The following is a 115,343-nucleotide window of genomic DNA, read 5'->3' as shown; positions in this document are numbered from 1 at the left end:
GACAGCTCCGCGCGGGGCTCGAAGCGGGCGGCGAGCACCTGCACCTCGGCGAAGCCGCGCAGCCAGCGCACCGGCAGCGGGACCTTCTTCTCGACCACCTCGCCGTCCATCGTCGAGACGGTCAGGTCGTCGGGGCCGACCGACATGTGCAGCGGGTCCAGCCCGCCGACCCGGGACAACGCCTCCCGAAGCGGCGTGTTGACGTCCACGTTGGTGGTGCCGTGCTCGACCACGTCACCGTCGAGGCCCTCGGGCAGCGCGTCGAGGCGCGCGTACACGCCGCAGCAGCCGGAGAAGGACTCGAAACGCAGCCGGTCACGGCTGCCGGTGACCACCGGGTCGAGGCTGGCCGGGTCGACCGGCCGGTGATATCGGGTGCGGGCCACTTCGGCGACCGCCAGCAGGCCGACGGCCGCCGCCTGCGGCGTGGTCAGGAAGCCACGGAAGAAACGGGGGTTCGGGGCCGGACCACCGCTGGTCTGGAGGGCGAGCGCGCCGTCGCCGAGCGCGGAGGGGGCGAGATACCGGTACGTCTGCACTGCGTTCACGCCGTCGGACGGTAGAGCACCCCTGCGACACGAGTCGGCACGCGCTCCTTTCGTCACCGGTGGTCGGTACCGTCCGCCCATGTACACGACCGGGATCACCGCGCACGTGCGGGCACCCCGCCCGGCGGTCTACCGGGTCCTGCTGGACCGCGACGCGGTCGCGGACGTCACCGGCGAACCTCGCCCGCCTGGTCGAGGCGGGCGAGGACCCCCGATAGCCGGAACGGGACCGGCGGTCAGTGGAGCGCGACGGCCAGCGGCTTCGCGTCGGGCTCCGGGGCGTCGAGCTGCCTCGGCCGCACCACGAGGTGCAGCACGACCAGCGCCGACCCCATGCCACCGGCCACCACCACGGCCATCGCCACCGCCCCGTTGCCGAGGACCCCGACCATCGGCGCGGCCACCGCGCCGACACCGAACTGCACCGCGCCGAGCAGCGCGGAGGCGGTGCCGGCGGCCTCGCCGTGCCGGGTCAGCGCCACGGCCGGGGCGTTCGGCAGGGCCAGGCCGGCGGCGGCGAGCACCACCCACAGCGCGGCGAGCAGTGCCGGCAGGCCGCCGAGCCCGGTCGCGGCGAGACCGAGCAGCGCCAGACCGGCGACGGTGCCGACCAGCAGGGCTCCGGCCAGGATCCGCTGCGGCGGATGGCGACGCAGCAGGCGGACGTTGGCCTGGGTGGCCGCGATCAGGCCGATCGCGCCCGCCCCGAAGGCGAACCCGAACTGCTGCTCGTCGAGGCCGTACTGCTCCTGGAGGACGAACGAGGAGCCGCTGACGTAGGCGAAGATCGACGACATCGCCAGCCCGGCCACGAGCACCAGCCCGACGTAGGGTCGGTCGCGCAGCAGCGAGCGGTAGAGACGCGCGGTGGGGACCACACCGCCGCGCTGACGGCGGGCCGGCGGCAACGTCTCCCGCAGACCGAACACGGCGACCAGCGTCAGCAGGACGCCGAAGACGGCGAGCGCGGCGAACACGCCCTGCCACCGGGTCCAGCGCAGCAGTTCGCTGCCGAGCGTCGGGGCGAGGACCGGCGCGGCCCCCATCACCAGCAGCAGGCGGGACAGCACCTGCGCGAAGGCCGTACCGCTGAACAGGTCGCGGACCACGGCCATGGCGATCACGGCGGCGGCTGCCGCGCCCAGGCCCTGGACCACCCGCAGCGCGCCGAGCACGGCGACGTTCGGGGCGAGCGCACACAGCACCGAGGCGACGATGTGCAGCCCGGTGCCGGCGATCAGCGGCTTGCGTCGACCGACGGCGTCGGAGAGCGGGCCGATCAGCAGTTGGCCGAGGGCGAGCCCGACCAGCGTGCCGGTGAGGGTCAACTGGACCGCCGCCGAGCTGGTGCCGAGGTCCTCGGCGATGGCCGGCAGCGCCGGAAGATACATGTCGATGGTGAGCGGCCCCACCGCGATCAGGGAGCCGAGGACGAGGATGAGCCGTACGCGTTGCCGGGGACTCATCAGGTCGCCCGGCATCAGCGCGCCCGGCGGCGGGGCGCTCATCGGAGGATCTCCGGCCGGTCCGGACGCTGAGCAGGCAGTGGTGCGACGGTCATATCTGGCTCCAACCCGCAACCGGCGAGCTGATTCCCGGTCGACGTATTGGTAACGCAACTCACAGCCGGTCGGGCGTGGGTGACCGCCCGGTCGTCGGGTGCGGGCGGGCTGTCGCGCGGACGGCCCGCCCGCGGGTCGTCACGACCCGATCAACGACCGGTGGACCTGCTGGTCTGCACCCTGCACGAAGAGGTGAACGTGACCGCCGTAGACAGTGGTGCCGGGTGCCGAGACCAGGTCGACCGGGCCGGTCGCCGTCGACCACCGCGACCAGGCGGAGGTGTTCAGCGTGTACGCGACGGTGCGGACCGTCCCGGCGGCGACGTCGCTGACGTACAGCCGCAGGTCGCCGCCGTACACCTCGGCGGCCGGGCCGGACGGAGCGCCCGCCGAGCCGGGCACCGTGGACCAGTTCGTCCAGGTGCCGGTGGACAGGTCGTACCGGACGGTGCGGAGACTGCCGACCGGGCCACGGACGAACACCCACAGCCAGCCCCCGTAGACCGCGGTGGCCGGCGCGGAGGTCGCGGCCTGCAGACCCGCCAGCGTCGACCAGGCCGACCAGGTGCCGGTGGAGAGGTCGTACCGGGTGGTGCGCAGGGCACCCGCCGTTGCCCGGACGAACAGGTGCAGGTGACCGCCGTACACCGCGACGGCCGGCTCCGACGTGGCGGCGCCCGACCCGGGCACCGGCGACCAGGCCGACCAGGTCGCGGTCGTCAGCGAGTACCGGGAGGTCCGGATGGTGCCCGCCGGTCCCCGGACGAAGAGGTGCAGCTCGCCGCCGTAGAGGACGACCGCCGGGGCGGAGGCCGCCCGGGCCGGACCCGGCACGGTCTGCCAACCCGACCAGGCCTCGGTCTGCAGGGAGTACCGGTTGTGCACCACGCTGTCGTCGGGGCCTTCGGCGACCAGGTGCACCTCGCCGCCGTAGACGGCGGCCGCCGGCCGGGACAGCACCGGGGCGCTTCCGGGCACGGCCGTCCAGCCCGGGGGTGACGACGTCGGTGCCGGGGCGGCGGCGGCCGGTGCGGCGGACAACACGGTGCCGACGAGAGTGAGAGCGAGCAGGTGGCTGATCAGCCGTACGCGACGCGTCGATGACATGGCTGGCTCCAAGGTGGACGGTGATGGGGAGCATACCGCTCTCGGGCGGCGCGGATGAGTGATCGTGCGTCGTGGTGAAACCACCGTCGTGCCCCAGGCGTCATCAGGCTGTACGGACCGACACCCGGACCGGTCGGACGGGCTCGGGGCGATGACCGGAAGGTGGGAGGCCATGATGGTGACGGGTAGGTGGCTCGCCGGTACGGGCCTGGTGGCGCTGGTCGCCGCCGCGGTGGGGGTGTACGGGGTGGCGTCGGCGTCCGAGAGTGCGCCACCGGCGGTCGGGCCGTTGTCGATGGCGGCGCCGTTCGTCGCGCCGAAGCCGACGCCGACGCCGTCCGTGGAGCCGGTACTCTCCGGCACACGTCGGGTCACGATCGTCCGGGTCGGCGCGTTCGAGTCCGGGCTGTCGTTGCTCGACGGCGGGCGGCTGACAGAGGTGGACGACGACCGGGGGCGGCAGGTGTTCGTGCCGACCCCGGTGGGCGGGCAGGAGTTCCTGATCAAGTCGTACCACGGCGGCGGCACCGGGCAGCCGCTCTGCTGGCAGACGTACAACCCGGGCGACAGTCGGCCGCTCGTGGTGCGGGGTGCCACCTGTCGGGCCGGTGACCCGCTCCAGCGGTTCGTCATCACCGGGGCACAGGGCGGCGGCGCGCGCGAGTTCGTGATCAGCAACAGTTGGGCCTACCTGCGGACGACCGCGCGCAACGGGCTGATCCTGGAGGAGTTGGGCGACGCGTCGCCGTTCGACAGCTTCCGCTTCAACGACACCGGGCCCGCGCCTCGGCACGGCTGACGTTCGGCGGGGATGCGGCATGACCAGGAGCGACCGGATCGGCTGGAGACCGTGATCGATGCGCGACGCTGACGAGTTCGACGCCTTCTACTCCGCGTCGGCCCAGCGGGTGCTGGGCCACCTCTACGCGATGATCGGCCGTCGGGCCGAGGCCGAGGACGCGGTGGCGGAGGCGTACGCCCGGGCCTGGGACCGGTGGGCGACCGTCCGCGAGTGCGACAGCCCGGAGGCGTGGGTGCGCAGCGTCGCGTACCGGGTGGCGGTGAGCGCCTGGCGTAAGGCGGTCAATCGGCTCACCGCGCACCGACGGCAGGCCGCCGAGGAACAGGTCGAGGGCAGCTCGGTCGACCACGTGGCGATCGTGGCCGCGCTGCGCCGCATCCCCGCAGAACAGCGCCGGGTGGTGGTCCTGCACCATCTGGTGGGCCTCAGCGTGGCGGAGATCGCCACCGAGGCGGGCACGAACGTGAACACCGTCAAGACGCGGCTCGCCCGGGGGCGACGCGCGCTCGCCGCCCATCTGGGCGACGACGAGCAGCAGGTGACCAGCGGAGGGAGGGGACATGACCGCTGACCGTGAGCTGGACGACGCCCTGCGCGGGTTGGCCCGGCACGGCGGGCGGGGCCGGGTCCACGCCGCCGCCGAGATCCGGCGTCGGGGGGACCTCCGCCGTCGCCGTCGACACGTCGCGACCGTCACGGTCGGAGTCCTCCTGGTCGCCGCGCTCGGTGCGGGCACCGCCGCCATCCGCCTCGCCGGGCCGCCGCACACCATCCCGGTCGGGCCGGCCGGACCGACCCCGGTGCCGGCCACCGCGCCTCCCGAGGTCACGCCGGGTCCCGACGTGGTCGATCCCTCCACTGGCTCGTCGAGTCCCTCCACCGTGTCGTCGCGCCCCGCGCCGAACGGCACCCGGCCGTCCGGGACGGACCCGTCCCGTCCCGTCTCGGGCGCCTCCGGTTCCCCGTCGGCGGGCGGCGGAGGGGTGCTGTCCGGGCAGCGGCGGGCCACCGTCGTCCGGGTCGACGGGATCGGCGGGGTGTCGCTGCGCGCCGAGGGCGGTCTCGGCGAGGTCGACGGGGACGAGGGCGACCAACTGTTCGTCTTCGTGCCGCAGGGCGGCGACACCTATCTGGTCCGGGTCGCCGGGGCGGGTGACACCTGCTGGGAGTCGCGCTCCTCGGGCAGTGCGGCGCTGCGGGTGGTGGGCGCCGCCTGTGACCCGGACGCGCCGAGGCAGCGGTTCTCGATCGTGCGGGACGGGCAGCGCGGTGGCGCGCCCGCGTACGCGATCAGCAACCTGTCCGCGTACCTCCAGCACTCGCCGACCCGGGGGCTGATCCTGGAGGAACTGGGGGACGCGTCGCTGGGCACCCACTTCCGGCTGGTCGACAACGGGCCTGCGCCGAACTGACGAGGCGACGCCCGACCGGGCGCAGCGGGTACTTATCGGGCAACCGGGGGCACCAAACGGGCGGTCGTTATGCGTGGTAAAGATTCCATGCCCGTTATGTGTTGCCCGTTCGGGCTGGCTAGCGGGCAACAAACCCACCAGAATCACCCGCATGTGACCGGAGTCACCTCACGGTCCACGGTGGTACAAAAAGACACACACGCCGACGGGAGGTGCACAGTGGACGCGAACCAGCGCCGCCACCACATCCTCGCCGTGGCACGCCGGCAGGGTGACGTCGACGTCCGTGACCTCGCCGTCGAGCTGAGCGTCGCGCCGGAGACCATCCGTCGCGACCTGAGCCTGCTGGCGCAGCAGGGCCTGGTCCGCCGGACGCACGGCGGGGCCTACCCGATGGAGACCGCCCGCTTCGAGACGACCCTGGAGACCCGGGCCACCCGGATGGTCGTGGAGAAGCGGCGGATCGCCACCGCAGCCGTGGAACACCTCGGCGACGCCGAGTCGATCTTCATCGACGAGGGCTACACCCCGCAGCTCATCGCCGAGGCGCTGCCCACCCACCGGCAACTGACCGTGGTCACCGCCTCGCTGCACACCGCGGCGACGCTGGCCGCGTACCCGTCGGTCACGGTGCTGTTGCTCGGCGGCCGGGTGCGCGGACGCACGCTGGCCACCGTCGACCACTGGGCCACCCGGATGCTCGCCGGCTTCGTCATCGACCTGGCCTACGTCGGGGCCAACGGCATCTCCCGCAAGCACGGGCTGACCACACCCGACCCGGCCGTGGCCGCGGTCAAGGCCCAGGTGATGTCGGTGGCCCGGCGAGTGGTGTTCGCCGGGGTGCACACCAAGTTCGGCGGGCACAGCTTCTGCCGGTTCGCCGACGTGGCGGACCTCGACACCGTCGTCACGGACACCGCGCTGCCGGCCTCCGAGGCGCACCGCTACTCACTGCTCGGCCCGGTGGTGCTGCGCGTCTGAGCGCCCCGGCCGAGACGTCCCCTCACCCTCACCTCACCACCACGCACGGAGGTTCGCTGTGCCCAGAACACGATCTCCTCGCCGATGGCGCGGCACGCTCGCCGTCGGTCTCGCCGTCGCGCTGGTCTCGACCGCCTGCTCCGGAGCCGGCGGTGGGTCGTCCGGCGACGGCACGGCCATCACGGTGCTGATGGTCGGCAACCCGCAGATGGAGGACCTGGCCAAGGTCACCGCCGAGAACTTCACCAAGGACACCGGGATCACCGTCCGGTTCACCATCCTGCCCGAGAACGAGCTGCGCGACCGGGTCACCCAGGACGTCGCCACCCAGGGCGGCCAGTACGACGTGGCCACCATCGGCGCGTACGAGGCGCCCATCTGGGCGCAGAACGACTGGCTGCACGAACTCAGCTCGTACGCCGACGGGGACACCGGCTACGACAAGGGCGACCTGCTCGAACCGATGGTCGCCTCGCTCTCCGGCCAGGACGGCAAGCTCTACGCCGCACCGTTCTACGGCGAGTCGTCGTTCCTGATGTACAACAAGGAACTCTTCGCGGCCAAGAACATCACCATGCCGGAGCGCCCGACCTGGCAGCAGGTCGCCGGGTTCGCCGCCCAACTCGACGACAAGGACAAAGGGATCTCCGGCATCTGCCTGCGCGGGCTGCCCGGCTGGGGCGAGCTGTTCGCGCCGCTGACCACCGTGGTGAACACGTTCGGTGGCACCTGGTTCGAGAAGGACTGGACGCCGAAGGTCAACGCGCCGGAGTTCACCGAGGCGACCAAGTTCTACGTCGACCTGCTCCGCGCGCACGGGCAGCCGGGCGCACCGCAGTCCGGGTTCACCGAGTGCCTGAACACGTTCGGCCAGGGCAAGGCGGCCATGTGGTACGACGCCACCTCCGCCGCCGGCACCCTGGAGGACCCGAACTCCAGCACCGTCGCCGGCAAGGTCGGCTACGTGTACGCGCCGGTGGAGAAGACCGACTCGTCCGGCTGGTTGTGGGCGTGGGCGCTGGCGATGCCGAAGACCACCAAGAACGCCGACGCCGCCTGGAAGTTCATCTCCTGGGCCACCGGCAAGGAGTACGAGCGGCTGATCGGCGGCTCGCTCGGCTGGTCCCGGGTGCCGGCCGGCAAGCGGCAGTCCACCTACGAGATCGCCGAGTACCGCGAATCGGCCGGCGCCTTCGCCGACATCACGCTCAAGTCCATCCAGGAGGCCGACCCGGTCGACCCGGGCGTGCAGCCCCGGCCCGCGCTCGGGGTGCAGTTCGTCGGCATCCCCGAGTTCGCCGACCTCGGCACCAAGGTCTCCCAGGAGGTGTCGGCGGCGATCGCCGGCCAGAGCACCGTCGAACGGGCGCTCGCCGACGGCCAGCGGTTGGCCGAGGAAGCCGCCAGCAAACACCGGTAGCCGCGCGTCGGGGCCGGTCGACCGGCCGGCCCCGACCCTGCCCTGTGAGGCGGATCGATGACCACGACCACCACCACCGACCCGGACGCGAGCGCGCGTCCCGCCGTCCGTCCCACCCGGCCGGACCGTAAACAGCGCTGGGCCCGCCGCGCCCCGCTGCTGCCCGCACTGGTCTTCGCCATCGTGGTGACCCAGCTCCCGTTCCTGTTCACCCTCTACCTGTCCACCCAGAGCTGGAACGCGTTGCGCCCGGGCAGCCAGGAGTTCATCGGGCTGGCCAACTACGCGACCGTGCTCAGCGACGCCCGGCTGCGGGCCGCCCTGGTCAACACCGTGGTGCTCACCGCCTCGTCGGTGATCGTCTCGGTGCTGCTCGGCCTCGGCCTGGCGATCCTGCTGGACCGGAGGTTCCCCGGCCGGGGCATCGTGCGGACGCTGCTCATCACCCCGTTCCTGGTGATGCCGATGGCGGCGGCGCTGCTCTGGAAACACGCCATCTACAACCCGTCGTACGGCCTGATCAACGGCATCTTCGGCGGCAGCACCGACTGGGTGTCGCAGTACCCGATGGTGGCCGTGGTCGCCTCGCTGGTCTGGCAGTGGACCCCGTTCATGATGCTGATCATCCTGGCCGGGTTGCAGGGCCAGTCCCTGGAGACGTTGGAGGCCGCCCGGGTCGACGGTGCCGGACCCTGGCAGACCTTCACCCGGATCACGCTGCCCTACCTGCGGCCCTACCTGGAACTCGGTGCCCTGCTCGGCGCGATCTACCTGGTGCAGACGTTCGACGCGGTCTTCACGATCACCCAGGGTGGTCCCGGGCGGGCCACCACCAACCTGCCGTACGAGATCTACCTGACCACCTTCCGCAAGTTCGAGTACGGCGAGGCCGCCGCAGCCGGTGTGGTGGTGGTGATCGGCACGATCGTCGTCGCCACCTTCGCGCTGCGGTTGCTCTCCAGCCTGTTCCGGATGGAGGACGCGCGATGACGCGTACCGCTGCCCCGGTCCGGCGCGGCGCGGGCTTCACCGGCGCGGTCTGGACCGTGCTGGCCTGGCTCGCCGGGCTGTTGTTCTTCCTGCCGGTGGCCTGGATGGTGCTCACCGGCTTCAAACGCGAGGTGGACGCCGCCAGCAACCCGCCGGCCTGGTTCTTCACCCCGGTGCTCGACGGCTACCGGCAGGTCTTCGACCGCGACCTCATGCCGTACCTGCTCAACTCGCTGATGGCCAGCGTGATGTCCACGCTGCTGGTGCTGCTGCTGGCCACCCCGGCCGCGTACGCGCTGTCCATCCGGCCGGTCGCCAAGTGGCGTGACGTGCTGTTCTTCTTCATCAGCACCAAGATGCTGCCGGTGGTCGCCGCGCTGCTGCCGATCTACCTGCTGGTGCAGAACCTCGGCATGCTGGACAACGTCTGGACCCTGGTCGTGCTCTACACGGCGATGAACCTGCCGCTGGCGGTCTGGATGATGCGCTCGTTCATGCTGGAGGTGCCGACCGCCCTGATCGAGGCGGCGGCGATGGACGGCGCCAGCCTGCCGGTCACCATCCGGCGGATCCTGTTGCCGATCGTCGCGCCCGGCCTGGCCGCCACCGCGCTGATCTGCTTCATCTTTAGCTGGAACGAGTTCTTCCTCGCGGTCAACCTCACCGCCACCAGGGCCGGCACCTCGCCGATCTTCCTGGTCGGCTTCGTCACCTCCGAAGGGCTGTTCCTGGCCCGGCTCTGTGCGGCCGCGACGATCGTGTCGTTGCCGGTCGTGCTGGCCGGCTGGATCGCCCAGAAACAACTCGTCCGAGGACTCTCCATGGGGGCGGTCAAGTGAAGGCAGCAGTCATCGTCACGCCGGGTCAGATCAGCGTCGAGTCCGTACCGGACCCCACGCCCGGCCCCCGGGACGTGGTCGTCGAGGTGGCCGGCAGCGGGATCTGCGGCACCGACCTGCACATCATGGACGGCGAGTTCGCGCCCGCGTACCCGATCGTGCCGGGCCACGAGTTCGCCGGCACGGTGGTCGCGGTCGGCGGCGACGTCACCGAGGTCCGGGTCGGCGACCCGGTCGCGGTGGACCCGTCGCTGCACTGCGGCGAGTGCTACCAGTGCCGGCGTGCCCGGGGCAACCTGTGCGAACGGTGGAACGCCATCGGCGTGACCGTCGCCGGGGGGGCGGCCGACTACGCCCTCGCCCCGGTCCGCAACTGCGTGGTGCTGCCCGAGGGCGTCGCACCGGCCGACGCGGCCCTGATCGAGCCGCTGTCCTGCGCGGTACGCGGCTTCGACGTGCTGCCCCGGCGGCTCGCCGACCACTACCTGATCTACGGCGCGGGCACGATGGGCCTGATGATGCTCGAACTCGCCAAACGGTGCGGCGCGGCCACGGTCAGCGTGGTCGACCCGAACCGGGACCGCCTCGCCACCGCCGTCGCGCTGGGCTGTTCGGCGAGCGCGGCGGGTGCGGACGAGCTGGACCGGGCGCGCGGCTGGGACGTGGTGATCGACTGCACCGGCGTGCAGGCGGCCATCGAAGACGGCCTCGGTCGGGTCGCCCCGGCCGGCACGTTCCTCCAGTTCGGCGTCTCCGAGTACGCCACCCGGGTGCCGGTCGAGCCCTACCGCATCTACAACAAGGAGATCACCGTCACCGGGTCGATGGCGGTGCTGCACAGCTTCGAACGCGCCGCCGAACTCTTCGCCGTCGGGGTCCTGGACCCGGCCGTCTTCATCAGCCACCGGTACCCGCTGGAGAAGTACGCCGACGCGATGGCGCAGTTCCGGGCCGGTGTCGGTCGCAAGATCCAGATCGCCGCCGCATGAGGTGCGCGGCAGCGTCCCCGATCCGAGCCGGGCCTAGCGACTCAGCACGAACGCCAGCACGATCGCGGCGACCAGCGCCACCGCGGCCAGCACCGCGGCAGCGATCTTCGCCTTGCTGTACGGACGTTCGCCGATCACCTCGCCGGTGCGGGCGTTGACCAGGATCTGGTACGACCGCCCGGCGTGCAGGTAGGCGGCGATCCAGACCGGCAACAGCATCAGCTTGTACGTCACGTCCGAGTAGCTGGTGTCGACGGAGTCGACGCGCTGTTCGTCGCCACCGATGTCGCGGCGGCAGTCGGCGGTGATGACCGGCGCCATCCGGGTCTTCGCCGTGGCCAGCCCCGCCTCCGGCTCGGTGTCGTAGCGCAGCGCGTGATAGCCGGCCAGGTAGTCCCCGTGGTACGCGACCGCCTCGGTCAGCGGCCACGGGGCCAACCGGTCCAGTTGCTGCTCCGGCAGATACCGGGTGGCCGGGACCAGCACGTCGTCGAAGTCCCGCCGCACGGTGCCACCGGCCGGATACCACCGGGTGCGGCGTACCTGCCGGGTCCGCACCTCTGTCTTGCCGTCGACGATCACCGTGTAGTTCTCGGTGACCCAGTAGTGCTGGCCGCGCTGCCCCCGGTACTGCGACACGGTCCGCGCGTCGAAGGTCCAGTGCGGCAGGTAGGTGCCCTTGAGCGTCTCCGCCTCGCTGACCTTCTTGAGGCTGTTCGGGGCGAACCAGCGGCTCCGGCACCAGGTGCCCAGTGCCGTCCGTACGCCGGAGCGGTCCACCACGAACGGCAGTACCCCCTCCGGGGCGATCAGGCTGCCCGTCGCCTGGTCGGCCACCAGCGGCGCGGCGCAGAACTGGCAGCGCTTCGCCAACGCGTCGCTCTCGGTCCGGGCGCCACAACCCGGACAGACGAAGGTGTACGCGCCGACCTGCGCCACCGGCTTGCGCGCCAGTGTCGCCAACTGGGCGTACGCGTGCTCGCGGACCCCCCGACCGGCCCCGGCGATCTCCTGCTGGCTGCCGCAGTACGGGCAGCGCAGCACCGCCGCGCCCGGCGCGTACTCGACCCGGGCGCCACAGCCGCCGCATCCGAACGTCGGCGGCACGGTCGCGCCGCTCATCGCGGCGGCAGCGGCGGCGGGACGCTGGCCAGCACCGAGGCGAGCTCGGGAAGCTGTCCGGCGGGCTGCCACTGTGCCATGCCGGACCGCCAGGCCAGGGTGTCCGGGCCCAGCGCGCCGGCGGCCACCTGGGCGGCCAGCCCACCGAGGTCGAACGGGCCCTGCCGCTGCCCGTCCACGCCGATGAACCACTGGGTCTGGGTGGGCAGCGGCGGCGGCTCCGCGCTCGGCGGTGTCGGGGCGTGCGCCGCCGGTGCGGGTTGCGCGGGCGCGGTCTCGCCGGCCATCGTGCGGGCCATCTGCTGCCCCATCGCCATGCCCATGCCCAGGCCGACGCCGGCCCCCGCCTCGCCGCCCGGGTTGCGCGCCGCCTCCTCCAACGCGGTCGCGGCCTGGAACTGCGTGAACCGGTTCAGGTCACCGACCGCGCCCATGCTGGTGCGCTTGTCCAGCGCCCGCTCCACCTCCGGCGGCACGGAGATGTTCTCGATGACGAAGGTCGGGATCGCGATGCCGACGTCGGCCAGTTCCGCCGTCAGCACCCCGGCCAGCCGCCGGCCGATGGCGTCCTGGTGGGCGGCCAGGTCCAGCAGCGGTACGCCGGCCGTGGCCAGCGCGCCGCCGAGCCGTCCCACGATGAGCTGCCGCAGGTACTCCTGCACCTCCTCGGTGCGGAACTGCGGATCGGTGCCGACCAGCTCCCGCAGCAGACGCTGCGCGTCCACCACCCGGGCCGCGTACGCGCCGAACGCGCGCAGCCGGACCACGCCGAACTCGGCGTCGCGCAGGATCACCGGGTTCTGGGTACCCCACTTCATCTCGGTGAACTGCCGGGTGTTGACGAAGTACACCTCGGCCTTGAACGGCGAGTTGAAGCCGTACTTCCAGCCCTTGAGGGTGGACAGGATGGGCAGGTTGCGGGTTTCCAGGGTGTAGGTGCCGGGCGGGAAGGCGTCGGCGATCTGCCCCTCGTTGACGAACACCGCCGTCTGCGACTCGCGCACGATCAGCTTGGCGCCCATCTTGATCTCGTTCTGGTGTCGGGGGAAGCGCCAGACGATCGTGTCCCGGCTGTCGTCCAGCCACTCCACGATGTCGACGAACTCGCCCCGGAGCCGGTCCATGAGTCCCATCCCGTACCTCCCTGTCGGCCACGTGATCATCGTCGTCGCGGGCGACCGTATCAACCGGTGACCAGCAACTCCGCCGAGGTGCGGGCGGAGGCCGGATGCCGGACCGCCGCCCACGGCTTGCGGGGATGACCGGATCGTTCCGCAGCCGAGCCCGATCGTGGCTGGTCATGGCCGGATTCGGCGGGCCACCATGGTCGTCATGAGCAGCGCACTTCTCGTCATTGACGTACAGGAGTCCTTCCGCCGACAGGAGATCTGGGCGGCCACCTCCAATCCGGGCATCGTCGGCCAGGTGAACCGCCTGGTCGACGCGGCACGCAGCGCGGGCGACCCGGTCTTCTGGGCGCTGCACGCCGAGCCGGGTACCGGTAACCTGTTCGACCCGGACCGGGGCTTCGTCCGGCTGATGGACGGGCTGCGGCCCGCCGCGGACGAGCCGGTCCTGACCAAGTACGTGCACAACGCCTTCACCACCACCCGCCTGCACTACCTGCTCACCGCCGCCGGGATACGCGAGCTGGTGATCTGCGGGATCCGGACCGAGCAGTGCTGCGAGACCACCGCCCGGGTCGCGGCGGATCTCGGCTACGCGGTCACGTTCGTGGTCGACGCGACCGCCACCACCCCGATCGCGCACCGGGACGCCCCGGCCGACCGACCGCTCACCGAGATCCTCGCTGACCCGCGCACGCTCGGCACCGACGAGATCGTCGCCCGCACCGAGTACGCGCTGGCCGGACGGTTCGCCACCATCCGTACCGTCGACGAGGTGACCGGCGCGGCGGTGGCCCTCGCCACGGGCTGAGGTCGTCGATGGCCACGGTGGTCTTCCTGCTCGTGCCGCAGGTGCACCTGCTCGACCTGGCCGGTCCGGCCCAGGTCTTCTCCACTGCGAGGGCTCAGGGGCACCCGTACGACCTGCGGTACGTCGCCGAGCAGGACGAGGTGGTGACCGCACAGGGGCTGCCGGTGCGCGCCAGCGTCGACTGGCCCGCACTGGGCCCGGCCGACCTGGTCGTCGTCCCCGGCTGGCGGTCACCGATCTCGCCCGGCACCGGGCGGCTGGATGCGGCGACCCTGGACCGGCTTACCGCGCATCACGCGGCCGGAGGGACCGTGGTGAGCGTCTGCGCGGGCGCCGACGCCCTCGGCCGCGCGGGCCTGCTGGACGGGCGGCGGTGCACCACCCACCACGGGGTGCAGGACGAACTGGCCCGCCGGTATCCGGCGGCCACCGTGCTGCGGGACCGGCTCTACGTGGTCGACGAGCGGGTGGCCACCTCCGCCGGTATCGCCAGCGGTATCGACCTGGCGCTGCACCTGGTGGCGACGCGGCACGGGCCCGCCACGGCCGCGCGCGTCGCCCGCGAGATGGTGGTGTACGCGCGGCGCAACGGACACGAACGGCAGGACAGCGTCATGCTGCGGCACCGCGCCCACCTCAGCGACGTGGTGCACCGGGCCCAGGACCTACTCGACGAACGGTTCACCGAGCCGCTGCCGCTGGGCGAGCTGGCGCTGGCGGCGGGGGTGAGCGAACGGACACTGACCCGCCTGTTCGGTGCCTCGACCGGGCTCACCCCGCTGCGGTACCAGCAGTTGCTGCGGGTCGAGCGCGCCGAACACCTCATCGGGCACGGCGTCACGGTGGAGGCCGCCGCCCGGGCGGTCGGTTTCGCCGACGCCCGGATGCTGCGCCGGCTGCGGGCCCGGACGGCGGCACCCACCGTCGGCTAGACCGGTGCGGCGACCGGGCGGCGGGGCTTGACCAGGTGGACGACGCCCTGTGCGGCGTCGACCTCGGTCACCGTGTAGCCGGCCCGTTCGTACACCCCGATGTTGCGGGTGCTGCGGTGACCGGTGTACAGCGCGTGGTGCGTGGTGGTCTCCGGGGCCTGCGACTCGGCGTGGGCGAGCAGCCAGGAACCGATCCCCCGACCGGCCTGGTCGGGGGCGACCATCAGACGGCCGACCAGCCAGGCTTCCCCGTCGGCGCGGGCCCGCACCGACCCGATCAGGCGGCCGTCACGGCGCAGGCACCAGATCCGCCAGGTCGACGTGGAGGCACCCAGGTCCGCGAACGACTCCTGCAACGGCGGCAGGTCGAGGGTGTCGTTGACGATCGCCTCCTGCACCCAGCAGCAGCGCTGGAGCACGAACAACTCGGCCAGGTCCTCGTCGCGGACCTCGGCCAGGGTCAGCCCGTCGACCGGCCCGGCGGTGAGCGTCGGGGGCGTGGGTGCCCGCAGTGGGCGCAGGGAGCGGGCGACCCGGTCGAGTTCGCGCAGCACGGCGCGCGCGCCGTCGGTCAGCGTGGGGCAGTCGACCACCTGTCCGTCGCGGGTGTGCTCGGCGAGGCGCAGCGCGACGGTGGCCCCGATCGGCACCATCCGCAGCGTGGTGACGACCTGCTTGGCCATCTGCACCGCGCGGGTGCCCGCCGAGGTGTTGCCGTAGCTGACGAACGCCACCGGCTTCCACGCCCACTCCTGGTAGAGGAAGTCGAGGGCGTTCTTCAGCACCGCCGGCATGCCGAAGTTGTACTCCGGGGTGACCACCACGAACGCGTCGGCGGCGGCGACCCGGCGACTCCACTCGCGGGTGTGCTCGTGGGCGTACTCGCCGCGCGAGGGGTGCTCGGGCTCGTCGAACATCGGCAGCCCGACGTCGGCCAGGTCCGCGACCTCCACCCGGGTCCCGTGCCGGGTGGCGTCGGGCGCGACGGCGGCGACGAACCAGTCGCCGACGGCCGGACCGAGTCGGCCGGGCCGGGTGCTCGCGACGATGACGAGGACGCGCAGGGGTGCGGACGGAACAGTCGATGACATGTCAACGAACGTACCCGTCGTTTCGATGACATGTCAACGACGGGTACGGTGGTGGTATGGCGACACCGTGGCTCAGTGCTGACGAGGAGCGGGCCTGGCGGGCGTTCCGGCGTCTGCTCGTCGCGCTGCCCGCCCGCCTGGACCGGGACCTGGCCCGCGACTCGGGGCTCTCTCCGGCGGACTACGAGGTGCTCAGCACGCTGTCGGAGAAGCCGGACCGTCGCTGGGCGCTCAAGGACCTCGCCGCCAAGATGGAGTGGTCCCGCAGTCGGCTCTCCCACCACACCACCCGGATGCAGGCCCGGAGGCTCGTCACCCGGGAACCCGACCCGCAGGACGCCCGAGGGTGCCTGCTGCGCCTGACCGACGAGGGCTTCGGCGTGCTGGAACGCGCCGCGCCGCAGCACGTGGCGTCGGTGCGCGCCCGCTTGCTCGACCACCTCGACCCCGACGAGCTGGCGCTGCTCCGCGACCTCTCCACCCGCATCGCCGACCTGCCGGACTGAGTGGCGCGCGGTCGTCGCCGCGGGTATCGGTGGCGATCGTTCCACGCCGTGGGCGAGGTCTTGCCTAATGCCCTACTAAAGCTGTAGGAAAAGCAGGCTATGTGGTCGTCGAGGGGAGAGAACGCGTGAGCACCGTCGTCGCCGTGCCGACCGCGGGTGCCGATGCCGGTGCTCCGCCACCGACACGGTCACCCCGTCCCTCGTGGCGTGCGGGCCGGACGCGCCGGATCGCCCTGCGCGCCGTCGCCCTCCTCGTCCTGCTCGGACTCTGGCAGGCGCTCGCGGTGCTCACCGACAACCCCACGTTCATCCCGTCCCCGGGCGCGGTATGGGACCGTCTGGTGCAGACCTCCAGCACCCACGACGGGGTCCGGGGCTACAGCGGACACCTGCTGATCGAGCACCTCGGCGTGAGCCTGCGCCGCATCCTCGTCGGCTCCCTGGTGGGCGTCGGCGCCGGGCTGGTGCTCGGTCTGGTCATGGGCACCGTCCCCTGGGTACGCGTGGCGGCCGAGCCGGTGGTCACGTTCGTCCGCGCGCTCCCCCCACTGGCCTACTTCAGTCTGCTCATCATCTGGTTCGGCATCGACGAGACGCCGAAGCTGTGGCTGCTGTCGATCGCCGCGCTGCCTCCGGTGGCCGTCGCCACCGCCTCGGCCGTCACCGCCGCCCCGGCCACCCTGGTGGAAGCCGCCCGCGCGCTGGGCGGTGGACGGTGGGCGGTCACCCGGGACGTGGTGCTGCCACACGCGCTCCCGGAGATCTTCACCGGCATCCGGCTCGCCGTCGGCATCGCGTACTCGTCGGTGGTCGCCGCCGAGACCATCAACGGCGTACCGGGCATCGGCGGCATGGTCCGCGACGCGCAGCGGTACTCGCAGACCGACGTGGTGGTGCTCGGCCTGTTCGCCATCGGCCTCTCCGGCCTGCTCATCGACGCGCTGCTGCGCGCCGCCGAGGACCGGCTCGTCCCCTGGCGCGGTCGAGGCTGACCGTGCCGTCCCGATTCGAGAATGGACAATCCGTGGACCGACGTTTCACCCGTGCCGTCACCGCGAGCCTGCTGCTGCTCTCCACCGTCGGGCTCGCGGCCTGCGGCGACGGCGCCGCCAGCGGCGGTGGCGACCCGCAGGACAGGACCATCCGGCTCGCCTACCAGGCGTTCCCGAGCGGTGACCTGGTGGTGAAGAACCAGGGGCTGCTGGAGAAGGCGCTGCCGGACTACGACATCACCTGGACCAAGTTCGACTCCGGAGCGAGCATCAACACCGCGTTCGCCGCCGGCAGCGTGGACATCGCCGCGATCGGCTCGTCCCCGGTCGCCCGGGGACTCTCCGCACCGCTGAACCTGCCGTACAAGGTCGCCTTCGTCCTCGACGTTGCGGGCGACAACGAGGCACTGGTGGCGCGCAACGGGAGCGGCGTCGCCGCCGTCACCGACCTGCGTGGCAAGAAGATCGGCACCCCGTTCGCGTCGACCGCGCACTACAGTCTGCTCGCCGCGCTCGACCGGGCCGGTGTGCGGGAGTCCGAGGTGACCCTCGTCGACCTGGAGCCGCAGGACATCCAGGCCGCCTGGACCCGTGGCGACCTCGACGCCGCGTACACCTGGCTGCCGTCGCTGGACGAACTCAAGAAGACCGGACAGGTCCTGGTCACCAGCCGGGAACTGGCCACCGCGGGCAAGCCGACGCTGGACCTCGGCGTGGTCTCCACCGCGTTCGCCGAGGCCCACCCCGACGCGGTGGACGCCTGGCGCAGGGTGCAGGCACAGGCACTGGACCTGATCGCGACCGACCCGGCCGCCGCCGCCACCGCCGTCGGGGCGGAACTGAACCTCAGCGCCGAGGACGCCCGGCACCAGTTGAGCCAGGGCGTGTTCCTCAAGCCGGCGGAGCTGTCCGGCCCGGAGTGGCTCGGTACGCCGGAGAAGGTCGGCGGGCTCGCCGACAACCTGTACGCCGCCGCCGTGTTCCTCAAGGCGCAGCACAAGATCGACGCGGTGCCGGACCGGTCGGTCTTCGCCGAGGCGATCTACACCAGGGGACTGCCGGGTGTCCTCCAGCCCTGACGACGCGGTCGAGATCCGCGACGTCACCCACGTCTACGGCACCGGCCCCGACGCGGTGACCGCACTGGGCCCGGTGGACCTCCGGGTTCCGCCGGGCAGCTTCCTGGTCCTCGTCGGCGCCTCCGGATGTGGCAAGAGCACGTTGTTGCGGCTGATCGCCGGATTCGAGCGCCCGACCAGCGGCACGGTCACCGCGGCGGGCGTGACGCCGGTGCCCGGCCGCAACGCCGGTCTGGTGTTCCAGCAGCCCCGGCTGCTGCCCTGGCGGACGGTCGGTGGCAACGTCGGTCTCGGGCTGCGGTACGCCGGCGTGCCGCGCGCCGAGCGGACCCGCCGGGTGCCCGAGCTGCTGGACCGGGTCGGGCTGCCGAACGTGGCGCACCGGCGCACCTGGCAACTCTCCGGAGGGCAGCAGCAGCGGGTCGCCATCGCCCGGGCGCTGGCCGTGGAGAACCCCCTGTTGCTGCTCGACGAACCCTTCGCGGCCCTCGACGCGTTGACCCGCGAACGGCTTCAGGAGGACCTGCGGACGGTCAGCGCCGACACCGGCCGCACCTGCGTGTTCGTCACCCACAGCGTGGACGAGGCGGTGTTCCTCGGCAGCCGGGTGGTCGTCCTGACCAGCCGCCCGGGACGCGTCGCACTCGACCTGGACGTCGACCTGCCGCGTACCGGTGTCGAGCCGGACGAGCTGCGCGGCTCACCGGAGTACGCCGCCCTGCGCGCCACGATCGGCCACGCCGTCCGTACCGCCGCCGTCCGAACCGAAGGGACACCACGATGACCGACACCCTCGTCGACCTGGCTCTGGATCCGCTCGGACCGCACTTCGGCGCGGAGGTACGCGGGCTGGACCTCGACCGGGCCACCGACGCCGAACTCGCCGCGGTACGCGCGGCTCTGGTGGATCGCAAGGTGCTGTTCTTCGCCGACCAGCACCTCGACGACGACGGACAGGTACGCCTCGGTCGCCGACTCGGGGACCTGACCGCCTCGCACCCGGTGGTCGGCGGGGTGGACGAGGCGCACCCGGAGGTCTACGCGCTGGACAGCGCCGACAACGGCTTCGCCGACGTCTGGCACACCGACGTCACGTTCGTCGCCCGTCCGCCCCTGGGATCGATCCTGCGCGCGGTCACCCTTCCACCGACCGGGGGTGACACGACCTGGGCGGACAGTCAGCTCGCGTACGACTCCCTCGCCGAGCCGGTGCGGCGGCTGGTGGACGGGTTGGTCGCGGTGCACGACGGCAACCGCGAGTTCGGCTACTACCTCGCCCAGCGGCGCGGCGGTCGGGGCAGCGTCTGGGACGGCGAGGTGGTCACCCGGCTCGATCCGGTGGAGCACCCGGTGGTGCGGGTGCACCCGGAGACCGGCCGCCGGGGCATCTTCGTCAACCCGGGCTTCACCTCGCACGTCGTCGGCGTCTCCGAGGCCGAGAGCCGCGCGATCCTGGATCTGCTCTACGCCCACCTCACCAAGCCCGAGCACCTGGTGCGGCACCGCTGGCGGGCCGGCGACGTGGCGATGTGGGACAACCGCAGCACCGCCCACTACGCCAACCGCGACTACGGCGACGCGCGCCGGGTGGTGCACCGGATCACCCTGCGGGGCGACCGCCCCAGCGGTCCGGTCACGCCGTGGCGGGGCCTGCCGCGCTGAGCGGGAGCGGGCGTCGTGCCACCCGTGTCGCGGCCGGGTCGTACTTTCGGTCGGGCCGCCTCCTGCCGGGGACCGGTGCGGTCGCGGCCCACGTGCCGATGAGTCGCCCCCGCCGTGAACGCCACCATGGCGTCATGAAGGCGATCGTTGCGCACCGATACGGCTCACCCGACGTGCTGCGGCTCCAGGAGGTCGACCGGCCGGTCCCGGCCGCCGACCAACTGCTGGTGCGGGTGCACGCGGCCTCGCTCAACGCGCGGGACTGGCACGTCCTGCGCGGCGACCCCTACCTGGCTCGGCTGGCCGCGCCGCAGATGATGGGGCTGCGCGGGCCCCGACGGATCATTCGGGGCACCGACTTCGCGGGCACCGTCGAGGCGGTCGGTGCTGACGTCGACCGGTTCCGCCCCGGCGACGAGGTGTACGGCGACACCGGCGACCTGCACGGCGCGTTCGCCGAGTACCTGTGCGTGTCCGCCGCGCAGGTCGAGTCGAAACCGGCCGCGCTCAGCTTCGCGGAGGCCGCCGCGCTGCCGCTGGCCGGCAACACCGCCCTGCTCGGCGTACGTGACGTGGGGCGGCTGCGCGACGGGCAGCACCTGCTGGTCAACGGCGCCTCCGGCGGAGTGGGGACGTTCGCCGTCCAGATCGGCAAGGCGCTCGGGGCCACCGTGACGGCGGTGTGCCGGACCCGCAACGTCGACCTGGTCCGGTCGCTCGGCGCGGACCACGTCGTCGACTACACCACCCACGACTTCGCCCACGGGGATCGCCGCTACGACGTCCTGCTCGACCTGGTCGGTAACCGCTCGCTGGCCGACCTGCGACGCGCCGTGGTTCCCGGAGGCACGCTGGTGCTCTCCGGCGGCGGGACCTTCCGGGGCCGGCCCGCCCTGGTCGGGCCGATGGCGCTGCTCGTCCGGGCACAGGTGGCGGCCCGTGTCGTCGGTGAACGGATGGTGCTGCTCACCACGCCGCAGAGCCGTGAGCTGCTGGCCGGGCTGCGCGACCTCGTCGAGGCCGGTCTGGTCGCCCCGGTCGTGGACCGCACCTATCCGCTCGCCGAGGTGCCCGAGGCGATGCGTTATCTGGAGGGCGAGCACGCCCGCGCCAAGGTGGTCGTCACCGTCTGAGCGGGACCGGCGCGGTTCAGTCGCGGTGGATCGGGCTGTCCAGCGCGGTCAACGGACGACCCGAGCCGCCCCAGGACTCGGCGATGATCTCGGCGGCGATGGCCACCGCCGTCTCCTCCGGGGTACGCGCACCGAGGTCGAGTCCGATCGGCGAGCGGAGCCGGGCCAGGGTCTCCTCGTCCACGCCCGCCTCGCGCAGTCGGCGCATCCGGTCGTCGTGGGTACGGCGGCTGCCCATCGCGCCGATGTAGCGCGCGGGTGTGCGCAGGGCGACCTGGAGCAGCGGGACGTCGAACTTCGGGTCGTGGGTCAGCACGCAGAGCACGGTGCGCTCGTCGACGGTGGTCTCGGCGAGGTACTCGTGTGGCCAGCGCACCACGAGTTCGTCCACGTCGGGGAAGCGTTTGCGGGTGGCGAACACCGGACGGGCGTCGCAGAGGGTCACGTGGTGGCCGAGGAACCGGCCGATCCGCGCGACCGCGGCGGCGTAGTCGATCGCGCCGAAGACGATCATCCGGGGCGGCGGCACGTACGACTGGACGAAGACCGACACCTCGTCGCGGCGCTGCTCGCCGTGCGTACCGAGGTGGACGGTGCCGGTGCTGCCCTGGGCCAGCATCCCGGCGGCCTGCTGCGCCACCGCGCGGTCCAGGTCGGGATCGCCGAGGCTGCCGGCCACCCGGTCGGGCCAGACGACGAGCTGGGCGTCCCCGGTCGACGCGGTGGCCACCGGCCGACCGGCGGTGATCGCCGCCAGGACCGCGTCGGTCTCGGTCAGCGCCGCCTGCGGCTGTACCAGGATCTCGACGGTGCCGCCGCAGGTCAGACCCACCCCGAAGGCGTCGTCGTCGCTGACGCCGTAGATCTCGGTCCGCGCCTTGCCGGTCTCGATGGCCTCCCGGCACAACTCGAAGACCGCGCCCTCGACACAGCCGCCGGAGACGCTGCCCAGCACCTCGCCGTCGGCGTTGACCGCCATGGTGGCGCCGGGCTGCCGGGGCGCCGAGCGCCAGGTACGCACGACGGTGGCCACGGCGAACGCGACGCCGACCGTACGCCAGTGCGTCAGTCCGTCCGCGATGTCCCGCATGGCTGCACCATCCGTGGCCGCCGGTGCCGTCGTCAACCCGACCTAAGCAATTGCTTAGGTCGACGTTGACTTTGTAAACGGCCCCGACCAGATTCTGGCGGGACCGTGGAGGAGCGACATCATGCAGGTTCCGGCACCGTTCGAGTACGAGCGCGCCACCAGTGTGGACCAGGCAATAGGTTTGTTGGAACGGCTGGGCGGAACGGCTCGGCTGATCGCCGGTGGGCACAGTCTGCTGCCGATGATGAAGCTGCGCCTGGCCAATTTCGACTATCTGATCGACATCAACGATCTGCACCCGGAACTCGGTTACATCCGGCCCGGCCGCCACGAGTTGCGCATCGGCGCTCTCACCCGGCACCGCGAGCTGCTGGAGTCCACCGAGCTGGCCGCCGCGTTCCCGATCTTCGCCGACGCGGAGCGGGTGATCGCCGACCCGATCGTGCGCAACCGGGGCACCCTGGGCGGCTCGCTCTGCCAGGCGGACCCGTCGGAGGACCTGTCGGCGGTCTGCACCACGCTGGACGCGAGCTGCGTGATCCGGGGACCCGGCGGCGTCGAGCGGATCGTGTCGATGGAGGAGTTCCACGTCGGACCGTACGAGACGGCGGTCGGCGAGGCCGAGATGCTGATCGAGGTCCGGCTGCCGGTACGCCCCGGCGGCGGCAGCGCGTACGAGAAGGTCGAGCGCCGGGCCGGCGACTGGGCCGTGGTCTCGGCCGGCGCGGCGATCTGGCTGGACGGCGGCGTCATCGCCGACGCCCGGGTGGGGCTGGCCGCGGTCGGCCCGAACACCACCGGCATCCCGGAGGTCTCCGCCGCGCTGCGGGGGCAGGAGCCCACCGAGAGCGTGTTCGCGCGGGCCGGCGAGATCGCGGCGAGCCAGTGCGAGCCGGTCACCGACCAACGCGGCAGTGCCGACTACAAGCGGCATCTGGCCGCCGAGCTGACCAAGCGGGCCCTGCGCCGGGCCGCCGAGCGGGCGAGGAGCTGAGCATGCAGGTCACCATGACCGTCAACGGCGTCGAGGTCACCCGGGAGATCGAGGGTCGGCTGCTGCTCGTGCACTTCCTGCGGGACGTGCTGGGGCTGACCGGCACGCACTGGGGCTGCGACACCAGCAACTGCGGCACCTGCGTGGTCTGGCTCGACGGCGAGCCGGTGAAGTCGTGCACGGTGCTCGCCGCGATGGCCGGCGGCCACGAGGTGCGTACCGTCGAGGGGCTGGCGAAGGGCGCCGAGCTGGACCCGGTGCAGCAGGGCTTCATGCAGTGCCACGGCCTCCAGTGCGGTTTCTGTACGCCGGGCATGATGATGACCGCGCGGGCGCTGCTCAACCGCAACCCCGACCCGAGCGAGTCGGAGATCCGCGAGGCGATCTCGGGCCAGATCTGCCGCTGCACCGGGTACGCCACCATCGTCCGGTCCGTGCGCTGGGCCGCCGTGCACGAGCAGGCCGCCGCGGCCCAGGTCGCCGAGACCACCGAATCACCCGCCGCCGGTGAGATCTCCGACGCCGGCCAGCCTGCCGGGAGCCCCGCATGACGACCGTGCACGAGCCCGTGGAGACGTTCCACGACAACGACCAGAAGCCGGTCGGGTACGGCCGGATGCTGCGCAAGGAGGACCCGCGCTTCGTCCGGGGCCGGGGCCGCTACGTCGACGACGTGCAACTGCCCGGCATGCTGCACCTGGCCATCCTGCGCTCGCCGGTGGCGCACGCCCGGATCGTCTCCATCGACACCAGCGCCGCCGAGGCGTCGCCCGGGGTCAAGGCGGTGGTGACCGGGGCGATGCTGGCCGAGCAGAACCTGGCCTGGATGCCGACGCTCTCCAACGACGTGCAGGCGGTGCTCGCCACCGACAAGGTGCGCTTCCAGGGCCAGGAGGTGGCCTTCGTGGTCGCCGAGGACCGGTACGCCGCCCGCGACGCGCTGGAACTGATCGACGTCGAGTACGACATCCTCGACCCGGTCGTCGACGTGCGCCGCGCGCTGGAGCCGGACGCCCCGGTGATCCGCGACGACCTCGAGGGCAAGACGGACAACCACTGCTTCGACTGGGAGACCGGCGACGAGGCGGCCACCGAGGCCGCGTTCGCCCGCGCCGACGTGGTGGTCAGCGAGGACATCGTCTACCCCCGGGTGCACCCGGCGCCGATGGAGACCTGCGGCGCGCTCGCCGACTTCGACCCGATCGAGGGCAAGCTGCGCCTCTGGTCCACCACCCAGGCGCCGCACGCACACCGCACCCTGTACGCCATCGTGGCCGGTCTGCCCGAGCACAAGATCCAGGTGATCGCGCCGGACATCGGCGGCGGGTTCGGCAACAAGGTGCCGATCTACCCCGGGTACGTCTGCGCCATCGTCGCCTCGATCGTCACCGGCAAGCCGGTGAAGTGGATGGAGGACCGCTCGGAGAACCTGATCAGCACCGGTTTCGCCCGTGACTACATCATGCGCGGCGAGATCGCGGCGACCCGGGACGGCAGGATCCTGGCCATCCGCACCAACGTGCTGGCCGACCACGGCGCCTTCAACGGCACCGCCGCGCCGGTCAAGTACCCGGCCGGGTTCTTCGGCGTCTTCACCGGCAGCTACGACATCGAGGCCGCCTACTGCAAGATGACGGCGGCCTTCACCAACAAGGCGCCCGGCGGTGTCGCGTACGCCTGCTCGTTCCGGATCACCGAGGCCGTCTACCTGGTCGAGCGGATCGTCGACTGCCTCGCCGACGAGTTGGGCATGGACCCGGCCGAGCTGCGGCTGAAGAACTTCATCCAGCCCGAGCAGTTCCCGTACACGACGAAGACCGGCTGGGTCTACGACTCCGGCGACTACGAGCCGACCATGCGGCTGGCCATGGAGATGGCCGGCTACGCCGAGCTGCGCCGAGAGCAGGAGGAGAAGCGTGCCCGGGGCGAGCTGATGGGCATCGGCATCGCGTTCTTCACCGAGGCGGTCGGCGCCGGTCCCCGCAAGAACATGGACATCCTCGGGCTGGGCATGGCCGACGGCTGCGAGCTGCGCGTGCACCCGACCGGCAAGGCGGTGGTACGGCTCAGCGTGCAGTCCCAGGGCCAGGGCCACGAGACCACGTTCGCGCAGATCATCGCCGAGGAGATCGGCATCCCGCCGGACGACATCGACGTGGTGCACGGCGACACCGACAACACGCCGTTCGGCCTCGGCACGTACGGCAGCCGCTCGACCCCGGTGTCCGGGGCCGCCGCCGCACTGGTCGCCCGCAAGGTCCGGGACAAGGCCAAGATCATCGCTTCGGCGATGCTGGAGGTGTCCGTCGCCGACCTCGACTGGGAGAAGGGCGCCTTCCACGTCAAGGGCGACCCGGGCAAGTCCGTCACGATCCAGGACATCGCCATGCGCGCGCACGGCGCCGGTGACCTGCCCGACGGGATCGAGGGCGGACTGGAGGCGCAGATCTGCTACAACCCGTCGAACCTGACCTACCCGCACGGGGCGTACATCTGCGTGGTGGACATCGACCCGGGCACGGCCCAGGTGACGGTGCGCCGGTTCATCGCGGTCGACGACTGCGGCACCCGGATCAACCCGATGATCATCGAGGGGCAGGTGCACGGCGGCCTGACCGACGGGGTCGGCATGGCGCTGATGGAGATGATCGCCTTCGACGAGGACGGCAACTGCCTCGGCGCGTCCATGATGGACTACCTCATCCCGACGGCGCTGGAGGTGCCCGACTGGGAGACCGGCTACACGGTCACCCCGTCGCCGCACCACCCGATCGGCGCCAAGGGCGTGGGGGAGTCGGCCACCGTCGGCTCGCCACCGGCGATCGTCAACGCGGTCGTGGACGCCCTCAAGCCGTTCGGTGTCCGGCACGCCGACATGCCGCTGACGCCGTCGCGGGTCTGGGACGCCATGCGCGGCCAGGCCCGACCGCCGATCTGAGGAGGCGACGTGTCGACGACGATCGCGGAACGCGCCCGTGCGCTGAGCGCCGCCCGGGAGCCGTTCGTGCACGCCACCGTGGTCCGCGCCCAGGAACCAACGTCGGCGCGGGCGGGTGACGACGCGGTGATCCTGCCGGACGGTTCGATCGAGGGCTTCGTGGGTGGGGCGTGTGCCGAGAGTTCGGTGCGCGCCGCCGCGCTGGACACCCTGCGCGACGGCAACACCCTGCTGCTGCGGGTGCTGCCGGACGGCACGGACGCCTTCCCCGACACCCCGGGTGCGCGGGTGGTGGTGAACCCGTGCCACTCCGGCGGCGCGGTCGAGATCTTCCTCCGGCCGATGCTGCCCGCGGCGGTGCTGGGGGTGGCCGGTGACACCCCGGTCAGCGCGGCCGTGGCCACGCTGGCGCGGTTCCTCGACTTCGAGGTCGCCGAGGCCGGTGACTACTCCGGTGCCACCGCCGTGGTGGTGGCCGGTCTCGGCAAGGGCGATCCGGAGGCGATCCGGGCCGCGCTGGACGCGGGCGTGGCGCACGTCGCGCTGGTCGCCAGCCGTAAGCGGGCCGCCGCGCTGCTGGACGAGCTGACCCTGACCGACGACGAACGGGCCCGGGTACACGCGCCGGCCGGGTTGGACATCGGTGCGCGTACCTCGCCGGAGATCGCCCTGGCGATCATGGCCGACGTGGTACGCGCGGTCCGGCGCGACGACCTGCGGCCCCCGGCGGGCGCGCCCGTGGTCCGTCCGCAGCAGGCGGTGGACCCGGTGTGCGGGATGACGGTGACCGTCGGGCCGGACACCCCGCACGCCCGGGTGGACGGCGCGGACCACTGGTTCTGCTGCCCCGGATGCCTCGCCCGGTTCACGGGCGGGTAGCCGTGAACGTGACCGGTCTGGTCCTCGCGGCAGGCGCGTCGGTGCGCCTCGGCGAGGCCAAGCAACTGCTGCCGTACCGGGGGCGGACCCTGCTCGACGCCACCCTGGACCTGGCCCGCTCGTGCGGCTTCGGGCAACTCCTGGTGACCCTCGGCGGGGCGGCGGACCGGGTCCGGGACCGGGTCGACCTGACCGGGTGCGAGGTGGTGGAGAACGCGGCCTTCAGCACCGGCTGCGGCTCGTCGATCAGCACCGCCGTGCGGGCGGTCGACCCGCACGCCGACGCGCTCGTGCTGCTCCTCGGCGACCAGCCCGGCGTACGCGCCGACGACGTGCGGCGGCTCGCCGCCACGCCGACGCCGCTCGGGGTGTGCCGGTACGCCGACGGGCTGGGGCATCCGTTCCGGTTCGGCCGTGCGGTCTTCCCCGACCTGGCCGACCTGCACGGCGACAAGGCGGTGTGGAAGCTGCTGCACTCCGGCCGCCACCCGGTGACCGAGCTGCCGGTGGGCGGTCCGGTGCCGATCGACGTGGACACCCGCGCCGACTACGAGCGGCTGTTGACGGGTGAGGTCCGATGAAGGACGCGTCCGACGTCGCCCGTCGCCTCGACGCCGTCGACTACCTGACCGACGACGGGCTGGCGATGGCGCTGTTCCTGGCGGTACGCCTCGGCAAGCCGCTGCTGCTGGAGGGGGAGCCCGGCGTCGGCAAGACCGCCGCCGCCAAGGCGCTGGCGCGCGCCCTGGACACCACGTTCATCCGGTTGCAGTGCTACGAGGGCCTGACCGCCGGTGAGGCGCTCTACGAATGGAACTACCAGCGCCAACTGCTCGCCATCCGGCTCGCCGAGGCGCAGGGTTCCCGGCTCGCCGACGGGGACCTGTTCAGCGCCGAGTTCCTCCAGGAACGGCCGATCCTGCGGGCGGTACGCCACCCGGGGCCGGTGCCGCCGGTGCTGCTGATCGACGAGATCGACCGGGCCGACGACGAGTTCGAGGCGTTGCTGTTCGAGTTCCTCGGCGAGGCCGGCGTCACCATCCCGGAACTCGGCACGTTCACCGCGCACACCCCGCCGATCGTGGTGCTCACCTCCAACCGGAGCCGCGAACTGCACGACGCGCTGCGCCGTCGCTGCCTGTACCACTGGATCGAGTTCCCGGAGCCGCACCGGGCGGCGGAGATCGTCCGCCGCGCGGTGCCGACCGCCGCCGAGCCGCTGATCCGTACCGCCACCGAGTTCGTCGGCGCCGTACGCGGGCTGGAACTGGACAAGGCGCCCGGGATGGCCGAGGCCATCGACTGGGTGGCCGCGCTGTCCGTGCTCGGTGCCGCAGACCTCGCCGGTGACGACGTCCGACAGACCATCGGCACCATCGCCAAGACCCCCGACGACCGTGCCACCGTGGCCGCCGCGCTCGGCACCCGCCAGGACGGTCAGTGCTCGGCACCTAACAGGAGAGTCAGTCGTGAAGCTCAACAATGATTTCGTGGTCAACATCCCGATCGATCGGGCCTGGGCGGTCCTCACCGACCTGGAGGGGATCGCGCCCTGCATGCCGGGTGCCCGCCTCACCGGCGTCGAGGGCGACGTCCACAAGGGCAAGGTGAAGGTCAAGGTGGGCCCGGTCGTCTCCGAGTTCGCCGGCACCGCGCAGTTCGTCGAGAAGGACGACGCCGCGTACCGCGCGGTGATCGACGCCAAGGGCCGCGACGCCCGCTCGGCGGCGAACGCCGCCGCCGTGGTCACCGCCGCCCTGCGGCCCGACGGCGACCGGACCCTGGTGAGCGTCGACACCGACCTGCGGATCTCGGGCAAGCTGGCCCAGTTCGGCAGCGGCATGATCAAGGAGGTGTCGGGCAAGCTGCTCGCCCAGTTCGTCACCAACCTGGAGGCCAAGCTGGCGGCCGAGGAGGCCGCCACCGTACCCGCCGCCACCGAGGCACCGTCCGCCGCCGCACCGGCCACCGTGGATGCCGTGCCGGTCGCGGCCGACGCCGCGCCCGCCTCGGCCACGTCGCGCCCCGCGCCCGCCCCGACCGGTGCCGCAGCGGCGACCGCCGCGCCGGCAGCGGGGGAGACCGTCACCGCCGGGGCGCACCCGAACTCGGTGGACCTCACCCCTGCCGCAGCGACCGTCTCCACCGAGGCGACCGCCGGTGGCGGAGATCCCCTGCAGGCCGCGACCGCTGCCCCCGCCGCCGGGACGACGAGCACCGGGGACGCAACGACCACGCGGCAGACCGTGATCGCCGAACCGGCATCGGTACCCACCGCACCGGTGACCCGGGGCGCCGCCGCACCGGCTCGTGCCGACGACGACGACGACGAGGCGCTGGACCTGCTCAGCATCGCCGGAGGGTCGATCACCAAGCGCGTGGTGCCGCTGGTGGTCGGTCTCGTCGTGGTCGGCGCGGTGATCGCCTGGTTGATCGCCCGCAGGTGACCTCCGGGGTGCTGCGCGGCGTCGACCGGGCCGCGTTCGCCGTGGCACTGGCCGACCGGCTGCGTCGCGCCGGGGTCCCGGCCGGGCTCACCCAGGTCGACGACCTCGTCCGCGCGCTCGTCGCCGCACCCCCGGCGGACCGCTCGACGCTGTACTGGTCTGCCCGGATCAGCCTGGTGCGCCGGCACGCCGACCTGGCCACCTTCGACGCCGTCTTCGAGGCGGTCTTCGCCGACGCCCCACCGTTGCCGCTGACCCGGGCCGCGAGCGGGCCGGGCCGCCGCGACGAGGTGCACGTGCCGCTGCCCGCCGACACCGACAGCGCGGGGTCGGGCGGCGGGCTGCCCTGGGCGACGCTGCCTCCGGCGGTGGCCGAGACGGCCGAGTCCGACGCGGCGCTGCGCCTGCCGGAGCGGCGTCCGGCCGCCCTCGCCGGGCTCGCCGACCGACCGTTCGAGGACCTGGACGACCGGCAGGTGGCGCTGCTCGGCGAAGTGCTGCGGGCCGCCGTGCACCGTTGGCCCACCCGGCGCACCCGGCGGCACCGGGTCAGCCCGGCGGGTCGACGGATCGCGCTGCGGCCGACCGTGGCCCGGGCCCGCCACACCGGCTGGGAGCCGGTGGAGGTGGTCCGCGAGCGACCGGTCCGCCGACCGCGCCGGGTGGTGCTGCTCTGCGACGTCAGCGAGTCGATGCGCGCCCAGGCGACCGCCTACCTGCACCTGATGCGGGCGTTCGCCACGGTCGCCGACGCCGAGGTGTTCGCGTTCGCGACGACGTTGACCCGCCTCACCACCGTGCTGCGGCACTCCTCGCCGGTGGAGGCGGTGGACCGGGCCGGGGCGGCGGTGACCGACCGGTTCGGCGGGACCCGGATCGCCACCAACGTGCGTACGCTGCTCGCCTCCCACCACGGCGACCTCGCCCGGGGTGCGGTGGTGGTGATCGGGTCGGACGGTTGGGACAGCGACCCGCCCGACGACCTCGCCGCCGCCATGGCCCGGCTGCGCCGCCGGGCGCACCGGATCGTGTGGCTGAACCCACGTGCCGGGGTTCCCGGCTTCGCCCCCCGGGTGGCCGGCATGGCCGCCGCGCTGCCCTACTGCGACCGGCTGTTGCCGGCCGGGACGTTCCAGGACCTGCTGGACGCTGCCGGTCAGCTCCAGAGCGTGACGTGGACCGCCGGCTTGAAGTGACCCACGCTGACGCCCGCGCCGCGCATCATCGCCTGGATGGCGCGGGAGGTGGAGGCGAACCGGCACAGCTCGGCTGCGGCCGAGGGCGTACCCGGGCTGGACAACAACAGCGAGTGCCAGCCGTCCTCGACGGGGGTGTGCGGTCCGGCCAGCAGCAGCAGGTCACCGCTGCGGACCTCGGGCGCGACGGTGAACGCCAGCGCGGGCGCGACGCCCTTGCCCCGTTTCGCCTCACCGAGCGCGGCGGCGTGGCTCTGGAAGATCTGCTGCCGCTCCTCGGGTACGGCGAGTCGGCGCAGCATCGCCTGCACCGCACCCGACTGGGTGGTGGCCGAGGGGCCGAGCAGCCAGGTCTGCTCGCGCAGTTGGGCCGCGGACGCCCGGACGCCGGCCAGCGGATGGTCCGGTCCGACGACGGTCACGAGCCGGTAGTTCATCACCGGCCGACAGGTGATGGCCGGGTCGACGACCGGCGGCTGCGGCCCGACCGCGATGTCCACGGCGCGGGTCAGCAGCAGCGTCTCGAAGGAACCCGGGTCCCGGACGCTCAGTTCCACGTCGAGGTCGGCGGCGCGCCTGGTGAACAGCTTGATCAGACCGGGCGCGGCGAGTTCGGCGAAGAGGCTGCACGCGGCGACCCGCAGCATCCGGCGTCCCCGCGCCGCGGCGGTCACCTCGACCACCGTGCGGTCCTGGAGGCCGAGCAGCTCGGAGGCGCGGCTGGCCAGCCGCAGCCCACCGGGCGTGAAGGCGAGCCCGACCGCGGTGCGGGAGAACAACTTGTCGCCGAACTCCTTGCGCAGTTGGGCGATGTGCAGCGAGACGGCCGACTCGGAGACGTCGAGCTGCGCGGCGGCCTGCTTCACCGAGCCCAACCGCACCACCGCGACGTACGCGCGTAGTTGTGCCGGCGTCATCGACGGCGTCCCTCCTCCCATCCCGATCTCGCGACCCGGACGGTTCCTCGCAGCGAAACACGATCATGCCCGTTACGCCGCGTCGTCGCCAACCCGCGTCCCGGCCACCATGATGCGGGGCGGACGGTCGAGCCGTCCGCCCCGCCGCCCGCGTCAGAGCCGATAACCGCCGGACACCTCGATGTCCTGGGCCGTGATCCACCGACCCGCGTCGTCCAGCAGCGCGGCGATGGTCGCCCCGATGTCGTCCGGTTCGCCGACCCGGCCGAGTGCGGTCCGGGCCGCCAGGTGCGGGATCACCTCCGGGTGCCGGGCGAAGGCGTCGTCGGCGATGCGGGTCCGGGTGGAGCCGGGGGAGACCGAGTTGACCCGTACGCCGCGCCCGCTCAACTCCTTGGCCAGATAGCGGGTCAGCACCACCAGGCCGCCCTTCATCGTGCCGTACGCGGAGTAGCCGGGTTCCAGGCCGGAGCCGACGGCGTTGCTGGCGACGTTGACGATCGCGCCGCCGTCGGCCAGCCGGGGCAGCAGCGTCCGGGTGAGGAAGTACGGCCCGCGCAGCAGCACCCGCATGAGGTCGTCGAACAACTCCTCGGTGGTCTCCTCGAACGGCGCCGTCCGGCTCGCCCCCGCGTTGTTGACCAGGTAGTCGAAGGTATCCCGCTGCCAGGTGTCACGCAGTGCGGCGAGCACCGCGTCGTGGAAGGCCGGGAAGCGCGTCGAGTCGCCGAGGTCGAGTGGCAGCGCTACCGCGCGGCCACCGTCGCGTTCGATGCGCGCCACCGTGTCGTGCGCCCCGGTCGGGTTGTGCTGGTACGTCAGGATGACGCCGGTGCCGCGTCGGGCGATCTGGAGCGCGGCGCTCTGGCCGATGCCGGAACTGCCGCCGGTGACGATGGCGATACGCATGGTCAGTGGGTCCCTTCGTTGGTGCCGTGGTCGGAGGTCAGCACCCGGGCGAGCCAGTCGGTGCGGGCACGCCGGGCGGTGGTGGAGACGGCGGCCTGCGGCGCGAGCGCGTCGAAGCCGTGGCAGCCGCCCGCCCAGACGTGCAGTTCGGCCTGCCCACCGGCGGCCCAGATCCGGCTGGCGTAGTCGACGCTCTCGTCCCGGAAGACCTCCGCCGAGCCGGCGTCGACGTAGGTGGTGGGCAGTCCGGACAGGTCGTCGGCGAGCGCCGGGGACACGTACGCGGACACCGGCCGGTCGCCGTCCTCGCCCAGGACGCAACGCCAGCAGAAATCGTTCGACTCACCGGTCCAGACGTCGGGCCCACCGGTGTACTGCCGACTGGAGACGGTGTCGTTGCGGTGGTCCAGCATCGGTCCGATGAGCACCTGGGCGGCGATCGGCGGGGTGCCGAGGTCACGGGCCATCAGGGTCACCCCGGCGGCCAGGCCACCACCGGCGCTGGCTCCGGCGACGACCAGGCGGGCCGGGTCGACGTGCAGGTCGGCGGCGTGCGCGGCGGTCCAGAGCAGACCCTGGTAGCAGTCCTCGACCAGGGTCGTGCCGGTCACCTCGGGCGCCAACCGGTAGTCCACCGAGACGACCACGGCACCGAAGCGGTCCAGCCATTCGAGCGGGATGTCGAGTTGGGCGTAGCGGTCGCCCATGACCATCCCGCCGCCGTGGATCCAGTAGACGCACGGTGCCGGTGCGCCGCCGGTGCTTCCGGCGGGACGCAGCACGCACAGCGGGATCGGGGTGCCGTCGGCGGCCGGGACGGTGATCTCCTGCCGGTCCACGGACCCGCCGTCGAGCAGGGTTTCCACGGGGGTGGTGGCGTAGGGCCGGATCTGTGCGAGCACGTCGTGGTCGAGTCGGGCCACCAGTGGCAGGTCGGCGAGCAGGGCCCGCAGTTCGGGGTCGAGGGCGGGGCGGGGCAGGGTCATGGCGGGTCCTCGGGTCGGCGGGGTGGGTGTCGGTTCAGAGGGCGGCGCGACCGCCGACCGGCACCTCGTCGGTGTAGGTCGCCTCGGCGGCGAGCAGTGGTTCGAGTCGCGTGACGAGGTCGCGCGCCGGGGCGGTGGTGAAGAACTCGGCGTGCGCCGCCCGGCTGGTCCAGCCCTCGGTGAGGTGGACGACGTCGGGGTCGCCGGCCGAGCGCCCGACCAGGAAGACGACGCAGTCCGGGTGCGTCAGCGCGGGGGCGTCGAGCAGGAGCGCCACCACCTCGTCGCCCTTGCCGGGGTGCGCGGTCATGGTGGCGTGGAAGCCGTGGTCGATGGTCATATCGGTGATTCCTCCCGGTGAGCTGATGTCGATGAGATATCGACTCACCCATATAAGCATCGTGAACAGCGGGGATGATAGAACGATGCTCCCGTGCTATTGCCTGATCCTCTTGTTGTGGCGAGGATCGGCCTTCTGTTCCAATGGTCGGGTGAGCCTCGATGAGTTACGTGACCTGCTCGACCGTCACGCCCGCCCGGACCAGCACACCGCCATCGACGACCTGTTGATCTCGCGGGTCGACCGGTCGGCACCGCCGTCGCCGTCGATGTCCGGCACGGTGCTGGCGCTCATCGCCCAGGGCGCGAAACGACTCGCGACCGGCGACCGGGTGTACGAGTACCGCGCCGGGCAGTACCTCGTCGCCTCGGTGGACCTGCCGGTCACCGGACAGTTCCTCGGGGTCGACGCCGACCATCCGGCGCTCGGCGTCGGCCTGGTCCTGCGTCCGGCGGCCGTCGCCGAGGTGCTGTTGCGGGCAGCGACCGGCGACCTGCCGCCGGTCGGTGCCGGTACGCCGTCCGGCCTGGCCGTCAGCGACGCGCCGCCGGAGCTGCTCGACGCGGTGCTCCGACTGGTCCGCCTGCTCGACCGGCCACGCGACGCGACGGTGCTGGCGCCACTGGTCAAACAGGAGATCCTCTGGCGACTGGTGACCGGCGCGCACGGGGCCACCGTGCGGCAGCTCGGTCTCGCCGACAGCAGCCTCAGTCACGTCGCCCGCGCGGTCCGGTGGATCCGGGAGCACTACGCCCGAGCGTTCCGGGTCGAGGATCTCGCCCGGCTCTCCGGCATGAGCGTCTCCGCCTTCTACCGCAACTTCCAGGCGGTCACCGCGATGAGTCCGATCCAGTTCCAGAAGCAGATCCGGTTGCAGGAGGCCCGGCTGCTGCTCGCCACCCGCCCCGACGACGTCACCGGCGTCGGCCGCCAGGTCGGCTACGACAGCCCGTCCCAGTTCAGCCGCGAGTACCGCCGCCAGTTCGGCCTGCCGCCCCGCCAAGACGCCGCCCGCCTGCACGGCACCTTGGGACAGCCCGCTCCGACGCCCCATCGGGTCCCCACGGCCGCCGGACTTCTTCCCTAGGGTGGCGTCATGACGACGTCACGGGAACAGCGGACCGTTTTCGGTGAGGTCGCCGAGGCGTACGAGCGGAGCCGGGCGGACTATCCGGCCGCGCTGCTGGACCTGATCACCGGGTACGCCACCCGCACACCGACCGACGTGGTGGAGGCGGGCGCGGGCACCGGCAAGGGCAGTGCGTTGCTGCGTCGACTCGGCGTACCGCTGACCTGTGTCGAGCCGGATCCGGCGATGGCCGCGCTGCTGGCGCGGCGCTTCACCGGCTGACCCGCGTCGCCGGGGCCGGCGACCCCTTGCCGACACCGTCGTGACTCCTCTATAACGATGCGTCTAGGTCGATCTCTGTCCGAAGGGTGCGGCGTGAAGCTACTACGGGTGGGCGCGGTCGGTCAGGAACGTCCCGCAGTCCGTGAAAGGAACGGCCGGTTGCGGGACCTCTCCGGCCTGGTGACCGAGATCGACGGAGCCTTCCTCGCCGGTGACGGCCCGGCCCGGGTCCGCGCCGCGCTCGCCGAGGGACGGCTTCCGGCGCTCGCGGACCCCGCGCCACGGATCGGAGCGCCGATCGCCCGCCCCGGCAAGATCGTGTGTGTCGGGCTGAACTACTCCGACCACGCGGCCGAGACCGGCGCGCGACTGCCGACCGAGCCGATCCTGTTCATGAAGGCGCCCAACACCGTCATCGGCCCGGACGACGAGGTGCTGATCCCACGCGGCAGCGTCAAGACCGACTGGGAGGTCGAACTCGCTGTCGTCATCGGCCGCACCGCGCGATATCTGGACAGCGACGACGAGGCGATGGCCTGTGTCGCCGGGTACACCGTCTCCAACGACGTCTCCGAGCGGGAGTTCCAGCTCGAACGCGGTGGCCAGTGGGACAAGGGCAAGTCCTGCGAGACGTTCAACCCGCTCGGGCCGTGGCTGGTCACCGCCGACGAGGTGCCCGACCCGCAGCAACTCGGCCTGCGGTTGAGCGTCAACGGGATACGCCGCCAGGACGGCAGCACCAAGAACATGGTCTTCGGGGTCGCCGAGGTGGTCCGGTACGTCAGCCAGTTCATGGTGCTCGAACCGGGCGACGTGATCAACACCGGCACCCCGGCCGGGGTGGCGCTCGGAATGCCCGAGCCGAAGCCGTACCTGCGTCCCGGCGACGTGATCGAGGTCGAGGTCGACGGTCTCGGCACCCAGCGCCAGACGGTCGGGCAGGCGTCGTGACCGGCGAGTTCGCCGGGCTGGCCGGGGTGGTCACCGGCGGCGGCTCGGGCATCGGCCTGGCCACGGCCCGGCTGCTGGCGCAGCGGGGTGCGTCGGTGGCCTGCCTCGACCTGGACCCCTCCGGCGTACCGGCGCCGCTGCTCGGGATTCGCTGCGACGTCACCGACGCTGCCTCGGTGACCGAGGCGGTGACCGAGGCCGCGAGTCGGCTCGGCGGGATCGACGTGCTGGTCAACAACGCCGGGATCGGCGCACGGGGCACCGTCGAGGCCAATCCGGACGACCAGTGGCACCGGGTGTACGACGTCAACGTGGTCGGGATCGTCCGGGTCACCCGGGCGGCCCTGCCCCACCTGCGGTACTCCGCCCACGCCGCGATCGTCAACATCGGCTCGATCGCGGCGAGCACCGGCCTGCCCGACCGGGCCCTCTACGGCGCGACGAAGGGTGCCGTCCAGGCGCTGACCCTCGCCATGGCGGCCGACCACGTCGGCGAGAACATCCGGGTCAACTGCGTGAACCCCGGGACCGTCGACACCCCGTGGGTACGCCGACTGGTCGACGCCGCCGACGACCCGGCCGCCGAACTGGTCGCCCTGCGCGCCCGGCAGCCCAGCGGACGGCTGGTCACCGCCGACGAGGTCGCCGCCGCCGTCGCGTACCTGGCCGGTCCGTCGGCCGGTGCGACCACCGGGACCGTGCTCGCCGTGGACGGTGGGACGCAATCCCTACGGCTGCGCGCCGCCGTCGAGAACTGACCACCTGTCGCCGACGGCGACGCCCTCGTGAGGAGGCGGCGATGCGACACACCCGACTGGGACGTACGGCGGTCCCGGTGAGCGCCCTCGGATTCGGTGCGGCCGGGATCGGCAACCTCTACCGCGCGGTGGACGACGAGACGGCACGACGCGCGGTGGACACCGCCTGGGAGCTGGGTGTCCGGTACTACGACACCGCGCCGCACTACGGTCTCGGACTGTCCGAGCGTCGGCTGGGCGCCGCGCTGGCCGGGCGTCCCCGCGACCAGTTCACCGTCTCCACCAAGGTCGGTCGGCTGCTGGTGCCCTCGCCCACCACCACGCACCTGCGCGACGACGCTGGATTCGACGTGCCCGCGCACCACACCCGACGCTGGGACTTCAGCGCCGACGGAGTGCTCCGGTCGCTGGCGGCCAGTCTGGACCGGCTCGGTCTGGACCGGGTCGACGTGGTGCTGCTGCACGACCCCGACGCGCACTGGCGGCAGGCCGTCGCAGAGGCGTACCCGGCGCTGCACGAGCTGCGTGACCAGGGGGTGGTGGGCGCGATCGGGGTCGGCATGAACCAGACCCGGATGCTGGAGCGGTTCGTCGCCGAGACCGACGTGGACACCGTCATGCTCGCCGGTCGCTACACGCTGCTGGACCAGACGGCGGCCGAGCGGCTGCTGCCCCGGTGCCGGGAACGCGGCGTGTCCGTGCTGGCCGCCGCCGTCTTCAACAGCGGCGTGCTGGCCACCGCCGAGCCGGGCGACAGCTACGACTACGGCCCGGTACCGCCGCCGCTGCGCGACCGGGCCGTCCGCATCGCCCGGGTGTGCCGACGCCACGGCACGACCCTGCCGCAGGTGGCGATGGCCTTCGTGGCCCGCCACCCGGCCGTCGCATCGGTGGTCGTCGGGATGCACACCGCCACGCAGGTCGCCGACAACGCCGCCCGGTTCGCCGCACCGGTGCCCGACGCGCTCTGGACCGAGCTGGTCAGCGAGGGGCTGATCCCGGCGGAGGACCGGCCCCGGGAGCCGTCGGCGTGACCCACACGTCCGCGCCGTCGACCCGGACCCGGACCGGGTCGCGGTGCGGTGCCCGGTCGGCCACGATCGTGAAGTCGACCACCCGAGCGTCCCGCCAGGAGCAGTCGACCCGGTAGCCGCCCCGGGCGCGCAGGCCCCGGAACGCCCCGTCGGCCCACTCCCGGGGCAGTGCCGGCAGCAGGTGGACGACGCCCTGGTGGCTCTGCAGGAGCATCTCCACGACGGCGGCGGTGACGCCGAAGTTGCCGTCGAGCTGCATCGGTGGGTGGTCGCAGAGCAGGTTGTCCAGCGTGTTGTGGCGCAGCAGGCCACGGATCATGTGGTGGGCCCGCTGCGCCTCGCCGAGCCGGGCGAAGACGGCGGCCCGCCACGGCCACGTCCACGAGCGGCGGCTGTCGCCCCGCACGGTGGACTCGTCGAACGGTACGCCGTCGCGCTCGCCGCAGCGGGCGGTGAGCGAGACCAGGGCCGCCGCCGCGAGGTCCGGTGTCGCCGTGGGAGTGATCTGGCGACCGGGGAAGACCGCGAACAGGTGCGAGGTGTGCCGGTGCACGTCGTCCGGGTCGTCCCGGTCGGTCAGCCACTCCTGGAGTTGGCCCCACCGTCCGATCCGGTGCGGCGCGAGCCGGGCCCGCAGGTCGGCGACGACGGTCCGGTACTCGGCGTCGACGTCGAGTGCCTCGGCACAGTCCAGGTAGTTGCCGAAGAGGTCGGCGACGATCTGCTGGTCGTACGTCACGCCGTGCTCGCGTGGGCCGTGCTCCGGTGACCAGCCGTCCGGCGCGACGAGCCGGCCGTCCCGCTCGATCAGCCGGTCCTGCCAGAACTCGCAGATCTCCCTGATCATCGGGTACGCGGTGTCCCGCAGGAAGCCGTGATCCGGGGCGAAGGCCCAGTGCTCGTAGAGGTGCTGCGCGTACCAGGCGCTGGCGACCGTGTTCCATTCCCAGGCGTTGCCGCCGAAGATGCTCTGGCTGGTCCGGGCCGTCCAGCCCCGGGTGTCGGCACCGAAGGCGTGCCGGGTCGCGACCCGGCTCGGCACCGCCACCTGGCGGACGAACTCGACCAGCGCACGATGGCTGTCGCCGAGGTCGGTCGTCTCGGCCGCCCAGTAGTTCATCTGCACGTTGATGTTCGTGTGGTAGTCGCAGGCCCACGGCGGCCGGTCGCTGTCGTTCCAGAGGCCCTGGAGGTTGGCGGGCAGCCCGTCCGGCCGGGAGGAGCTGTACAGCAGGTAGCGGCCGAGGACGAACATGGTCTGTTCGAGCGCGGTGTCCACGCCGCCCGCGCGGTAGCGGGCCAACCGGACGTCCGTCGGCAGCGCGAGGAGGTCCTCGTCGGGGTGTCCCCAGGCCACCGAGATGCGTCGCGCCACGGCGGTGCTGTCGGCCCGGTGCGTCTCGCGCAACGCCGGGTAGGGCCGGGCCGTCGCCGCGTCGAGCGCGGCCTCGACGACCGGTTCCGGCGCGCCGCCGCGCCACCCGGCGCAGGCGTCCATCCGGTAGTCGGTGCGGGCGTCCAGCAGCAGCGTCATCCGGGTCGCCGCCCGTACCCGCAGCCGCGCGCCCACGGCGCTGACCACGCCGTCGGTGTCGGCCAGCCGCAACCCGGCCGCGTACCGTAGGCCGTTGCCCAACCGGCCCCGGAAGACGGCGGTACGCGTGCCGGCGTCGACCGTCACCGGCGCGTCCTGCGCACTGGTCAGGGCGATGTCGCAGTCCAGCGGTCCGGCGTGTGTGGCCTGGTAACGCAGCACCAGCACGTCGGCGGCGCGGCTGGCGAACGCCTCCCGCCGGACCCGCCGCCCGGCGACGACGAAACCGGTGGTGTGGATCGCGGTCTCCAGGTCGAGGCTCCGGTGGTAGTCGGTGACCCGGTCACCGCCCCGGCCCGCCACGTCGGCGGCGACCGGGCCGCTCGGGAGGGCGAAGGTGAGCAGCAGGTCACCGAAGGGCCGGTAACAGCCGAAGCCGGTGTCGCTCAGGTCGAAGACGTCGTCGGGCCGACCGGCGAGGGCGTTGTCGTAGTCGTTCGCCCCACCCCACAGGCTCTGCTCGTTGAACTGGATCCGTTCCCGCTCCGGCCCGCCGAACAGCATCGCGCCGAGCCGACCGTTGCCGATCGGCAACGCCTGGGACTGCCAGTCGGTGGCGGGACGCGCGTACCAGAGGCGGTGGCGGCCCGGCCGGGGTTCACGCGGCATGCCGAGGGTCACCCGGTCGCCGCGAGCACGTCCCGGATCATCCGGTGTCCCTGCTCCTCGAAGCGTTCGTCGCCCACCCGGTACGCCCACCCCGCCGTGGCGATCGCGTCGCGGACCCGGGTCCGACGCCAGCTTCCCGGCTCGCGCGGATCGGTGCCGTACCCGTCGAGGAACGCCCGCTCCAGCGTCGGGTCGCGGCGGAAGTCCTGCACGGCCAGCCGCCCGAGATCGGTGTACGCCGGTCGCAACGCGGCCCGACCGAAGTCGATGATGCTGACCCGTCCCTGGTGGACCAGCCAGTTGCGGGGCTGCCAGTCACCGTGCGTGGGCACCAGCGTGGCCGGTGGCGTCGGCCAGGTGGCGATCTCGGCGCGCAACCGCTCCACCGTGGCCGGTGCGATCCGGTGCGGACCGGCGAGCCAGGCCGCCGTCCGGGCGTTCTCGCGAGCCTCGTAGTCGTCGTCGGTGACCGTGGTCTGTGCGTGCAGCAGGGCCAGCAGTTCGCCCGCCTGCCGGTAGGCGTCCGGATCGTCGACGTGCGCGGTGTCGAGCACCAGCTCACCGGGGAGGTGGCGGGTGACGAGCAGCTTGGCCGACTCGTCGCCGTGCATCAGCACCGGCGCGCGGTCCCGGCTGGTCCACGGGGTCAGCCAGTGGTGGTGGGCGCGCAGCTCACGGGCGATGTGCTGGTCCTCGGGGCCACCGGCCTTGACCACGTACCGTGCCCCGTCGTGGACGACCTCCAGCACGGTGGTCGGCAGCAGGTCCCAGCCCAGGTCCCGGATCACCGTCGCGTCGGGGAGCCACCGGTCCAGCAGGTCCCGTTGGGTGCGGGAGAGTCGGTCGCGTACGGAGGTCACCGCCGGATCCTACGGGTGGCGCCACGAACGGGCGGACGCCGACGGCCGAACCCGGCCACCGGCGTCCGCGCCACGATCGGACCTACTCGGTCGCCGCCGCGCCGATCGCCGCGATGACGCGCGGGCGCAGTTCGGCGGCGCGGATCACCGCGTCGACCGAGCCCACCTCGACCGCCCGGGCGATGTTGTGCACCCGGTCGAACTCCGTGGCCACCTCGCCGAGCTTCTCCGCCCGCACCGATGAGCGGAGTTCGTCGAGTTCGGCGGTGAGCGTGGCCCGGTCGGCACCGGACGCGGACGCCACGCGGGCCTCCAGGTCCCGTACCCGGGGGTCGGCCGCGGTGCGGGCGTCCACGTCGCGGGAGAACACCACGGCGGCGGCCGGGGCACCACCGAGCACCGAGGCGTACGAGCCCTCCAGCGCCAGCACCGTCATGCGGGGGTTCAGCGCCTTGGAGAACACCACGAACGCGCCACCGTGGTACCGCGAGATGACGCAGAACACGATCGGGCCGCGGAAGTTCACGATGGCCCGGCCGATCTCGGCGCCGTACTCCAGTTGCAGCTTGCGCATCGACTCGGGCGACCCGTCGAAGCCCGACAGGTTGGCCAGCACCACCAGCGGACGGTTGCCGCTGGCCGCGTTGATCGCCCGCGCGGCCTTCTTCGAGGAGCGGGGGAACAGCGTGCCGGCGGTGTAGGTGTCCGGGCCGTCGGTGGGCGGGAAGCCCCGGCGCGGCACGGCACGCGACTCGATGCCGAGCAGGCAGACCGGTACGCCGCCGAGGTGGACGTCCTGCACCACCGCGGTCTCCGCGTCGGCCATCCCGGCCCACCGCTCCAGCACCGGGTGGTCCTGGTCGGACAGCGCCCGCATCACCGTACGGATGTCGAAGGGCTTCTTGCGGTCCGGGTTCGCCACCGGGGAGAAGATCTCGCCGACGGTGGTGAAGTCGCTACCGGCCACCACGTGCGGGAAGTCGGAGATGTCCCGGTCCACCGGGTCGGTGGTGGTGCCCGGTCGCGGCCCCTGCTCGCCCGGCGCGACGTACGTGTGCTCGTAGTGCGACATCAGCACGTCCCGCGCGGCGGGCAGGTCCGGCGCCCAGTACTGCGCCTGCCCGTTCGGGCCCATCACCCGGTCGTAGCCGCCGATGCCGAAGTTGTCCTCGGCGGACACCCCGCCGGAGAAGTCCAGCGACTGCTTGCCGGTCAGCACCATCGCCGAGTCCGGCGTCATCACCAGCACACCCTTGGTGTGCATGAGCATCGTCGCCTCGGCGTTCCAGTACGGCTGCGCGCCCACGTTGATGCCCGCGACCACGATGTTGATCTCGCCGCCGTCCTGGGTGAACTCGACGATCCGCTTGAGCGCGGCGGCCACCCAGTCCATGTTCTCGGTGCCGGAGGTCATCGAGATCCGGGCACCGGCGGAGAGCGCGTACCACTCCAACGGGACCCGCATCCGCTCGGCCAGGTCCAGGGCGGCGATCACCCGGCGGCACTCCGGCTCGGAGAGCGCGCCCAGTGACTTGGTCGGGTCGCCGAGCAGCACCACCCGGGTCACGCCCTGCGGGTGGCGGGAGGTCGGGGTGGTGACCACTCCGGCCACGATCGCCGCGCGGTTGCGGCCCTTCGGCCGGTCCACCGGCACCAGCACGTGCGCGTCGTCCAGGTCGTACTCGACGAAGTCACCGAGCAGGCGGGTCAGCTCGTACGGGTAGACCGTGTTGCGGCTGCTCGCCCCCAGCACCTTGAGCCGGTAGTCGTCGAGCGGCTCGACCGGCTCGACCGGTGGCTCGCCCACGGTCAGCTCGGCACCACCGGTCGCGTCAAAGGAGATCCGCACCGCGATCTTGGTCAGCTCGCCGGTACGGCGGTTGCGCTGCCGACCGATGAACAGGATCTCCTCCAGACCCGCGCCGGCCGTGGTCGGGCGGATCCGGGCGGCGAGGTTCTCCATCTCCTCCAGCGTCAGGCTGCTCGGCGGCCAGACGTAGATGACGATCCGGTTGGTGTGGAAGCGCTTCTTCGACGACCGGCGGGACTGCGCCCGGCGGATCGAGTCGAGGCAGGCGGCCACGGTGTCCTCGGTGGTGGGCAGCGCGACCAGCCGACCGTCGTGCTCCCGCAGCTCGGTCAGGTCGCGGATCTGCGCGAACGCCACCAGCCGCTCGTCGGACGGGTTCTCCCGGGCCACGCACTGGAAGAGGTAGACCTCCTCGTCCGCCGACGGCAGCCGGGTCAGGTCGAACTTGTGCAGCCGCTCCAACTGCATCCGCTGCGCGATGTGCGGGTGCAGACCGCGGATCAGCCGCTCCTCGGCCATCCCGGCGCTGGACGGCCGGAACGTGAAGTGGTGGTGCATCACCGCGCCGTCGCTGCCGGCGACCGTGGCGGTCAACCGGCGGACCTGCGGCGGCAACGGGTGCGCGGTGACGACCGCCAGCAGCGCCGCCGCCATCTCGTCGAAGCTCTCCGGCTGGTTCTCCCAGGCCAGATAGATGTCGGCGTCGACGGCGGAGCCGTCGGCGGCCAACTCGGCGAGCCCGCGCAGCGCGTCACCCAACGCGTCGAAGCCGACGGCCGCCGACACCAGTTGGGAGTCCGCGCGCCCGGCCACCACGAAGCGGCAGCCGGCCGCCTCGCGCCCGGTCACCCCGGTCAGACCCTTGTTGCCGTAGTAGCGCCGGGTCAGCACCTCGAGCATCACGGTGTTGTCCAGGCGTCCGCGCTGCAACCGCTGGCCGAGCAGGCGGACCAGCGGCTCGGTGCTGCGGACCATCGCGGCGACGCGCTCGGCGCGGTCCGGCGCGTCCGGCTGCGTGTCCAGGTGCCGCAGGTGGCGGCGGACCTCGGCGTAGACCCGGGCCCGGTTGCGCCGCAGCAGCGGCTGGGCGAACCAGGCGAAGGCCACCCCACGGGCGAGGTCGGCGATCACCGGGTAACGGACCTGCGTCGCGGCCAGCAGCCGCTCCAGCGCGAGGCCGGTCGGTTCGCGCAGCGCCTCGTCCGGTGGCGGTTCCCGCAGCCAGGTACGCAGCAGCGTCGCGATGACCGTGGCGTCGGCGGCGGCCCGCTGCTGGGCCAGGAAGATGCGGAAGACGGCGCCCTCCAGGGCGGGAGCGCGGTCCAGTTCGGCGACGCCGTAGTGCCCGAGCGCCCGGGCCAGCTTGGCCTGGAAGGCGTCCGGCACCCCGGCCCGCTCGACGTCGAGGCTCTGCAGGTAGGTGTGGAAGTACTCCCGGGCGCTGTGCACGTGGGCGGCCTCGCCGTCCTCGCCGGTGGGCCGGTTGCGGCTCAGCTCGGCCAGGTCGGCGAAGACGTCGACGAGGTCGAGTTCCTCGGCCAGCGGCCGGTACCCCTCCTCGACGGCGGTCTGCCGCGCGGCCAGGTACTCGTCGAGCACCCGCCCGCCGTCGTGCGGGTCGACGTCGAAGCCGAGCAGCAGGCCGCGCAGGTCCTCGTGGCCACGCCGGACGCGCCGACGGGCCGGGAGCTCGGCGGGCCGGGTGGGCAGGTCCAACTCGACGGCGGCCACCGGGACCTGCACCGTCTCGGCGGCCCCGTCGGTCAGCGGCTCCAGCCGCAGCAGGGCCGCACCGGCCTCCACCTGGCTGCCGACCGAGACGGCGCACTCCTTCAGTCGGGCCCGGAACGGCGCCCGCAGCACCGTCTCCATCTTCATCGCCTCCAGCACCAGCACCGGCGCGCCCGCCTCGACCTCGGTGCCGACCGTCAGCGGCGTGGCGACGACGAGCGCCGGCATCGGCGAGCGCAGCACACCGCCCTCGTCCCGGCTGACCCGGTGCGCCACCCCGTCGACCTCGACCAGGTGCACCGGGCCGTGGGTGCCGGTGAGCAGACGGTGCCGGGCACCGTTGACGACGATCTGCCCGGTGTGCCGGTCGAAGCGGTCCAGCTCGACGTCGGCGGTGTGCACCGTGCCGCCCGCCTCGATGCCGACCCGGAACCGGTGCGCGCCGGTGCGCGCCACCCGCATCCGGTACGCCACGCCCCGCAGTTTGAGGTCCAACGGCGTGCCGCCGGTGTGCCGCACCTGGGGACGCCCACCGGAGGCGGTGGCCAGCAGCCGCTGCTGCTCGACGCGCTCCTCCTCCTCGTACGCCTCGATGGCGGCGGCGGCCAGCGCGATGCCGGAGTGCCGGTGCGCGACCAGCCGCCCGGAGCCCCGGACCCGGTCGATCCAGCCGGTGTCCGCGCTGGCGTCGATGACCTCGGGCTGGTCGAGCAGGTCGAGCACGAAACTCTTGTTCGTCGCGCCGCCCTCGATGATCACCGTGGTGTCCGCCATCGCGCGGCGCAGCCGGCCCAGGGCCTCGTCCCGGTCCCGGCCGTAGGCGATGATCTTCGCGATCATCGAGTCGAAGTCGGCGGGGATGGTGTCGCCCTCGCTGACGCCGGTGTCCACCCGGATGCCCGGGCCGGCCGGCAGGTCCAGCCGGGCGATCCGGCCGGGGGAGGGCGCGAAGTCGCGGTCCGGGTCCTCGGCGTTGAGCCGGGCCTCGATGGCGTGTCCGCGCTCGACCGGCGGCCGACCGGTGAGCCGCCCGCCCGAGGCCACGTGAAGCTGGGCCTTCACCAGGTCGAATCCGGTGGTCGCCTCGGTGATCGGGTGCTCCACCTGGAGCCGGGTGTTGACCTCCAGGAAGGCGAACATCTCCTCGCCCGGGTGATAGAGGAACTCGACGGTGGCCGCGCCCCGGTAGCCGACCGCCACGGCCAGCCGCTCCGCCGACGTCTTCAGCTCGGCGGTCTGCTCGGGGCCGAGCACCGGCGACGCCGACTCCTCGATGACCTTCTGGTTGCGGCGCTGCACCGAGCAGTCCCGGACGCCGAGCGCCCAGGCGGTGCCCTGACCGTCGGCGATCACCTGGACCTCGACGTGCCGAGCGCCGGTGACCAGGCGCTCCAGGAACACCACGCCGCTACCGAAGGCCCGCGCGGCCTCCTGGCTGGTGCGCTCGTACGCGTCGGCCAGCTCCGCCTCGTCGGTGATCACGCGGATGCCGCGCCCGCCGCCGCCCGCGGTCGCCTTGAGCATCAGCGGGTAGCCGATCTCGGTGGCCGCCGCGCGGGCGGCGTCCAGCGTCTCGACCGCCCCCCGGCTCCACGGCGCGACCGGCACACCGACCTGCTCGGCGATCAGCTTCGCGCCGATCTTGTCGCCGAGCTGACGCATCGCGTCCGGGCTGGGGCCGACGAAGGTGACGCCGATCTTCTCGCACAGCTCCGCGAAGGCCGGGTCCTCGGCGACGAAGCCCCAACCGACCCACGCGGCGTCCGCGCCGGTCTCCACCAGCGCGCGTTCCAGCGTCGCCAGGTTCAGGTACGGACGCGCGGCGGCGGGCCCGAGGTCGTAGGCGACGTCCGCCTCGCGGACGAACGTGGCGGTGCGGTCGACGTCGGTGAACAGGGCCACGGTCTCGATGCGGGCGCCGGTCTCCGCCGCCAGCTCCCGGACCGCGTGGATGAGCCGCATGGCGGCCTCACCACGGTTGACGATGGCGATACGGCTGAACACCCGACGGACCCCTCCGGTAGACCTACGGCGACACGCGTCAGGGCACGGTGGCCCCCGCACAGATCACCCTTCTTCCTTCGGGCAGCCAGCGCCATGTCGTAACCGCCGAACCCTGGGCGACCCGAGTTGTGGGAACCCCACAAAACCTTTTGGCGGTCGCCCACGTGGGCGGCGGATGCGGGGCGAGCGCGGCGGGTCGGTCCCGCGTCGTGCAGGTGGCCCTTTTCAGCATGCTCTCAGCGCGACCGACTACTCTCTGCTGCTCATGGATGATCTTCCGCATCATAGTCCGAGGCCCCTCGTCGTGCCGGTCGCCCGTACGGCCGTCGACCCGCGACAGGGGCTGACTCGTGTCTGAATGGATCCTGCTCGGAATAGGCCTGTTGCTCACCGTGGGCACCGGCATGTTCGTGGCGTCCGAATTCGCCCTGGTCAATCTGGACCGGGGTGAGCTCGAGGCGCGTCAGTCCCGGGGTGAGAAGCGGCTCGGTCCGACGATCGCCGCCCTCAAGATCACCTCGACGCACCTGTCCAGCGCGCAACTCGGCATCTCGCTGACCACCCTGCTCACCGGTTACACCTTCGAGCCCGCCGTCAGCTCGCTGCTGGCCGAACCGCTCGGCGCGGTCGGCGTACCGGACGGGGCGGTGACCGCCGTCGGCGCACTCGTCGGCATCCTGCTGGCGACGCTCTTCTCGATGGTCATCGGTGAGCTGGTGCCGAAGAACTTCGCGCTGGCCGTGCCGTTGCAGACGGCGAAGCTCGTGGTGCCGTTCCAGGCGCTGTTCACCACCGTGCTCAAGCCGGTGATCCTGCTGTTCAACAACACCGCCAACGCGGTGATCCGGGCCTTCGGCATCGAGCCGAAGGAGGAACTGTCCGGTGCCCGCAGCGCCGAGGAACTCAGCTCGCTGCTGCGTCACTCGGCCCGGGCCGGCGTGCTCGACCCGGACCACGCCACACTGCTGGACCGTACGCTGCGCTTCTCCGGACACGACGCGTCCGACGTGATGACCCCGCGGGTCCGCATGACGGCGGTCGGCGCCGCCGCCACCGCCGACGAGATCATCGAGCGGGCCACCGCCACCGGGTTGTCCCGGTTCCCGGTGATCGGCCGCGACGTCGACGACATCGTCGGGGTGCTGCACGTCAAGCACGCCTTCGCGATCCCACCGGCCGAGCGTGCCGGGGTGCGGGCGCAGGACCTCGTGGTCGAGCCCGCGCGTATACCCGAGACCATGCACCTCGACGTGTTGCTGCCGACCCTGCGCGGCGGCGGCCTGCAGTTCGCGGTCGTCTACGACGAGCACGGCGGCACCGCCGGGATCGTCACCCTGGAGGACCTGGTCGAGGAGATCATCGGAGACCTGGAGGACGAGCACGACCGCGCCCGCGTCGTCATGCGGCGCCGGGGCCGGTCGGTCTACTTCGACGCCTCGCTGCGGCCGGACGAGATCTTCGAGCGGGCCCGCATCGTGGTCCCGGAGGACGAGGAGTACGACACCGTCGCCGGGTTCGTCACCGCCCACCTCGGCCGGTTCCCCAAGGTCGGTGACGAGGTCGCCATCGAGGGCGGTGTGCTCCGGGTCGAACACCTCAACGGTGTGCAGGCCGACCGGCTGCGCTTCGTACCCACCGAGACCACCGGCGGCTCCGGCGCGGACCGCCGGGAAGGGGCGATCCGATGAGCGCGTACCTGCCCGGCATCATCTGGTTGTTCGTCCTGCTGGTGGTCAACGCGTTCTTCGTCGGCGCCGAGTTCGCGGTGATCTCCGCCCGCCGGTCCCAGATCGAGCCGAAGGCACAGGCCGGCAGTCGGGCGGCGCAGACCACGCTCTGGGCCATGGAGCACGCCACCCTGATGCTGGCCACCAGTCAGCTCGGTATCACCGTGTGTTCGCTGCTCATCCTGAACGTCTCCGAGCCGGCGATCCACCACCTGCTGGAGATCCCGCTGGCGAACACCCCGTTGTCGCCCGGCATGGTCTCGGTGCTCGCGTTCGTCGTGGCGCTGGTGCTGGTCACCTTCCTGCACGTGGTGTTCGGCGAGATGGTGCCGAAGAACATCTCGTTCTCGGTGCCGACCCGGGCCGCGCTGATCCTGGCCCCGCCGCTGGTGCTGGTCGCCCGGGTCTTCAACCCGATCATCTGGACCCTGAACGGGATCGCCAACGGTGTCCTGCGACTGTTCCGGGTCACGCCGAAGGACGAGGCCAACAGCACGTACACGCTCGACGAGGTGGCCACCATCGTGGCGCAGTCGACCCGTGAGGGGGTGCTCGTCGACGGCAACGGCGCCCTCACCGCGGCCGTCGAGTTCACCGGCAAGACCGTCGGAGACGTGGAGGTGCCGTTGGCGGACCTGGTGGTGCTGTCGTCGACGGTGACGCCCGCCGAGATCCAGCAGGCGGTGGCCGCGCACGGCTACTCCCGCTACCTGTTGACCAGCGACGGGGAGCCCAGCGGGTACCTGCACATCAAGGACGTCATGGACCTGACCGGCGACGCCTGGACCAGCCCGGTCCCGGCCAAGCGGGTCCGCCGGCTCGCGTCGGTGCGGCGCGACAGCGAGTTGGAGGACGCCCTGGCCGCGATCCGCCGCACCGGGGCGCACGTGGCCCGGGTCCTCGACTCCGACGGCGGCTCCACCGGGGTCATCTTCCTGGAGGACATCGTCGAGGAGCTGATCGGCGAGGTCCAGGACGTGACCGTCCGCTGACCGCACCGGTCTCCCGACGCGGGGTGTCCGCCTGCGCGCCGGGAGACCGGCGGTCACCGCGCTCTCACCACCGGCGACCCCGGGAAAACTCAGGGTCGCCGGTGGTCGCGGATGCGTGGTGGCTGCTCACCACCGCCGGGTAGCGTCAGCGGGGTGCTCGCCACGAGCACGTGCACGCGCGTCATCCGGGGGGAGCAACCACGTGGAATCCGTCGGTGCCGCCGGTCGAGGGCAGGCCACGGACGAGATGGATCCGGTCGTCACGCAGGGTCCCGACCCGGTCACCGCGGAGCGGGTCCGGCGCGGACTGTCGGTCGCCGAGGTGGCCGAGCGGGTCGCCGCCGGAGGCGTCAACGACCTGCCGTCGAGCACCAGCCGCAGCCTTTGGCAGATCGTCCGGGCCAACCTGTTCACCAGGATCAACGCCATCATCGGCGTGCTGTTCGCCATCATCGTGGTGGTCGGCCCGATCCAGGACGCCCTCTTCGGCGGCGTGATCATCGCGAACACCCTGATCGGCATCATCCAGGAGGTCCGCGCCAAGCGCACGCTGGACCGGCTGGCGATCGTCGGCGAGGCCCGCCCCCGGGTACGCCGTGGTGGCCGGACCGTCGACCTGACCGCCGCCGAGCTGGTCCTCGACGACGTGATCGAGCTGGGTCCCGGCGACAAGATCGTGGTGGACGGGCGGCTGGCCGTCGTGGACGGCCTGGAGATCGACGAGTCGCTGCTCACCGGCGAGGCCGACCCGGTGGTCAAGGCGCCCGGCGACAACGTGCTCTCCGGCAGCTTCGTGGTGGCCGGCACCGGCGTCTTCACCGCCACCCGGGTCGGGCGCGACGCGTACGCGGCGCAGATCGCCGAGGAGGCCAGGCGCTTCACGCTCGTCGACTCCGAGCTGCGCAGCGGCATCGACCGGATCCTGCGCTTCGTCACCTGGGCGATCGTCCCCGCCGGCATCGCGCTGATCATCAGCCAGTTGCTGGTCAACCGGGACGACCTGCCCGAGGCGGTACGCCGGATGGTGGCCGGGCTGGTGCCGATGGTCCCCGAGGGCCTGGTGCTGCTCACCTCGGTCGCCTTCGCCGTCGGCGTGATCCGGCTCGGCAAACGGCAGTGCCTGGTGCAGGAGCTGCCGGCGATCGAGGGACTGGCCCGGGTCGACGTGGTGTGCCTGGACAAGACCGGCACGCTCACCGAGGCGACGATGGACGTGGCGGAGATCCGGCCGCTGACGTCCGACGTACCGGTGGAGGCGGTGCTCGGCGCGCTCGGCCTCGGCGACGAACGGCCCAACGCCAGCATGCACGCGATCGTCGCGCGGTGTCCCGCCCCGACGGGCTGGCGCGTACGCGACACCGCACCGTTCTCCTCGGCCCGCAAGTGGAGCGGCGCGACGCTCGTCGAGCCGTCCGGTCGCACCGGCACCTGGCTGCTCGGCGCGCCGGAGATGCTGCTCACCGAGCATCCGGCGTTGACCGAGGCGGACACCTTCGGTCGGCAGGGTCTGCGGGTGCTGCTGCTCGCCGCATACTCCCGCCCGCTCACCGAGGCGCTCGCGGACCCGGCGGCGGTGCCGCAGGCCACCGTGCCGATCGCGCTCGTCGTGCTCCGTCAGCGGGTCCGTCCGGAGGCGCCGGAGACCCTGCGGTACTTCGCCGACCAGGGCGTCGCCGCGAAGGTGATCTCCGGTGACAACGCGGTCTCGGTCGGCGCGGTGGCCCGCAGCGTGGACGTGCCCGGAGCCGCCGAGCCGGTGGACGCGCGGACCCTCTCCAGCGACCCGACGGTGCTGGCGAGCACCGTGGAGACCCACTCGGTCTTCGGCCGGGTCGGTCCGCAGCAGAAGCGGGCCATGGTGGGTGCCCTCCAGTCCCGGGGGCACACGGTGGCCATGACCGGTGACGGCGTCAACGACGTCCTCGCCCTCAAGGACGCCGACATCGGCATCTCGATGGGCTCCGGCAGCGCGGCGGCCCGGGGCGTCTCCCAGATCGTGCTGCTCGACAACAACTTCTCCGCACTGCCCTCGGTGGTCGCCGAGGGCCGACGGGTGATCGGCAACATCGAGCGGGTCGCCAACCTCTTCCTGACCAAGACGGTCTACTCGGTGCTGCTCGCCATCATCGTGGTGCTGGCCTCCGTGCCGTACCCGTTCCTGCCCCGGCACCTGACCCTGATCGGGTCGCTCACCATCGGCATCCCGGCGTTCGTGCTGGCACTGGCGCCGAACGTGGAACGCGCCCGGCCCGACTTCGTCAGCCGGGTGCTGCGCTTCGCGGTCCCGGGCGGTGTCCTCGCCGCCGCCGCCACCATATGCGCGTACGCGTACGCCCGCGCGCACTACGGCGGGGACCTCGCCGCGGAGACCTCGGTCGCCACGTTGACGCTGTTCGTGGTGGCGCTGTGGGCGTTGTCCATCATCGCCCGCCCGTACACCTGGTGGCGGGTCCTGCTGGTGCTGGGCATGGGCCTGGCGTTCACGACGGTGCTGGTGGTGCCGGCCCTCCAGGAGTTCTTCCAGCTCCGGCTGGTCGGTGCCGCCGCGCCGTTGACCGGGGCCGCCGTCGCCGTCGGCGCGGGCCTGCTGATGGAGGCCGTCTGGGCCGTCACCCGTCGCCGGACGGCGACCGCACCGCCCGCCCCCACCGACTGACCGGCCCCGACCGGTCGCCGGGCTCCCGACGGCGCGGCACCCGGTGGACCTCCCCGTCGGTGGCATCCGGGACGCCTCGGACCGGAACGGGGGCGGCGTGGCGTCCTCCGACGGGGACGCCGGGGACGACCCCGTCCGGAGGGCGGGCGGCGGCCCGGGTCGGGGCGGTGCCGCCGAGGTGATCGGGGACTACCGATGTCCCGATCCGGCTGGGAGGCTCTGGGCACCGTGCGACGGGGCGGGTCGGGGTCCCCGTCCCCGCGCCACGGCCGACCGGCAACCGCTGCCGGTCGGGACGGCTCGGCCGGAGGGGAACCAGGGGTGCGACGACTGCGGCGGGTCGCCGTCTCGGGTCTCGGCACGTTCGTGCTGACCGTGCTCCTGCCGGCCGGTCCGGCCCAGGCTGCCGCGACGACGCCGTTCCCACCGGGTGCGCCGCTCACCCAGGCCGCCGGAGTGTTCGGCGCGGTCATCCTGTTCGCCCTCGCGGTGGCGGTGCTGCGCGGTCCTCCCCGCCCGCCCGCCGCTCCCGACCCCGTACCCGACCCCGATGTGTCGGTGCCGGTCGGACCGTTCCCGTCGGTCGCCCTGCCGACGCCGACCGCTGCCCTGCCGACGCTGGCCGACCGCTTCTCGCCACTGCACACCGTGCTGCCGCCGACCCGCACCGCCGTCCTGTCCCGCCCGCCGGGCCCCGCCGCCGCGCCGAGGTCGGGCACGCGTCTCCGCCCGGCCGGTCGGCCGCCCGTCGAGCGGACCGCGCCGGGTCGGACGGCCCTGGTCGACCCGTACGCCCTGACCGCCGAGGTCCGGCTCGACGGCCGGACCGTCACGGTGTCGCTCGACGGTGCCCGCACCGATCGGCCCGGCCCACCGCACACCTGGTGTGCCGGGACTCGGGGGTTCACCTCGGCGGCCCTTCCGCTCCTGCTCGGCGGCGCGTCCGGCCGCTGCCTCCAGGTCGACCTGGCCCGCTGCCCGGACGCGTTGACCGTCGGCGGGCCGCCGCCGCAGCAGCGGTGGTACGCGTGGCGTCTGGTCCGACAGGTCGTCGACGCCGGTGGTCGGGTCACCGTGGTGGGCGATCTCGACGACGACGGTCTGCCGGCCGGGTGCCACCGCGTCGCGGACGTCTTCGACCCCCGGCTACCGCAGACCTCGGGCATCGTGCTCGCCGCCGGGCTGGACCGGCGGGCCGTCCAGGTGGCCCGGCAGTTGAGCGTCTGCGGCGGTCCGGTGCCGGTGCTGCTGGGTGACGCGGTGCCGACGCGCTGGTCGATCCGGGTCAGCGCGACCGGATAGCGGGGGAGACCGCCCGGACCGGGAGCGTGACGCCGGGTCCGGGGCGGGTGCCGTACTACGGCTGCGGTCGGGCCGACTCGCGAAGCGCCCAGGCGACCGCCGCCACCGCCACCGGTGACAGCCAGCCCAGCCCGGCCGCGACGGCCCGGACGGCACCGAGCAGGTCGGCCGGCTCGTGGTGCCCGTACACCAGGCAGCCCTTGAACGGCGCGCGGAGCATCGTGCTGATCGTGCGGTGCTCGGTGGCGGCGGTCAACGCGATCACCGGCGACCGCCGGGCCAGGGCCCGCACCAGGTCGGTGCCCTCGGGGGCGGTTATCCGATCGTCGAGCAGGGTCACGGTGGGCCGCATCCGGTCGGCGAGTGCCACCGCCTCACCGGCGTCGCCGGTGAGGGCGACCACCCGGATCCGTTCCCCGGTGTCGAGCACGGTGCGGATCACCGACCGCTCGCCCGGGTGCGGATGCGCGACCAACACCCTGATCGTCGGCGCGGTCCGACCGGCCGCGCGTACCTGCCGACTAGCCATCACGCCGAAGTCGCGCCTGGGCTGATACGGCTGCCATCCGATCCCCGCTCCCGTCGGTGTCGGGCGGTGCGACGTCACCACCGCCCACACAACGGCGCCGGGGCGCGCCGCGTTCAGTCCGTCACAGATTCGGCGTACCGTCCGGACCCGACCAGCGCACCACCGCCTCCGTACGGTTGGTCACGCGCAGCTTGGCGAAGATGTGGTTCAGGTGGTTCTTCACGGTCTTCTCGGTGAGCAGCAGGCGTCGGGCGATCGCCGCGTTCGAGTGTCCGGCGCAGAGCAGTTCGACCACCTCCTGTTCCCGCCGGGTCAGGCCGAACTCCTGCCGCATCCGGCGGATCTGCTCGGCCCGGCCCACCGTGTCGCGCTCCCGGTTGGCCTGTTCACGCAGCACCGCGATGGTCACCGAGGCGCCCCGGGGGGAGAGCCAGCCCTGACCGGCGGCCACCGCGTGCACGGCGCGCAGCAGCTCCGCCGGGTCGAACTCGCCGTGCACGAGGTAACCGCTGGCGCCGCCGCGCAGCATCCCGGCGATCAGCTCGTCGTCGGAGTCGCTCGTCAACACCAGCACCGACGTCTGCTCGGCGAGCTGGTGCACCACGCTCAGCCCGTCGGCGATCGGCATGCGGTGGTCGAGCAGGGTCACCGTCGGCCGCAGGCGGGTCGCCACGGTCACCGCGGTCCGCCCGTCCGGGGCCTCACCGACCACCCGGACGTCCTCGGCGCTGGCGAGGTAGCCGCGGATGGCGGTCCGGACGATCGGGTTGTCGTCGACGATCAGTACGTCGATCATCGGGAGGCCACCTGGCGGGTACGGCCGGACTCGGGCACCGGGTCGGACAGCGGAACCCGTGCCACCACCCGGGTGCCCAGCCCGACGCGGGACTCGACCCGCAGGGTGCCGCCGACGGCGTGGGCGCGCTCGGCCATGCCGACGATGCCGAAGCTGCCCGCGCCGGAGAGGGCGGTCAGATCCCCGGGCATCGGGAAACCCCTGCCGTCGTCGGTGATGGTGAGTTCCACATGTGCCTCCGAGCGGTGGAGTACTACCTGGACCAGCGTCGCCTCTGCGTGCCGGGTCACGTTCTGCAACGCCTCGCTGAGGATCTGGGCGAGTTCGTAGCGGGCCGCCACGGGAGGTTCGACCGCGTGCGCGATCACCTGGACCGGGACGTCGCTGCGCGTCGACCACTCCGCGCAGATGCTCCTCACGTTATCCGGGAAGGGCCGGTCCGGCAGGTCGCGGCGCAGGCCGGCGAGCAGGTCACGGGCCTCCCGCACGGCCGCGTCGGCGCCTTCGGAGACGGTGCCGGCGAGTTGCTCGGCGAGATCCGGTTGCCGACGGAGCAGACCGGGAAGCGCCACCGCGGCGAAGGAGACGCCGCGCAGCGTCTTGGCCACCGAGTCGTGCAGTTCCCGGGCGAGCCGGGCCCGTTCCGAGGCGGCGGCGGACCGTTGGGCGGCGGTCACCGTCGTCACCGTCGCCTCGATGTAGCGGGCGAGGGCGGCGGTGGCCACCGCCGCCCCGAACCCGCAGACGATGTTGATCATCGGGAAGGCGAGCATGAACGGCGCGGCGACCGAGGTGCCGGCCACGCCGCCGTCGGCCCGCAGCAGTTGGGTCGCGACGGCGAAGCCGAGGACCGCGTTGACGGTCCAGAGCGGCAGCCCGTGTGCACCCAGCAGTGCGCCGGTGAGTGCGGCGTGGCCCGCGGCGTAGCAGAAGAACCCGAGCCCGCCGCCGCTGACCACCAGCACGGTGATCATCAGGGCGGCGTCCAACGCGAGGAAGCTCATCCGCCACCGGATCGCCGTCGGCCACCTGCTCAGCACGCTGACCTGCACCGCCGTGGTGACGGCGATCAGCCCGAGCGTCTGGACCGCCGCCCAGGCGTCGTCCACCAGCCGCAGTCCCACTCCGACCGCGGCGATGGTCACGACGAGCCGGCCGAGCAGGACTGCCCGACAGAGAGCGGCGTATGCGACGAACCGGCTCATCGTTGCCGTCAGCTGATGGTGACTTTGTCGATGTCGGGTGCCGACCTGCCGCTCCAGAGCCGCACCGCGACCCGTCCGGCCGGGACCGAGGCGTCGAACTGGACGCTGCGTGGCGAATCCCAGCTCGTGCCGGTGACGGAGAAGGTGTGCTGACTCGCGTCGTTGATGGAGACCCGCAGTTCCCGGGGTCCGTCCACGGTGTAGTGCACGGTGACGGTCCGGCGGCCGGCGGCGGGGACGTCGAAATAGACGGTGAGTTCACCCAGGTAGCGCACCCGCGCGCCGCCGTCGCAGGCGGAGCAGGTGGCGACCTTGGCGCCGCCGCCGAGGGTGTTGCCCGGATCCTCGGCCTGCACGGTGATCGGCCGGAACCGCTCGGTCCCGGTGGTCGCGTTCGGGCTCGTGGTCGGGCCGGGAGTACGGCTGGTCGTACCGGTCCCCGGGGTCCGTGTCGGTTCGGCCTCCGGTGCCGGTTCGCCCGTGCCGCCGCCGCCCGGGCGTGGTGTCCCGCTCGGGCCCTGACCCGGCGCGCGCCCCGACTCGGTCGGGACGACCGGCCCTTCGGGTTGCTGACCGACCACGCTGGGTGGCGCGCTCGACGGGTCGACCTGGGTCTGCGTCGAATCCGAGCGGCCGTCGTCGTCGTTGGCGAGGATCAGCGGCGGAATCAGCACCGCAGCCAGCACCATCGCGCCGGCCAGGCTGCCGATCCCCGCCCAGAGGGGTACCCGCAGTGATGTCGATTCTGTCGAGGTGCCGAGGAACCGCTGGTCAGGACCACTACTGTCCGGGGGCGGGTCAGTCGGCACCGTGGATCCCCCTGGGTCGGGAGTCAGAAATCGGACGAGGGGCCCGCTTCTCCGTACACACGGCAGCGAATGTACACAACACCTATGTGTACTTGCCTCGGCAAGGGCCGCTGTTAGCTGACCGTGACTTTGTCAATATCAGGCGGTGGTCCGCTGTCGTTGTAGAACGTCACCGCGGTGCGTCCGGCGGGTATCGACGCAGTGAACCGGAAGCTGCGGGGCGTCTCCCAACTACTGCCGGTGACGGTGAAGGTCTGCGGCGCACCGCCGTTGACGACCACCTTCAGCTCCCGAGTGCCGTCCACCGTGTATCCCACCGTCACGGTGCGCGATCCGGCGACGGCCACGTCGAGGTAGACGGTGAGCTGTCCGAGGTAGCGGATCCGGGCGCCACCGTCGCAGGGATCGCAGTAGGCGACCGCCGCACCGCCGCTGCGGAGGTTGCCGGACGCCTCGGCCTGGACGGTGACCGGCCGGAACTGCGCGGCGGGACTCCGGCTCGGCGTCCGGCTCGGCGTGACCGCGGCGGACGTCGGCAGGATCGACGTCCCCGGCGTCGTGGTCGACGGGACGGGTCGGGCGCTGGTGCGCCCGGGCGACGGCGCGGCCGGGCCGCTGACGGCGACCGACGGCGTGCCCTCCGGGGTGCCGCTCGGAACGGGCTCGTCCTCCGCGCCCAGCGGCGACAGGGTCGGTGGCTCGATCGGCGGATCCACCGGTGCCTGCGACGGGAACTGGTCCAGCGCCCGGCTGCTCCCGTCCGGCGGCTCCGGCTGCCGGAACGTGGACCACAGCACGATCACGCCGAGACAGGCCAGGGCGGCAGCGCCGACCAACCGCCACAGCCCGGGACGGGTCGGACCGGGTTGATCATCGCTTGCCGCAGACATGGCCACGACGGTAGACGCCGGGGCGGTGCCCGTTCCTGAGCCGAAAGACCCAGTCGGACCCAGAGGCGGTCGGGGCTGGTGCGCGAGCCGCACCGTTGGGCCCTGGACGGCCCACACCTGGGTCCTAAGCCTCATCTGCCCGGCGGCCGGGCGTGGTTAGCGTACCGCGACATTCGTCGCCGACGAACGGATCGAGACCTCGGAGGTTCCATGTCAACCCGCGACCTGCCCGCGTCCGGGCCGCGCCGTCGGCCGCGCTGGCGGTACTGGATGGTGGCGGTGACGCTCGCCACCACCGCCGCGCTGACCTCCTGGACCGCGATGGGGCCGCTGCGTCTGACCGCCGGCGAGGAGACTCCGCTGTCGCAGGGCAAGCCCGCCACGGCCTCGTCGAGTGAGGGCGATCGGTGGTCCGCCGAGCGCGCGGTCGACGGTGACGCCAAGTCCCGCTGGTCCAGTACGTTCGCCGACCCGCAGTGGTTGGGGGTGAACCTGGGCGCACCGGCCCGGATCGACACCGTGGTCCTCAACTGGGAGTCCGCCTACGCCACCGAGTTCGAGATCCAGGTGTCCCCGGACGGGCTGGCCTGGACCTCGATCTACCGCACCAGCAGCGGCACCGGCGGCACCCAGCGTCTCGACGTGTCCGGCGAGGGCCAGTACGTGCGGATGTACGGCACGAAGCGGGCCACCGGGTACGGCTACTCGCTGTGGGAGTTCCAGGTGTTCGGGGCGCTGACCGGCGGGAGCGCCACCCCCGCCGCGCCGCAGACCTCGGGAGCCGCCTCCGGCACGCCCAGCGCGTCGGGCACCCCGGGATCGAGCAGCCCGAGCCAGTCCCACCCGGCCGGGCACGGCAACGGCGCGAGCGGCGCGCCGACCCCCGGCGACTACGTGCTCGCCGAGCGGCCGGTCACCGGGGTGACGCCCTCGACCGCGAACCCGCCGCGCCGCGCCCACCGCGAGTTCCAGGCCAACTGCGCGGTCAGCCACCGGCTGCCGGACGACCCGATCGTCTACTTCAACCGGGCCGGGGCATCGCACGACCACACCTTCATGGGCAACACCACGACCAACGCGGCGAGCACCATGCAGTCGCTGCCGAGGGGCGCGACCACCTGCCGGGTGCCGGGCGACAAGTCGGGGTACTGGATGCCGACGCTGCTCAACGGCGATACGCCGATCGTGCCGCAGGGGCCTCAGGTCATCTACTACAAGAGCGGCGTACGCGACTACACCAGCGTCCGTCCGTTCCCGCCCGGCCTGCGGTACCTCGTCGGCAGCCCGATGACCACCGCCGCGCAGTTTGAGTCGTCGCCGGCCTTCCAGAAGGGCTGGGAGTGCGGGAACAGCTACGACAACGTGGACTTCCCGGCGAACTGCCCCGCAGGTAGCCAACTCAACGTCCGGATGCAGGCACCGAGTTGCTGGGACGGGCGGCACCTGGACACCCCCGACCACGTCAGCCACATCGTGTACCCGGTCAACGGCGTCTGCCCGACCAGCCACCCGGTCGCCGTGCCGATGCTGGAGTTCAAGATGGCCTGGCCGGTCAGCGGCGACATGTCGCAGGTGCGGCTGTCCAGCGGACGGGGCTACTCGTTCCACTACGACTTCTACAACGTGTGGGACACGCCCACCCTGGCCGCGCTGGTGAAGCACTGCATCAACGCCGGCCGCCAGTGCGACAGCCGGGGCTTCGACCAGTTCGAGCCCGGTGCCGGCGCGGCCCTCGACGAGCAGTACCAGGTGCCGGGCCGGCGTACCGTCCTGAACCGGTCGGGCTGGACCGCCACCGCCTCCGGCGGCGCGGACACCGCAGCGCGGATGCTCGACGGTGACAGCGGCACCCGGTGGACCTCCGGTGCGCCGATGGCCAACGGGCAGTCGATCACCGTCGACATGCGGTCGGTGCGTACGGTCAGCGGGATCTCGCTGCTCTCGACCGGCGCCGACCACGCCCGGGGCTACCAGGTGCTCCTGTCCACCGACGGCAGGAACTGGACCGGTCCGGTCGCCAGCGGCAAGGGCTTCACCAACCAGACCCTGGTCGACTTCGAGGCCCGGGACGCCCGCTACGTGCGGGTCGTACAGACGGGCTCGGCCGGCAACTGGTGGTCGGTGGCGGAGTTCACCGTCTTCTCCGGCTGACCTCTCACCCGCCCGACGAGGTGGCGTGGCCCGACCAGGGCCACGCCACCTCGTGCTGTCCGGCGCGACGATCCCCACCGTGCGGGTTGACTGGTTTTCGTCAATATGATAATTGACGGCATATTCGGATCGCAGTTCTCCGTCGATCCTCCGGACGTTGACTCTCGGTGATTTTCCGGCGACGTCTGGCGCAAGTGAGATCCGCGTTGGATAATATCCGGGCGTCAGTCGCCCGGCATTGCCGATTCGGGCCGTGTCGTCGGTGGAGGGACAATTCTGTGAAGCGTGACCAATCACCTGTGCTGCCTGGCGAGGGCGCGACGGACTACGCACGTTATATGCGTACCGAGGCGTTGCTCGGGTTGCAGCGGTCCCCGGCGGAGATGATCCACCGCGACGAACTGCTGTTCCAGGTGGTGCACCAGTCCACCGAGCTGTGGCTGAAGCTGGCGGCGGCGGAGCTGGTCGAGTCGGCGGCCCGCGTGGACGCCGGGAAGTTGGTGGCGGCCGAGGTGCTGCTCGCCCGGGCGACCCTCGGGGTGCGGCTGGTGACCGACCAGATGGAGATGCTGCGGTTCCTCTCACCTGCGGATTTCCAGACCATGCAGCCTGCCCTGGGCAACGGTTCCGGTGCCGAGTCGCCGGGCTGGCGGCAGGTCCAGACACTCAGTCGCCGACTCGGTCGGGCCTTCCACGACCATCTCGACACCCGGGGTATCACCCCGGCGGCGCTGCCCGAGCTGGACCCGACGGACCCGACGCACCGGCTGGCCGAGGCCATGGTGGAGTGGGACGAGCGGGTGTCCTCCTGGCGGGTGCGGCACTACCAGGTGGCGCTGCGGATCGGGGGACACCCACCGGCCGGCACTCCGGGCAGCCCGGCGAACATGCTCGCCAAGCTCGTCGGACACCGATTCTTCCCGGAATTGTGGCAGGCGCGCCTGCACACCGCCGATGCGGAATCCGCCAGCCTGCACTGACCTTTCCTCGGCCCTCGGCCGACCCCGATTGCAATCCTCTTCGGAATGTCGAGGTGCGGTTTCGTGCGCGAATTGACGAGCTGGTCGGCGGGTGCGGCCGATCCCGACGAATTCCCCTACGACCAGGTGGTCGACGCATTTCACCGGGTCGGCAAACATTTCGTCGACAAGGAACTGCTCGCCCGACTGGACGAGACGCGCGCGAGGGTGACCGGGCACGACGAGCCGGCGCGGCTGCTGCGTGACTTCCTCGACGTCGCGCTGGACAAGTGGGACGGGCGCTACGACTACCGCAGCTACCTCGCCCTGCGCCTGCTCCGACTGCCCGACGGCACCGACGGTCCGCCGCCCGACGCCGAAGCCCGCAGGGCCCGGGACCGGCTCGTCGTCCGGCTGGTCGCCGACGCGGTCTCCTTCGAACTGTCGGCCGCCGCCCGGGTCACCGGACTGCTGCCCGAGCAGCGCCCGGGGCGGGCCGTGGTGGCCAAGCGCTGCCGACTCGGCGTCCGCGCCGCGCTGCCCGCCCTGACCCGCCTCGGCCTGGACCCGAAGATCGACGACACGACGCCCGCCACCACCGCCACCACGCTGTCCGCCGTCGTCGCCGGTCTGGACACCACCGGCGACCCGTCGCTGCGGCTGAGCATGCTGCCGGTCCACGTCACCCACGACGAATACCTGTTCATCCGGGTGCTCCAGGCGTACGAGTGCGTCTTCGCCGGGGTCGCCGACGAACTCCGGGGCGTGGTCGCCGCCCTGGGCGCCGGACCACCCGCCCCGGCGGTCGAGCGCCTCGGGTACGCGCGCGACCTGCTCGGCACCGCCGGTTCGCTGTTCTCGCTGCTGGCCACCATGCAGCCCGCGGCGTTCCAGACGTTCCGGCAGTACACCGAGGGCGCCAGCGCCATCCAGTCCCGGTCGTACAAGCTCGTGGAGTCGCTCTGCCGTACCCCCGCGCCGGAGCGGCTGGACTCGGTGGCCTACCGGTCCGTGCCGGAGGTCCGCGCCCGGGTCCGCGACGGCCAACCGACCGTCGACGAGGCGTACCGCCGCGCGGTCCACGAGGGACGGCTCGACGATCCGACGCGCCGCCTGGTGGAGACGGGCATGGGCAGGTTCGCCGAGGCCCTGGCCCAGTGGCGGCGCACCCACTACGGGGTGGCGGTGCGGATGCTGGGCCGTCGTCCCGGCACCGGCTACACCGAGGGCACGCCCTACCTGGCGGCCGTACGCGACCTGCCGGTCTTCGACGCCGTCGGACCGTACCCGTCTCGTCCGACCGGAGGTCGTCCCGCGTGAACCCCACCGACCCCCCGCCCGGCCCCGAGACGCCGGGCTGCCTCGACCCCACCGTGCACGCGACGTTGCGCGCCGAGTTCCCGCTGCTGCGCACCGGCGTCTACCTCAACAACAACTCCACCGGGGCGGTGCCGGCCGGTGCCGAGCGGGTCCTGCACGACTACTGGAACACGTTGCGCACCTGGCGTGACGACGCCTGGCAGGAGTGGCACGTCGGCCTCGACCGGTACGCCGACTCGGTGGCGGCCCTGCTCGGCGCGCCACCGGACAGCGTCGTCACCGACGCCAACCTGAGCACGCTGCTGGCCCGCCTGGCCTCCTGCTTCGACTACCGTCCGCCCCGCGACCGGGTGGTCGTCACCGACCAGGAGTTTCCGACGGTCCCGTTCGTCTTCCGGGCCTTCGGGCGCTACGGCGCGCGGCTCGACGTGGTCGGCACCGGCGGGCCGGACCTCGACCAGGACGCCCTCGAAGCCCGTCTGGACGAGCGGACCCTGCTGGTGTGCGTCCCGCACGCCGCCTTCACCTCCGGTGCCACCGTGGACCTGCCCCGGCTGGTGGCGGCGGCCCACCGGGTCGGCGCACTGGTGGTGGTGGACGCCTTCCAGACCGTCGGGGTGGTGCCGCTGGACGTCACCGCGCTGGGCGTGGACGCCGTGCTCGGGGGCGCGCACAAGTGGCTCTGCGGGGTCGGCACCGCCTTCCTCTACGTCCGGCCCGACCTGGTGCCGCACCTGGAACCGGCGGCGACCGGTTGGCAGGCCGGCGACCTGGCGCTGACGTTCCGTCCCTCCACCGGCTGGGCACCCGGTGCGCGCCGGTTCGCCGGTGGCACGCCGTACCCGCTGACCTCGTTGGTCTCCCAGGTCGGTCTGGACCTGCTGGCCGGTGTCGGCGTACCGGCGATCCGCCGGCACTCGCTCGCCCTCACCCAGCGGGTCCTGGACCGCGCCGCGCAGGCCGGCATCGCGGTGGTCAGCCCGACCGAGGCGGATCGGCGCGGGGGCGTCGTGTGCCTGGACGTGCCGGACGGCGAGGCGGTCAAGCGCCGGCTGGCCGCGCAGCACCTGATCTGTAGTTGGCGCGGCTACCTGCGGGTCGGTCCGCACGCCTACAACACCCTCGACGAGATCGACGAATTCATGGACGCGTTGGGCAAGGAGTTGGGCCGATGACCGTCACGCTCTCGCCGCGCGCGCTGATGAGCCTGCTCGCCAACGGGCCCAAGGCCATGGACGTGCTGGAGACGGCGCTCACGCTCGGGCTGCTCGACGAGTTGGAGCCCGGTCCGGTCCGCCTCGACGCCCTGGCCGAGAGCCTGAAGGTACGCCCGCTGCGGCTGTACAAGTTCCTCGACTGCCTGGAGAGTCTCGGTTTCCTCGTCCGGGAGGACTCGGGCGACGACATCGACGCCACCCGCTACCGGGCGGTGCCCGGACTGCGAGCGGCGGTCGAGGCGGTGGTCGGCCCGGACGCGCTCGAACGGGACCGGGACCGCTACCCGTGGCGGCTGCTGCACGGCCGGCTCGCCGACAGCCTGCGCGGCGAGGTGAGCATCGGTGACGACGACTTCGCCTGGCCGCCGAAGACCGACGAGCAGACCGCCGACTTCGAACGCAGCATGGCCGTCGGGCTGGGACCGGTCGTCGAGGCGGTCCGGCGGCACGCCGACCGGCTGTGGCCGGACCGGCGTCGGCTGCTGGACGTGGGCGGCGGTGACGGCACCCTGGCCGCGCACGTCCTGGACACCGCGCCGACGCTGCACGCCGACGTCTACAACCTGCCCGCGGTGGCGCCGCTGGTGGATCGCACCCGCGTCGCCCGGGGCCACCCGGAGCGGCTCGGCTTCGTCGGCGGTGACTTCCTCACCGAGGAACTGCCCTCCGGCTACGACGCGATGTCCTTCGTCCGGGTCCTGCACGACTGGCCCGACGAGGTGGCCCGGCACCTGGTGGCCCAGGCGTACGCGGCCCTGGAACCGGGCGGTCTGCTGCTGATCTGCGAGGAGTTCCGCACCCCCGACCGGCTGGCCATGCAGTTCTTCTGGAGCTACTTCCTGATCGGCGTCGACACCTGTGTGAGCCGACTCCGTGCGGCCGAGCACTACACCGCATTGCTCGCTGAGACCGGCTTCACCGAGGTGACCGTGCTGCCCGGCACCTGGGAGTTGGTGACCGCCCGGAAACCGGCCGTGTCGGGCTGACCGGCAGCCGTCGGCGTCGCGGTGGGCGATGCGTTCCCTCTCGTACCGTGACCGGCTTGGTACACCATTTGCCGACCGATTCACGGAATCGTCCCCCACCGCCGGTCGGGCCCGTCGAGGGCGGCCGTGATTGTGCTCACGACCGGCACCCCGCGAGCGTGGGGAAGTGCCTTCCATCTCCCTATGCTGGCGAGTGATCGCCCGTTCCCGACCGCCCCGCGCGGCCGGGTCCGGGCAGGTGGCGGGTGCCTTGCGCGAGGCGGGGAGGAAGTAGCGAGCAATGACCGGCTCCACACGGATCTGGGACGGGCTGTCCATTCCCGCCCCCGGCACCTACCGGCTCGATCCGGCACACAAGCGGATCGGCTTCCTCGCCCGACACATGATGGTCAGCCCGGTCCGGGGTGAGTTCCGGGACGCCACCGCACAGATTCTCGTCGCCGAGGATCCGCTTCGATCGACGATCGAGGCGACCATTCAAGCGGGCAGTATCGATACGGCGAGCACGGATCGGGACACGCATCTGCGAAGTGGCGACTTCCTCGATGTGGAGACGTTTCCCACCCTCGAGTACCGCAGTACCGGAATTGCGCGACTGGAGAAGACCGATCCGATCTTCTACTGGGCGAAGCTGCGGAACCACCGCCTCGGCCGGCGGCCCGCCCCGGAGGAGTCGACCCGACCGGGGAGCCCGGCGACCGCCCGGTTCGTGCTCGCCGGCGAGTTGACCGTCAAGGGGATCACCCGCCCGGTGGACCTCCAGGTCGAGTTCGGCGGTGCCCGGCGCGACCCGTACGGGCAGGACATCTTCGGGTTCAGCGCGACGGCGGAGATCGACCGCGAGGACTACGGCCTGGTCTGGAACGTGGTGCTGGAGAGCGGCGGGGTGCTGGTCGGCAAGAGCGTCCGGATCGAGATCGCCGGTGAGGCGATCCGGCAGGCGTAGCCTTCACGGCGCGTTCACCGCAGGTTGGCAGCCGATTCTCATCCATTGATCGCGATGTCTGCGACAATCTCGTCTGTGCCTGCCATCCCGTCAGGCGGGACCCCCGCCCGCCGTGGCAGGCGACAGTCAGGAGTCGCCCAGTGGCTCGCATCCGTACGGCCGCCCTCACCACGGTGGCCGCCGTCGCCCTGTCCCTCGTCGTGGCCCCGTCGCCAGCGGGAGCCACCCCGCCCAACATCCCGTCGCACAGCACGGCGGTGAGCCGGCTCGGCGCGCTCACCGTGGCCGCCGAGTCGCACCAGTCCAGCTACAGCCGGGACCTCTTCCCGCACTGGATCACCGTCACCGGCACCTGCAACACCCGGGAGCAGGTCCTCAAGCGCGACGGCAGCAACGTGGTCGTCGACGCGAACTGCTATCCGACCTCCGGGTCCTGGTACAGCCCGTACGACGGGGTGACCCGGACGAACCCGGCCGACATCTCCATCGACCACGTCGTGCCGCTGGCCGAGGCGTGGCGGTCCGGGGCCTGGTCCTGGACCACCGCGCGCCGGCAGACCTACGCCAACGACCTGGGCGGCCCGGAGTTGTGGGCGGTCACCGGCAGTGTCAACTCGTCCAAGGGTGACCGGGATCCGGCAGGGTGGAAGCCGCCGCGAGCGGCCTTCCACTGCACCTACGCACGGGCCTGGATCCAGGTGAAGTGGTACTACGGCCTCTCCGTCGACAGCGCCGAGAAGTCGGCCTTGACCGGCATGCTCGCCACCTGCTGACCTTGGTTGCAAGGAAGGGACCCCTACTAACGCCTCGTGTATAGGAAGGGTCCCTTCCTTGCACCCGAGGCCGGGCCCTTCGCGGCTAGAAACTGAATACCGTTACCATTACTGCTGATCCGCGGAGGCAGGGGGTGTCTCCGGAGGGCGGATCGGGTCGGCGCGGTGGTCCCCACCCATCGGACCGCCGCGCCGGCATCCGCCCATCCGGGGCGTGCCCGGGGGAGGATCGGCACGGAGGGGACCACACGTGCAGGGCGTACTCACCGGTTTCGCCGTCATCGCCACCGTGATCGCGATCGGCTACCTGGTGGGACGCATCGGGCTGCTGGGGCCGGAGGGGCCCACCGTGCTCTCCCGGGTCTCGTTCTTCGTCGCGACGCCCGCGCTGCTCTTCGAGACCGTCTCCCGCGCCGACGTGTCCACGGTCTTCTCGTCCGCGCTCCTGGTCACGCTGATCAGCACCACCGTGGTCGCGGCAGTCTTCGTGGCCGTCGCGATGCTGTGGTGGCGACGATCGGCACCCGAGGCGACGATCGGCGCCCTCTCCGCCTCGTACGTCAACGCGGGCAACATCGGCATCCCGATCGCGGTCTACGTGCTCGGTGACGCCGCGCTCGTCGCGCCGGTGCTGATGTTCCAGGTGGTCGTGATGGCGCCGCTCGCGTTCGCGGTGCTGGAGTCGTCGGCGGCGGGGGAGCGGCGGTCGGTGCTCCGGGCGGCGGTCCGGCCGCTGTTGAACCCGATCACGGTCGCCTGCGGCCTGGGAGTGGTCGTGAGCGTCGCCGGTTGGTCGCCGCCGGAGCCGGTGATGCGACCGGTGGAACTCGTCGCCGCGATGGCCGTACCCGCCGCGCTGCTCGCCTACGGCCTGTCCCTGCGCGGAGCCCCGCCGCCCGGCTCCGGTGACACGGCATGGGACGTCCGGCTCGCGGTGGTGCTCAAGACGCTGGTCCAGCCGGCGGTCGCCTACCTGGTGGCCCGCTACGGCCTCGGCCTGTCCGCACCGCTGGTGCTGGCCTGTACGGTCACCGCGGCGCTGCCCACGGCGCAGAACGTCTTCGTCTATGCGGTGCGCTACGGCCGGGGGGTCGTGCTGGCCCGGGACGCGATCCTGCTCTCCACCGTCACCGCCGTCCCGGTGCTGATCGCCGTGGCGCTGCTCGCCGGCTGACCGGCGGCGAGCAACACCCGCGATCCGCCCTCGAAGGCACTCCCGTGCCGCCTCGGGCGGCGGGGCGGAGAACGCGGCGGGATGAACGGTCGGTGACCGGCGCGGCGGGGCCTGGTGCGCCTGCCCGCCGTGTCCGGCTCCGGCTCCGACGGTGCCGCCGACGAATGACCGAGCAGAAAGCGTTATTCGATCTCCGCTTCATCGGTCGCCCTTGACCTGCGGAGATAACGCTCTCACGGATCGCGTCGGAGCCCTTGACGGGCTACCTGCCCAGCCATCACGATGAATGTCCTGTCCCGCATCTCGTGGCACCGGCGACGTTCGGACGCACCGCGAGGGGCACGACACCACCTCCATCACCTCACCAGGCGTGATCGGCGCACGCCTCCTCGAAAGGACGTATCGTGCGCAGATCCCTGAGAGCCTGGCTCGGTGCCGCGTTGAGCGCGGTCCTCGTGCTGGGCGGCCTCGTCGCGGCGGCGCCGCCCGCCGTCGCCGCGCCGTTCAGCGTGCTGGTGTTCAGCAAGACCGCCGGTTTCCGGCACGGCTCCATCGGGCCGGGCATCACCGCCGTCCAGCAGCTCGGCGCCGCCAACGGGTTCACCGTCGAGACCACCGAGGACTCGGCCCAGTTCACCGACGCCAACCTGAGCCGGTTCGCCGCGGTGATCTGGCTCTCCACCACCGGCGACGTGCTCAACGCCGCCCAGCAGGCCGCGTTCGAGCGCTACATCACCGCCGGCGGCGGGTACGTGGGCGTGCACGCCGCCGCCGACACCGAGTACGAGTGGCCCTGGTACGGCGGCCTGGTCGGCGCGTACTTCGCCTCGCACCCGGCCGACCAGACCGCCACCGTGAAGGTCGCCGACCGGGTGCACCCGTCCACGGCGAACCTGCCGCAGCGGTGGACCCGGCTCGACGAGTGGTACAACTACCGCACCAACCCCCGGGGCGACGTGCACGTGCTGGCGACGCTGGACGAGAGCACCTACACCGGCGGGAGCATGGGCGCCGACCACCCGATCTCCTGGTGTCACACCTATTCCGGCGGTCGTGCCTGGTACACGGGGATGGGGCACACCGACGCGTCGTACGCCGAGCCGGACTTCCGCCGACACCTGCTCGGCGGCATCCTCGGCGCGGCCGGCGCGACCGAGGCCGAGTGCGGCGCCACCGTCGACTCGAACTTCCAACAGGTCGAGCTGGCCAAGGGCGCGGCCGAGACCGGTGAGCCGATGAGCCTGACCGTGCTGCCGAACCGGGGGGTCCTGCACACCTCCCGCAACGGCGTCATCCGCTACACCGACGCGGCCGGCAACACCAAGGTCGCCGCCACGCTGCCGGTCTACACCGGTGACGAGGAGGGCCTACAGGGCATCACGGTGGACCCCAACTTCACCACCAACCGCTGGGTGTACGTCTTCTACGCGCCACCCCTGGACACCCCCGGCGGCGGCGCGCCGGCCACCGGCACCGCCGCCGACTTCGCCCGCTGGGCCGGGGTCAACCGGCTGTCCCGGTTCACCGTGAACGCCGACCACACCGTCAACCTGGCCAGCGAGACGCTGGTCCTGGACGTACCCACCGACCGGGGCATGTGCTGCCACGTCGGCGGGGACATGGCCTTCGACGCGGCCGGCAACCTGTACCTGTCCACCGGGGACGACACCAACCCGTTCGACTCGGCCGGTTTCACCCCGATCGACGAGCGACCCGGCCGTAACCCGGCCTTCGACGCCCAGCGCACCTCGGCCAACAGCAACGACCTGCGCGGCAAGGTGCTGCGGATCAGGCCCAGCGCCACCGGCGGCTACACCGTCCCGGCCGGGAACATGTTCGCCCCGGGCACCGCGCGTACCCGCCCGGAGATCTACGCGATGGGCTTCCGCAACCCGTTCCGAATGAGCGTGGACAAGGCCACCGGCGTCGTCTACCTCGGCGACTACGGGCCGGACGCGGGCACCGCCGACCCGAACCGGGGACCGGCGGGCAACGTCGAGTTCGCCCGGATCGACCGGCCCGGTTTCTACGGCTGGCCGTACTGCACGGCCCGCAACGACGCCTACAACGACTACACCTTCCCGTCCGGGCCGTCCGGCCCGAAGTTCGACTGCGCGGGCGGGCCGGTGAACAACTCGCCGAACAACACCGGCATCACCCAGCTTCCACCGGCCGTGCCGGCCTGGCTGCCGTACGGCGGGTCCGGCTCGCCGCCGGAACTCACCGGCGGCGGACTGTCCCCGATGGGTGGCCCGGTCTACCGGTACGACCCGGCCAGCACCTCCGACGTGGCGTTCCCGGAGTACTACGACGGGACCTACTTCGCCGGTGAGTTCGGGCGACGCTGGATCAAGAACATCACGCTCGACTCCGCCGGCCAACCCTTCAAGATCAATCCATTCCCGTGGACCGGCACCCAGGTCATGGACATGGAGTTCGGCCCGGACGGCGCACTCTACGTGCTCGACTACGGCACCGGCTGGTTCAACGGCGACGCCAACTCGGCGCTGTACCGCATCGAGTACGCCCGCGACGGCCGCGCACCGAAAGCCGTCGTCTCGGCCACCCCGACCAGCGGTGTCGCCCCGCTGACCGTGCAGTTCTCCTCGGCCGGATCACTCGATCCGGACGGCGACCCGTTCAGCTACGCCTGGGACTTCGACAACAACGGCACCACCGACTCCACCGCCCCCAACCCCAGCCACACCTACACCACCAACGGGGTGCGCACCCCGACGCTGACCGTTCGGGACAGCACCGGCAAGACCGGCACCGCCAGCACCGTCGTCACGGTCGGCAACAGCGCCCCGGTGGTCACCGTCAACACGCCGTCCAACGGGCAGACCTTCGCCTTCGGTGACGCGGTGCCGTTCTCGGTCACCGTCACCGACGCGCAGGACGGCCCGATCGACTGCGCCCGGGTCACCGTGAACTACGTCCTCGGCCACGACTCGCACGGCCACCAACTCGGCAGCGTGCGGGGCTGCACCGGCGTCATCCAGACCTCGGTGGACGGCGAGCACGACACCGCGGCGAACATCTTCGGCATCATCGACGCCGAGTACACCGACCTCGGCGGAGGCGGCCAGCCGCCGTTGACCACGCACACGCAGGCGGTGCTGCAACCCCGTACCCGGCAGGCCGAGCACTTCGGGGACTCCTCCGGCATCCAGATCACCCGGCCGGGCAGCGCGCACGGCGGCGCGGCGGTCGGCTACATCGACAACAACGACTGGATCTCGTTCCGCCCGTACGACCTGACCGGCATCCGGTCGTTCAGTGCCCGGGTGGGCGCGCCGGCCGGTGCCGGCGGCACGCTCCAGTTGCGGGTCGACTCGCCGACCGGGCCGCTGGTCGGCTCGACCACCGTGACACCCACCGGCGGGTACGGCACCTTCGCCACGGTCACCGGTGCGGTCACCGCCCCGACCGGCACCCGCACCCTGTTCCTGGTCTTCTCCGGTGGCGGCGGCATGTACGACCTGGACGAGTTCACGCTCTCCACCAGCACCGGCGGCGGTCCCGGTCCCGGCCCGGACCCCGATCCGGGCACCAACCTGGCGCGCGGCAAACCGGCCCGGGCATCGAGTGCCGAAGGTGCCTACGTCGCGGCCAACGCGGTCGACGGCGATCCCGGTACCCGGTGGAGCAGCGCGTTCAGCGATCCGCAGTGGATCGACGTGGACCTGGGCGCGACGTACACGCTCGACCGGGTGAAGCTGACCTGGGAGGCGGCGTACGGCAGCGGCTACCAGATCCAGACCTCACCGGACGGCGTCACCTTCACCACCGTCCGCACGGTCACCGGCGGCGACGGCGGGGTGGACGACCTGACCGGCCTGACCGGCACCGGCCGGTTCGTCCGGGTCGTCGGCACCGCGCGCGGCACCGGCTGGGGCTACTCGCTGTTCGAGTTCGAGGTGTACGGCAGCAGCAGCGGCGGTCCGCCCGGCGGCAACCTGCTGCGGAACAGGCCGACGACGACCTCCAGCGACGAGGGGGCCGGCATGACCGGCGCCCAGGCGGTCGACGGAGACCTGACCACCCGCTGGTCGTCGGCGTTCTCGGATCCGCAGTGGATCCGGGTCGACCTGGGCACCCCGACCGCGATCGGCCGGGTCAAGCTGACCTGGGAGGCGGCGTACAGCAGCGCGTACACCATCCAGACCTCGAACGACGGCACCACCTGGACCACGGTGCGGACGGTGACCGGCGGCGACGGCGGGGTGGACGAACACTCCGGACTCGGCGCCAACGGCCGTTACCTGCGGATCCACGCCACCGCCCGGGGCACCGGCTGGGGCCACTCGCTCTACGAGGTGGAGGCGTACGCGAGCTGAACCGTCGACGTGGCCGGCACGGACGCCCGTGCCGGCCACACCCGCCCGCCGCCGGGGCCGGTCAGGATCGCTCCGGTGCCCGACCGACCCGGATCGCCAGCCGGTCGAGGTAGCGCACCTGGAGCACGACCAGCGCGGCCAGGAACAGCAGCAGCATCGGCAGCGGGAGCAGCGCGCCAAGGGCCAGCTCGTCGGTGGGGACCCGGCCGGTGGTGCCCTGCGCCAGCGCCTCGACCGGTGCGGTCCGGGTGCTCGGGGTCTGTGCCACGATCCACGGCCACAGCAGTTGCCCGGAGCTGACCAGCCAGGTCACCAGACCGGCCAGCAGCACCATCGGTACGGCCGGGGCGAGCATGGTGCGGCCGAACCCGCCACCCGCCCGCCACTGTGGCTCCAACCCACGGAACAGCAGCGTGAACAGGAACAGCGCGGGGATGCTGACCCAGCCGGGCGGGATCACCCCCAGGAAGGTGTTGACCTGGTCGAAGTCACGGGTACGCAGGTAGGACTCGACGGCGAGCGGCCCGGTGCCGACGAAGAGCCACGGCGCGAACGGCAGTAGGAGCAGTTCGCTGAACCGGCCCAGCGGGCGCAGCCCGCCGATGGCGAAGCCACCGGCCACCGCGACGGTGATCGTGACCAGCGTCGCGACCAGCGTCGGCAGCCAGGTCCAGATGAGCATGTCGGACAGAGCGGCGCCCGGCACCGGTCCGAGGTCGTTGGTGAACCGGAGGCTGCGACGCAGCCACGGCCACGCCACCCACAGCATCAGGCCGACGGCGACCACCCCCGCCACGGCCAACCCGATCCGGGCCGGGCCGCTGCCGCCGCTCGTCGGACCGCTGCCCCCGCTCGTTGCGGAGTCCGGCGGGGTGGACGCCGGCCAGGTCGGTGTGGCGGTGGCGTCGGACGCGGGCCAAGCCGCCCCGACGGTTGCTGCCGGCGTGGACGGGGTGCGGCTGCCGGCGTCCGCGTCGGCGAGCTCGATCCGGGCGCGGGTGACCAGCAGCAGGGTCGTCGCGGCCAGGCCCAGCACGGCCAGGACGGCGAGCAGCAGCACCGCGTCGGCAGAACCACGGCCCACGTCCATCCGGGCCAGGGACTGCACCACGATGGTCGTCAGCGGGAACTGGGCCCGGTTGCTGGCGGCCAGCAACGGTGCCACGAAGCTCTGCAACGTGGCCGCGACGATGCCGAGCACCAGCAGACCGGCCACGGTCGCCGCCGCGGGCAGCGCGTCGGCCGGGCGGCGACGGCCGCGCAGCGTGGCGAGGAAGGCGGTGGTGGCGACGGCGACGACCAGCCCGGCGCTGCCGACGGCGGTCAGTTCCACGAGCGTCGCGTACGGGCTTTCCACGGCCGCTCGGGGCTCGACGCGGTCGAGACGCCAGCCGAGCAGCAGCGCCACCGGGGCGTACCCGGCGACCGGCACGGCCAGCAGGGCGCGGGCCGCGAGCCGGGGCCCGCGCCCGGCCCGGTCGGCGAGCAGGGCCAGCAGCGGGGCGACCAGCAGGGCCAGCACGAGCGGCACGAGCGTCAACAGCAGCGCCATCCGGTACTCGCCGACGACGCCCTGCTCGAAGCGCTGTCGATAGTGCTCGGCGCCGACGTCGGTCGCTGGACCGAGCAGGTTGTCCCGGGTCGTCGACCGCGCGATCGCCAGCCCGGTGGGTAGCAGATAGGACCAGAGCAGGGCGAGGAAGGCGGGAAGCAGCAGCACGAGCCCGATGCCGACGCGGGCACCGGTGCCCAGTCGGTCGGAGGGCTTCGTCACGGAGAGTACCGGGCTGGTCATGGTGCTCCTCGCCTCGTCGGATCCCGGGCCGGGCCCGACGATAGGCGCAACGATCAAGCCGGGCCACCGGAGCGAAGATCTTTCGTCCGCACGGCCCACCGCCGGTGCCGGTGCGGCGGGCACACCGGCCGATCCGGAGGTGCCGGGGGAGGGGCGGGCGGTCCGCCCCGGAGCGTCGACTCAGCCGAACGCGTTGACCGCGATGATCCGGTCGACCAGGCCGCCGCCGGGGAAGTCGAGCATGAGCAGACCGGTACGGCGTACCGGCGGGTGCACCTGCGGGCCCTCGTTGAGGTACGTCAGCAGGAACGGGTTGACGCCCTGCACGCCGAGCGCGCCACCGGCCACCGCGGCCGGGGTGGCGAAGACGCTGGACCCGCTGGCGAAGTTGACGTACATCCGGGTCGGGTCGCCGGCACTGGTGGCGTCGAGATGCCGGCGGACCCGGTCGCGTTTGGTGGCGATCGCCCCGACGTTCGGCACGTCGTAGTCGTCCTGCACGTAGGTGGAGGAGCCGTGGCCCCAGTCGGCGAACTGCGCCAGCCCGTACTGGCCGTACCGGCCGCCACGCGGGCCGTGCAGCACCGCGAGGACGACCCGGCCGCGCACCGCACCGAGGGCGGGTACGGCGGCGCCCGTGGTCCGGTCGACCGACGGCGTCCAGAACAGGCCCGGCCGGGCGGCCCGGTAGCGGTCGAAGATGTCGGCGAAGCCGAGCTGACCGGTGGCGTCGGTGCACGAGCCGACCTCGCCGGTGCACTCGTGCTTGAGCCGCATCACCACCGTCTCGCTGGGGCGGGCGGTCAGGAAGGTGCCGAGCACCCGCAGCACGTCGTCGAAGTTGGCCTGCTGGTAGGTGGCACCGTGGTGGACCGTGAAGGTGTTGCCGCCGTTGATCCGGAGCCGGACGTCGATCGCCCGGATCCCGGCGTCGAGTTGGGCGGCGAGGGTGGCGGCGCTGTCGCCGTGGTTCTCCTGGGTCTGGGTCCAGGCTCCACCGTGGATGGAGAGGGTGTCGTGGGTGCCGGGCAGGGAGAGCGCGGCGAGACCGGCGGAGTCGGGCAGGCGGCGCATCCAGTCCGGGTTGGCGGCGGTGCGCAGCGAGCGGTAGGCGGGATCGGCGGCGAGCGCGGGGGTGGCCGGTGCCAGCAGCGTCCCGGTGAGAGCGAGCGTGCTGGCGAGGAGTCCGGCGGCGGTGTGGCGGCGGAGCGTGGCGGCGACCATGCGGTGAAGGATATCGATGCTATCCAGCTATCCTCCTAGGACACTCTACGGCGAGTGACCGCGCCCGCACTGTCCGGGCGCCGTCGAGTCGACGACGCCCGGCCAGGTGCTCAGCAGAGGCCGTTGCAGCCGTCCGGGTTCCGCGGCGGCGCGCCGATCCAGGGCTGGGAGAGGCCGGGTACGTGCTCCGGCTGCGCCCCGCTGATCCGGGGCTCGGAGAAGACCGTGTTGTACGCGTTGGCGGTGTCGTCGACGTAGATGATCCCGCTCAGCTTGTTCTCCGGGATGGTGCCGTTGGCGTACGGCGGCGTCCAGTTGCGGACCGGCGTGATGTTCGCGCCGAGGAAGCGGGTGATGCCGTCGGCGCCGGTCAGCACGGAGACCACGTCGCCGGAGTAGTCGGGGTTGACGTACCCGTGGTCGCCCTCCTGGCCACCGTGGCCGCTGTCGTCGTCGCCGTGGTCGCCGCCGGAGTCGTCGTCGGAGTCGTAGTGGGTGTGGATGCCGTCGCCGCAGTTGCCGCTGTTGTCGCAGGTGGTGACGGTCTGGTTGCCGGAGCTGTGGGTCGAGCTGTTGTAGGTGACGCTCTCCACATGGACGGTGCCCGTCTTCTTCCCGTTCTGGTCGTAGAGGTGCAGGGTCGTCTCCGAGTGGGTGTCCGACTGGCCGTTCTTGGTGTGGCTCTTGGTGGTGGTCTCACTGACCAGGCGACCGTGCGAGTCGAAGACCGTGACGGTCTGTTCGGTGTAGAGGTCGCCGGGCTGGCCGCGCTCCTCGTACTGGGTGAAGATGGTGTTGCCTGCGGACCCGTCGGCGTTGACGTGTTCCCGCACCGATCCGCCCGGCACCAGTTCGACGTCGTCGCGCGACCCGTCGGCGTAGAACAGCCGGTAGTCGAAGTCGCCGAACCACGGCTTCTCGGTCTTCACGACCCCGCCGTACGCGGCCGGGCTGTGCGTCGTCTCGCCCGGCTCGAACTCGACGAACATCGACTCGAACGGCGTGATCAGCGGGCTGCCCGGCTCGCCGACGGCCTGCGACCGGGTGCCCCGGCCGATCGCCACGCCGTCGCGCTGCACCGAGAGTCTGAGCGCGTCGAACTGCTTCAGGTCGACGCCCAGCCGGGTGTAGGCCTCCTGCCGCACCGGAAGCGCGAAGACCCCCAGGGCGGGCAGGTTGGTGGTGGTCTCCCGGAGTTTGATCAGCTCCGCCGGGAACGCGATGAAGCTGCCCCGCCCGTACCCGAAGGACGGCAGTTTGTTCACCGAGGCCAGTTCCGCGGCGACCTCCAGGCTGGGCCGGCTCGCCGGGTCCCACGGGTCGGTGCCCGCCGCCACCTCGTCGGCGTCGCTGAAGCCGTCCTTGTCGCTGTCGACCACCCGCCAGGACAGGTAGCAGCCGGTCGGGTCGCAGATCCGGGCGTACGACAGGCGCGTGCGCTCGGACGGCTCGACGGCGGAGGCGGCGGTGCTGCCGGCGGCCACCGCCAGCGGTATGGCGAACAGCGGAGCGACGACCATCGCCACTCTCTTGCGGTTACGAAGGATCATGAGCGGTACCGTCGCACCCGCCGGGACGCTCTCCCGCCGCTGAGTCGGCAATCAGTCGCCGGGTCCACCGCACCCTGGGAGGATCCCCAGCTAGGGTGTGGCTGCTGCGCTGGTACGACGAAGGTGACGGACGTGGACATCGACCGGTGCGGCCATCGGCCGGAGGACGCCGACCGACTGCTGGCCGCCGCCGACCGGGCCGCCGACCCGGTGACCGCCGCCCGGCTGGTGGCGGAGGCGTTCGTCGCGGTGTCCCGGACCGCCGACCCGACCGTCCTGCCGCCGATCGTCCGGCGGCTGGCGCGGCTGCGAACCCACCCGCCCCGTCCCGAGGTCGAGTTCCTGCACCACGCCGTCGGCTGCGCGGTGGGCGCCCGGACCGGGCGGCGGATCGCGTCCCGGGAGACCGACGACGCGTTGCGCCTCTTCGCCAGCGCCGGGCTGCACGACGATCCGCTCCTTCTGGAGTGCGCGATGATCGCCACGTTGAGCGCGCTGCGACCCGACCAGGTGCGCCCGAGATTCGCCGCCCTCGTCGAGCGCTGGGTGTCCGACGACGAAGCGGCCGACCCGGCCCGGCGGGCCCGGTTCACCACCATGCTCGGGATGGGCGACGCCTGGTCCGGTGACCTGCTGCGCGGCCGGGCGACGCTGCGCCGCGCCCAGGCGTACGCGGTCGAGGCGGGGCGGCTCGACCTCCAGGCCGAGATCGTGTCGTGGCTGGCCAAGTGCGAGGCGCTCTGCGGTGACCTGGCGCAGGCGCGGCGCTGTCTGGACGAGGCGCGGGTGCTGGCGGCCCGCTCGGGGTCGGCCTGGGTCGGGTTCCACATCGCCGAGTGCGCCGCCGCGCTGCACCTGGCCTCGGGCGACGTCGAGGCGTGGGTCGGCGTGGTGGGGCGGCTGGTCGACTCGGCGGTCGGCAGCAACTCCGGGCTGGTCTTCGAGCACCGGTGGGAACTCGCCACCCACCACGCGCTGGGCGGGGACGCCGCCGCCGCGCAGGCCGTACTCGCCGCCATCGCGGACCCGCCGCTGGAGTGGCCGGGTGCGCCCGCCCTACCGGCCTGGCGGGCCTGGATCGCCGACCCGGCGGACCCGGCGGCGATGGGCTGGCTGGAACAGGCGCTCGCCGGACTCAACCGGCCGGTGGAGCGGCTCTCCCGGGCCCGGCTGGCCTGGCTGCTCGGCGCCCAGCACGCGCGCCTCGGCCGACGGGTCGACGCGATCCGGCTGCTCGAACTGGCCAGCAGCGAGTACGCGGCGACCGGTGCGGCGGGCCTGCTCGCCCGCGTCGCCGTGGACCTGGACGCGGTCACCGCCGGGCCGGTGGGTCCGCCGTGGCCGCCGGCGTCGGGGCCGTCGACCGGGCGCGGTCGACCGGCCGGCACCGAGGCGGAGGTCCGGCTGACCGCGATGGAGACCAGGGTGGCCGGTGCCGTCGCCGACGGACTGAGCAACCAGGAGGCGGCCCGGCTGCTGGCGGTGTCGGCCAAGACCGTCGAGTTCCACCTCGGCAACATCTATCGCAAGCTCGGCGTCCGCAACCGCACCGAACTCGCCCGGCACCTGTCGCGCTGAGCCGGGGCCGGGCCGCCGATCGCCGAAAGGAGGGGTCCCCGGCTAACGCCTCGTGCATAGCAGGGGACCCCTCCTCACGCACCGTCCGGTGTGCGGAATCCTCAAGGTTTCCTCAACCGCGCAGCTCAAGATCTATCGACCTCCGTCGCCGCGGCTAGTTTGACGGCAACCGATGGACGTGCGTGACACGCCACAAGCAGGAGGAGGGGAGATGCGACGCACACGACTGCGCCTCGCGCTCTTCGCGCTGCCCGCCCTGGTGGGCGGAGTTCTCATGGCGGCGGCATCACCCGTGCCGGTGGGCGCGGTGCCCGCCGGCACGGATGGTCCGACCGACATCCGTCTCGACGAACCCGACCACGTCGACCACGTCCGCATCCAGTTGACCGGCGCCGACATGTTGGACAAGGTGGTCGCCGCCGGGTTCGACATCGAGCACGGCCTCACCCGGGTGCCGGACGGCATCGAGGGCGAGGCGGCGGTGACCGCCCGGGAGCGCACCGCGCTGGAGGCGATGGGCGTACGGATCCTCGCCGACGACGAGGGCTTCGAGTGGAGCGACGAGGCCGACGGGGGCCTGTCGGCCGTCGCGGCCCGCACCCTGGCGGCGGCCGGAGAGGACAACGCGGTCCGGATCGCCCGCGCCGACTGGTTCACCACCAAGGGCCAGGGCTTCCTGTACGTCGAGGCGCGCACCACGCAGGGCCAGCAGACCACGCCGATCGTCGGAATGCAGGTGGAGAACGACTCGGGCCGGGGCACCGAGTTCGGCTTCGCCCGGACGATGAGCCGGTTCGTCGACTCCGGGCAGTACATGTTCCACCGGAACCTGTTCAAACTCGACACCCGTCCGGACCAGATCCGGGTGACCAGTTCGACCGGTGGCGTGGTCACCGGTCCGGTCTCGAACTGGCTGGAGGACGGTGCCCCGCCGCTGACCGCGAACCCCGGCTACCGGTCGGACTTCGTCGACGGCTACCGGCACCCGCAGCAGCTCTTCGCGCGGGCCGAGGAGATCGCCCGTGAGTACCCGCAGATCGCCGAGATCGTCTACCTGCCGCACCGCACCAACGGCTACCAGCGCAAGGCGCAGGCCACGATCGGCGGGACCGGACAGTCGGCGGTGGTGGTCAGCACGGCGGCGTGGGGGCACGAGGGCGGCAACGACGTCACCGTCGAGTTCGCGCACCAGTCGGGGGAGAACCTCCCGCTCACCGTCGAGGTGACCGGCACGGCGGTACGTGTCCTGCTGGGCACCGACGCCACCGGTGCGGCGGCGAGCACGGCCGCCGAGGTGGCGCAGGCGTTGCGTACCCGGTCGCAGGGGCTGATCGACCGGTCGCACCCGTACCGCAGCAACGCCGGAACCGGCGTCGTGGCGGCGACCACCGGCCCGGTGGCGCTGACCGACTTCCTCGACCAGAAGCGGGTCGGCGCGCCGGAGGGTGAGGTGCCGCGCGGCCCCGCCACCATCCCGGTGCTGCGGATCGGCAAGCACCGCGACGGCCGCAACCCGGGCGTGCTGATCCAGGCGCAGGACCACGCCCGCGAGTGGGTGCCGCCGACGACCACGCTGGAGACGGCCGAACGGCTGGTGCACAACTACCGCACCGACAAGGAGACGAAGAAGATCGTCGACAACACCGACGTCTTCCTGATCCTCTCCAACAACCCGGACGGCGCGAACTACAGCTTCTACAACTTCGCCTCGCAGCGCCGCAACATGACCAACCACTGCGCGGACGACAACGCCGACCCGGCCCGCCGCAACGCCTGGGGCGTGGACCTGAACCGCAACTACCGGGTCGGTTCGGGCCACGACGGGTACGCGGGCGGCTCGACCAGTTGCGTCAGCGACACGTTCCAGGGGCCGGAGAAGCTGTCCGAGCCCGAGTCGAAGAACGTCATCTGGCTGGTCGAGAAGTACTCGAACATCAAGTTCATGATGTCCGTGCACTCCAACGGCGGCCAGTTGTTCTGGCAGCCCGGCGCGTACATCGCGAACGGGCGGATCACCACGCCCCGCCCGCCGCTCGGTGACGAGGCGTTCTACTGGCAGTCGGCGGCGCGGATCCTGTCGCAGGTGAAGGCGCACCGGCAGACCGTGGTGACGCCGCAGAACGTCGGCGGTTCCTCGGACGTCCTCTACTCCTCGGCGGGCAACGTCCGCGAGGACCTCTACCACACGTACGGCATCTACTCGTTCGGCTGGGAGGTCGGCGGCTCGATCTACAACCCGGCCACCGGCAACTGGCAGGGCGGCTCGTTCCAGCCACCGTGGGTGGGTAACCCCGAGCTGGTCAGCGGGCACGCCGAGACGATGGAGTACGCCAACGGGATCATGGAGATGTTCCGGATCGCGGCGGACTGGGGCAAGGACAAGAAGAAGCCGACGTCGACGCTCGTGCCCGGCGGCGGCCGGTACGCGGGCCCGGTGGACGTCCGGTTCGAGACCAGCGAACCGGCCACCATCTACTACACGACCGACGGCAGCCGTCCCACCCTGGACTCGCCGCGCTACCAGGCGACCGAGTTCCGGGAGCCGGGTCAGGTGTTCCGCGTGACCGAGACGACCACGTTCCACTGGTTCTCGGTGGACACGGCGGGCAACGTCGAGAAGGGCTACGACCCGACGAAGAACGACAAGCGCAACAACTTCCGCAAGGCGACGGTCACCATCACCCGGTAGGCCGCGTCCGGTGACGACGCCTCGTCGGTGCGGGTCGCTCCGCGCCGACGGGGCGTCGTCGTGCGCGCGTCGACCCGGACCGTCACCGACGCGCGTCGAAAACACCGCACCGGGTACGCCCACGGGTGACCCGGACCGCGCCTGCGGGCGGCAGACGGTGCGGGCCGCCGGACCCAGCATGGGAGACGACGTCAGCGCGCCCGGTCCGGGCGCCGTCGCGCCAGGAGGTGCCCGTCGTGACCCGTACCCGACTGACCTGGATCGTGCTCGTCGCGCTCGTGTGGGCGGCGATGATGTCCTTCGGCGGTGTCGCCGCCGAGACGGTCATGCTCTATCCGAACATCTTCGACGATGCCCCGGCGTCGCTGCTGCGCGCCCGCGAGTTCCTGGTGGTCAGCGGCCCGAGCGACTACTTCCCGCCGCTGGGCGCCTCGGTGATCCTCGGCAGTCTCGCCGCCACGGCGCTCACCTGGCGCGACCGGCGGCTGCGCTGGTGGGTGGCCTCCGCGACGGCGGTCTTCGTGGTCTGCGAGTTCCTCTTCTCGGCGGCCTTCTTCTGGCCACGCAACGAGATCATGTTCGTGGACCCGGTCGGCACGCACTCGCCGGAGTACCTGCGTCAGGTCGCCGCCGAGTTCGTCGCCGGGCACCGGGTACGCCTCGTCGGCGGCGCGGTCACGGCGGCGCTGGCCTTCACCGCGCTACTGCGTTTCGCCCGCGACACGGCCCGCACCGGCGGTGACCACGGGGCCGTCCGGGCCGTCTCCTGACGTTCTGCGGGTGGGGATCGGCAGGTCAGCACCGTGGTGGGCTCGACGGCACGTGCTAGGAAGTAGGCGTGAATCGTGATCGTCTTTCCGCCGTGCCGCCGGTCCCGGTGACGACGCATGGCTGAGCGCAGACTCCGGACCGGCTTCGCGTTCGTGCTCGGTCTGACCCTGTTGTCCGGTTGCGCCGTCAACAAGGGCAGCGCCCTGGCCGCCGACTTCGAGGCCGACTGGGCCGGTACGCCCGACGTGGCGAGCGTCCAGGCGACCGAGGAGAACACCCTGCCCTTCTTCGGCACGTCGACCGGCACCCTGACCGTGCAGGAGGGCACCTCGGCCGACCGGGTCAGCGAGCTGGCGGGCGAACTGCGACAGTACGTCGCCGGCCGCGACGACGTCTCGGGCAAGATCACCGTCGGCGACATCACCTTCGCCGTGGTGCCCGACAGCGCCCGCACCGACGAGGTGGTGTCGTTGTGGCGGTCGATGAGCACCGACTCCCGGGTGACGTCGGCCCACATCTCGCGCCCGTCCCGGGCCGACGTCGACCGATGGCGCATCGTCGGCACCGCGCCCAACGTCGTCGGCGCGATGGAACTCTTCGACGACCTGACCACCGGCGGCGGCCGACACGGCACGCTGACCGGCGTCACGACGGTGCTGATCTCCACCGACCGTGGCGTCGACCCGGCCGTCTCCGTGGAGACCGGGGCTGACGGGGCGGTCCCGGTGGAGGCGATCGCCGCGTTCCGGGCGGTCGTCGGCCGGTATCCGATGGTCCGGGCAACCCTGCGGGTCGACCGGGTCAGCATCGTCCTGACGCGGCCCGAAGACCAGGCCGCCGCCGAGGAGGTGGCCCGGGCCCTGGCACCGAACCTCGGCATCGTCGAGGTGACCAGCCAGAACCGCTGAACCACGGCGGCCGGACCGCCAGCCTCAAGGTCGTACTCGATCAGGGATCGAGTGGTTGCGGAAGCGCGGGCATGCCACTCGATCCCGGATCGAGCGTGACATTGGTCAGTGCTGACAGCAACCGGTCGAGGTGAGGGCCGCAGCGAGCGCGGCCCATGGGGTTCGTGGTGTGGCGAAGGTCGAGGCCGCTCGCCTGGCGGTTGCGGCACTAACGTCGTGGTAAAGGCCGCGTCGGCGGGGTGGGCGGGGGTACCGTCGACTGTGGTGGTCTGCCGGGGTAGTAGCTGGTGGTCCGCTGCCCAGACCGCTACCTGGGAGACGACGATGAGCGATTCCGCGACCTTCGGTGCGCGCCTTCGGATGTATCGCGAGCGTGCGGGGAAGACTCGGCCCGTTCTCGGCGGGTTGGTGGGGCGTAGCGCGGAGTGGGTCAAGGCGTTGGAGAATGGTTGGCTTCTGCCGCCACGCCTGCCCATGCTGCTGCGGCTGGCCGAGGTGCTCGACATTTCCGATCTTGCGGATCTGACCGGTGACCAGTCGTTGCCGGTGGCGTCGGTGACCAGGGCGGGGCATTCCGAGGTCGGCAAGGTGGCGGCGGTGATGCAGCGGGCGTCGGTGCCGGTGGGCGCGGTGACGCCGGTTGTCGTGATGCGTGATCTCGTGGATCAGGCGTGGGCGTTGTGGCATCGGTCGACGACCGAGCGTTCGGCGGTGGCGGCGGTGCTTCCGGGGTTGCTGACGGATGCGCGGCGGAGTGCCCGAATGCTCGGTGGTGGGGACCGTCGGCTGGCGTTGGTGGAGTTGGCGCGGGTGTATCACCTGGTGCAGTTGTACCTGGCGCACCAACCGTTGCCGGAGTTGGTGTGGCTTACCGCCGACCGGGCGATGTCGGCCGCTCAGGAGGCCGACGATCCGGCGGCGATGGCGGTGGCGGCCTGGTACTACGCGCACGTCTATCGGGGCGCTAACCAGGTGGATGCCGCCGAGCAGGTGCTGGTCGAGGCGGCGGGTCTGGTCGATCCGGCGGCGGGTGGTGAGCAGTTGGCGCGGTGGGGGCAGGTGCAACTCGGCATCGCGCTGGGACACAGCAAGGCTGGCCGAGCCGGTGGAGCGTGGCGGGCGTGGGATGCCGCCGACTCGGCCGCGAGACGGCTCGGTGGTGGGTACGTCCACCCGTGGCTGATGTTCGGATCGGCGGCGTGTGCGGCGTACGCGGTCACCATCGAGACGGACCTGTGTCGCACGGGGGAGGCGGTGCGGCGTGCCGACGCCACCGACTACCGGGCGTTGCCTTCGCAGACCCGCCGGGCTGCCGCGCTGATCGATGCCGCTCGGGCGCACATGTTGGACCGTGGGGAGGTCGCGGCGGTCCACCTGCTCGGACGGGCGCTGCGGGAGAGCGTCGACACGGTGCGCCACAACCCGTACGCCCGCACTGTCGCCCTGGAACTGTCGAACCGGCCGGGCACGGTCGGTGAGGACGCCCGAGAGTTGGCCCTCGCCATCGGCATGATCGGGTAACCGTCCCTCAGGTACAAACTCTCCCTCCCTCAGCCGGTGACCTCTCGTAGCGTTTCCGTCACTGGCGGCGGCGAGCCTGTGCCTGCCTGAGACCCGATAGGGCCGGACGGAGTCTCGTCCGCCCCCTGTTGCGCGATCGAGGGGGCGAGTCTGTGGCGACCTGGTCTGAACTGCGCGCGTTGATCCGGTGGCTGTTTCGGCGACCTCAGCCGCCGCCACCGCCCGGAACCGGACAGCGCTATCAGGACGTGGAGCAGGCGGCGGCGCAGCAGCGTCTCCTCGACCAGGCGAGGCAACTGCGGCGCTGCCAGGGCGATGACGAATCAGCCAGCACACGCCGACCGGAGGGCATCCGGTGACCCGACGCGTGGACACATCGTCCGGCCAGCCAACCGTGGGCACCCGGCGCGTGTCGTATGGCGAGTACACCTCGACCGCTGCGTTGACCTTCGCCCGGCGGCATCGGCCGGTGTGGTCCTGGGAACACTGGCGGCGTATCTGCAACTGCGGGGTTGACCTGCCGTGCCGGGCCCGGCACCGGGTACCGATCAACCGAGGGCACTGGCCGCAGGCGGAGGATCAGCGGTGACCAGCCATGGTCCGGTCATGCCGATCTGGAGTTGCGGGGGCTGCGACCTGCCGTGGCCGTGTCCGACCCGGAGGCGCGAGCTGCGTGCGGAGTACGCGGACGCGCCGGTGTCGCTGGCCCTCTACCTCGGGGTCTACCTTGTCCAGGCCGCCGAGGACATGCCCTGGGCACCATCCGGCACCCTGCACCGCCGCTTCGTCGGCTGGACCCGACAGCCGCCGGACACGCAGCAACGAAGCACAGCAACCGTGCCAACCGAAACCGAACACCACCAGACCGGATGACCTCGAACGACACCCGATCCGACCGGCCTGCTGTGATCACACACCGACCGGCGGCGAAACGTCACGGCGGATTCATGTCGTAGCATCGTCCTGTTTCTTTCCTGGGCGGTGCGGAGGACCGCATGGACGATGTGACCCTCCGGGCGCTGCGACTCGTCGAGGAGGCCCAGACCGGCGCCGCCGCCCAGACGCTGGCGACCGCCGAGACGTCGCTGCGCGAGGCCACCGGCGAGATCGCCGACGGACCGGCGGCACTGCACTTCGCCCGGATCGTGGCGCTGACCCGGCTCGGTGAGCTGCGGGCCGCCGTCGCCGCCGCCGATCTGATGCTGGCTGCTGCGGACCGCGAGGGCAGCGCCGGATGGCGGTCGTGCGCGCTGTCGCTGCGCGCCACCCGGCGGCTGCGCGTCGGTGACAAGGACATCTCCGAGTACGACGTGGAGACGGTCCTGCGGGACCTGGTCAGTGCCGAGACCGCCCTGCTCGTCGACGAACCCGACCCGGTGATCATGGGCAACGCGCATACCGGCATCGCTATCGGCTACGCGCAACTGCGGCTCTACGAGTTGGCCGCACCGCAGTTCGAGGCGGCGTACGAGACGACGCGACACCCGGACTACCCGGACAACGGGAACCGGGCCATGTGGCTGTGCAACCTCGCCGAACTCAACCTGCTGTGGGCGCTGGAGTTGTATCAGGTGGGTCAGGTCGCGGTGGCGGAGCGGCACACCACCACCGCCGAGGCGCACGCGACCCGCGCGGCGGCCGAGGCGTCCGGCCCCCAGGCGCGGGTGTGGCGGCTGCTGGCGCTGCTCTACGCCGCGTGTGCCCGCGCCGACCGCCAGGACCCGGCCGGCGCGGCGGCCGACATTCCCCGGTACGCGGCCCTGCTGGAGGAATCCGGCCTACGCCAACAGCAGGAACTGTTGCTGTGTCGGCCGTTCCACGCCGTCGCGTTGCGCCGCTCGGGGCGACCGGGTGAGGCGCTCCGGGTCATCCAGCGGGCCGTGTCCGCCCTGCCGGTCGAGACCGACTGGCTGATCTCGGCGGCCCTGCACCGGACGCACGCGGTGCTGCTGACCATCAACGGCTCGTCGGACGCCGTACCGGGGCTCACCTACGGTGACGCGCTCGCCGAACTGCTCTGGCGGCAACGGCACCGCTGGCTGCACACCGCGATGACGATGCAGTCGTACGACGTGTTGCGGTGGCAGCACGAGCAGGCCGAACGGGCGGCGCAGACCGACCCGCTCACCGGCGTGGCCAACCGCCGGGGACTCGACGTCTTCCTGCGGACCCTGGCCGCCTCCGGCAGCCCCGCCGACCGGCTGGTGGCGGTGCTGGCGGTCGACATCGACCGGTTCAAGCACATCAACGACTCGCTCGGCCACGCGGCCGGCGACGAGGTGCTGCGGGCCGTCGCGCAGGTGCTCACCGCCAGCGTCCGCAAGGGCGACTTCGTGGCCCGGCTCGGCGGCGACGAGTTCGTCGCGATCCTGCCCGACGCCGACACCGCCGACGGCACGAAGGTCGCCCAGCGGGCCGTGGACGCGGTGGCCGGGATGGCGGTGTGGCGTGCCCGGGTCAGCGTCGGCGTGGCCAGCGGACCCGCGTACGCGGTCGGCGACGCCCTCGCCCAGGCCGACCGCGCCATGTACGCGGCCAAACGCGCGGGCGGCAACCAGGCCACCTACCGCCCGGCGGCCGTCGAGCAGTGATCCGCGTGTACTGGGTGGACGGCGACGACTACTGTGTGTCGAACGGTCGGCGACAGAGGAGGACCACGTGAAGCCCTGGCACCTCACCGCTGTGGTGATCACCGTGGCGCTGCTCGGATTCGTCGTCTGGTGTGTCATCGCCTTCCTCCAGGGTCGACGCGGCGGTCCGTCGGATCGGTGACGCCGGGCCGCTCGCCGTCCGGGCACCGGGCCGCCGTTGTGCTGACAGTCCGTCCGGGCACCGGGCCGCCGGTGCGGCGCGTCGGGCGCGACCGCTACCCTGCGGCGGTGGCTGTCGACGCGGAACGGGTGGCGGCGTCGTTGGCGGTCCGGCTCGACGCGGTCACCTTCACCGACCTGACCGTCGACCAGGTCACCGCCCGGCTGATCGACGAGGTCGTGCGCTGGGCGGGGGAGCGGGGCTGGCGGGTCTATCGGCGCGCGCCCAGCGTGGTGCCGTTGCCGCCGCCGATGTCGGACCGGCAGTCGGTCCTGGACGTGGCGTGTGCCCGCCCGGACGGGCCACCGGTCGTCGTCGAGGTCGACCACGGCACCCGGCGGCGTACCTGGGACAAGCTGCGCGCCGAGGCCGACGCCGGGCGCGTACCGCTGTGGGTGCGGTGGGGTGCCGGCCGGTTCACCGCGCCGCCGCCGCCGATCCTGATGGTGACCTGCGAGGTGTCCGGGCGGACGGACCCGACCGGCGGGCGTCTGCACAGCCGGCTGCCGCGCACCGACATGCGTCCGCCGGCGCACTCCGCCACGCGGGTCGACGAGGCGTCCCCCGTCGAGCTGCCGCTCCCGCCGCCCGGCTCCTGAGGGCTACCCGGCCTGCTCCGGCGTGGGTCGGCCGCTGCGGTACGCCTCGCAGGCCAGGGTGACCAGCTCGGTGAGGTGGGCCGGCGGGTCGTCCTTCCACCAGGCCAACCAGACCGGGATCGGCGGGGTGTCGCGGACGGCCCGGTACGCCACCCCGGGGCGGGGATTCTGGTTGGCGGTGGCCTCCGAGGTGATGCCGACCGCCTGACCGGCCGCGATCAGGGTGAGCCACTCGTCGACGCTGTGCGTGGTGCGGATCGTGTCGGGTGCCGCACCCGGCGGGAACAACGCGGGGGTGGTGGTGCCGGTGCGACTGTCGATGGCGAACGGGTACCGGACCAGGTCGGCGACGCGTACCGACCGTCGCCGGGCCAGCGGGTTGTCGGTGGCCACGGCGGCGTAGCGGGACTCCGTCCCGAGCAGCACGCTGTCGAAACGGGGGTCGGTGAGCTGCCGCCGGACCACGGCGACGTCGGCGCTGCCCTCGCTGAGCCCGGCGGTCGGCGTGTTGCAGTGCACGAACATCAACGGCACCTGCGGGTGGGCGGCGGCCCAGGCGCGTTGCAGCCGTCGGGTGTGCTTGCCCAACGCCGCCCAGGCGTAGCCGAAGCGCAGCTCGGCGCGGGACTCCTCGACGATCCGGTGCAGGTGGGCGACGTCGTCGAGGACCCGGCGCGCGGCGGCGAGGACCCGGGTGCCGGTGCCGGTGAGCGAGACGTGTCGGGTGGTCCGCTGGAGCAGCCGGGTGCCGAGCGTGGCCTCCAACGCGCCGATCGACCGGGAGACCGCCGCCTGGGAGACCCCCAGGACCCTCGCCGCGTCGGTGAACGTGCCGGCGTCGACCACCGCGACCAGCGTACGGAGTTGCCGGAGCTGCACATCCATACGCTCAGCGTATAGGTGGACCGGCTGATGCATTTCCGGTATCAAACGGGGCGCTCGACACTGCCCTCATGACGGTGGGGACAGTACGGCGCGACGACGTCACCCCGAGCGACGGCCCGGTGGCCGGTGTCGGCCGGGGACCGCTGCTGCGCGGGATCGTCACGATGACCGGCAGCGCGGCGAGCAACCAGGTCGGGGCGGCCCTGGGAGCGCACGCCTTCGGTGCCATCGGGCCCGCCGGGGTGGTGGCCGTGCGGCAACTCGTCGCGGCGGCGGTGCTCCTGCCGACCGTACGACCCGACCTGCGCCGGTTCACCTGGGCGCAGTGGTGGCCGACGCTGCTGCTCGGGGTGGTCTTCGCCACGATGAACCTCAGCCTCTACAGCGCGGTCGACCGGATCGGCCTCGGCCTGGCCGTCACCCTGGAGTTCCTCGGCCCGCTCGCCGTCGCGCTGGCCGGCTCCCGGACCCGCCGTGACCTGCTCTGCGCCCTCGGCGCCTGCCTCGGCGTCTACGTGCTGGTCCTGCCGGGCCCGGCCAGCGACCTGTTCGGGGTGGCGCTGGGTCTGCTCGCGGCGGCGTGCTGGGCGTCGTACATCCTGCTCAACCGGCTCGTCGGGGCCCGGCTGCCGGGGTTGCAGGCCACGGCCGCGGCGAGCCTGGTCTCCGCGCTGCTCGCCCTGCCGGTCGCGGCGGTGCTGCTGGCCCAGGGACGGCTGGTCGGCACCGCGCTGCTGTTCGCCGTCGCCGCCGGTGTCCTCGCCTCGGTGGTGCCGTACGCGGCCGACCTCGTCGCGCTGCGCACCGTGCCGGCCCGGTTCTTCGGCGTCTTCATGAGCGTCCACCCGGTGCTGGCGGCGCTCGCCGGTCTGGTGCTGCTCGGTCAGGTGCTCCGGCCGCACGAGTGGCTCGGCATCGCCATGGTCGTGACGGCCAACGCGGTGGCCGTCCGGTCCGCCACCGGCGGGGGCAGCCGGCGTCGGTACCCACGCCCGGATGCCTCCGCGCGACGGGCCGGGCAGACGCGGCGCGGCAGCCTGGGCAGCGCGAAGCCGGGATGATCAGTAGTCGGGCCGGACCGGATATGCTGTGCCGCGATGACCAGGCCGGGCACGTCGATCAGCGGGTGGGGCGGGCAACGCCTCGCCCGCCGTCTGGGTGTGCTGCTGGGCCTTCTGCTCTTGCTCATCGCGGCTCAGCCGGCAGCCGGGACGGCAGCCGGACGCCACCGCGCGGCGACGCTGCCCGCCTCCGTGCAGGACGGGCACCCCGCGCCGCCGGCCGGCACCCCCGTCGTGCAGGACGACGACCGGACATGTCCGGCCGATCCTTTGCGCCCCGGCAAGCAGGCGTGCCGCGCCCAGAAGCTGACTGTCGCGCCCACCACGATCAGCGTCCTGCCGGCGCTCCCGCCGACCCGGTGGCGTCCCGTCCCACCCCGGCCGGACCGGCAGGTCTCGCTTCCGTTGCTGGACCATCTTCGTCCCCGCTTGACGCAACTGGCCGTCTTCCGCACGTAGGCCGGCCTGCTTCGCGGCACGTCGTGACAGCTCCGGCGCGCTGCGACGGTGCGTGTGGAACGCCCCTCGCGTAGGCCGCCACCCGTTCGGGTGCGTGGTGCGACGGACCGTTCCCACCTCTCCTGACCCGGGACCGCCGGTCCCGCACCCTCGGTGTGCCCGTGACCCGCACGCCGGGACGCCCCTGGCCGCCGTTCGGCGTGGCGCGGTCGGCGTCATCCGACGCCGTGCCGCCCCCGTCGGTGGCCGCCTGCTGCCCGGAAGGCCGGGCTCATCCTTCGTCACGAAAGCAGATCCGTCATGAACTCCTCCTCCTCGTCCGGCCGCGCCAAGGCGTCCGGCCGCCCCGCGAACCGCAAGCCCGGCGGCAAGGGCCGGACCACTACGAAGACCGCCCGCACCGCGAACACCCGCACCTCGGGCCGCCGGAGCCGCAAGGCCGTGGTGGTGCGGCCGGGCCGGTCCTGGGCCTCCGTCGCCGCGTTCACCGCGGTCGGGATGCTGGCCGTGGCGATCGTCGGCTACGGCGCGTTCAGCCTCCGGGACGGTGTCCGGCCGTGGTCGTCCCGACTGGCCGCGGTACCCGGCGTCGTCGACTACGTGTCGGCGAATCCGTCGTGGTTGACCACCGAGCATCGCGGCGGGCCGCTCAGCTACGAGGTCAACCCGTCGGTGGGCGGCACGCACAACAGCGTGTGGCAGAACTGCAACGGCGTCGTCTACGACGCCCCGATCGCCGCCGAACACGCGACGCACAGCCTGGAGCACGGCGCGGTGTGGATCACCCACCGCCCCGACCTGCCGGCTGGCCAGGTCGCGCGGTTGGCCGACCGGGTTCGCGGCGTGGACTACCTGATGCTCAGCCCGTACGACGGGCTCGACGCCCCGATCTCGGTGCAGGCGTGGGGCTACCGCCTGACGGTCACCTCCGCCGACGACGGGCGGATCGACGAGTTCGTCCGGGCGGCACGCATCAATGCCGGCCCGGAGCGGGGCGCTACCTGCTCGGGCGGTGTGACCACCACCGGCACCGCACCTCTCGGCTAGCGCGCAGTGGTGACGAACGTCCCCGAGACCGCCCGGTCGGTGTCCGCCCGTCGGCACCGACCCGGGCCGGTCGTGGTCGGCGCGTTCCTGCTGGTCGCCCTGGGGTTGGCCGCCGGCCTGCTCGTGCCCGTGGTCCGCGCGCCGAACGACGCCTCGCCGGAGGCGGGTTTCGCCCGCGACATGGCCACGCACCACGCCCAGGCGGTCGAGATGTCCATGATCGTGCACGGCCGGACCGCCGACCGGGAGGTCGGGCCGCTGGCCATGGACATCGCCCTCACCCAGCAGGCGCAGATCGGGATCATGCGCACCTGGCTGTCCGGGTGGAGGCTGTCGCCCACGGGTGAGCGTCCCGCGATGGCCTGGATGGGGGAGCACGGCGCCGCGCACCACGGCACCCCGCGTGCCGGCGCGCCGATGCCCGGCATGGCCACCCCCGAGGAACTCGACCAGTTGCGGGAGTCGACCGGGGTCGACCTCGACATCCGGTTCACCGAGCTGATGATCCGACACCATCTCGGCGGGATCGCCATGGTCGACGCGGTCCTGGCCGCCGATCCGGTACCCGAGGTCCGTGACCTGGCCGCGTCGATGCGGGCCGGCCAGCAGAACGAGATCAACACCTTACGACTGTTGCGCGAACGGTTACGGGCCGACGGTGTCCGTGCCGTCGGCACCGACCGCTGACCCCCTCCGCCATTACGAAAGGACCTGCCATGGCCACCTCCCGCCGACGACCGGCCGGACGCGTCGCCCCGCGCCGCCGCTGGCGCTCGACCCTCGCCGTCGTCGTCACCATCGGCATCGTCGTCACGCTCGGCTGGACCCTCGCCCGACCCGGCGCGGCCGAGCCGGGGACGCCACCGCAGAGCGCCCTGGGTGCCGGCACCCGGATGGGGCCGGTCGAACTGCTCACCGCCGACCTCGACGGGCTCCGCCGGTTCTACACCGAGGGTGTCGGGTTGACCACGGTCGGCCAGCACGAGCGGGAGACGGTGCTCGGCCGGGACGGCGTACCGCTGCTCCGGCTGGTGGTCGCCGACCGGCCCGCCGACGATCCGCGCCAGGCCGGGCTGTACCACTCGGCGTTCCTCTTCCCCGACGCGACCGCCCTGGCCCAGGCGCTGGTGCGTACCGCCACCGTGGCGCCTGCCTCCTTCCAGGGCGCCTCCGACCACCGGGTCAGCCAGGCCTTCTACTTCGCCGACCCGGACGGCAACGGCGTCGAGCTGTATGTCGACCGGCCGCGCGAGCAGTGGCGGTGGCAGGACGACGGGGTGGTGATGGGCAGCGAGGCGCTCGACCCGAACGCGTTCATCGCCGCACACCTCGGCGCGGGCGCTCCCGGACCGGGCGCCCACGGAGTGACCATGGGCCACGTCCACCTGCGCGGGGGAGACCTGGACCGGGCCGAGGAGTTCTATGCCGACGCCCTCGGCTTCGCCGTCACCCGGCGCGGGGACGGCGCGGTGTTCCTCGCCGCCGACGGCTACCACCACCATCTCGCGATCAACACCTGGTCCTCGGCGGGGGCCGGCACCCGGCCGGAGTCGCTGGGCCTGGGGTCGGTGACCGTGCACGTCGCCGACACCGGAGAACTCGACGCGCTGCAGCGGCGCCTGACCGACGCCGGAATCGACCACGAACGCGCCGACGGCGTCGTCACGCTGCGGGATCCGTGGGGCAACCAGGTGATCGTCAGCCTGCCGGGCTGAGTCACCGCCCCGCACCGGGTTCCTGGAATGGTCGGTGGTGCGGGCAGCGGGCACGAGGCGGAGGCACGGTGGGCAGGTCGGGGCAGGACCCGGAGCAGGCGGCGGGGTCGGCGACCTTCAGCCCCTCCGCCGAACTGCCGCCGCTGTCCCCGGCCGACCTCGACGTGCTGCGCCGGGTCGGCGCGCGGTGGCGGGTCGACGACACCGTACGCACCCTGCCGGTGGACCCGCAGGCGGACGAGGTGCGCACCGCGACGGGGACAGGTCGGCACAGTGTGTTGTTCGTGCCGGACGAGACGGGTCGGCTGACCGCCACCCCCACCGCCGAACGACAGGACACCGTCGAGGGGCGTGCGCTTGGCCGGCTGCGTCGACTGCTGCTCGGACCGCCGCTGACCAGCGGGGCGATCCTGCGCGAGCGGATGCCGAAGTTCCTCGCGCTGCCGGTGCTTGCCTCCGACCTGCTCTCCTCGGTCGCGTACGGGCCGGAGGCGATGCTGACCGTGCTGGTCCTCGCCGGCAGCGGCGCGCTCGGACTGTCGTTGCCGATCGCGGCGGGACTGGTGGTGCTGATGCTCGCGGTCGGTACGTCGTACCGGCAGACCGTGTACGCGTACCCGCACGGCGCCGGGTCGTACCTGGTGGCCAGCGATACCCTCGGACCCCGCGCGGGCCTGGGCGCGGCGGCCGGTCTCGTCCTCGACTACGTGCTCACGGTCGCGGTGTCGGTGTCCGCCGGGGCCGCCGCGATCACCTCGGCGCTGCCCGCCCTCGCGCCGTACAGCGTGCCGTTCGCGCTGGCCGTCATCGGCCTGCTGCTGACCGGCAACCTGCGCGGCATCCGGGTCGCGGGCAACGTCTTCGCCGCGCCGACGTACTTCTTCCTGGTCGCCGTGCTCGGGCTGATCGTCGTCGGGCTGGTGCGGGCCGCCGCCGACGGGTTCACCGTCGTCAGCCCACCGCCGACGCCGGCCGTGGAGGGGCTCGGGCTGCTCCTGGTGCTGCGCGCCTTCGCCTCCGGCGCGACGTCGATGACCGGCATCGAGGCGGTCTCCAACGCGGTGCCGGTCTTCCGTCCCACCGAGTGGCGCAACGCGCGCACGGTGCTGACCTGGATGGTCGGCATCCTGATCGTGATCTTCGTCGGTCTGGTGGTGCTGTTCCACCTCAACGGCCTGGTGCCCCGCGCCGACCAGACGCTGCTGTCCCAACTGGCCCGGCACACCTTCCCCACCGGCCCCTGGTACGCGCTCGTGCAGGCCGCCACCGCCCTGGTGCTGCTGCTGGCCGCGAACACCGCCTTCAACGACCTGCCGCGCCTGCTGTACTTCATGGCCCGTGACGGTTACGTTCCGCGCCGCTTCCTGCACCTGGGGGACCGGCTGGCGTTGAGCAACGGGCTGATCGTGCTCGCGGTCGCCGCCGCGGTGCTCCTGGTGGCGTTCGGCGGTCGTACCCACTCGTTGATCCCGCTCTACGCGGTCGGTGTCTTCCTCGCCTTCACGCTCTCCCAGACCGGGATGGTCCGCCACTGGCATCGGCACCGCGAGCCGGGCTGGCGGCGGCGCGCCACCCTCAACGGCATCGGCGCGGCACTGTCGGCGCTGGTGCTGGTGACCGCCGCGGTCACGAAGTTCACCGCCGGTGCCTGGGTGGTGGTGCTCGCCGTACCGCTGCTGATCCATCTGTTCCGCCGGATCCGCCGCCACTACGACCACGTCCAGCAGGCCCTCGGCCTGCACCCGGTGACCCGGACCGGCGGCGCGGGGCCGACCGGGGACGAGCCGCCGTCGATCGTCCCGCAGCAGGTCCGGCACCTGTTCCTGGTCCCGGTGGCCCGGCTCAACCAGGCGACCCTGCGCACCCTCGCCTACGTCGGCTCGCTCGGCCAACCGGCGCTCGCCCTGCACGTGAGCCCGGAGCGGGTCGAGGCGGACCGGTTCCGCACGGAGTGGGCCACCTGGGGCGACCACGTCCCGCTGGAGACGATCCTGTCGCCGCACCGCGTGGTCATCCCGCCGCTGGCCGGGTACGTCAGCGCGCTGCGGCGCAGCCGTCCCGACCTGACCCTCACCGTGGTGGTGCCCGACGTGATCGTGGAGCATCCCTGGCAGCGGCTGCTGCACTACCGCACCGAGCAACGCCTGCGCCGGGCTCTGCGCCGACACCCCGGCATCGTGGTGACCAGCATGCCCACCCACCTGGGCCGCTGAGCCGCGCCCGGTCAGCGGCCCACGTAGGCCGCCAGGTGCTCGCCGGTGAGGGTGGAGCGGGCGGCGACCAGGTCGGCCGGGGTGCCCTCGAAGACGATCCGGCCCCCGTCGTGGCCCGCGCCCGGGCCGAGGTCGACGATCCAGTCGGCGTGCGCCATGACCGCCTGGTGGTGCTCCACCACGATGACCGACCGACCGGCGTCCACGAGCCGGTCGAGCAGGCCGAGCAGGTGCGTGACGTCGGCGAGGTGCAGGCCGGTGGTCGGTTCGTCGAGGACCCAGACGCCGCCCTTGTCGCCCATGTGGGTGGCGAGCTTGAGTCGCTGCCGCTCGCCGCCGGAGAGCGTGGTGAGCGGCTGGCCGAGACTGAGGTAGCCGAGGCCGACGTCCACCAGCCGCCCGAGGATGGTGTGCGCGGCCGGGGTACGCGCCGCACCCGCGCCGAAGAACTCCCGGGCCTCGCTCACCGGCATCGCGAGCACCTCGCTGATGTCCCGACCACCGAGCCGGTACTCCAACACCGAGGCGTCGAACCGGCGGCCCTCGCACTCCTCGCAGGTGGTGGCCACACCGGCCATGATCCCCAGGTCGGTGTAGAGCACCCCGGCGCCGTTGCAGGCCGGGCAGGCACCCTCGGAGTTCGGGCTGAACAGGGCGGGTTTCACGCCGTTGGCCTTGGCGAACGCCTTACGGATCGGGTCGAGCAGGCCGGTGTAGGTGGCCGGGTTGCTGCGACGCGAACCCCGGATCGGGGTCTGGTCCACCGACACCACGTCCACGCCGGGCGGGATCGAGCCGTGCACCAGCGAACTCTTGCCGGAGCCGGCCACCCCGGTCACCGCGACCAGCACGCCGAGCGGGATGTCGACGTCGACGCCCCGCAGGTTGTGCGTGCGCGCGCCCCGGATCTCCAGCGTGCCGGTGGGCTTGCGGACCGACTCCTTCAGGGCGACCCGGTCGTCCAGGTGTCGACCGGTGACGGTGCCGCTGGCCCGCAGCCCTGCCACGGTGCCCTCGAAACAGACCGTGCCACCGTCCGCGCCCGCGCCGGGACCGAGGTCGACCACGTGGTCGGCGATCGCGATGGTGTCCGGTTCGTGTTCCACCACCAGCACCGTGTTGCCCTTGTCCCGCAACCGCAGCAGCAGGTCGTTCATCCGGGCGATGTCGTGCGGGTGCAGCCCGGTGGTGGGTTCGTCGAAGACGTACGTGGCGTCGGTCAACGAGGAACCCAGGTGACGGATCATCTTGGTGCGCTGGGCCTCGCCGCCGGAGAGCGTGCCGGCCGGCCGGTCGAGCGAGAGGTAGCCCAGCCCGATCTCCACGAACGAGTCCAGGGTGTGCCCCAGGGCGGCCAGCAGCGGCGCCACCGAGGGCTCGGCCAGGCCCCGGACCCACTGCGCCAGGTCGCTGATCTGCATCGCGCAGGCGTCGGCGATGGAGACGCCGTCGATCGTCGAGGAGCGGGCCGCCTCGCTGAGCCGGGTGCCACCGCAGTCCGGGCAGGTGGTGAACGTGACCGCCCGGTCCACGAAGGCCCGGATGTGCGGCTGGAGCGACTCCCGGTCCTTGGACAAGAAGGAGCGCTGCACCTTGGGGATCAGCCCCTCGTAGGTGAGGTTGACTCCCTCGACCTTCACCTTCGTCGGCTCCCGGTAGAGGAAGTCCTGCATCTCCTTCTTGGTGAACTTCCGGATCGGCTTGTGCGGGTCGAGGAAACCGGACTCGGCGTACGTCCGCACCGTCCACCAACTGTCCGACTTCCAGCCGGGGATGGTGAACGCCCCCTCGGCGATCGACTTGGAGTCGTCGTAGAGCTGGCTCAGGTCGATGTCGGAGACCGAGCCCCGCCCCTCGCAGCGCGGACACATCCCACCGGTACGCGTGAAGGTCTGCCGCGTCGTCTTACCGGCCCCACGGTCGACGGTGATCATGCCGCTGGCCTTGACCGAGGCGACGTTGAAGGAGAACGCGTTGGGCGAGCCGATATGCGGCTTCCCGAGCCGGCTGAACAGGATGCGCAGCATGGCGTTGGCGTCGGTGGCGGTGCCGACCGTGGAGCGGGGATCGGCGCCCATCCGCTGCTGGTCGATGATGATCGCGGTGGTCAGCCCGTCCAGCACGTCCACCTCGGGCCGGGCCAGCGTCGGCATGAAGCCCTGCACGAAGGTGCTGTAGGTCTCGTTGATCAGCCGCTGCGACTCGGCGGCGATGGTGTCGAACACCAGCGAGCTCTTGCCCGACCCGGAGACTCCGGTGAACACCGTCAGTCGGCGCTTGGGGATCTCGATGCTGACGTCGGCCAGGTTGTTCTCCCGCGCGCCGTGCACCCGGATCAGGTCGTGGCTGTCGGCGACGTGCGCCGCGCCCGCCTCCGAGCGGCTCTTCGGGACCGTGCTCATCGTGTCTCCCTCTGTCTCACCGGCCGGCGGCCGTCACGCGTCCCGCTCCGGCTCGTCGCGTGTCGGCGCGCGGATCAGGCGATCTGCTGGATGCGGATCAGGTTGCCGGCGGGGTCGCGTACGGCGCAGTCGCGGATGCCGTACGGCTGGTCGGTCGGCTCCTGCACGATGTCGGTCTCGCCGGCCTGCAACTGCTCGAACGTGGCGTCGACGTCCCTGGTCGCCAGCACGATGCCGGCGTACGTACCCTTCGCCATCATCTCGGCGACGGTGCGACGTTCGTCGTCGGTGACGCCCGGGTCGGCGTTCGGCGGGTGCAGGACGATGGAGGTGCTGGGCTGGTCGGGTGGACCGACCGTGATCCAGCGCATCCCGCCGTACCCGACGTCGTTGCGGACCTCGAAGCCGAGGGTGTCCCGATAGAAGCGCAACGCGGCGTCCGGGTCGGTCTGCGGAAGGAAACTCGCGTGAATGGTGACGTCCATGCCGGTCACGTTAGTTGCGGCTGCCTGACCTGTGCTTCTCGATTCCTGATCGGTCTGGTCACCTGCTTCGACAGGCACGCCGGGATGCCCGCCGTCGCCTGGGCCGCCTCCCGGCGGTAGACGCTCGGCGGCACACCGACCAACTCGGTGAAGCGGGTGCTGAAGGTGCCCAGCGAGGCACATCCGACCGCAAAACAGACATCGGTGACGCTGAGGTCACCGCGACGCAGCAACGCCATGGCGCGCTCGATGCGCCGGGTCATCAGATAACCGTACGGTGATTCGCCGTAGGCGAGGCGGAACTGGCGGCTCAGGTGCCCGGCGGACATGTTCACGCCACGGGCGAGCGCCTCGACGTCGAGCGGCTGCGCGTACTCACGGTCGATCCGGTCCCGGACGCGGCGCAGTCGCGCGAGATCGCGCAGGTGGGCCGCTTCGGCGGCGCTGCTGGTCACCCGCCGAATGCTGCCACGTCCCACCGACGTTGCCCAACACCGACGATTCCGGGGGCGGCCGACCTGGCCGGTGCGCCGCGCTGTCGGTTCGTGCCTGCGCCGGGCTGTTGCGCCGGGCCCCGGCGTGCTGCCCACCCTGCGTCGCACTGTTGCGCCGGGCCCTCGGCGCGCTGGCGGTCCGGATCTGGGCCGTGGGCCCCGCCGGTATGGTCGGGCAGGTGTCGCGGCCTGGGGCGTCGCGCCGAAGCGGAAGGGGACGACGGTGACGAGTCCGGGTGCGGTGCCACCGGTACGCCAGTTGCGGCTGGTGGTCGAGGCTGACGACTACGAGGCCGCCGTCCGGTTCTACCGTGACGTGTTGGGCCTGCCCGAACAGGCGGCGTACTCCGGCGGCGACGGTGCCGAGGTGGTGATCCTGGACGCCGGCCGCGCCACCTTGGAGATCGCCAACCCGGCACAGAAGCGGATGATCGACGACGTCGAGGTGGGCCGGCAGGTCGCACCGCGCATCCGGGTCGCGTTCGAGGTCGACGACGCGCAGGCCACCACGGACAAACTGGTCGCCGGTGGCGCCGCCGAGGTGGCCCCGCCGACGCGTACGCCCTGGCAGTCGGTCAACGCCCGCCTCGACGCGCCCGCCGACCTGCACATCACCGTCTTCCAGGAGCTGCGCACGCTCGACGAGCGCGCCGCGCTCGACGGCTTCGGCACCGACTCCGGTCCGGCACCGGTCGCGGACGGCCCGCCACCGACCCACTGACCCCGTACCGGCCCGCCAACCGCGTCACCGACCCGCTGACCCGTCGGCCGCGCCACCGGCCCCACGGGCCGGTGGCGTGGCCGCCGTTCAGAGGCTGCGGTTCGTCCAGCTCCAGTAGCTGCCGTTCCACCATCGGCTCCACAGGTTGCCGGCGGTGTCCCGCAGGAAGATCGCCGGCCGGGTGGAGTTCTGCGGCGCGAGCACCGCGGTGCCGGTCAGGGCGGGCCGGAACGGCGGGCTCTGGTCACTCCAGTACCAGTCGGACCCGTCCCAGTAGTTGATCCACAGGCCGCCCCCGTCGGTGGCGAAGAAGGAGAACGGCGAGGTGCCGTTCACCGAGAGGGCGCCGAGCGTGCCCGGGACCAGCTGCTCCGGCGGTGAGCCCAGGTTGTGCCACTCCCACTGGGTACCGGTCCACCAGCGCAGCCAGGCGTTGTCGTCGCTGCCGGTGGCGAGCAGGTACGGGCGGGCGTCCGGTGCGACCTGCACCGCGCTGCGGGCGCCGAAGGGCGTACCCGCGTCGGTGAGCCAGACGCCGGGCGGCTGGCCGAGGTCGACCCAGGGCGCGGCCGTGTCGGCGAAGCGGGTGGTCCAGAGTCGGCCGACGTTGCTGACGGTGTAGACCTGCGGCGTGCCGTTCTCCAACAGCACGCCGACCGGGCCGGTGGACGCGATGCCGTCGGGCGGCGAGCCGATGTTCGTCCAGTTCCACACGGCCCCGTTCCACCAGTTCACCCACACCGTCTCGTCGCCGTCGCTGCGGACGAACAGGTACGGGCTGGTGTCGTTCACCGCGACCGCCGCGAAGCTCGGCCAGCTCACGAAGTTGGCTCCCGGCGGAGCGCCCTGGTTGCGCCACTGCCAGCTCGTCGCCGAGCGCCACAGGCTCCAGACGTTCTGGTCGGTGCCGAGGAGGAAGGCGTACGGGCGGCTGAAGCCGTCGACGATGGTCACGCCGATCGGCATCCGCAGGCCGACCCCCGGCGGTGTGCCCATGTTCGACCAGTTCCACTGCTCGGACTGGTCCTGCCAGTTGATCCAGAGGTTGCCGTCGGTCCCGATCACGAACACGTACGGATACCGGTCGCCCACCGCGACCGCGCCGACGATCTGCCGGGTCGACGGAGCCGTGCTCGCGGCGGCTGCGGTGAGCTGCGGCGTGTCGGCGGCGGCCGGTGCCGCAGCCACCGGTGTGGCCCCCAACGCGATCGTGGTCGCGACGGCCAGGAACCGGCGCGTGATGGTGCTGCCTCGCATGCTGTCCTCTCGTGGCAGGAGCATTCCCGCAGGGAGTATGAGCGCCGCTCGGATCACCGCAGCCGGTAAGGCGACCCGATCGACTTCCCGACACCGTCCACCCCGATCTCCCGCCACCGCAACGGAATCGGCGACTGCATGGGGTGGGCCGATGCTGCGGATCGGCCCACGGGGGGTGGCGGCGTCGGACATCGTCGGTTGAGGCGGCGCGCTCGGGTCGGCGTGACCGGTTCGCCCGGCCGCGACGGGTGGCGCGACTGCCGCCGCGTACACTGATCAGCACCTGGCCGTGGATCGCGGCCCTCGCGCGAGGTGGTGATGGACATGGTGCTGGTCACCGTCCGCCGCTCGCGCCTGCGACGACGATAGTCGTCCGCTTCTCCGCGCGTTCCTCCCGTCGTGCCCGTCCCCGCGCGGGCGGCCGACGTATCTCGTGACGATCCTGCCCATCCGCACCGGGAGTCCCCGTGACCGTGCCCTCGTTGGCCTCGTCGTTGTCCGCCGCCGTCACCACCGCTGCCGCCGTGCTGCCGGGGTTCGCCCCGCTGGTGCGCCGATCCGAGCGGGCCGACTTCCAGGTCGACGGGGCACTGGCGGCGGCGCGAACGCTGCGGCGCAACCCCCGGGACGTGGCGGCGGAGATCGTCGCGGCCCTGCCGGTCGGTGGTCTGGTGGCCGCCGCCGAGGTCGCCGGGCCGGGATTCGTCAACCTCGGCCTGACCGACGCGGCGTTGCTGGCCCAGGTCGCCAGCCGGCTCGCCGACCCCCGGCTCGGCGTCGGCACCCCCGAGGCGGGCGTCACCACCGTGGTCGACTACTCGCAGCCGAACATCGCCAAGGAGATGCACGTCGGCCACCTGCGGTCCACGATCATCGGCGACGCGCTGGTGCGGATCCTTGAGCACCTGGGCGGGACGGTGGTGCGGCGCAACCACGTCGGCGACTGGGGTACCCAGTTCGGGATGCTGATCCAGTACCGCTCCGAGCATCCCGCGCCGGACGCGGAGGATTCCTCCATGCGGGCGCTGGCCCTGCTCTACCGCCGGGCACGTGCGGCGTTCGACGCCGATCCGGCGTTCGCCGAGCGGTCTCGGCGGCGGGTGGTGGCCCTCCAGGGCGGCGACCCGGAGACGACGCGCGCGTGGCGGCAGATCGTGGCCGAGTCGACCCGGTACTTCACCGAGGTCTACGACCTGCTCGGCGTGCGGTTGACCGACGCGGACGCGGTGGGGGAGAGCGCGTACAACGCCGCGCTGCCTGGGGTGGCCGCCGACCTCGCCGACCGGCAGGTGGCGGTGACCAGCGACGGCGCGCTCTGCGTCTTCTTCGACGACGTGCGTGGGCCAGACGGCGACCCGACGCCGTTGATCGTGCGCAAGCGCGACGGTGGGTTCGGGTACGCCGCCACCGACCTCGCGGCGCTGCGGCAGCGGGTCACCGAACTGCGCGCCGACCGGCTGCTGTACGTGGTCGACGCCCGGCAGGCGTTGCACTTCCGGATGGTGTTCGACGCCGCGCGGCGGGCCGGCTGGCTGCCGCCGGACGTGCCCGCCGCCCACGTGGCGTTCGGCACCGTCCTCGGTCCCGACGGGCGGCCGTTCAAGACCCGGGCCGGGGACACCGTCCGCCTGGTCGACCTGCTTACCGAGGCGGTGGACCGGGCCCGTGAGGTGGTCGCCGCCAAGAACCCGGGCCTGACCGACGCGGCACGCGACGAACGGGCCCGGCAGGTCGGCATCGGCGCGGTCAAGTACGCGGACCTGGCCACCAGCCGGACCCGCGACTACACCTACGACCCGGAGCGGATGCTGGCGTTGACCGGCAACACCGGCGTCTACCTCCAGTACGCGCACGCCCGGGTGCGGTCCATCCTGGCCCGCGCCGACGGCGCCGACGAGACCGTCGACCCCGGCGTCACCCTGGACCAGGCGGAACGCGCGCTGATCCTCGACCTGGACGCCTTCGCCGACGTCCTCGACGAGGTGGTGGCCGGGTACGAGCCACACCGGCTCTGCGGGCATCTGCACCGGCTGGCCCAGAGCCTCACCACGTTCTACGAGCGGTGTCCGGTGCTGTGGGCCGAGCCGCCGTACCGGGGCAACCGGTTGGCGCTGTGCCGCCTCACCGGCGACACCCTGCGTACCGGCCTGGGGCTGCTCGGTATCGACGCCCCCGAGCGGCTCTAGCGCGGCGTTCGGCGCAAGCGTCGTCGCCGCAAGTCGTCGGGGTAAGGCTTGGATGTAAGGAGGGGTCCCCTGCTATACACCAGGCGATAGCAGGGGACCCCTCCTTACATCCACCGGCAGCCGCTCCGGCGGTCCGTCGTAGCGAACGTTCACACCGCCGCGACGGCTCGCACGGATCGACGGATCGACGCTCGTCTTGACACTGGGCGGAGGGGCGTCGAGACTTCGAAACAAGCCCGAAACAGTGATTCTCGCCGATCGGTTTCGAGGGGCTTGTTAGCGCTAACAGTCGTTCGATCCGGTGTGTTTGAGGAGAGTCGCCGATGCCGAGAGTCCTGGCCCGGGTGAGCGCCCTGCTCACCGCCTTCCTGTTGATGGTGTCCGCCGCGCCCGCGCCGCGCGCCGACGCCGCCGCACTCGACCCGTTCACCGGGTACCTGATGGCGCACTTCATCGGGGAGTCGGCGAACGGGGAACAGCTCTACCTCGCCCACAGCCGCGACGGGCTGACCTGGCGCGACCTGAACAACGGCGCGCCCGTCCTGCTCTCCACCGTCGGCACGAGGGGCGTCCGGGACCCCGCCCTGGTCCGCTCGCCGGCCGGTGACCGCTACTGGATCGTCGCCACCGACCTGCGCATCGCCAGCGGCACCTCGTGGAGCGACGCGGCCAACCGGGGCAGCACCAACCTGGTCGTGTGGGAGTCGCGCGACCTGGTGAACTGGTCCGCGCCGTGGCTGATCAACGTCGCCGGGGCGATCCCCGGCGCCGGCAACGCCTGGGCACCCGAGGCGATCTACAACCAGGCCACCGGCGACTACGTCGTCTACTGGGCCACCAACTCCGCGCGCAACGGCGTCACCAAACACCGTATCTGGTACGTGCGGACCACCGACTTCCGCAGCTTCACCGCACCCCAGCTCTACATCGAGCGTCCTGGCAGCCAGGGGCTGATCGACACGCAGATCGTCGAGGTGGCGAACAGCGTCGGCGGCTACCGCTACTACCGGGCCTCCGCCGACGGGCACATCACCATCGAGGCCAGCAACTCGATCCTCGGCTCGTGGACCACCCTGGGCAACCTGTCGCACCTCGGCATCTCCAACGGCACCGGCGGCGGCAACGTGGTGGAGGGGCCGATGTGGGCCCAGTTCAACGGCCGCAACGAGTGGGCGCTCTGGCTCGACCAGTACGCCACCGGGCGCGGCTACCTGCCGATCACCTCGACGAACCTGGGCGCCGTCACCAACTTCCGGACCCGCACCGACTACGCCATGGGCGGCACCCGCAAGCGGCACGGTTCGATCCTGAACCTGACCGCGGCCGAGGAGAGCCGGGTGCTCGCCCGCTGGGGCACCAGCACGCCGGTCAACCGGATCCAGGCGTACACCCACCAGGACCGGTACGTGCGGCACGTCAACTACGACGTGCGCATCGACCCGAACGTCAACCCGGCCCAGGACGCCCAGTTCCGGGTGGTGCCCGGACTGGCGAACGCCTCCGGACACGTCTCCTTCGAGTCCGTCAACCATCCCGGGTACTACCTGCGGCACTACGGTTTCGACTTCGTGCTGGCGGCCAACGACGGCAGCGCGGTCTTCGCCGCCGACGCCACCTTCCGGCAGGTCGCCGGGCTGGGCAACGCGTCCTGGAGTTCGTTCCAGTCCTACAACTACCCGGACCGCCACATCCGGCACTACGACTACCAGTTGCGGCTCGACCAGATCGGCGACACCCAGGCGCGCAACGACGCCACCTTCCGGCTCACCTCCTGACGGTACGCCCGGCAGACCCGCCGGCTCCGGCGCCACCCCCCGGCGCCGGAGCCGGCGCGTCGTCGACCACTCGGTGGTGGAGTGTCACGGAAGGCCGGCGGGCTCGTACGATTGCCCCGGGATCGTGGACAGGACAGCGGGGAGGGGTCATGGGCAAGGGCATCTACGTGCAGGAACTGCCGGGCATCGGCAAGCGGTACGACGTCGACCTGGGCAGCAACACCCAGCGGATCTCGATCGTGGTACGCCGCGACGGCAACCGTGACCTGTACGTCTTCGCCGCCGGGGCGGACGACCCGGTGGCCGTGATCGAGATGTCGGAGGAGCAGGCCCGCAAGGTGGGCGCCCTGCTGTCCGGCACGTACTTCTCCGAGTAACCGGCGCGCCGCCCGCTCCGCTCCCTCTAGCCCGCTCCAGGAGTCCTCACCGTGCACGCTGACCTCGTGGGCTTCGGCGCCCTTGTGCTCATCGCCGGGTTGCTGGCCCGCTTCGGCCGCCGGATCAACCTGCCGACCGTGCCGTTCTTCATGCTCGCCGGCATCCTGTTCGGGCCGGGCACCCCGGGGCCCGTGCTGGTCGCCCACCCCGAGGACCTCAGCCTGCTGGCCTCCCTCGGCCTGGTGCTCCTGCTGTTCCACCTGGGCGTGGAGTTCCCGGTCGAACAGGTGCTCGGGAGCGGCAAACGGCTGTTCGTCGCCGCCGCCTCGTACATCGCCCTGAACGTCGGGGCCGGGCTCCTCTTTGGGTACGCCCTCGGCTGGGGTGGCTACGAGGCGTTCGTGATCGCCGGGGCGCTCGGCATCTCCTCGTCGGCCATTGTCACCAAGCTACTCATCGAGTTACGTCGGCTGGCCAACGCCGAGACACCGGTGATCCTCGGCATCATCGTGATCGAGGATCTCTTCCTCGCGCTCTATCTGGCGCTGCTGTCGCCGTTGCTCTCCGGCGCCGGGTCGGCCGGCGAACTCACGCTGCGCATCGGGCTGAGCTTCGCGTATCTGGTCCTCCTGTTCGCGGTGGCCCGGTTCGGTGCCCGCCTGGTCGGCAAGGTGATCGACAGCCACGAGGACGAGTTGCTGGCGGTCCTGATGGTCGGGCTGGTGGTGCTGGTCGCCGGCATCTCGGCCGAGATCGGCGTCTCCGACGCCATCGGCGCGCTGATGATCGGTCTGGTGGTGGCCCGTACCCCCATCCGGGAACGGGCCGAACGCCTGGTGCTGCCGCTGCGGGACGTCTTCGCGGCGGTCTTCTTCGTGGTGTTCGGCCTGAGCATCGACGTCGGCGACTTCGGCTCGGTGGCGCTGCCGGTGCTGGCGGCGGTCGCGCTGACCATCGTGACCAACGTGCTGGCCGGTCTGATCGCCGGGCGGCTGTTCGGGCTCAACCAGCGGGGCGCGGCCAACGTCGGGTTGACGGTGCTGGGACGCGGCGAGTTCTCACTGATCCTGGCGACCCTCGCCCTCGGCGCCGGTCTGGACGAGCGTCTCGGCCCGTTCATCGCCCTGTACGTGCTGGTGCTGGCGGTGGCGAGTCCGCTGCTCGCGGCGAACTCCCGCTACCTCGCCCGGGTCATCCCGGACCGGCTGCTGCACTCCAGTTGGCGGTACGTGCGGGAGGAGACGATGAGCACCGCCTGCACCCACCTGGACCGCATCCAGATCACTGAGAGCGACGCCGAGGCGTGCCCGCAGTGCCTGGAGACCGGCGACGACTGGGTGCAGCTGCGGATGTGTCTCACCTGCGGCGCGGTCGGTTGTTGCAGCGACTCGGTCAACAACCACGCCGAGGAGCACTACCGGCAGACCGGCCACCCGTTGATCCGTTCGTTGGAGGAGGGGGAGGAGTGGCGGTACTGCTACATCGACGGCGCGCTGGTCCGGGCACCGATGGGCGCCGACCGGTGAGGTGGGCGCTCAGCGTCCCGCCGGTCGGGGCGTACCGACCCGGGTGACGCCGGAGCCGTGCTCGACCAGCGGCGCGACCAGCGCGGCGAGGACTCCGCCGAGCAGCGGGAAGACGATGAACACCCAGAGCTGGCGGAGGGCGGTCCCACCTTCGAAGATCGCCGGTCCGAAGGCGCGCGCCGGGTTCACCGCCGCCCCGGTCAGCGCCACGCCGACCAGATTCGCCACGGCGAGGGCCAGCCCGATGGCCAGGCCGGCGAAGCCGGACAGGTCGGTGCTGCGCTTGCCCACCACCAGCACCACCAGGACGAACAGGAACGTCAGGACGGTCTCCAGCAGCATCGCGCCACCGGCGTTGATGTGGGTGCCGTAGCCGTTGGTGCCCAGCACTCCGGTCTGGTCGGTCACCCCACCCCAGCGGACCAGCACCCAGAGCAGGAAGGAGCCCAGGGCGGCACCGGCGAACTGGGCGACCCAGTACGCCACCGCCCCGACCGGCGAGATCTTGCCGGAGAGCAGGACGCCGAGGGTCACCGCCGGGTTCACGTGGCTGCCGGAGAGTTGGCCGATGGTGTAGACCAACGCCAGCATGACGAACCCGAACGACAGCGCGACCACCACCACGCCACCCTCGACGCGGGCCGCGACGGCGCTGCCCACACCGAGGAACACCAGCAGGAATGTGCCGATGAACTCGGCCACGTACCGCCTGACGTCGACCATGGCGTCAGTCTCACCCACCCGGTCACCCGATACCCCCCGTTTCCCCTGATCACCCCTAACTCTCACCCGGCCTGCTCCTCGCCGATCATGGAGTTGTGGTGACCGCGAATGCCCTACACCGGTGCAATTACTGACCACAAGTCCATGATCGACGGGGTGGGTGTCGGTCGGGCGCCGGTCAGCTTCGGGGGGCGCGGGGCCGGTCCGGGCGGTTCAGGCGTCGGTAGAGCGGTGCCAGTCGACGGTGCAGTTCCCGGTAGTCGGCGAAGACCTCGTCGTAGGTGGCCCGCAGCGTCGGGTCCGGGGTGAAGACCCGGTCGGTCCGCATCAGCGCGGGGACGTCGGCGAAGGTGAGCAGTCCGGTGCCGACCGCGCCGATCCAGCCCGCGCCCCGGGCGTTGACCGCCAGCGGCTGGGCGTCGCGCCGGATCTCCACGTCGAGCACGTCGGCGAAGATCTGGCACCAGGAGTCCGACAGCGCGCCGCCGCCGGTGATCGCCATCGAGGTGACCCGGGAGCCGAGGAACCGGTCCACCGCGCCGGCCAGCCAACGGGTGTTGAAGGCGACCCCCTCGAAGACCGCCCGCAGCAGGTCGGAGCGGTTGGTGTCGAGCGAGATGTTGAGGAAGGCGGCGCGCAGGTTCGGGTCGTCGACGGGGGCGCGTTCGCCGTACAGCCAGGGGGTGTAGAGCACGCCGTTGGCACCTGGCGGCACGGTCGGGATGATCGCGTCGAACGCGTCGAAGATGGTGCCCTCGTCCCGGCTGACGTGCCCAGCGGCGAGCAGCGGGTCGTCGTACTCCACGATCTTGTCCCGCAGCCAGGTCAGGTTGGCCCCGGCGGTGGCCTGGAGTGCGGTCATCAGGTAGCGGTCACCGATGGCGCAGGGCACCGACGCGATGCCCGCCGCCACGTCGGTCTTCTTGCCCGGCACGTGCGCCGCGATCCAGGACGAGGTGCCCAGATAGAGGTGGGGCTCGTGGTCGCCGGTGGTGCCCGCACCGATCGCCGCTGCGGTGTTGTCGATCGCCCCGGCCACCACCTCGACCGACTCCGGCAACCCGAGGTGACCGGCGGCGGCGGGGGTCAGCGTGCCGATCACGTCGGTGCAGGCCACGATCGGCGGCAGCTTGTCGGCGTCGATGCCGCAGTCGGCGACCAGGGCGGGGGAGTAGCGGATGTCGCCGGGCCGCCGGTTGTCGGTCACCCACGAGGTCAGGATCGAGTCGACGGTGGCCACCGTCCGCCCGGTCAGCTTCAGGTTGATCCAGTCGAGCACGTTGAGGAAGGACGCGGTCCGCGCGTACACCTGCGGCATCTCGTCGCGGACCAGCAGCATGTGCGCGGCCGGGTCCTTGCCGGTGGGCGAGGGCATCCCGCCGGTGAGCCGCAGCCACCGCGCGATGCGGCGCACCGACATCCCCTGGTACGCCGGGAAGCCGCCGAACTGTCGACGCAGGTGCGGTGCGCCGCGCATGTCGAGCCAACTGATGCACGGTGTCAGCGGGTCCCCGGCGACGTCCACCGCGATGGTGCCCTCGCCCTGCGTGGAGGCGCAGACCGCGCGGACCGCCCGCATCTGCTCCGGATGCGCCCGGCCCAACTCGGCGGCGACCTCCCCGAGCGCGGTCCACCAGGCCATCGGATCCTGCTCGGCACCGCCGCCGGGCAGCACGTCCAGCGGCACCGGCCGCTCGGCCCACCCGGTCACCGTGCCGTCGGCGGCGACCAGGGCCGCCTTCATCCCGGACGTGCCGAGGTCGATCGCCAGGATCTGCGGCGCGCTGGCCGCCACCCGCCTCAGACCCCTTCGACCTGCGCGAAGACCCGGTCGAACCGGGCCAGCGCGTCGTCGATCACCGCGTCGGTGTCGGCCATCGAGGTGTACATCCGGGACCCGGCCAGCGTGACGATGCCGTGCGCGGTGTACGCGGCACCCATCTGCTCCATGAGTCGCTTGCGGGCCTTGTTCTCGCGCAGCAGCTTCACCGGGTTGCGCATGTCGAGCAGCATCACGCCGCTGCACTCCAGGTGCACGATCGAGCCCTGGTTGTACGCGACGTACGGCAGACCGTACGTGTCGATCAGCCGTTGCAAACCCCGGGTGAGCCGGTCCCCGGCGCGTCCGGCGATCACCGGCGCGTTGGTGCGGGCCATCTCCTCGATGGCGTAGTACCCTGCCGCGCAGGACAGCGGGTTGGCCGACAGCGTCCCGCCGACCTGGATGTGCGCGCCGCTCTTGCCGTCCAGCCCGGAGCCGAAGACCGCCATCACGTCGGACCGGCCGCCGACGCCACCGGCCATCGGGTACCCACCGGAGACCGCCTTGCCCAGCACGGTCAGGTCCGGGGTGACGCCGAAGTAGCCGGCCGCGCCGCCCAACCCGAGGCGGAAGCCGGTGACCACCTCGTCGAAGACCAGCAGCGCGCCGAACTCGTCGCACAGCTCGCGGACCCCGGCGTTGAAGTCGCGGGGCGCCGGCCGGGTGCCGGACTCCGGGCCGACCGGTTCGACCACCACCGCCGCCGTGCCGCCGCGCAGCCGGTTCTCCATCAGCTTGCGCTTGAGCTGCCCGAGGTCGTGCGGGAACGCCTCCCGGGTCCGGCTGGTCGCGCCGAACGGGATGCCCTTGGCGTTCATCCGGTACGTGCCGGGCACCCGCAGCCCATACACCATCGTGTCGGACCAGCCGTGGTACGCGCCGCCGACCTTGATCACCATCTTCTTGCCGGTGAACGCGCGGGCACCCCGGACCGCCGCCATCACCGCCTCGGTGCCGGAGCCGAGGGAGCGGTACATCTCCACGTGCGGCATGTACCGGTGAATGATCTCGGCGAGCTTGAGTTCGTACTCGTGAAACAGTCCGGTGACCGGCCCGGAGGCGCGGACCACCTCGGCCACCCGCTCGTTGACCGGCCCGTAGTTGCTGCCCAGGATGGTCGGCCCACCGGCCTGGAGGAAGTCGATGTAGGTGTTGCCGTCCCGGTCGACCAGGTACGCCCCGTCGGCCTTGTCGATCGCCAGCGGGAACGGGTAGTTGAAGGCCAGGTTGTGCTGCACCCCGCCGGGGATGCGCCGCTTGGCCCGGTCGGTGATCTCCCTGCTGGCCCGGCACTTGGTCTCGAAGTAGTTCAGCACGTCCAGCATCGCGTCGTGGCGCAGCCCGCGCAGCGGCTGGGCGGTCAGCGCCTTGAGCCGGCGCATCACGTCGTCGACGTCCGGATACTCGCTGATGGCGTACCCGAGCCGGGCGGACTCCGCCCCCGGCGCCGCGCCCTCCTCGACGGCCGGGGCGTCCCCGGCCCCGACGTCGGCAGCGGTCCCGGCGTCGGCCTCAGCGCCCGCGTCGGCCTCAGCGCCCGCGTCGGCCTCAGCGCCCGCGTCGGCCTCAGCGCCCGCGTCGGCCTCAGCGCCCGCGTCGGCCTCGGTGTCGGCGGCGGCCCGGGTGGCGGCGGCCGTCGCGTCGGCGCTGGGCAGGTCCTCGTCGGCGGGTACCCGCAGCGGCTCGACCGCCTCGGTGATCTGCGCGGCGATCCGCTTCTCGTCGGCGCGCAGCTTGCCGAAGGCGATCTCACGGATCGCGGTCGGAATGGTGTAGACCCTGCCCGTCTCGCTGGTCAACGCCAGCAGGTACGCGATGGAGACCTTCTCCAGCAACGCCATGTTGAACACCGCCCGGTCCGGGTCGGTGCCCACGGCCACCACCCCGTGGTTGGCGATGATGAAGGCGTTGTCGCCGCTGGCCACCTTCTTCTGCACGTTGCGGGCCAGGAAGCCGGTGCCGGACGGGGCGTAGTCGATGATCGCCACCTCCCGGCCGAGGAAGCGCACCTGCTCGTCGGTGAGCGCCGGGATCGGCTTGCGCAGGAAGGCCAGCGCCGACGCGTACGGCTGGTGGGTGTGCACGATCGCGTTGACGTCCGGGCGTTCCCGATAGATGTTGGCGTGCATCCCGCACTCGATGGACGGCTTGAGGTCGGCCCCGGTGCCATCGGGCACGTGCTTGCCGTCGAAGTCGACCAGACAGATGTCCTCGACCCGCATCCGGTCGTAGTCGTAGTTGCTCGGGGTCACCGCGTACAGCCGGTGGCCGGGCACCCGCACCGAGACGTTGCCCTCGGTGGCCTTGAGATATCCCCGGGCGAGCATCGTCCGGCACATGTCGACCACGTGTTGTCGGGAGAGTCGGTGCTGCACGGTGCGCTCCTCGGTCGGCTCGGCGGCGGGCTCCATCCTCGCCCGGCCCACGAGTCGAGACACCGTCCCGTCGGCAGCGAGAATCAGCGGCTCATTTATCCCGACGTGACAAAATCGGCCGGTGAGTGCCCCCGTCTCCGCCACCCCCTGGCGGCGTCTCCCCGCCGACCTGGCCGCGTCCATGCGTCCGCACCTGCCGTCGACGGTCGCCGCCGTGGCGGGCGCGGTCACCGAGGCCACGCCTGCCTTCGCGGGCATCGCCGACGACAAGTTCGCCCGTGACGTGCACACCGCCGTCCAGGTCGCCCTCGACCGGTTCCTCGGCCTGGTCGGCACCGACGAGCCCGCGTTGCCGCCCCGGATCCGGGAGGTCTTCGTCGCCCTCGGCGCCGCCGAGGCGCGTGAGGACCGGGGACCGGAGGCCCTGCTCGCGGCCCTGCGGATGGCCGCCCGGCTGCTGCTGCGCACCGCCTCCCAGTCGCTGGCCCGGCTCCGCCCGGTCGACACCGAGGAGCTGATCGACCTCTCCGACGCGGTCAGCGCGTACGTCGCCGAACTGGCCGCCGCCAGCACCGACGGGTACGCCCTCCAGGTGCGCGAGCAGGCCGGCGAGGGTGACCGTCGGCGACAGCTCGCCGAACTGCTGCTGCGCGGCGACGGCATGCCCGGCGCGGTGGCCACGGCCGCCGCCCGGATCGGCTGGCCGGACCTGGACCTCGTGGTGCCGGTGCTCCTGCCGCCGGACCAGGCCCGCGACGCCCGGTTCCGCTACGGCGTCGACGGCCTGGTCATCGAGCGCGGCCGGGACGCGGTGTTGCTGCTGCGGGCCGGTCCCCGGGCGGCCCGAGTCCCGCTGGCGCAGGCGCTGGCCGGTCGACGGGCCGTGGTCGGCCCCGAGCTGGACTGGCCCCAGGTGCCGGTCGCCGTACGCCTCGCCGAGCTGACCGCCGGGCTGGTCGGCCCCGACCCCGGCCCGGTCTTCGCCGACGACCACCTGATCCCGCTGACCCTGCGCGGCGAACCCGGCGCCCTGGCGGTGCTCGCCGCCCGGCGGCTGGCACCGTTGGCCCACCTGCGCCCGGCCCAGCGGGACAGCCTGCTGGTCACCCTGCACTCGTGGCTGCGGCACTGGGGCTCGCGCGCCGAGGTCTCCGCCGAACTCTTCGTCCACCCGCAGACGGTCAGCTACCGGCTCAAGCGCCTACGCGAGCTGTACGGCACCGACCTGGACGACCCGGCGACGCGCTTCGAGCTGCTGGTGGTGCTCACCAGCCACCTCAACGCGCCACGTCGGCCGACCTGACTGACCGGCCCGCTGACGCCCGACGGCTACGGAATTGACGTGCGCGACCAGGCCGTGCAGTTGTTAGGCTGGCGGAGCGCGGGTCAGCCGCGCGTATGCGGAACGAGGAGCGCGACATGCTGTCGGGGGACGACGACATCTCGGGGTGAGCGGCCCCGCCGCCGACCGGCCACTGCCGCAGGCGGCCCGTCACGTCACCGCCCTGTCTGTCTGACCGGGGCGCCGGTCGCGTCCCGGCATTCCTCCCGAGGTCTGTCTGCCATGTCCGACGTCTGCGTCGTCTGCACCAACCTGTCCTTCTCCTGGCCCGACGACACTCCCGTGTTCCGGGGCCTGTCCTTCACCGTGCCGCCCGGCCGTACCGGCCTGGTCGCGCCGAACGGTGCCGGCAAGTCCACGCTGCTACGCCTGATCGCCGGTGAGCTGACTCCCACCGGCGGCACCGTGACGGTCGAGGGGGTGCTCGGCTACCTGCCGCAGAACCTTCCGCTCGCCGGTGAGCTGACCGTCGCGCAGGTGTTGGGGGTGGCACCGGCGATAGCGGCGCTGCGGGCGATCGAGGCCGGTGACGCCAGCGAGGAGAACTTCACCGCCGTCGGCGACGACTGGGAAGTCGAGGAACGCAGTCGCGTCGAACTCGACCGGCTCGGTCTGGACGAGGTGGCGCTCGACCGGCCGCTGCACACCCTCAGCGGCGGGCAGGTCGTCTCCCTCGGCCTGGCCGCCCAACTGCTGCGCCGCCCCGACGTGCTGCTGCTCGACGAACCCACCAACAATCTCGACGTCGACGCCCGGCACCGGCTGTACTCCGTGCTGGAGAACTGGTCCGGCTGCCTGCTGCTGGTCAGTCACGACCGGATGCTGCTGGACCGGATGGACCGCATCGCCGAACTCGACGGCGGGCAGCTCCGGTTGTTCGGCGGGAACTTCACCGCCTACCAGGAGGCCGCCCGGGCGGCCCGGGAGCTGGCCGAGCGCACCGTGCGCAGCGCCGAGTTGGAGGTCAAGCGGGAGAAGCGGGAGATGCAGCAGGCCCGGGAGCGGGCCGAACGGCGGGCCGGCAACGCCGCGCGCAACCTCGGCAACGCCGGTCTCGCCCGGATCGTCGCGGGTGGACTCAAGCGCAGCGCGCAGGAGTCGGCCGGACGGGCCCAGCAGGCGCACGCCAGCCGGGTCAGCGATGCGCAGGGACGCCTCGACGAGGCCAGCCGGGCGCTGCGCGACGACCAGGCGCTCACGCTGGACCTGCCGGAGACCGACGTACCCGCCGGCCGCACGCTCGTCGAGGGGCAGCGGATGCAGGTGCGCCACGACGGCCGTCCGCTGTTCCCCGGCGACGGTCTGGAGCTGACCATCCGGGGGCCGGAACGGATCGCGTTGACCGGCCCGAACGGCGTCGGCAAGTCCACCCTGCTGCGTCTGCTCACCGGCCAGACCGCGTCCGACGGCGGGCCGGTGCGCCGGGCCGACGGCCGGGTGGCGTACCTGTCGCAGCGGCTGGACCTGCTCGACCTCGACCGTACGGTGGCGGAGAACCTCGCCGCGTACGCTCCCGAGCGCCCGCAGTCGCAGCGGTTGAACCTGCTGGCCCGCTTCCTGTTCCGGGGTGCCCGGGCCCAGTTGCCGGTCGGTGTGCTCTCCGGCGGTGAGCGGCTGCGCGCCACGCTCGCCTGCGTCCTCTACGCCCAACCGGCCCCGCACCTGCTGCTGCTCGACGAGCCCACCAACAACCTGGACCTGGTCAGCGTGGCCCAGTTGGAGCACGCGCTGAGCGCCTACCGGGGCGCGTTCGTGGCGGTCAGCCACGACGAGCGCTTCCTGCACGACATCGGGGTACGTCGGTGGCTGCGCCTCGACGGCGACGGCCTGCGCGAGGTCCCCGCCCCGGACGTCGACTGAGTGCAGGTGGGTGGATCTGTCGCCACAGCGGCGACAGATCCACCCACCTGGGGCCGGTCGGGATCAGAACGGGCTGAGCACCAGGCCGGCGGCGCGCGGGTCGCCGTCGTGCACGAGCGACTCGAACGCGCCGACGTCGTCGAAGGCGAACGCGTACGCCTTACCGTCGCGCATGTTGGCGTGGATGATCCGGGCGTACTGGTTGGTCGGGTTGCTGCGGTAGAACTCGGCGGCGTTGGTGCTGGGCTGGGTGTGGATGGTGCCGAGGGTGCCCCGGTTCAGCGCGGCGCACAGTGTCCGGGAGATCGGCCCGACCACCTGGTCGTTGGGGGCGGGCAGATCACCGTCACAGCCCCACACGCTCGCCGACGAGGGGCGGTTGAACGAGGCGACGACCTGCCCGGCGCTGTTGGTGAAGGTCATCACCCGGCCCGAGGTGCGCCCGAAGTAGCGGACGTCGGGCCGGTCGCCGAAGGGCACCACGGTCAGCGTACGGCTGGTGTACGCGTTCCACGCCGAGGCGATGTAGGAGTCCAGGTAGGTGCTGCTGAACAGGCCCGCCCCGGCGGCCTTGCCCGGCGCCAGCACCCGAAGCACGGTGCCGTCGGCGCGGGTGTACACGGTGTTCGCCCAGCCGGACTGGGACCGGATGCCGTTGATGATCGCGGCGCGGCCGTTGGCGACGACGTCGCCGGTCCGTTTGGTGACGCCGTTGGCACCGGTCACGGTGACCGCGTGCGGCACCGCGAACATGTCCACCTGGGAGCTGTTGAGCCAGAGCCCCGCGTCGTTGTAGGTGAACTCGCTCCAGTCGAACAGGATGTCGCGGTTGGCGTCGCCGGCCGCCCACGGGGCAGGCTGCACCAGGCCGGTCGGGGTCAGGAAGAACTTCAGCTTCTCGCCGAAGGAGAAGTAGACCCGACCGGAGAAGCCGCGCGGGAAGCGGATGGTCGCGTTGGCGCCGTTGGTCGGTCCGGGGATCGACGCGTCGGGCGCGGGCGACGGCGGGATCTGCCCGCCGGACCAGGGGACGAACGTGCCCGCCTGGTTGACGTAGCCGAGGCGGCCGGAGGAGAGCTGTACGCCGATGACGTACACGTGGACGGCTCCGGAGCGGCCGGTGTTGTTGGTGACGGTGACCGGCAGCAACGCGGGGCCGACGGCCTGGGCGGGCGCGGCGGCGACGAGTGCGGTCGGAACGGCGGTGATCAGGGCGGCGGCGACCGCCAGCAGTCTTCTTCGGACAATCACGGGTACTCCTCCGTTCGGCGGTGACACGGTGTGAGAGAGCGCTCTCTCAGCCTGTGACTGTTAGGGATGTTTGTCAATAGATGTGCGGCGATGTCGGTGCGTCTCCCGCCCGGGCGGTACGCTGCCGTGGTGACCTTCTCCGTCGTGTCGCCACCACCCACCCGGTAACGGCGCTCTCGCCGACCCGGCTCTGACGACTCGAGCCCGGGGGTGTCCGTGCTGCCCGGGCGGTGACGACAACGGAGAACCCCGTGCACACCACCGTGCCCCCGCCCGTGGGACGGGCAGTCCTGTACATCCTCGTCGCGGCGGTCGCCTGGGGGACCGGCGGCGCGGTCGCCGCGATCCTCTACGACATCAGCGGAATGGGGCCCGTCGCGGTCTCCTTCTGGCGGTTCGCGGGCGGCGTCCTGCTGCTCTGCGCCGGGCACCTGGTGCTCCGTCACCGGCGTCCGGCCCGCGCGGTCGGCGTCGCCGCGCCGGCCACCCGTGCCCGACCGGGCGACCGGTGGCGCGCGCTGGTGACCACCGGCGTCGGCCTGGCCGTCTATCAGACCGCCTACTTCGCCGCCGTCGGGTACGCCGGACTGGCGGTCGCCACCGTGGTGACTCTCGGCTCCGGGCCGGTGCTGATCGCCGTCGGAT

General features: G+C 72.3%; 95 protein-coding genes (2 of these 95 running past the window's edge). 64 read left to right on the top strand and 31 right to left on the bottom strand.

The annotated features are described in order from the left end of the window. The 3 genes from ACIBMZ_RS14950 to ACIBMZ_RS14940 form a co-directional block, all read right to left on the bottom strand. Positions 1–548, bottom strand: partial view of an SWIM zinc finger family protein gene (locus ACIBMZ_RS14950; RefSeq protein ID WP_396693907.1) — the 5' end (the start) only. It extends 790 nt beyond the left edge of the window; 548 of the gene's 1,338 nt are visible here — the first part of the coding sequence; the start codon lies at positions 546–548; its stop codon lies beyond the left edge, outside the window. Between the two features lie 236 nt (positions 549–784). Then, complete coding sequence (locus ACIBMZ_RS14945; protein ID WP_396694175.1) at positions 785–2,014, bottom strand: multidrug effflux MFS transporter; 1,230 nt, start codon at positions 2,012–2,014, stop codon at positions 785–787. 234 nt (positions 2,015–2,248) lie between these two features. Continuing rightward, positions 2,249–3,217 carry a hypothetical protein gene (locus tag ACIBMZ_RS14940; RefSeq protein ID WP_396693905.1) on the bottom strand — a complete coding sequence of 323 codons (969 nt, stop codon included), beginning with the start codon at positions 3,215–3,217 and terminating at the stop codon, positions 2,249–2,251. A gap of 172 nt (positions 3,218–3,389) precedes the next feature. Between ACIBMZ_RS14940 and ACIBMZ_RS14935 the strand changes: the two genes are divergently transcribed. The 8 genes from ACIBMZ_RS14935 to ACIBMZ_RS14900 all read left to right on the top strand — a co-directional run bounded on the left by ACIBMZ_RS14935 (position 3,390) and on the right by ACIBMZ_RS14900 (position 10,650). Beyond that, positions 3,390–4,016, top strand: coding sequence for a hypothetical protein (locus ACIBMZ_RS14935; protein ID WP_396693903.1), 627 nt, complete (start codon positions 3,390–3,392; stop codon positions 4,014–4,016). Positions 4,017–4,074: 58 nt separating this feature from the next. Further along, entirely contained in the window at positions 4,075–4,590 is a 516-nt protein-coding gene (locus ACIBMZ_RS14930) for a sigma-70 family RNA polymerase sigma factor (RefSeq protein ID WP_396693901.1), read from the top strand. Beyond that, positions 4,580–5,431, top strand: a complete 852-nt coding sequence (locus tag ACIBMZ_RS14925) for a hypothetical protein (protein WP_396693899.1) — start codon at positions 4,580–4,582, stop codon at positions 5,429–5,431. The genes ACIBMZ_RS14930 and ACIBMZ_RS14925 overlap by 11 nt, the downstream gene beginning before the upstream one ends. A 219-nt stretch (positions 5,432–5,650) precedes the next feature. Continuing rightward, on the top strand, positions 5,651–6,412 hold the full coding sequence (locus ACIBMZ_RS14920) for a DeoR/GlpR family DNA-binding transcription regulator (protein WP_396693897.1): 762 nt from the start codon (positions 5,651–5,653) through the stop codon (positions 6,410–6,412). Positions 6,413–6,470: 58 nt separating this feature from the next. Further along, positions 6,471–7,832 (top strand): ABC transporter substrate-binding protein, encoded by a 1,362-nt coding sequence (locus ACIBMZ_RS14915; RefSeq protein WP_396693895.1) that lies wholly within the window; start codon positions 6,471–6,473, stop codon positions 7,830–7,832. Positions 7,833–7,889: 57 nt separating this feature from the next. Continuing rightward, positions 7,890–8,822 (top strand): carbohydrate ABC transporter permease, encoded by a 933-nt coding sequence (locus tag ACIBMZ_RS14910; RefSeq protein ID WP_396693893.1) that lies wholly within the window; start codon positions 7,890–7,892, stop codon positions 8,820–8,822. Continuing rightward, positions 8,819–9,661, top strand: a complete 843-nt coding sequence (locus ACIBMZ_RS14905) for a carbohydrate ABC transporter permease (protein ID WP_396693892.1) — start codon at positions 8,819–8,821, stop codon at positions 9,659–9,661. The genes ACIBMZ_RS14910 and ACIBMZ_RS14905 overlap by 4 nt, the downstream gene beginning before the upstream one ends. Next, positions 9,658–10,650, top strand: coding sequence for a zinc-dependent alcohol dehydrogenase family protein (locus tag ACIBMZ_RS14900; RefSeq protein ID WP_396693890.1), 993 nt, complete (start codon positions 9,658–9,660; stop codon positions 10,648–10,650). Before ACIBMZ_RS14905 ends, ACIBMZ_RS14900 begins: the two co-directional genes overlap by 4 nt. Positions 10,651–10,683: 33 nt before the next feature. Here ACIBMZ_RS14900 and ACIBMZ_RS14895 read toward each other — a convergent pair whose 3' ends face one another. Both ACIBMZ_RS14895 and ACIBMZ_RS14890 read right to left on the bottom strand, forming a co-directional pair. Beyond that, the gene (locus ACIBMZ_RS14895; protein WP_396693888.1) at positions 10,684–11,772 is read right to left on the bottom strand and encodes a hypothetical protein; all 1,089 of its coding nucleotides are present in this window, start codon (positions 11,770–11,772) and stop codon (positions 10,684–10,686) included. Then, positions 11,769–12,905: an SPFH domain-containing protein gene (locus tag ACIBMZ_RS14890; protein ID WP_396693886.1), complete on the bottom strand. Its 1,137-nt coding sequence runs from the start codon at positions 12,903–12,905 to the stop codon at positions 11,769–11,771. Before ACIBMZ_RS14890 ends, ACIBMZ_RS14895 begins: the two co-directional genes overlap by 4 nt. Positions 12,906–13,104: 199 nt before the next feature. On the opposite strand from ACIBMZ_RS14890, the gene ACIBMZ_RS14885 reads away from it, so the two are divergent. Further along, entirely contained in the window at positions 13,105–13,710 is a 606-nt protein-coding gene (locus ACIBMZ_RS14885) for a cysteine hydrolase family protein (protein WP_396693884.1), read from the top strand. Between the two features lie 8 nt (positions 13,711–13,718). Continuing rightward, complete coding sequence (locus ACIBMZ_RS14880) at positions 13,719–14,642, top strand: GlxA family transcriptional regulator (RefSeq protein ID WP_396693882.1); 924 nt, start codon at positions 13,719–13,721, stop codon at positions 14,640–14,642. Here the strand turns inward: ACIBMZ_RS14880 and ACIBMZ_RS14875 are convergent. Further along, positions 14,639–15,733 carry a GNAT family N-acetyltransferase gene (locus tag ACIBMZ_RS14875; RefSeq protein WP_396693880.1) on the bottom strand — a complete coding sequence of 365 codons (1,095 nt, stop codon included), beginning with the start codon at positions 15,731–15,733 and terminating at the stop codon, positions 14,639–14,641. The two genes, ACIBMZ_RS14880 and ACIBMZ_RS14875, sit on opposite strands and share 4 nt — an antisense overlap. A 56-nt stretch (positions 15,734–15,789) precedes the next feature. On the opposite strand from ACIBMZ_RS14875, the gene ACIBMZ_RS14870 reads away from it, so the two are divergent. The 6 genes from ACIBMZ_RS14870 (at position 15,790) to ACIBMZ_RS14845 (ending at position 21,105) form a co-directional block, all read left to right on the top strand. After that, complete coding sequence (locus ACIBMZ_RS14870) at positions 15,790–16,239, top strand: MarR family winged helix-turn-helix transcriptional regulator (protein ID WP_396693878.1); 450 nt, start codon at positions 15,790–15,792, stop codon at positions 16,237–16,239. A 125-nt stretch (positions 16,240–16,364) separates the two neighbouring features. Next, on the top strand, positions 16,365–17,231 hold the full coding sequence (locus tag ACIBMZ_RS14865; protein ID WP_396693876.1) for an ABC transporter permease: 867 nt from the start codon (positions 16,365–16,367) through the stop codon (positions 17,229–17,231). A gap of 32 nt (positions 17,232–17,263) precedes the next feature. Next, positions 17,264–18,310: a glycine betaine ABC transporter substrate-binding protein gene (locus ACIBMZ_RS14860; RefSeq protein ID WP_396693874.1), complete on the top strand. Its 1,047-nt coding sequence runs from the start codon at positions 17,264–17,266 to the stop codon at positions 18,308–18,310. Continuing rightward, positions 18,294–19,094: an ABC transporter ATP-binding protein gene (locus ACIBMZ_RS14855; RefSeq protein WP_396693872.1), complete on the top strand. Its 801-nt coding sequence runs from the start codon at positions 18,294–18,296 to the stop codon at positions 19,092–19,094. The genes ACIBMZ_RS14860 and ACIBMZ_RS14855 overlap by 17 nt, the downstream gene beginning before the upstream one ends. Continuing rightward, on the top strand, positions 19,091–19,972 hold the full coding sequence (locus ACIBMZ_RS14850) for a TauD/TfdA dioxygenase family protein (protein WP_396693870.1): 882 nt from the start codon (positions 19,091–19,093) through the stop codon (positions 19,970–19,972). Before ACIBMZ_RS14855 ends, ACIBMZ_RS14850 begins: the two co-directional genes overlap by 4 nt. Positions 19,973–20,106: 134 nt before the next feature. Further along, entirely contained in the window at positions 20,107–21,105 is a 999-nt protein-coding gene (locus tag ACIBMZ_RS14845; RefSeq protein ID WP_396693868.1) for an NAD(P)-dependent alcohol dehydrogenase, read from the top strand. A gap of 16 nt (positions 21,106–21,121) precedes the next feature. On the opposite strand, the gene ACIBMZ_RS14840 is transcribed toward ACIBMZ_RS14845, so the two are convergent. After that, positions 21,122–22,195 (bottom strand): XdhC family protein, encoded by a 1,074-nt coding sequence (locus tag ACIBMZ_RS14840; RefSeq protein ID WP_396693866.1) that lies wholly within the window; start codon positions 22,193–22,195, stop codon positions 21,122–21,124. A gap of 121 nt (positions 22,196–22,316) precedes the next feature. On the opposite strand from ACIBMZ_RS14840, the gene ACIBMZ_RS14835 reads away from it, so the two are divergent. From ACIBMZ_RS14835 to ACIBMZ_RS14800, 8 genes are read left to right on the top strand one after another with little or no spacing between them, the layout of a single operon-like run. Then, complete coding sequence (locus ACIBMZ_RS14835) at positions 22,317–23,189, top strand: FAD binding domain-containing protein (RefSeq protein WP_396693864.1); 873 nt, start codon at positions 22,317–22,319, stop codon at positions 23,187–23,189. 2 nt (positions 23,190–23,191) lie between these two features. Then, positions 23,192–23,740, top strand: coding sequence for a (2Fe-2S)-binding protein (locus ACIBMZ_RS14830; protein ID WP_396693862.1), 549 nt, complete (start codon positions 23,192–23,194; stop codon positions 23,738–23,740). Beyond that, positions 23,737–26,127 (top strand): aerobic carbon-monoxide dehydrogenase large subunit, encoded by a 2,391-nt coding sequence (locus ACIBMZ_RS14825; protein ID WP_396693860.1) that lies wholly within the window; start codon positions 23,737–23,739, stop codon positions 26,125–26,127. Before ACIBMZ_RS14830 ends, ACIBMZ_RS14825 begins: the two co-directional genes overlap by 4 nt. A 9-nt stretch (positions 26,128–26,136) precedes the next feature. Beyond that, complete coding sequence (locus ACIBMZ_RS14820) at positions 26,137–27,006, top strand: XdhC family protein (RefSeq protein WP_396693858.1); 870 nt, start codon at positions 26,137–26,139, stop codon at positions 27,004–27,006. Between the two features lie 8 nt (positions 27,007–27,014). Continuing rightward, positions 27,015–27,587 carry an NTP transferase domain-containing protein gene (locus ACIBMZ_RS14815; RefSeq protein ID WP_396693856.1) on the top strand — a complete coding sequence of 191 codons (573 nt, stop codon included), beginning with the start codon at positions 27,015–27,017 and terminating at the stop codon, positions 27,585–27,587. Next, positions 27,584–28,492 carry an AAA family ATPase gene (locus tag ACIBMZ_RS14810; protein WP_396693854.1) on the top strand — a complete coding sequence of 303 codons (909 nt, stop codon included), beginning with the start codon at positions 27,584–27,586 and terminating at the stop codon, positions 28,490–28,492. Before ACIBMZ_RS14815 ends, ACIBMZ_RS14810 begins: the two co-directional genes overlap by 4 nt. Then, positions 28,476–29,453 carry an SRPBCC family protein gene (locus tag ACIBMZ_RS14805; RefSeq protein WP_396693853.1) on the top strand — a complete coding sequence of 326 codons (978 nt, stop codon included), beginning with the start codon at positions 28,476–28,478 and terminating at the stop codon, positions 29,451–29,453. Before ACIBMZ_RS14810 ends, ACIBMZ_RS14805 begins: the two co-directional genes overlap by 17 nt. Next, positions 29,450–30,649, top strand: a complete 1,200-nt coding sequence (locus ACIBMZ_RS14800) for a VWA domain-containing protein (protein WP_396693851.1) — start codon at positions 29,450–29,452, stop codon at positions 30,647–30,649. The genes ACIBMZ_RS14805 and ACIBMZ_RS14800 overlap by 4 nt, the downstream gene beginning before the upstream one ends. Here ACIBMZ_RS14800 and ACIBMZ_RS14795 read toward each other — a convergent pair. The 4 genes from ACIBMZ_RS14795 to ACIBMZ_RS14780 form a co-directional block, all read right to left on the bottom strand. Then, the gene (locus tag ACIBMZ_RS14795) at positions 30,610–31,566 is read right to left on the bottom strand and encodes a LysR family transcriptional regulator (RefSeq protein ID WP_396693849.1); all 957 of its coding nucleotides are present in this window, start codon (positions 31,564–31,566) and stop codon (positions 30,610–30,612) included. The genes ACIBMZ_RS14800 and ACIBMZ_RS14795 overlap by 40 nt on opposite strands. A gap of 153 nt (positions 31,567–31,719) precedes the next feature. Continuing rightward, on the bottom strand, positions 31,720–32,475 hold the full coding sequence (locus ACIBMZ_RS14790; RefSeq protein WP_396693847.1) for an SDR family NAD(P)-dependent oxidoreductase: 756 nt from the start codon (positions 32,473–32,475) through the stop codon (positions 31,720–31,722). Between the two features lie 2 nt (positions 32,476–32,477). Continuing rightward, positions 32,478–33,461, bottom strand: a complete 984-nt coding sequence (locus tag ACIBMZ_RS14785) for an alpha/beta hydrolase (RefSeq protein ID WP_396693845.1) — start codon at positions 33,459–33,461, stop codon at positions 32,478–32,480. Between the two features lie 34 nt (positions 33,462–33,495). Beyond that, a complete protein-coding gene (locus tag ACIBMZ_RS14780) occupies positions 33,496–33,801 on the bottom strand; it encodes a putative quinol monooxygenase (protein ID WP_396693843.1) in 306 nt (101 codons plus the stop codon). 151 nt (positions 33,802–33,952) lie between these two features. On the opposite strand from ACIBMZ_RS14780, the gene ACIBMZ_RS14775 reads away from it, so the two are divergent. From ACIBMZ_RS14775 to ACIBMZ_RS14755, 5 genes are all read left to right on the top strand, one after another. Further along, positions 33,953–34,888, top strand: a complete 936-nt coding sequence (locus ACIBMZ_RS14775) for an AraC family transcriptional regulator N-terminal domain-containing protein (protein WP_396693841.1) — start codon at positions 33,953–33,955, stop codon at positions 34,886–34,888. A gap of 9 nt (positions 34,889–34,897) precedes the next feature. After that, positions 34,898–35,152, top strand: coding sequence for a hypothetical protein (locus tag ACIBMZ_RS14770; RefSeq protein WP_396693839.1), 255 nt, complete (start codon positions 34,898–34,900; stop codon positions 35,150–35,152). A 93-nt stretch (positions 35,153–35,245) separates the two neighbouring features. Then, positions 35,246–36,103 (top strand): fumarylacetoacetate hydrolase family protein, encoded by an 858-nt coding sequence (locus tag ACIBMZ_RS14765; protein ID WP_396693838.1) that lies wholly within the window; start codon positions 35,246–35,248, stop codon positions 36,101–36,103. Then, on the top strand, positions 36,100–36,861 hold the full coding sequence (locus tag ACIBMZ_RS14760) for an SDR family NAD(P)-dependent oxidoreductase (protein WP_396693836.1): 762 nt from the start codon (positions 36,100–36,102) through the stop codon (positions 36,859–36,861). The genes ACIBMZ_RS14765 and ACIBMZ_RS14760 overlap by 4 nt, the downstream gene beginning before the upstream one ends. Before the next feature lie 41 nt (positions 36,862–36,902). Continuing rightward, positions 36,903–37,895 carry an aldo/keto reductase gene (locus tag ACIBMZ_RS14755; protein ID WP_396693834.1) on the top strand — a complete coding sequence of 331 codons (993 nt, stop codon included), beginning with the start codon at positions 36,903–36,905 and terminating at the stop codon, positions 37,893–37,895. Here ACIBMZ_RS14755 and ACIBMZ_RS14750 read toward each other — a convergent pair. From ACIBMZ_RS14750 to ACIBMZ_RS14740, 3 genes are all read right to left on the bottom strand, one after another. Further along, positions 37,843–40,098, bottom strand: a complete 2,256-nt coding sequence (locus ACIBMZ_RS14750; RefSeq protein WP_396693832.1) for a glycosyl hydrolase family 95 catalytic domain-containing protein — start codon at positions 40,096–40,098, stop codon at positions 37,843–37,845. The genes ACIBMZ_RS14755 and ACIBMZ_RS14750 overlap by 53 nt on opposite strands. 8 nt (positions 40,099–40,106) lie before the next feature. Continuing rightward, positions 40,107–40,958 carry a phosphotransferase family protein gene (locus ACIBMZ_RS14745; RefSeq protein WP_396693830.1) on the bottom strand — a complete coding sequence of 284 codons (852 nt, stop codon included), beginning with the start codon at positions 40,956–40,958 and terminating at the stop codon, positions 40,107–40,109. 82 nt (positions 40,959–41,040) lie between these two features. Continuing rightward, the gene (locus ACIBMZ_RS14740) at positions 41,041–46,503 is read right to left on the bottom strand and encodes a carboxyl transferase domain-containing protein (RefSeq protein ID WP_396693828.1); all 5,463 of its coding nucleotides are present in this window, start codon (positions 46,501–46,503) and stop codon (positions 41,041–41,043) included. 350 nt (positions 46,504–46,853) lie between these two features. Between ACIBMZ_RS14740 and ACIBMZ_RS14735 the strand changes: the two genes are divergently transcribed. From ACIBMZ_RS14735 to ACIBMZ_RS14720, 4 genes are all read left to right on the top strand, one after another. Beyond that, the gene (locus tag ACIBMZ_RS14735) at positions 46,854–48,191 is read left to right on the top strand and encodes a hemolysin family protein (protein WP_396693826.1); all 1,338 of its coding nucleotides are present in this window, start codon (positions 46,854–46,856) and stop codon (positions 48,189–48,191) included. Continuing rightward, complete coding sequence (locus ACIBMZ_RS14730; RefSeq protein WP_396693824.1) at positions 48,188–49,222, top strand: hemolysin family protein; 1,035 nt, start codon at positions 48,188–48,190, stop codon at positions 49,220–49,222. Before ACIBMZ_RS14735 ends, ACIBMZ_RS14730 begins: the two co-directional genes overlap by 4 nt. A 202-nt stretch (positions 49,223–49,424) precedes the next feature. After that, positions 49,425–51,878: an HAD-IC family P-type ATPase gene (locus tag ACIBMZ_RS14725; protein ID WP_396693822.1), complete on the top strand. Its 2,454-nt coding sequence runs from the start codon at positions 49,425–49,427 to the stop codon at positions 51,876–51,878. 321 nt (positions 51,879–52,199) lie between these two features. Next, positions 52,200–53,180, top strand: coding sequence for a hypothetical protein (locus ACIBMZ_RS14720; RefSeq protein WP_396693820.1), 981 nt, complete (start codon positions 52,200–52,202; stop codon positions 53,178–53,180). A gap of 55 nt (positions 53,181–53,235) precedes the next feature. On the opposite strand, the gene ACIBMZ_RS14715 is transcribed toward ACIBMZ_RS14720, so the two are convergent. The 5 genes from ACIBMZ_RS14715 to ACIBMZ_RS14695 form a co-directional block, all read right to left on the bottom strand. Beyond that, on the bottom strand, positions 53,236–53,709 hold the full coding sequence (locus tag ACIBMZ_RS14715) for a response regulator (protein WP_396693818.1): 474 nt from the start codon (positions 53,707–53,709) through the stop codon (positions 53,236–53,238). Positions 53,710–53,830: 121 nt separating this feature from the next. Continuing rightward, positions 53,831–54,505 (bottom strand): LuxR C-terminal-related transcriptional regulator, encoded by a 675-nt coding sequence (locus tag ACIBMZ_RS14710; RefSeq protein WP_396693816.1) that lies wholly within the window; start codon positions 54,503–54,505, stop codon positions 53,831–53,833. Then, positions 54,502–55,710: a sensor histidine kinase gene (locus ACIBMZ_RS14705; RefSeq protein WP_396693814.1), complete on the bottom strand. Its 1,209-nt coding sequence runs from the start codon at positions 55,708–55,710 to the stop codon at positions 54,502–54,504. Before ACIBMZ_RS14705 ends, ACIBMZ_RS14710 begins: the two co-directional genes overlap by 4 nt. A gap of 8 nt (positions 55,711–55,718) precedes the next feature. Next, entirely contained in the window at positions 55,719–56,519 is an 801-nt protein-coding gene (locus ACIBMZ_RS14700; protein WP_396693812.1) for a hypothetical protein, read from the bottom strand. Between the two features lie 113 nt (positions 56,520–56,632). After that, the gene (locus tag ACIBMZ_RS14695) at positions 56,633–57,409 is read right to left on the bottom strand and encodes a hypothetical protein (RefSeq protein WP_396693810.1); all 777 of its coding nucleotides are present in this window, start codon (positions 57,407–57,409) and stop codon (positions 56,633–56,635) included. Between the two features lie 210 nt (positions 57,410–57,619). Here ACIBMZ_RS14695 and ACIBMZ_RS14690 point away from each other — a divergent pair, with 210 nt between their 5' ends. The 9 genes from ACIBMZ_RS14690 (at position 57,620) to ACIBMZ_RS14650 (ending at position 71,275) form a co-directional block, all read left to right on the top strand. Then, positions 57,620–59,560 carry a DUF1996 domain-containing protein gene (locus tag ACIBMZ_RS14690; protein ID WP_396693808.1) on the top strand — a complete coding sequence of 647 codons (1,941 nt, stop codon included), beginning with the start codon at positions 57,620–57,622 and terminating at the stop codon, positions 59,558–59,560. A gap of 278 nt (positions 59,561–59,838) precedes the next feature. Continuing rightward, complete coding sequence (locus ACIBMZ_RS14685; protein WP_396693806.1) at positions 59,839–60,540, top strand: tryptophan 2,3-dioxygenase family protein; 702 nt, start codon at positions 59,839–59,841, stop codon at positions 60,538–60,540. A 45-nt stretch (positions 60,541–60,585) separates the two neighbouring features. After that, entirely contained in the window at positions 60,586–61,839 is a 1,254-nt protein-coding gene (locus ACIBMZ_RS14680; RefSeq protein ID WP_396693805.1) for a tryptophan 2,3-dioxygenase family protein, read from the top strand. Beyond that, positions 61,836–63,014 (top strand): aminotransferase class V-fold PLP-dependent enzyme, encoded by a 1,179-nt coding sequence (locus tag ACIBMZ_RS14675; RefSeq protein ID WP_396693803.1) that lies wholly within the window; start codon positions 61,836–61,838, stop codon positions 63,012–63,014. The genes ACIBMZ_RS14680 and ACIBMZ_RS14675 overlap by 4 nt, the downstream gene beginning before the upstream one ends. Beyond that, positions 63,011–64,042: a methyltransferase gene (locus tag ACIBMZ_RS14670; protein WP_396693801.1), complete on the top strand. Its 1,032-nt coding sequence runs from the start codon at positions 63,011–63,013 to the stop codon at positions 64,040–64,042. The genes ACIBMZ_RS14675 and ACIBMZ_RS14670 overlap by 4 nt, the downstream gene beginning before the upstream one ends. Before the next feature lie 280 nt (positions 64,043–64,322). Next, complete coding sequence (locus ACIBMZ_RS14665) at positions 64,323–64,988, top strand: YceI family protein (protein WP_396693800.1); 666 nt, start codon at positions 64,323–64,325, stop codon at positions 64,986–64,988. Between the two features lie 140 nt (positions 64,989–65,128). After that, positions 65,129–65,761, top strand: coding sequence for an HNH endonuclease family protein (locus ACIBMZ_RS14660; RefSeq protein WP_396693798.1), 633 nt, complete (start codon positions 65,129–65,131; stop codon positions 65,759–65,761). 250 nt (positions 65,762–66,011) lie between these two features. Further along, a complete protein-coding gene (locus ACIBMZ_RS14655; RefSeq protein WP_396693796.1) occupies positions 66,012–66,935 on the top strand; it encodes an AEC family transporter in 924 nt (307 codons plus the stop codon). A gap of 404 nt (positions 66,936–67,339) precedes the next feature. After that, positions 67,340–71,275 (top strand): ThuA domain-containing protein, encoded by a 3,936-nt coding sequence (locus ACIBMZ_RS14650; RefSeq protein WP_396693794.1) that lies wholly within the window; start codon positions 67,340–67,342, stop codon positions 71,273–71,275. A gap of 61 nt (positions 71,276–71,336) precedes the next feature. On the opposite strand, the gene ACIBMZ_RS14645 is transcribed toward ACIBMZ_RS14650, so the two are convergent. The 3 genes from ACIBMZ_RS14645 to ACIBMZ_RS14635 all read right to left on the bottom strand — a co-directional run bounded on the left by ACIBMZ_RS14645 (position 71,337) and on the right by ACIBMZ_RS14635 (position 75,844). Continuing rightward, entirely contained in the window at positions 71,337–73,070 is a 1,734-nt protein-coding gene (locus tag ACIBMZ_RS14645; protein WP_396693792.1) for a sugar ABC transporter permease, read from the bottom strand. 180 nt (positions 73,071–73,250) lie between these two features. Next, positions 73,251–74,294, bottom strand: a complete 1,044-nt coding sequence (locus tag ACIBMZ_RS14640; RefSeq protein WP_396693790.1) for a phosphatidylinositol-specific phospholipase C — start codon at positions 74,292–74,294, stop codon at positions 73,251–73,253. A 110-nt stretch (positions 74,295–74,404) separates the two neighbouring features. After that, a complete protein-coding gene (locus ACIBMZ_RS14635) occupies positions 74,405–75,844 on the bottom strand; it encodes a thrombospondin type 3 repeat-containing protein (RefSeq protein WP_396693788.1) in 1,440 nt (479 codons plus the stop codon). A gap of 132 nt (positions 75,845–75,976) precedes the next feature. Between ACIBMZ_RS14635 and ACIBMZ_RS14630 the strand changes: the two genes are divergently transcribed. The 8 genes from ACIBMZ_RS14630 to ACIBMZ_RS14595 all read left to right on the top strand — a co-directional run bounded on the left by ACIBMZ_RS14630 (position 75,977) and on the right by ACIBMZ_RS14595 (position 86,721). Next, on the top strand, positions 75,977–77,422 hold the full coding sequence (locus tag ACIBMZ_RS14630) for a LuxR C-terminal-related transcriptional regulator (protein WP_396693786.1): 1,446 nt from the start codon (positions 75,977–75,979) through the stop codon (positions 77,420–77,422). A gap of 211 nt (positions 77,423–77,633) precedes the next feature. Beyond that, entirely contained in the window at positions 77,634–80,111 is a 2,478-nt protein-coding gene (locus ACIBMZ_RS14625; protein WP_396693785.1) for a M14 family zinc carboxypeptidase, read from the top strand. Between the two features lie 236 nt (positions 80,112–80,347). Continuing rightward, a complete protein-coding gene (locus ACIBMZ_RS14620; protein WP_396693783.1) occupies positions 80,348–80,881 on the top strand; it encodes a DUF1772 domain-containing protein in 534 nt (177 codons plus the stop codon). A gap of 117 nt (positions 80,882–80,998) precedes the next feature. Next, entirely contained in the window at positions 80,999–81,790 is a 792-nt protein-coding gene (locus tag ACIBMZ_RS14615) for a hypothetical protein (RefSeq protein ID WP_396693781.1), read from the top strand. A 324-nt stretch (positions 81,791–82,114) separates the two neighbouring features. Beyond that, entirely contained in the window at positions 82,115–83,311 is a 1,197-nt protein-coding gene (locus tag ACIBMZ_RS14610; protein WP_396693779.1) for a helix-turn-helix domain-containing protein, read from the top strand. A gap of 585 nt (positions 83,312–83,896) precedes the next feature. After that, complete coding sequence (locus ACIBMZ_RS14605; RefSeq protein WP_396693777.1) at positions 83,897–84,184, top strand: hypothetical protein; 288 nt, start codon at positions 83,897–83,899, stop codon at positions 84,182–84,184. Positions 84,185–84,306: 122 nt separating this feature from the next. After that, complete coding sequence (locus ACIBMZ_RS14600; protein WP_396693775.1) at positions 84,307–85,902, top strand: diguanylate cyclase; 1,596 nt, start codon at positions 84,307–84,309, stop codon at positions 85,900–85,902. Positions 85,903–86,190: 288 nt separating this feature from the next. Continuing rightward, positions 86,191–86,721 (top strand): hypothetical protein, encoded by a 531-nt coding sequence (locus ACIBMZ_RS14595; RefSeq protein WP_396693774.1) that lies wholly within the window; start codon positions 86,191–86,193, stop codon positions 86,719–86,721. A gap of 3 nt (positions 86,722–86,724) precedes the next feature. Here the strand turns inward: ACIBMZ_RS14595 and ACIBMZ_RS14590 are convergent, their stop codons facing one another. Then, positions 86,725–87,606 carry a LysR family transcriptional regulator gene (locus tag ACIBMZ_RS14590; protein ID WP_396693772.1) on the bottom strand — a complete coding sequence of 294 codons (882 nt, stop codon included), beginning with the start codon at positions 87,604–87,606 and terminating at the stop codon, positions 86,725–86,727. A gap of 68 nt (positions 87,607–87,674) precedes the next feature. On the opposite strand from ACIBMZ_RS14590, the gene ACIBMZ_RS14585 reads away from it, so the two are divergent. The 6 genes from ACIBMZ_RS14585 (at position 87,675) to ACIBMZ_RS14560 (ending at position 94,101) form a co-directional block, all read left to right on the top strand. Beyond that, complete coding sequence (locus ACIBMZ_RS14585; protein WP_396693770.1) at positions 87,675–88,667, top strand: EamA family transporter; 993 nt, start codon at positions 87,675–87,677, stop codon at positions 88,665–88,667. 36 nt (positions 88,668–88,703) lie between these two features. Continuing rightward, positions 88,704–89,126, top strand: a complete 423-nt coding sequence (locus tag ACIBMZ_RS14580) for a hypothetical protein (RefSeq protein ID WP_396693768.1) — start codon at positions 88,704–88,706, stop codon at positions 89,124–89,126. A 300-nt stretch (positions 89,127–89,426) separates the two neighbouring features. Further along, positions 89,427–90,173, top strand: a complete 747-nt coding sequence (locus ACIBMZ_RS14575) for a DUF3105 domain-containing protein (RefSeq protein ID WP_396693766.1) — start codon at positions 89,427–89,429, stop codon at positions 90,171–90,173. Positions 90,174–90,182: 9 nt separating this feature from the next. Further along, positions 90,183–90,860 (top strand): DUF305 domain-containing protein, encoded by a 678-nt coding sequence (locus tag ACIBMZ_RS14570; protein WP_396693764.1) that lies wholly within the window; start codon positions 90,183–90,185, stop codon positions 90,858–90,860. 29 nt (positions 90,861–90,889) lie between these two features. Next, positions 90,890–91,888, top strand: a complete 999-nt coding sequence (locus tag ACIBMZ_RS14565; protein WP_396693763.1) for a VOC family protein — start codon at positions 90,890–90,892, stop codon at positions 91,886–91,888. 68 nt (positions 91,889–91,956) lie between these two features. Beyond that, positions 91,957–94,101 carry an APC family permease gene (locus ACIBMZ_RS14560; RefSeq protein WP_396693761.1) on the top strand — a complete coding sequence of 715 codons (2,145 nt, stop codon included), beginning with the start codon at positions 91,957–91,959 and terminating at the stop codon, positions 94,099–94,101. Positions 94,102–94,112: 11 nt separating this feature from the next. On the opposite strand, the gene ACIBMZ_RS14555 is transcribed toward ACIBMZ_RS14560, so the two are convergent. The 3 genes from ACIBMZ_RS14555 to ACIBMZ_RS14545 all read right to left on the bottom strand — a co-directional run bounded on the left by ACIBMZ_RS14555 (position 94,113) and on the right by ACIBMZ_RS14545 (position 97,443). Further along, complete coding sequence (locus tag ACIBMZ_RS14555) at positions 94,113–96,503, bottom strand: excinuclease ABC subunit UvrA (protein WP_396693759.1); 2,391 nt, start codon at positions 96,501–96,503, stop codon at positions 94,113–94,115. 74 nt (positions 96,504–96,577) lie between these two features. After that, on the bottom strand, positions 96,578–96,988 hold the full coding sequence (locus tag ACIBMZ_RS14550) for a VOC family protein (RefSeq protein ID WP_396693757.1): 411 nt from the start codon (positions 96,986–96,988) through the stop codon (positions 96,578–96,580). A 5-nt stretch (positions 96,989–96,993) separates the two neighbouring features. Next, entirely contained in the window at positions 96,994–97,443 is a 450-nt protein-coding gene (locus ACIBMZ_RS14545) for a helix-turn-helix transcriptional regulator (protein ID WP_396693755.1), read from the bottom strand. A 262-nt stretch (positions 97,444–97,705) separates the two neighbouring features. Between ACIBMZ_RS14545 and ACIBMZ_RS14540 the strand changes: the two genes are divergently transcribed. Next, the gene (locus ACIBMZ_RS14540) at positions 97,706–98,203 is read left to right on the top strand and encodes a VOC family protein (protein WP_396693753.1); all 498 of its coding nucleotides are present in this window, start codon (positions 97,706–97,708) and stop codon (positions 98,201–98,203) included. A gap of 87 nt (positions 98,204–98,290) precedes the next feature. On the opposite strand, the gene ACIBMZ_RS14535 is transcribed toward ACIBMZ_RS14540, so the two are convergent. Next, a complete protein-coding gene (locus ACIBMZ_RS14535; RefSeq protein WP_396693751.1) occupies positions 98,291–99,460 on the bottom strand; it encodes a hypothetical protein in 1,170 nt (389 codons plus the stop codon). A gap of 467 nt (positions 99,461–99,927) precedes the next feature. On the opposite strand from ACIBMZ_RS14535, the gene argS reads away from it, so the two are divergent. The 4 genes from argS to ACIBMZ_RS14515 all read left to right on the top strand — a co-directional run bounded on the left by argS (position 99,928) and on the right by ACIBMZ_RS14515 (position 105,325). Continuing rightward, positions 99,928–101,646 (top strand): arginine--tRNA ligase, encoded by a 1,719-nt coding sequence (gene argS, locus ACIBMZ_RS14530; protein WP_396693749.1) that lies wholly within the window; start codon positions 99,928–99,930, stop codon positions 101,644–101,646. Between the two features lie 323 nt (positions 101,647–101,969). After that, positions 101,970–103,421: a glycoside hydrolase family 43 protein gene (locus ACIBMZ_RS14525; RefSeq protein WP_396693747.1), complete on the top strand. Its 1,452-nt coding sequence runs from the start codon at positions 101,970–101,972 to the stop codon at positions 103,419–103,421. Between the two features lie 149 nt (positions 103,422–103,570). Next, a complete protein-coding gene (locus tag ACIBMZ_RS14520; RefSeq protein WP_131053759.1) occupies positions 103,571–103,798 on the top strand; it encodes a potassium transporter TrkA in 228 nt (75 codons plus the stop codon). 51 nt (positions 103,799–103,849) lie between these two features. Beyond that, entirely contained in the window at positions 103,850–105,325 is a 1,476-nt protein-coding gene (locus tag ACIBMZ_RS14515) for a cation:proton antiporter (RefSeq protein ID WP_396693745.1), read from the top strand. Positions 105,326–105,334: 9 nt separating this feature from the next. Here the strand turns inward: ACIBMZ_RS14515 and ACIBMZ_RS14510 are convergent, their stop codons facing one another. The 3 genes from ACIBMZ_RS14510 to ACIBMZ_RS14500 form a co-directional block, all read right to left on the bottom strand. Continuing rightward, positions 105,335–106,048 (bottom strand): MIP/aquaporin family protein, encoded by a 714-nt coding sequence (locus ACIBMZ_RS14510; protein ID WP_396693743.1) that lies wholly within the window; start codon positions 106,046–106,048, stop codon positions 105,335–105,337. Between the two features lie 178 nt (positions 106,049–106,226). Next, positions 106,227–107,843 (bottom strand): FGGY-family carbohydrate kinase, encoded by a 1,617-nt coding sequence (locus ACIBMZ_RS14505; RefSeq protein WP_396693741.1) that lies wholly within the window; start codon positions 107,841–107,843, stop codon positions 106,227–106,229. 5 nt (positions 107,844–107,848) lie between these two features. Then, positions 107,849–110,245 (bottom strand): aminotransferase class III-fold pyridoxal phosphate-dependent enzyme, encoded by a 2,397-nt coding sequence (locus tag ACIBMZ_RS14500; protein WP_396694173.1) that lies wholly within the window; start codon positions 110,243–110,245, stop codon positions 107,849–107,851. A 121-nt stretch (positions 110,246–110,366) separates the two neighbouring features. On the opposite strand from ACIBMZ_RS14500, the gene ACIBMZ_RS14495 reads away from it, so the two are divergent. Together ACIBMZ_RS14495 and abc-f are read left to right on the top strand one after the other, a co-directional pair. Then, entirely contained in the window at positions 110,367–111,548 is a 1,182-nt protein-coding gene (locus ACIBMZ_RS14495) for a PucR family transcriptional regulator (protein ID WP_396693739.1), read from the top strand. A gap of 261 nt (positions 111,549–111,809) precedes the next feature. Continuing rightward, the gene (gene abc-f, locus ACIBMZ_RS14490; protein ID WP_396693737.1) at positions 111,810–113,447 is read left to right on the top strand and encodes a ribosomal protection-like ABC-F family protein; all 1,638 of its coding nucleotides are present in this window, start codon (positions 111,810–111,812) and stop codon (positions 113,445–113,447) included. A 63-nt stretch (positions 113,448–113,510) separates the two neighbouring features. Here abc-f and ACIBMZ_RS14485 read toward each other — a convergent pair whose 3' ends face one another. Further along, positions 113,511–114,698, bottom strand: coding sequence for a beta-1,3-glucanase family protein (locus ACIBMZ_RS14485; RefSeq protein WP_396693735.1), 1,188 nt, complete (start codon positions 114,696–114,698; stop codon positions 113,511–113,513). A 275-nt stretch (positions 114,699–114,973) separates the two neighbouring features. Here ACIBMZ_RS14485 and ACIBMZ_RS14480 point away from each other — a divergent pair, with 275 nt between their 5' ends. Then, positions 114,974–115,343 carry the 5' end (the start) of a DMT family transporter gene (locus tag ACIBMZ_RS14480; RefSeq protein ID WP_396693734.1) on the top strand. Its footprint extends 704 nt past the window's final position, so the window shows 370 of its 1,074 coding nt (coding positions 1–370); the start codon lies at positions 114,974–114,976; the stop codon falls past the right edge of the window.

This window comes from Micromonospora sp. NPDC049900 (genome assembly GCF_044461025.1).
Taxonomy (GTDB): domain Bacteria; phylum Actinomycetota; class Actinomycetes; order Mycobacteriales; family Micromonosporaceae; genus Micromonospora.
This window is presented reverse-complemented; position numbering and strand designations above follow the sequence as displayed.

Coding starts and splice junctions, on each gene's coding strand:
- ACIBMZ_RS14810 (WP_396693854.1), top strand. CDS start 27,584: ATGAAGGACGCGTCCGACGTCGCCCGTCGCCTCGACGCCGTCGACTAC.
- ACIBMZ_RS14755 (WP_396693834.1), top strand. CDS start 36,903: ATGCGACACACCCGACTGGGACGTACGGCGGTCCCGGTGAGCGCCCTC.
- ACIBMZ_RS14575 (WP_396693766.1), top strand. CDS start 89,427: ATGAACTCCTCCTCCTCGTCCGGCCGCGCCAAGGCGTCCGGCCGCCCC.
- ACIBMZ_RS14580 (WP_396693768.1), top strand. CDS start 88,704: ATGACCAGGCCGGGCACGTCGATCAGCGGGTGGGGCGGGCAACGCCTC.
- ACIBMZ_RS14535 (WP_396693751.1), bottom strand. CDS start 99,460: ATGCGAGGCAGCACCATCACGCGCCGGTTCCTGGCCGTCGCGACCACG.
- ACIBMZ_RS14930 (WP_396693901.1), top strand. CDS start 4,075: ATGCGCGACGCTGACGAGTTCGACGCCTTCTACTCCGCGTCGGCCCAG.
- ACIBMZ_RS14690 (WP_396693808.1), top strand. CDS start 57,620: ATGTCAACCCGCGACCTGCCCGCGTCCGGGCCGCGCCGTCGGCCGCGC.
- ACIBMZ_RS14625 (WP_396693785.1), top strand. CDS start 77,634: ATGCGACGCACACGACTGCGCCTCGCGCTCTTCGCGCTGCCCGCCCTG.
- ACIBMZ_RS14610 (WP_396693779.1), top strand. CDS start 82,115: ATGAGCGATTCCGCGACCTTCGGTGCGCGCCTTCGGATGTATCGCGAG.
- ACIBMZ_RS14550 (WP_396693757.1), bottom strand. CDS start 96,988: ATGGACGTCACCATTCACGCGAGTTTCCTTCCGCAGACCGACCCGGAC.
- ACIBMZ_RS14565 (WP_396693763.1), top strand. CDS start 90,890: ATGGCCACCTCCCGCCGACGACCGGCCGGACGCGTCGCCCCGCGCCGC.
- ACIBMZ_RS14895 (WP_396693888.1), bottom strand. CDS start 11,772: ATGAGCGGCGCGACCGTGCCGCCGACGTTCGGATGCGGCGGCTGTGGC.
- ACIBMZ_RS14640 (WP_396693790.1), bottom strand. CDS start 74,294: ATGGTCGCCGCCACGCTCCGCCGCCACACCGCCGCCGGACTCCTCGCC.
- ACIBMZ_RS14715 (WP_396693818.1), bottom strand. CDS start 53,709: ATGGCTAGTCGGCAGGTACGCGCGGCCGGTCGGACCGCGCCGACGATC.
- ACIBMZ_RS14555 (WP_396693759.1), bottom strand. CDS start 96,503: ATGAGCACGGTCCCGAAGAGCCGCTCGGAGGCGGGCGCGGCGCACGTC.
- ACIBMZ_RS14670 (WP_396693801.1), top strand. CDS start 63,011: ATGACCGTCACGCTCTCGCCGCGCGCGCTGATGAGCCTGCTCGCCAAC.
- ACIBMZ_RS14600 (WP_396693775.1), top strand. CDS start 84,307: ATGGACGATGTGACCCTCCGGGCGCTGCGACTCGTCGAGGAGGCCCAG.
- abc-f (WP_396693737.1), top strand. CDS start 111,810: ATGTCCGACGTCTGCGTCGTCTGCACCAACCTGTCCTTCTCCTGGCCC.
- ACIBMZ_RS14905 (WP_396693892.1), top strand. CDS start 8,819: ATGACGCGTACCGCTGCCCCGGTCCGGCGCGGCGCGGGCTTCACCGGC.
- ACIBMZ_RS14615 (WP_396693781.1), top strand. CDS start 80,999: ATGGCTGAGCGCAGACTCCGGACCGGCTTCGCGTTCGTGCTCGGTCTG.
- ACIBMZ_RS14780 (WP_396693843.1), bottom strand. CDS start 33,801: ATGACCATCGACCACGGCTTCCACGCCACCATGACCGCGCACCCCGGC.
- ACIBMZ_RS14770 (WP_396693839.1), top strand. CDS start 34,898: ATGACGACGTCACGGGAACAGCGGACCGTTTTCGGTGAGGTCGCCGAG.
- ACIBMZ_RS14790 (WP_396693847.1), bottom strand. CDS start 32,475: ATGCGTATCGCCATCGTCACCGGCGGCAGTTCCGGCATCGGCCAGAGC.
- ACIBMZ_RS14945 (WP_396694175.1), bottom strand. CDS start 2,014: ATGAGTCCCCGGCAACGCGTACGGCTCATCCTCGTCCTCGGCTCCCTG.
- ACIBMZ_RS14665 (WP_396693800.1), top strand. CDS start 64,323: ATGACCGGCTCCACACGGATCTGGGACGGGCTGTCCATTCCCGCCCCC.
- ACIBMZ_RS14835 (WP_396693864.1), top strand. CDS start 22,317: ATGCAGGTTCCGGCACCGTTCGAGTACGAGCGCGCCACCAGTGTGGAC.
- ACIBMZ_RS14635 (WP_396693788.1), bottom strand. CDS start 75,844: ATGATCCTTCGTAACCGCAAGAGAGTGGCGATGGTCGTCGCTCCGCTG.
- ACIBMZ_RS14840 (WP_396693866.1), bottom strand. CDS start 22,195: ATGCGGGACATCGCGGACGGACTGACGCACTGGCGTACGGTCGGCGTC.
- ACIBMZ_RS14510 (WP_396693743.1), bottom strand. CDS start 106,048: ATGGTCGACGTCAGGCGGTACGTGGCCGAGTTCATCGGCACATTCCTG.
- ACIBMZ_RS14710 (WP_396693816.1), bottom strand. CDS start 54,505: ATGATCGACGTACTGATCGTCGACGACAACCCGATCGTCCGGACCGCC.
- ACIBMZ_RS14910 (WP_396693893.1), top strand. CDS start 7,890: ATGACCACGACCACCACCACCGACCCGGACGCGAGCGCGCGTCCCGCC.
- ACIBMZ_RS14520 (WP_131053759.1), top strand. CDS start 103,571: ATGGGCAAGGGCATCTACGTGCAGGAACTGCCGGGCATCGGCAAGCGG.
- ACIBMZ_RS14870 (WP_396693878.1), top strand. CDS start 15,790: ATGGCGACACCGTGGCTCAGTGCTGACGAGGAGCGGGCCTGGCGGGCG.
- ACIBMZ_RS14845 (WP_396693868.1), top strand. CDS start 20,107: ATGAAGGCGATCGTTGCGCACCGATACGGCTCACCCGACGTGCTGCGG.
- ACIBMZ_RS14695 (WP_396693810.1), bottom strand. CDS start 57,409: ATGTCTGCGGCAAGCGATGATCAACCCGGTCCGACCCGTCCCGGGCTG.
- ACIBMZ_RS14850 (WP_396693870.1), top strand. CDS start 19,091: ATGACCGACACCCTCGTCGACCTGGCTCTGGATCCGCTCGGACCGCAC.
- ACIBMZ_RS14750 (WP_396693832.1), bottom strand. CDS start 40,098: ATGCCGCGTGAACCCCGGCCGGGCCGCCACCGCCTCTGGTACGCGCGT.
- ACIBMZ_RS14525 (WP_396693747.1), top strand. CDS start 101,970: ATGCCGAGAGTCCTGGCCCGGGTGAGCGCCCTGCTCACCGCCTTCCTG.
- ACIBMZ_RS14940 (WP_396693905.1), bottom strand. CDS start 3,217: ATGTCATCGACGCGTCGCGTACGGCTGATCAGCCACCTGCTCGCTCTC.
- ACIBMZ_RS14925 (WP_396693899.1), top strand. CDS start 4,580: ATGACCGCTGACCGTGAGCTGGACGACGCCCTGCGCGGGTTGGCCCGG.
- ACIBMZ_RS14830 (WP_396693862.1), top strand. CDS start 23,192: ATGCAGGTCACCATGACCGTCAACGGCGTCGAGGTCACCCGGGAGATC.
- ACIBMZ_RS14890 (WP_396693886.1), bottom strand. CDS start 12,905: ATGGGACTCATGGACCGGCTCCGGGGCGAGTTCGTCGACATCGTGGAG.
- ACIBMZ_RS14730 (WP_396693824.1), top strand. CDS start 48,188: ATGAGCGCGTACCTGCCCGGCATCATCTGGTTGTTCGTCCTGCTGGTG.
- ACIBMZ_RS14825 (WP_396693860.1), top strand. CDS start 23,737: ATGACGACCGTGCACGAGCCCGTGGAGACGTTCCACGACAACGACCAG.
- ACIBMZ_RS14705 (WP_396693814.1), bottom strand. CDS start 55,710: ATGAGCCGGTTCGTCGCATACGCCGCTCTCTGTCGGGCAGTCCTGCTC.
- ACIBMZ_RS14585 (WP_396693770.1), top strand. CDS start 87,675: ATGACGGTGGGGACAGTACGGCGCGACGACGTCACCCCGAGCGACGGC.
- ACIBMZ_RS14590 (WP_396693772.1), bottom strand. CDS start 87,606: ATGGATGTGCAGCTCCGGCAACTCCGTACGCTGGTCGCGGTGGTCGAC.
- ACIBMZ_RS14880 (WP_396693882.1), top strand. CDS start 13,719: ATGGCCACGGTGGTCTTCCTGCTCGTGCCGCAGGTGCACCTGCTCGAC.
- ACIBMZ_RS14785 (WP_396693845.1), bottom strand. CDS start 33,461: ATGACCCTGCCCCGCCCCGCCCTCGACCCCGAACTGCGGGCCCTGCTC.
- ACIBMZ_RS14680 (WP_396693805.1), top strand. CDS start 60,586: ATGTCGAGGTGCGGTTTCGTGCGCGAATTGACGAGCTGGTCGGCGGGT.
- ACIBMZ_RS14935 (WP_396693903.1), top strand. CDS start 3,390: ATGATGGTGACGGGTAGGTGGCTCGCCGGTACGGGCCTGGTGGCGCTG.
- ACIBMZ_RS14645 (WP_396693792.1), bottom strand. CDS start 73,070: ATGACCAGCCCGGTACTCTCCGTGACGAAGCCCTCCGACCGACTGGGC.
- ACIBMZ_RS14875 (WP_396693880.1), bottom strand. CDS start 15,733: ATGTCATCGACTGTTCCGTCCGCACCCCTGCGCGTCCTCGTCATCGTC.
- ACIBMZ_RS14795 (WP_396693849.1), bottom strand. CDS start 31,566: ATGACGCCGGCACAACTACGCGCGTACGTCGCGGTGGTGCGGTTGGGC.
- ACIBMZ_RS14885 (WP_396693884.1), top strand. CDS start 13,105: ATGAGCAGCGCACTTCTCGTCATTGACGTACAGGAGTCCTTCCGCCGA.